Raw genomic sequence first — 85,142 nt, forward strand, 5'->3', positions numbered from 1 at the left:
CCGTGCTGGAGCAGGTGACCGGGTTCCACGTGCACCGCGGCGTGCTGGCCAGCTTCCACCGCCGCCCGCTGCCCCACCTCGACGCGATCCTCGCCGGCGCCCGCCGCCTGGCCGTCCTGGAGGACATCAACAACCACACCAACGTCGGCGCGATCTTCCGCGGCGCGGCCGCGCTCGGCGTCGACGCGGTGCTGCTCTCGCCGACCTGCGCCGACCCGCTCTACCGCCGCAGCGTCCGGGTGAGCATGGGCGAGGTCTTCGCCGTGCCGTACGCGACGCTGGCGCCCTGGCCCGAAGCGCTGACCCGGCTCAAGGACGCCGGCTTCACCGTGATCGCGATGACCCCGGGCGTCGACACCGTCCCGCTGCAGCGCCTCACGGAAAGCCAGCGCGCGAAGGCCGCCCTGCTGCTCGGCGCCGAGGGCCCGGGCATCACCCCGGGCGCGATCCGGGCCAGCGACGTGCGCGTCGCCATCCCGATGCGCCGCGGCGTCGACTCGCTCAACGTCGCGGCCGCCGCCGCCGTCGCCTTCTGGGAGCTCGGTCGGGACGACTAGGAGGGCAGCAGCTTCGCGTAGGTCGCCGGCACGAAGTGCGGCCCGCCCGGCGTGAACACCTCGGAGTCGGACGCCGCCGCCCACGCCTCGGCCGGCACCGCCGCGACCAGCGCCGTCACCACCGGCGTCCCGGACCAGGCCGGCTGCCGGGCCAGCAGCCCGAGCGCGACCAGCGACTCCTCGACCTCGCCGACGCATTCGAAGGGCTTGTGCCCGTCGATGCCGAGGATCTCGAGGTAGCCCGGGATCTGCGCGGGGTCGGCGAACAGGTCGAGCCCGAAGATCTCGACGAGCCGCGCCGGCGTCATGAACGGCGCCATGGCCAGGTAGACGAACCGGCACTTGGGGCAGTGGCCGCACCAGCGGGCGGTCGCGTCCCGCAGCTTGAACGCCTGGTTGCAGCTCGTCACCACGCCGTCGTAGCCGGAGAAGCCCGCGAACAGCTTGGCGATGTGCAGTTCGGAGAGCGTACGCAGCAGCGAGAAGTAGGGGTCGACCAGCCCGGCGTGGGCGGCCAGCGCGTCCCGCAGGAGCCCCTCGGCCTCGACGCCCTTCGACCACTGGTGGTTGATCTCGTGACCGTTCCAGATCAGGTTGGGGTCGGACGCCGAACGCTCGTTGGACATCACCACCGGCCCCAGCCCGCGCAGGACGGCGGTGGCCACGGCGATCAGCGAGTTGATCGCCGTCACCGGGATGTGCCCGTTGCGGGCCCCGGCGGCGTTCAGCTCGAGCAGCAGCGGGTCGAGCGTGCGCCGGGCGGCCAGCGCCGGCACGCCCGAGGCCGCGTTGACGGCCTCGATGATCCGGTTGGGGTTGACGGAGAACGGCACGGGGTCGAACCCGCCACCGCGCAGCGTCTCCAGCGTGACGATCGAGTCCTTGCCGCCGCCGACGGCCGACAGCGGCCGCCCCTCGGTCAGCTCGGGCGCCGGCGCGGCGACCGTGGCGAGCCCCGGCGCGTCCGGCACCAGCGACAGCACGTGCGGCAGGTCGTTGCGGTACGCGTACTCCGCGAGCCCCTTGGTGTAGACGGCGGTGACGTAGTCGAGCACCGGGCCGGAGACGGGCGCGGGCAGCTCGATCCGCGGCGGCGCGGCCGCCTTGTAGTAGCTGACCCCGGCGACCAGGTGGAGCAGCGAGAGGACCTGCCGGAACGCGGCCAGCCGGGCCTGCGACGGCGCGACCGCCGGCACCGGGAAGGTGACGGTCTCGGTGAACGACAACGTGCCGGCCGGCCCGTCGAGCTCGTAGCCGAAGGTCGCCACGCCGGTGGCGGCGTCGTAGGACGTGGACGGGAACCGGAAGACCGCCATCTGGCCGAGCTGCTCGTTGCGCACACGCCATACTAGGTCGGCGCCCGCCACCGGGCCGCCCGACACCACGAGGAGCACGCGCATGAGGCTGGCCGACCTGCAGGGACGCCGGGTCGCCGTGTGGGGCACCGGGCGCGAGGGCCGGGCCGCCGTCGTCGCGATCGCCGCCCAGCGACCGGCCGACCTGGTCGCGGTCGACGACAGCGGCAACTTCCTCAGCCTCCCCTGGGAGGGCGAGCTGGCCGCCGCGGCGCCGCTCACGGATCGTTACGAGGCGCTCGCGGAGGCCGATGTCGTCGTGCGCTCCCCGGGCATCCCGCAGACCCACCCGTGGATGGTCCGGCTCCGGGCGGCCGGGGTGACCGTCACGCAGGGCACCGCGCTGTGGATGGCCGACCATGCCGACCGTACCGTCGGGGTCACCGGCAGTAAGGGCAAGAGCACCACGTCGAGCCTGGTCAGCCACCTGCTCACGGCCGTCGGCCGGCCCAACCTGTACGGCGGCAACATCGGTGTGCCGGTGCTCGACCTGCCCGGCGACGCCGACCAGTACGTGCTGGAGCTGTCCAGCTACCAGTGCTCGGACCTGACCGTCTCGCCGGCCGTCGCCGCCGTCACCGCGCTCTTCCCGGAGCACCTCGACGCGCACGGCGGCGAGGAGGAGTACTACCGCGACAAGCTCAACATCGTCGCCCACGGACCGAAAGCGATCATCTACAACGCCGCCGACCCGCGCCTCGCCCCGCGCCTGCGCGACCGGCCCGAGGCGATCGCCGCGAACGTGGCGGGCGGCTTCCGGATCGAGGCCGAGGACGTCGTCGCTCCCGACGGCACGAGACTGTTCCCCCGGGCGGCGCTCAACCTTCCCGGTCGGCACAACGCCGGCAACCTGTGCGTGGCCCTCGCGGTGCTGACCGCGCTCGGCATCGACTGCGTGACCCGGGCCGACGAACTCCGGGAAGCCGCCAGGACCTTCCAGCCGCTGCCGCACCGGCTCGCCGAGATCGCCGACCCGTCCGGCCTCACGTTCGTGGACGACACGCTGGCGACCAGCCCGCACGCCACGACACACGCGATCGACGCGTACGAGGGCAGGCCGTTGACCGTGATCGTCGGCGGCAACGACCGGGGCGTCGACTACACCGTGCTCCGCGACCACCTCGAACGGCTCGACGCCATCACGGTGCTCGGCATCCCCGACAGCGGGCCGCGGATCGTCGACGCGCTCAAGGGCCTCGACACCGTACGCGCCGAGGTCGTCGAGGATCTGGACGCCGCCGTCCGCCGCGCCCGCGAGCTGACCCCGGCCGGTGGCGTCGTGCTGCTCTCGCCCGGCGCGCCGAGCTACGGCCGCTTCCGCAACTTCGAACACCGCAGCCAGGCGTACGCGGAAGCGATCAAGGAAAGCGCACCCGTCTGACGAGGCCCACGAGGCCGCACGGTGTGCTAGACCGTGAGGATGACGAGCACCGACGACCTGCTGGCCCGGCACCGTGCCGTTATGCCGAGCTGGATGCCGCTCTACTACGCCGAACCGCTCGAGATCGTGTCCGGGTCCGGGCGGCGGGTGACCTGCTCCGACGGCCGCACCTATCTGGACTTCTTCGGCGGCGTGCTGACGACCATGGTCGGGTACGCGATCCCGGAGATCACGCAGGCCGTGGAACGCCAGCTACGCACCGGCGTGGCGCACACCTCGACGCTCTACCTGATCCGGGCGCAGGTCGAGCTGGCCGAGAAGATCGCGAGGCTGTCCGGGATCCCGGACGCGCGGGTGTTCTTCACCAACTCGGGCACCGAGGCCAACGAGGCCGCGCTGCTGATGGCGACCAACCACCGCCGGTCCAACCAGATCCTCGCGGTGCGCAACAGCTACCACGGCCGGTCGTACGCCGCGATGGGCATCACCGGCCACCGCGGCTGGTCGGCGAGCTCGCTCAACCCGCTGCAGGTGAGCTGGCTGCACTCGGGCGACCGGCTGCGCGGGCTGCTGTCCCGGCTCGGTGACGACGAGCAGGTCGACGCGGCCGTCGACGATCTCCGCGAGGTGCTGGCGACGCAGACCGCCGGTGACGTGGCCGCGCTGATCGCCGAGCCGGTGCAGGGCGTGGGCGGGTTCGTGGCCGGCCCCGACGGGCTGTTGGGCGCGCTGAAGAAGGTGTTGGACGAGACGGGCATCCTGCTCATCTCCGACGAGGTGCAGACCGGCTGGGGCCGCACGGGCGACCACTTCTGGGGCTACCAGGCGCACGGCGTAGTGCCTGACCTGCTCACCTTCGCCAAGGGCATCGGCAACGGGTTCGCCCTGGCCGGCGTGGTCGGCCGGGCCGACGTGATCAACCAGGTGCCGGCGACGTCGTTCTCCACGTTCGGCGGCAACCCGATCTCGACGGCCGCCGGCAACGCGACCCTCGACTACGTGCTCGACCACGACCTGCAGGCCAACGCGGCCCGGGTCGGCGCGATCCTGCGCGACGGCCTGACGGAGGCGGTCGGCGACAACCCGATCGTCGGCGAGATCCGCGGCCGGGGCCTGATGCTCGCGATCGAGTTGGTCCAACCGGGCACCACCGTGCCCGACGTGCCGGCGACGTTGCGCGTCTTCGAGGAGTGCCGCAAGGGCGGGCTGCTCGTCGGTAAGGGCGGTCTCTACAACAACGTGCTGCGGATGGGCCCGCCGCTGACGCTGACCGAGGACGAGGCCCGCGAAGCCCTGGAGATCCTGGTCAACGCCATCCGCGAGGCAAGCGCCGCCTAGGCTCTGGCCTGCGGGTCAGGGCCTCCGTTACCGCGTCGAGAACCCCGTCGGTGCAGGCTGCCGGCGGGGTTTCGCGTGGGTGTCGGCGCGTAACAGTTTGAAAACTTCACCCAAAGTCTTGACACAGAGGGGGCTTCAGTAAGAACTTTTACCACTAACAGTTAACACTCTTTTCCGAAAGGCGGTCCCATGATCGAGCGCGAGGCCGACTCGACCGCCACCGCGGTCGTCGATGCCTCGCCCGCCGACGGGGTCCTGCTCCGGGTGCGCGCGGGCCTTCCCGAGTTCACCGGCGCGCTGCAGCGGGTGGCCGAGCAGGTGCTGGCCGACCCGGCCGCCGCGGCCCGCGCGACCATCGTCGAGCTGGCCGAGCGCAGCGGCACCTCGCCCGCGACGATCACCCGGTTCTGCCGGGCGCTCGGCTTCGACGGCTACGCCGACCTGCGCCTCGGCATCGCCGCGGAGACCGGCCGGGCCCGCTCCGCCGGCTGGACGTTCGACATCGGCCGCGAGATCCAGCCGACCGACCCGCTGGACCGCGTGCTCGGCCAGATCATGGCCGCCGACACCCGGGCCATGCACGACACCGCCGCGCTGCTCGACCTGGCCGAGGTGGAGCGCGCCGCGGACGCGATCGCGGCCGCCACCCGGGTCGACATCTTCGGCGCCAGCGGCAGCGCCCTGGTCGGCGAGGAGATGCAGTTCAGCCTCCACCGCATCGGCGTCGCCGCGTGGGCCTGGACCGACGTCCACAACGGACTCGCCAGCGCGGCGCTGCTGCGCCCGGGCGACGTGGCGCTGGGCGTGAGTCACAGCGGCGCCACCCGGGAGACGATCGAGATGCTCGCCGAGGCCGGCAGCCGGGGCGCGACCACGGTCGCGCTGACGAGCTTCCCGCGCTCGCCGCTGGCCGAGCTCGCCGACATCGTGCTGCTGACCGCCGCGCAGGCGACCACGTTCCGGCCGGACGCGCTCTCGGCGCGGCACCCGCAGCTGGTGGTGCTCGACCTGCTCTACATCGCGGTCGCGCAGCGCACCCACGACCGCGCGCACGCGTCGTTCCAGCGCACCGCGCAGGCGGTCGACGGCCACAAGACGGCGAAGGGGGCGGCGCTGTGATGGTCTCCGCGCGTGACTACAAGAACGCCGTACTCCCGCTGCTCGACGGTCTGCTGGACGCCCAGGCCGACGGCCTGGAGCGGGCCGCGGACCTGATCGCCGGGAGCCTGCGCGCCGGGGGAGTGCTGCAGGCGTTCGGCGCCGGGCACTCCGCCGCGTTCGCCGCCGACCTGGTCGGCCGGGCCGGCGGCCTGGTGCCCACCAACCGGATCGACCTCCACGACCTCGTGCTGCACGGCGACGCGCACCGCGACGTGCTCGGCGACCCCAAGCTCGAGCGCGACCCGGAGATAGCGCACCAGCTCTACGCGCTGGCCGGGCCGCAGCCGCAGGACGTGTTCGTGGTGGCGTCACAGTCCGGGATCAACGGCTCGGTCGTCGAGCTGGCGACCCTGGTGAAGGGGCGGGGTCACCCGCTGATCGCGGTCACCTCGGTGGCGCACACGAACAGGGTGGCACCCCGCCACCCGTCCGGTCGGCGGTTGGCCGACCTGGCCGACGTCGTGCTGGACAACGGCGCGCCGTACGGCGACGCACTGCTGCCGACGCACGACGGCGGCACGGTCTGCGCGGTCTCGTCGGTGACCGCTGCGCTCCTCGCGCAGCTGTTGACCGCCGAGGTCGTGCGACGGTTCCACCAACACGGAGAGGCGCCCCCTATCTACCTCTCCGCGAACGTCCCCGGTGGGGACGCGCACAACCACGCCCTCGAATCGCGGTACGCCGGGCGCCTCCGGCGGACCGCATAACCCCGATCGATGAATCGAGGAGACAAGATGTCGCAACTCCCCGACAGCACGTCGGACCTCAGTCGCCGCAACCTGCTGCGCGGTACCGCGGCCGCCGGTCTGCTCGCCACCCCCGCCGTCGGCCTGCTCTCCGCGTGTGCCGGCAGCTCCACGGGGGATGACAAGGCCGACACCGGGGCCAAGACCTCCGACAACCCGCTCGGCGTGGCCGACAGCGGCCAGGTCGAGGTGGTCGTCTTCAACGGCGGCCTCGGTGACGCGTACGCGAAGTTCGACGTGACCGTCTTCAACAAGAAGCACGCGAACGTCAAGGTCAACCTGAGCTCGACGCAGAAGATCAAGACCGAGCAGCAGCCGAAGTTCAGCACCACCCCGGCCGACCTGATCAACAACGCCGGCGCCGACATCATGGCGCTGGACACGCTGGTCAACGAGGGCGCGCTGACCGAGCTCACGCCGCTGCTGGACGCGCCGAGCTGGGACGACCCCAACCAGAAGGTCCGCGACACCCTGCTGCCGGGCACCGTCAACGACGGCACGTTCGACGGCAAGGTGTTCGTGCTGAACTACGCGTACACCGTGTTCGGCATGTGGTACAACCAGGCGCTGTTCGACAAGAACGGCTGGACCATGCCGACGACCTTCGACGAGTTCTTCGCGCTCGCCCCGAAGATCAAGGCGGCCGGCACCGCGCCGTTCGCGTTCGCGGGCAAGTACCCGTACTACATGCGCTGGGCCATCATGAGCTGGATCTGGAAGTCCGGCGGCAAGCAGGCGGTCGTCGACATCGACAACCTCAAGCCCGGTTGCTGGAAGACCCCTGAGGTGATGGCCGCCCTCGAGGCGACCGAGAAGATCGTCAAGGACGGCTACACGCTGGCCGGCTCGGCGACGCTGACCCACACCGAGTCGCAGCAGGCGTGGCTCGACGGCAAGGCGGCGATCCTGCCCTGCGGCACCTGGCTCGAGAACGAGATGCGCCAGACGATCCCGTCCGGCTTCCAGATGAAGCTCGCCAACTTCTGGGACGTCAGCGCGAACGACAAGGCCAAGGGCGCCGTGTACGCCGGCTCGGGCGAGAACTGGATCGTCCCGAAGAAGGCGGCCAACGCGGCTGGCGGCATGGAGTTCCTGCGGGCCATGTTCTCCGTCGAGGGCGCCGGCAAGTTCGCGGAGCTGACGAGCTCGCTCTCCTCGCGGGCCGGTTCGGGCGACAAGGTCACCAACTCGACCGCGCTGGTCTCGGCCGGCGAGGTCATGAAGAAGGCCACGGGCGACCTGGTCTCCTTCAAGCACCCCGACTGGTACGCCGACGTCGACAAGGCGGAGCAGAACGCGATCGGTGAGCTGATGGCCGGCCGTATGACCGCCGCGAAGTTCGCCGATACGCTCCAGGCGGCCACGGACAAGGTGGCCGGCGACAGTTCCATCAAGAAGTTCACCCGCGACGCCTAGAACGGATAGTCGAGATGCGGCACGGTAAAGCCCGCTTCATCACGAGTTTCCTGTTCCTGCCGGTGCTGCTGTACGTGTTCTACGTGCTGTGGCCCTACGCGCAGGACATCGGGTACTCGCTGACGAACTGGGGCGGTTACTCCGACACACAGGAGTTCGTCGGGCTGGACAACTACGTCCGGCTGGTCAAGGACGAGCTGATCCGCAAAGCCTTCTGGCACAGCGTGTTCTTCCTGGTCACCGTGCCGGTCTTCACGATCGCACTGGCCCTGCTCTTCGCGTTCCTGCTCAATGTGGGCGGACGCGGGAGCAGGGCCGGGGTCCGCGGCGTCTGGGGCTCCAACGTCTACAAGGTGATCTTCTTCTTCCCGCAGGTGCTCTCGCTCGTGCTGGTCGCCATCATGTGGCAGGCCATCTACCGCGGCGACAGCCAGGGCCTGCTCAACGGGATCCTGATGAAGATCGGCCTGGTCGACGCCGACAAGCCCCTGCAGTTCGTCGCCGACCCGACGCCTTTCCTCGGCGTACCCACCGTGCTCTGGTTCCTGCTCCTGATCGCGGTCTGGGGCGGCACCGGTTTCTACATGGTGCTGTTCTCCGCGGCGATGCAGTCGATCCCCAAGGACATCTTCGAGGCCGCGACGCTCGACGGGGCCAGCCGGATCAGCGCGTTCTTCCGGATCACGCTGCCGCTGCTGCGCGACTCGGTCTCGGTCGCCTGGGTCTACCTCGGCTTCATCGCCCTCGACATGTACGCGCTGGTCTACGTCATGACGCCCAGCCAGGGTGGGCCTGACCACGCGAGCGAGGTGTTCGCGTCGGTCATCAACTTCACCGCGTTCAACAAGGGCCAGTTCGGCTACGCCTGCGCGATGGCCGTCGCCCTCGGCATCTTCACCCTGCTGCTGGCCGCCGTGCAGCTGCGGGTCACCCGCCGCGAGCGGATCGAGTACTAGGAGTCGGCATGAGTACGGTTACTACGCCACCCTCGGCGGGCACCGTCGGCGTGGCCGCCCCGCAGCCCGACCGGCGGCGCGCGAAGGACGGCTCCTCGCTCGGCGACGTCGCGGTCAGCGGCTTCTCCCACCTCTTCCTGCTCGTGTGGGGCGCGATGGTGGTGCTCCCGCTGCTGTGGGTGGTGGTCTCCTCGTTCAAGACCGACCAGGAGATCATCCGCAAGCCGCTCTCGCTGATCCCCGAGGGCCTGCACTGGGGCAACTTCTCGCGGGCCTGGACCAACGGCCACTTCACCGACGTCTTCCTCGACACGGTGATCATCGTGGGCGGCGGCGTGTTCCTCACGATGCTGCTCGGCTCGATGGCCGCGTACGTGCTGGCCCGGTACGAGTTCCCCGGCAACCGGGTCATCTACTACCTGTTCCTGGCGGGCCTGACGCTGCCCGTCTACATGGCCGCGGTGCCGCTCTACAAGGGCATCGACAACATGGGCAAGATCGTGCCGTTCCTCGGGCACAACCAGTACGCGATGCTGATCCTGGTCTACGTCGCCTGGTCGCTGTCGTTCACGGTCTTCTTCATGCACTCGTTCTTCCGCACGCTGCCCACCACGGTGGCGGAGGCGGGGCTGGTCGACGGCTGCTCGCACACCGCGCTGTTCTTCCGGGTCATGCTGCCGATGGCCAAGCCCGGCCTGATCAGCATCGGCATCTTCAACGTGATCGGGCAGTGGAACCAGTGGTACCTGCCCGTGCTGCTGATGCAGCCCCAGAGCGGCGAGGACAAGCGCGCCCCGATCTCGCAGGCGCTGATCGACCTCTCGGTCAACCAGGGCTACCGGTCCGACTGGTCCGGCATGTTCGCCGGCCTGACGATGGCGATGCTGCCGGTGCTCGCGGTCTACATCATCTTCCAGCGCCAGGTCCAGGCGGGCCTGACGGGGAGCATCACGAAGTAACTGTCGTACCCGTCGGGTCTAATGGGTCCGTGCTGGTCGCGGCGGTTCCGGGGGAGGGCGGTTCGGGTCGGCTCCTGCCGCTCGACGACAGGGGCCGCCCAGCCGGCGCCGCCGCGACCGTGCCGTCCCTGGCCTCGGCCGTCGCGTCGCTCGAAGCTTCCGATTCGCCGCGCTGGGTCTGGCCCGCGACGTCGGCTGTTTATCCCGGGTTGCTCCGATCCGGGGTGCGGGTCGCGCGGTGTCATGACGTCGAGCTGACCGAGGCGCTGCTGCTCGGGTCCGCGGGGTCCTGGGGTGCGCCGCGGTCTCCCGCCGCCGCGCTGGCCCGGTTGCGGGGCACGCCGGTGCCGCCCGATCCGCCGCCTGCCGCGGCGACGCCGCCCGGGGGTGGGCAGGGCGAGCTGTTCGCGGCGCCGTCGGCTTCGTCGTCGGTCGGGCTCGAAGACCTGGTCACCGTGTACGCGGACCAGCGCGCCCGGATGGCCGACGTGCCCACGTCGCCCGCGGGGTTCCGGCTGCTGGTGGCCGCCGAGTCGGCCGGTGCCCTGGTCGCGGCCGAGATGGGGTTCGCCGGGCTGCCGTGGCGGGCCGACCTGCACGACGAGCTGCTCCGCTCGCTGCTGGGGGCGCCGTCAGCGGTGGGTGGGCCGCCGGCCCGCCTTGTGACGCTGGCCGCGGAGATCGCCGCCGCGTTCGGGGTCCGCTCGGTGCACCCGGAGTCCCCGGGCGAGCTGCTCAAGCTGTTTCACCGGGCCGGAGTCGACGTGCCCAACACGCGGTCCTGGGTGCTGCAGCACGTCGACCATCCGGCGGTGCGCCCGGTGCTGGCCTACAAAGAGCTCTACCGGATCTGGACGGCGCACGGCTGGGCGTGGCGCGACGCCTGGGTGCGCGACGGCCGGTTCCGGCCCGAATACGTGCCGGGCGGGGTGGTCTCCGGGCGGTGGGCCAGCCGCGGCGGGGGAGCGCTGCAGATCCCCAAGGTGGTCCGGCGGGCGGTGGTCGCCGACCCGGGCTGGCGCTTCGTGGTCGCCGACGCCGCCCAGCTCGAGCCCCGCGTCCTGGCCGCGGTCTCGGGCGACGCCCGGCTGGCCGCGGCGGGCCGGGCCGGCGACCTCTACGCGGCCCTGGCGGCCGACGCCTTCGACGGCGACCGGGCCAAGGCCAAGGTGGCACTGCTCGGCGCCATGTACGGCCAGACGGGCGGCGCGGCGGTGCCGGCGCTGGCCGCGCTGCGGGGGCACTACCCGACGGCGTTCGACTACGTCGAGAGCGCGGCCCGCACGGGGGAGGGCGGCGGCCTGGTGCGGTCCTGGCTGGGGCGCACCTGCCCGCCGTCGTCGGTCTCGGTGTCGCTGGCCGACGCGGGTTACGAGGGCGGCGAGCCCGCCGCGGGCGGTGGTGCGCGGGCGCGGGCCCGCGGCCGGTTCACCCGCAACTTCGTCATCCAGGCCACGGCGGCCGAGTGGGCCCTGGCGCTGCTGGCGACGCTGCGCACGACACTGGCCGGCACGCCGGCCGAGCTGGTCCTGTTCCAGCACGACGAGGTGCTGGTGCACTGCCCGGCCGACCAGGCGGAGGCGGTGGTCACGGCGGTCCACGAGGCGGGCGAGCGCGCGACCCGCACGCTCTTCGGCGACACGGAGGTCCGCTTCCCGATGGAGGCGACCGCGGTCGACTGTTACGCGGAGGCCAAATGAGCACTGATTCGGTGACGTCCCGCGACGGGACGCCGATCGCCTACACGCGCGCCGGGGCCGGGCCGGCGGTCGTGCTGGTGGGCGGCGGGCTCGACGACGGCGCCGAGAACGCGCCCCTGGGCGCGGCGTTGGCGCGGTCGTTCACGGTCGTCAACTACGCGCGTCGCGGCCGCGCGCCCAGTGGCGACACCGCGCCCTACGCGGTGGAGCGGGAGATCGACGACCTGGCCGCGTTGCTGGCCGTGGTCGACGGTCCCGCGCATCTCTTCGGCGCCTCCTCGGGCGGGGCGCTGGCGCTCACCGCCGCGGCGGCCGGGCTGCCGGTCGGGCGGGTCGCGGTCTACGAGGTTCCCTACTTCACCGACGCGGGCCTGCGCGCCGCCTGGGCCTCCTATGTGGACGAGCTGACCGCGCTGCTGGCCGCCGGGCGGCCCGACGAGGCCCTCGCCGCGTTCATGCGGGTCGCCGGGTCCGGCCCCGACGACATCGCCGCCGCCCGGGCGGCACCGGTCTGGCCGTCGTTGGTCACGCTCGCGCCGACGCTGGCCTACGACGCGGCGTGCCTCGGCGACGGGAGCGTGCCGGCGGAGCGCCTCGCCGCGATCCGGCAACCGGTGCTCGTCGCCACCGGAGCCGACGCCGAGGGCCTGACCTTCTTCCACAGCGCCGCCGACGCGCTGGTGGCCGCGCTGCCGCACGGCACGCGCGCGGTGCTGTCGCGACCCGGCCACGTCGCCGACCCCGAGATCCTGGCCCCGGTGCTGCGGGACTTCTACGTGTCGTGACGCGTGGGTGCTTGCCGCCCGGCCCGCCGCCGGACGAGCGTGGCCCGGGTCGGTGACCCAGCTTGTCAGCGCTCGTCGAGCTGCTCGGCCAGGCCGACGATGATCCCCTCGGGGCCGCGGACGTAGCAGAGCCGGTAGCTGTCGCCGTACCGGACCAGCTCGCCGACGAGCTCGGCGCCGTGGGTGCGCAGGCGGGCGAGGACGTCCTCGATGTCCTCGACGGCGAACATGATGCGACCCATGCCCAGCGTGTTGGCCGGCGCGTTCCTCGGCTCGGCGCTGATCGCCTTGGGCGTGTGGAACGTCGTCAGCTCGACCCGGCCGTGGCCGTCGGGGGTGCGTACGACCGCGATGTCCGCCCGGACCCCGTCGAGCCCGACGAGCTGGTCGACCGACGCGCCCTCGACCGTCGTCTGACCCTCCAGCTCGAGACCGAGCGCGACGAAGAACGCGATCGCGGCCGCGAGGTCGTCGACGACGATGAGGACGTTGTCCATCCGCTTGACCATTGGTGCTCCTTCTTCCGGGATGCGTGGCTTCAGCCTCCACCGGGGACAACCCATTCGTCCAATGCCAACTTCTGCGGTTATCCATAAGTACGATGAATGAATGCTGGACCTCGTGCGGCTACGCATCCTCGCGGCGATCGCCGCGCACGGCTCGGTCACCCAGGCCGCCAAACACCTGAGCTACTCCCAGCCCGCGGTCAGCCACCACCTGGCCCGGCTGGAGGCCGAGACGGGCGCCCGCCTCGTCCAACGCGTCGGGCGGGGCATCCGACTCACGCCCGAGGGTGCGCACCTGGCCCGCCGCGCCGCCGAGATCGTCGGGCGGGTCGACACCGCCGCCGCGGAACTGTCGGCGATGGTGGGCCTGCGTACCGGCCGGGTCCGGGTCGCCGGCTTCCAGTCGGCGCTCGCGGCCCTGATCCCGCACGCGGCGGCCACCCTGCGCCGCGACCACCCCGGCATCGAGTTGCACCTGGCCGACGCGCACCCGCAGGTCGCCCTGGACCTGCTGCGCGACGGGCAGGTCGACGCCGCGGTCATCTTCCGGTACGACGACACGACACCGGACGACATCCGCGCCACGCACCTGTTCGACGACCCGATGCACCTGCTCAGCCTGCGCGCGGGCGAGACGCTGCGCGACCACCGCGACGCCGACTGGATCGCGGGCTGCGAGAACTGCCGCCGCGAGTTCGTCGACGCCTGCGAGCGGGTGGGCTTCACCCCGCACGTCGCCTACACCAGCGATGATGTGATCGTCGAACAGGCCCTCGTCGCCGCCGGCATGGGCGTGGCCACGATGCCGGGCCTGTCCCTGCGTACCCACCGGGCACCGGGCATCGAAGCGACCCCGCTGCCGGACTTCCGGCGCCGCGTCTACCTGGCGACCTACGGCGACCCGCCGGACCCACCGGCCACCGCGGCCTTCGTGGCGGCGCTGCGTCAGGCGGTCGCCGAGGTCCGCCCGGGCGAGGCCGCGGCGGGCTAGCGCAGGGTCATCCGTCCATGGTGCCTGGGCTCAGCCGGTGGCCGTCGCGAAGACGATCACGTTGTCCTGGTAGTTGTGCGTCTTCGCGTCGAACTCACCGCCGCAGGTGACGAGGCGCAGGCCGGGCTTGTCGTTCGGGCCGTACACCAGGTCGGTCGGGAACTTCCTCTTCGGGTACGACTTGACGCCGTCGACGGTGAAGCTCGCGGTGATGCCGTCCTTGCGCGTCACCGTGATCACGTCCTTGGGCCGCAGCTCACCCAGCTTGAAGAAGACAGCCGGTGCCGTCTTCGTGGTGACGTGGCCGACGATCACGGCGTTGCCGAGCTCGCCGGGTGTGGGGCCGAGCGAGTACCAGCCCGCGAGGTCGGCCTTCTTGAGCGGCGGCACCTGCAGGGTGCGGTCCTTGTTGAGCTTCAGGTTGAGGATCGTGGCCGACACGCCGATCCGCTTGATGGCGACGGTCACGGGCTCGGAGCGGCTGAGCGGGACCGGCGCGGGCGCCGGTGTCGCGGCCTTGTCGGCCGGCCGCGGCGACCCGCTCGCGGCCTTCGGACGGGGCGACCCGCTGGGCGTGGCCGCCGGCAGCGTCGGCTCGAAGTCCGGTGCGGCCGCGGCGACCGGCGCCGGGGGCGTCGGCGCCCCCTGCATCGACGCGCCGAGCAGGCCCACACCGGCCAGTGCGGTCAGCGCGACGAGCACGGCGCCGGCGGCGCGCCACGGAGTTCCGTGGCGGCCGCCGGTTCGTGCCGTCGGGCCCTCAGGCCACAGAGCCATCGGTCCGCCGGCGGCGCAGGAGGACGAGCCCACCCAGCGCGGCCGCGCCGACCAGCGCGCCGCCGGTGGTGGCGAGCGTCGCGTCGGTGCCGCCGCCGGCGCCACCGTCGACCCAGCCCTTCGGCGGGCCGCACTCCTTGTCGCCGTCCTTCTTGGCGGCTTCTTCCTTCACCGGCGCCCCGTGGGGGGCCTCCTTCTTGTCTTCCTTGCCCTGCCACTCGCTGGCGGCGCAGGCCTTGTCGTCATGACCCTTCGTCCAGTCACCGCCGGGGTCGCTGGCCAGCGCGATGCCGGGTGCGATCAACAGCGTCGCCCCGCCCAGCGCGACGCTGGCGAGAACCTTGCCGACGAACCTCTTAGACATGGGTGATGTCCCTTCTTGCCCCCGTGAGCCCGACGGACAGCCGAGCCATGACCGACACTAGCCATGTTGTACGTTTTGTGAGGCTTTATCAGCAACGTCGGATAAATCCGTCGCTGCCCGAGTCGGCCGGTCGGATAGACGACTGCGGCGGTGCGCACCGGGGGCGGCCGTGGCAAGACTGTGGTCCGTATCGATTCACTCGCCGTGCGGAGGCTGGCGTGGGTCGGATCGCGGGAATCGTCATAGCTGCCGGTGGGGGCCGGCGCATCGGCGGCCCGGAGGCATTGCTGCGCCGCGGCGAGGCCCTCCTGGTCGACACGGTGTGCGGGATCGCCCGCGAGGTCGGCTGCGCTCCGCTGGTCGTGGTGCTCGGCGCCGCGGCCAACCAGGTGCGCGCGGCCGCCGCCCTGACCGGCACCACAGTCGTGGTCGACAAGGCCTGGGGCACAGGCCTCGGCTCCAGCCTGCGGGTAGGCCTGGAGGCCCTGACCGAAGCAACCTCGCCCACCGCGCCGGCTCGCGCGACCGCGGCCTCGACGGGCGGCGCGCCGGCGGTCTCGCGGGCTGGCCTGCCGGTGGCTTCCCCGGCTAGCGCCCCGGCGGCCTCGCGGGCTGGCCTGCCGCCCGCTCCCCCGGCTGGCGCCCCGGCGGCCTCGCGGGCTGGCCCGCCGGCTTCGACGGCGAGCGCCCCGGCGGCTTCGCCGGCTGGCGCCCCGGGGGCTTCGCCGGCTGGCGCCCCGGCGGCCTCGCCGGACGGTGCGGCCGGTGGCCCCGTCGACGCCGCCCTGGTGCTCACCGTCGACATGCCGGGCGTGACCGTCGAGGCCGCCCGCCGGGTGGCCCTGCTCCCACACCCGGGCGCGCTGGTCTGCGCGACCTACGCGGGCCTCCGCAGCTACCCGATGCTGCTCGGCCGCCGCCACTGGCCCGGCATCGCCACGCTGGCGAAGTCCGACGTGGGCGCACGCCCGTACCTGCTGGCCCACCAGACCGAGATCGTCGACATCGCCTGCGACGCGGTGGCGGACGGCCACCGCCTGGACAAGCCCGACCTGGTCACCGCCTTCGGCCTGACCAGACCAACCGCCGACTGACCGCGCGGGATTGATCGGGGAACGCCGCATCCAACCCGCGTCGGTGGGGTAGGTAGGGGCATGGCCCAGGACAAGAACCAGACACCACCAGAAGACGAGCCGGAACAGCCCAACGAGCCCAATGAGTTCGGGTTCGCCGGGGGTGCTACCGGGCCCGAGCCGAACCTTACCGACGACGAAGTCTCGGAGGGGGAGGAGATCGCCGTGCCGGCCGGGGACATCACCGGTGCCATCGTGAGCGCCATCGAAGGTGGGCGGGAACGCGACGAACGCCACGATGACAAGGAGCGGCGCGACGAGCAGAGTTGACCTGGCCAGCCACGGTCGACGAACGGGGAAAGAAGCAATGACCACGTCGCGGGAGGAACGGTTCGCGCGCGGGATGGCGGTGCTCACCGCGGTCAACGGCGAGAACGGCGCGAAGTTCATCGACTCGCTCGCGGACGTCTCACCCGAGCTCGGGCACCAGGTCGCGGCCTGGGCGTACGGCGACATCTACGCCCGGCCGCAGCTCCCGCCCCGCGACCGGCAGCTCGTCACCCTCGGCATGCTCACCGCCCTCGGTGGCTGCGAGCCGCAGCTCGAGGTCCATGTCGACGCCGCGCTGAACGTCGGCCTCACCCCGCGGGAGATCGTCGAGGCGCTGCTGCAGAGCGCCGTCTACTGCGGCATGCCCCGCGCCCTCAACGCCACCTCCGTCGCCAGGAAGGTGTTCGCCGCGCGCGGCCTCCTGCCCGTCAGGGACGAGACCCAGGGCGACTAGAGCTCGTACCGCGTCCCCACCGTGTTCGGGCGGGTCGCGGCCGGCATCGCCGTCGCCAGCGCCTGCTGGGCGATCCACGACGTGCAGTGTGACGGCACCAGCAGCGCCGGCGACTCGGCGGCCAGCGCCGCGACCGTCGAGTCGACGACCGGCCCGGCGCGCAGGTGGAAGCCGCCGAGCACCGCGTACACCTGGGAAATGCCCGTCAGCCGCTTCGCGTAGCGCACGATGTTGACCACCCCGGCGTGCCCGCAGCCGGTCAGGATGACGAGACCTTTGCCCGCCACGTGCAGCACGAGGGCCTGGTCGTCGTGGATCAACGGATCCGGCTGCCACGACCCGTCGACGAGAGCTTCGTGGTTCGGGATGCCCTGCTCGAACGGCACCGTCCGGTCGACCTCGCCGGTCACTAGCAGCATGCCGTCCAGCAGGTACGACGGCTGCCGCCCCTCGATGATCTGGAAGCCGACGCCCTCGATCGCGGACCGCGACGGGACGGGCAGCTCGAAGGCGCGGTCCGGACCGGTCACCAGGCGGCGCGCCCGCCAGAAGTCGGGATGAAGGAAGACCGGCATGTCGGTACGACCGAGCCGGCGCACCAGCCCGTCGAGTCCCATCACATGGTCGAAGTGCCCGTGGCTGAACACGATCGACTCGAACGAGTCGGGCCGCAGCTCCAGCCGGTCCAGGTTGCCGATCAGCCCGTCGGGCGTGACCCCCGCGTCGAACAGGATCCGCCGGGCGGCACCGTCGACCCGCAGCTCGACGAGCGCCGAGAAGCCGTGCTCGGCCCGCAGCCCGTCGACCGTCTGCCCGGCCACCGAGATCGCGTCGGGCACCGGCGCGGCCCGGCCACCGCTGCCCACCGCCCCCCAGCGCTTGATCGGGCCCTCGTCGGGCAGCAGCACGTCGGTGTAGTTGTCGATCAACGTCGTGACGTGCACACCGTCGACCGGACGCAGCGTTACGGACGCCTCCATCACGCCATTGTGCGCCCGCAAGGGCCTAGTCACGGCCCATGGTGAGGATGAGGTCAGCGACCAGCGCGGTCCAGCCCGTCTGGTGCCACGCGCCCAGCCCGGCACCGTTGTCACCGTGGAAATACTCAGGAAAAACGATGAGATCCCGCCAGTCGGGATGCGTCTGGAACAGCTCGCACGCGCCGTAGATCGCCCGGCGCCCGGTGCGGTCCCGGGTGAACAGCCCGATCACCCGCCGGGAGAGATCGTCGGCGATCGCCGCCAGCGGCAGCCGCACCCCCGATCCCGTCGGATACTCCACCAGCAGGTCGTCGCCGAAGAACGCCCCGAACTCGCGCAGCGCCCCGATCAGCAGGAAGTTGGTCGGCAGCCAGATCGGCCCGCGCCAGTTGGAGTTGCCGCCGAACAGCCCACTCGTCGACTCGGCCGGCTCGTAGCCGACCGTGAACTCCTGCCCGCCCAGCGACACCGTGAACGGCTTGTCGAGGTGCTGGCGGGAGAGTGTGCGCAGCCCGTACGGCGACAGGAACTCGGTCTCGTCGAACATCCGGGACAGCATCCGGACGAGTTGCTCCGGCGCGACCATCGCCAGCAGCCGCTGTTGCCGCCCGTCGCCCGCCCGGCGCCGGGTGCCGACGACCAGACCGTATTCCGGCCGGTTCTGCAGGAACCAGCGCAGCCGCAGCGACAGTTCCGGGAGCCGGTTGACCACGTGCGACGACATCGACGCGGTCGCGGCCAGCGGCAGCAGCCCGACCACGGAACGCACCTTGAGCGGCACCTTCGAGCCGTCCGGCAGCCGCAGCACGTCGTAGAAGAACGCGTCCTCGGCGTCCCACAACCCCTGCTCGTACGCCGCCGACGCGATGTAGGCGAAGTGCTCGAAGAACTTCGTGGCGATGTCCTCGTACGCCGGCGCGTGCACCGCCAGGGTCAGCGCCATGTCGAGCAGGTTCAGCGCGTACATGGCCATCCAGCCGGTGCCGTCGGACTGCTCGAGCACCCCGGCGACCGGCAGCGCCGCCGACCGGTCGAACGGGCCGACGTTGTCGAGGCCGAGGAAGCCGCCCTCGAACACGTTGTTGCCGGTGACGTCCTTGCGGTTGACCCACCACGTGAAGTTGAGCAGCAGCTTGTGCATCGCCCGCGCGAGGAAGTCGACGTCGCGCCCGCCGTCGATCTCGAACACCCGCAGCGCCGCCCACGCGTGCACCGGCGGGTTCACGTCGCCGAACGCCCACTCGTACGCGGGGATCTGGCCGTTGGGGTGCATGTACCACTCGCGCAGCAGCAGGAGCAGTTGCGCCTTGGCGAACGCGGGGTCGACCCGCGCCAACGTGACACAGTGGAACGCCAGGTCCCAGGCCGCGAACCAGGGGTACTCCCACGGGTCCGGCATGGAGATGACGTCGAAGTTGGTCATGTGCCGCCAGGCGCTGTTGCGCCCGTGCCGGCGTCCGGCTGGTGGCGTCGGCGAGCCCGGGTCGCCGTCGAGCCACTGCCGCACGTCGAAGTGGTAGAACTGCTTGCCCCACATGAGGCCCGCGATCGCCTGCCGCAGCACGGAAGCCTCGTCCGCCGACGCGCCGGCCGGGGTCAGCGCGGCGAAGAAGGCGTCCGCCTCGGCCGACCGCGCGGCGAACACGGCGTCGTGGTCGGCTCCCAGATCCAAACGTGGTGCGGGGCGGCGCGGCCCACCAGGTGGCGCGACGGCGCACAACCGCAGCCGGATCGTCGCCGACGACCGCGCCGGCACCTCGAGCACGTAGTGCAGCGCCCCCTTGGTGCCGACGCGGGCCGGGTTGACCGTCGCCGCACCCTGCACGACGTGGTCGTTGATGCCGTCCTTCGGATAGCGCGACCCGCCGGCCAACCCCCAGAGCCGCTGCGCGTTGGACTCGTTGTCACACAGCAGCGGCGTCGGTGCGCCGTCGCCCTCCAGCACCAGGTCGCCCAGCACCCAGTGGCTGCCGACCAGCCGGTTGTCGCCGTCGGCGGCCAGCCGGGGCACGGCGTCGCGTCCGGGCAGCCCCCACGACCAGGTGTTGCGGAACCAGAGCGTGGGCAGCACATGCAGGGTGGCGGCCTCGGGACCGCGGTTGGCCACCGTGATCCGCACGCAGACGTCGGTCGGCGCGGCCTTGGCGTAGTCGACGGTCACGGCCCAGAACCGGTCCTCGGCGAACACGCCGGTGTCGACCAACTCGTATTCCGGCTCGTCCCGGCGGCGCAAAGCGTTGACCGCCACCAGCCGGTCGTACGGGAACGCCGCCTGCGGATAGTGGTAGCGCCAGCGCATCGCGGAGTGGGTGGGCGTCGACTCCTCGTACCACCAGTACTCCTTGACGTCCTCCCCGTGGTTGCCGCCGTCGCCGCCGAGGCCGAACATCCGCTCCTTGAGGATCGGGTCGACGCCGTTCCAGAGGGCCAGCGCGAGGCAGAACGTCTGTCGGTCGTCGCAGATCCCGGCCATCCCGTCCTCGTTCCACCGGTAGGTGCGGGACCGGGCGTGGTCGTGCGGGAAGTAGTCCCAGGCGGTGCCGTGCTCGCTGTAGTCCTCGCGGACCGTGCCCCAGGCGCGCTCCGCGAGGTAGGGCCCCCAGGAGCGCCAGGGCCGCGCGCCGCTGTCGGCCTCGGCGAGCCGTGCCTGTTCGGCCAGCACCTCGGCGGTCACCTCCATGCCATTGATCTTCCCCCGCAGCCCGCGCCCCGGGTCATTTTGCGCCGGGCGTGTTACCAACCGCCGCAACCAGTCACAACGGCGCCGGGTTCTCCATGCCGACTGTCAGTCCAGGCATCGGAATCCAGCAGGGCATCGGAAGCCAGCAGGGCATTCTGGCTCATGGCACGCCGGTAAACGACATATTTCGCGGCATTGAGCGGTCTTTGCCCAAGATTGCCCTAGGCTCCCAAACGACCCACTTGGCGCGCCGGGCACCCAACTCGGGTGCCTACAGCCGTATGTCCAGGTGTGACCGCAGGGGGGCCGGGCCATGAAAAGCACCGCCGAGATTCTCGACGACGAACCGGTCATCGCCGGTTCTGGCATCAGGCGTGTCCTGATGCTGTCGTGGGAGTACCCGCCGGTGGTGGTCGGTGGCCTCGGCCGGCACGTGCACTCGCTGGCCACGTCGCTCGCCGCGGCGGGCCACGAGGTCACCGTCGTCACCCGGCACGCGGCGGGCGCACCCCTGGAGGAATACCAGGAGGGGGTACGGATCGTCCGGGCGCCCGAGGACCCGCCGAACTTCCCGCTCGCGACACCCTCGCTGCTGGCCTGGACGATGGCGTTCAACCACACGCTGACCCGGGCGGCCCTGCGGGCGGCCGAGAGCGGCGAGTACGACGTCATCCACGCCCACGACTGGCTCGTGACGCACACCGCGGTGACCCTCAAGGAGCACCTCGACCTGCCGCTGGTCGCCACGATCCACGCCACGGAGGCCGGCCGGCACCAGGGCTGGCTGCCCGACGAGATGAACCGCTGCATCCACAGTGTCGAGTGGTGGCTGGCCCGCGAGGCGTGCAAGATCCTCGTCTGCTCCTCGTACATGAAGTGGGAGGTGTCCCGCCTCCTGGAGTTGCCGCCGGACCGGGTCGAGGTGATCCCCAACGGCGTCAACGACCGCGTCTGGCGGGCCGGGCCGCGGGCGGTGGCGACGGCGCGCAAGCAGTTCGCCGGCGACGGGCCGCTGGTCGGCTTCGCGGGGCGCCTCGTGTACGAGAAGGGCGTCCAGCACATCATCCGGGCGGTGCCCCGGCTCGCCGCGGACCACCCGGGCCTGCGGGTCGTGATCGCCGGCGACGGACCCTTCCGCGGCGAGCTCGAGTCGGAGACACACCGGCTGGGCATCCCCGACAAGGTCAGCTTCGTCGGCTTCCAGAGCGAGGCCACCCTGCCGGCCCTGCTCGCGGCGACCGACACCACCGTGGTGCCGAGCCTCTACGAGCCGTTCGGCATGGTCGCCCTGGAGGCGGCCGCCGCGGGCGCCCCGCTGGCCGTGGCGGCCACCGGCGGCCTGGCCGAGATCGTCGAGCCCGGCGTCACCGGCGTGACGTTCCCGCACAGCGACCCCGACGCGCTCGCGGGCGCGGTCGACTCGCTGCTCGGCGACGAGCGGTTCGCCCGCAAGGTCGCCAAGAAGGCGCGCACGATGGTGGCCAAGCGGTACGGCTGGTCCACGATCGCCGAGCGCACGGCGGCCGCGTACGGCACCGCGATCAAGGAGTCGCCGGCGTTCCTCACCCGGGAGGCGGCCGCCCGCCTGGCGTACGGGCAGCCGAAACTCGTCGTACCGACCGGTAACCTCCTGGGTCACGAGGTCGCGTAGCGGCGCGGTCCCATCCGCGGGACAATCACCATGGTGATCGGGTCTTCATCAACTCGGGTCCGATCACTATGGTGGACACGCGGACCAACAGGGATCGGACGGTGCAGCAGACACTGATCGCCGAGCGTTACCGGCTGCTGGAATCCGTCGGCAGCGGGGGGATGGGCCGTGTCTGGCTCGCCCGCGACGAGATGCTCCACCGCGACGTCGCGGTCAAGGAGGTCCAGCCGCCCGACTGGATGACCGCCGCCGAGCGGGCGGAGCTCGGCCAGCGCACGCTGCGTGAGGCACGCACCGCGGCCCGGCTCAGCCACCCCAACGTCGTGCAGATCTACGACGTGGTCTACGCGCAGGGCAGCCCCTGGATCGTCATGGAATACGTCCGCTCCCGGTCGCTGCACGAGGTGATCGAGAGCGAGGGCCCGCTGTCACCGACGCGGGTGGCCGAGATCGGGCTCCACGTGCTGGAGGCCCTCTGCGCCGCGCACTCCCGCGGTGTCCTGCACCGCGACGTCAAGCCCCACAACGTGTTGATCAGCGACGACGGCCGGGTCGTGCTGACCGACTTCGGACTGGCCACGTTCGACGGTGACAGCGCGGTCACCCGGGCCGGCATGGTGATGGGCTCCCCGCAATATGTCGCGCCCGAGCGGGCCAGCGACGGCACCTCGACCGCCGAGGCCGACATGTGGTCGCTGGGCGCCACGCTCTACGCGGCCGTCGAGGGCCGCTCGCCGTTCTACCGCAAGACCACGCTCGCCACGCTGACCGCGCTGGCCACCAGCCCACCCGACCCCGCGAAGCTGGCCGGGCCGCTGCGCCCGGTGCTCACCGGCCTGCTGCGCAAGGATCCCCGGCAGCGGCTGACCGCCGACGACGTCGACCGCCTGCTGCGCCGGGTCCTCGACCCGACCGTGAAGCCGCGGCCCCGCCGCCTGCCCCGCCCGCGCCGCCCCGACGGCGCCGCCACCCAGCCGGCCGACCCGTCCGCCGCGCCCACCGTGGCGCTCGACGCGCAGGGCCGCCCCCGCGCCGGCGCCTGGCTGGCCCGCGTGTCGACCCTCGACCTCGGCGGGCAGCGCCGGCCCGGCAGGCGGCGCGCGCTGGTGACCGGCGCCGGCGTGCTGGTGGCCCTGCTGGTCGCCGGCACCGCGTGGGCGCTCAACCGGCCGGGCGGCGACGGCACGGTCGCCGGCCCGGGCCCGTCCACGTCGGCGAGCACCGGTGCGGCCGGCATCGGCGGCGGGCTGATGCCCTGCCAGCACCCGGAGGCCGCCGTGACCGACCAGGTCCGGCCCGCGCCGGTCCCGCCGGGCGAGCGGTGGGCGCTGCTGGACGCCTTCACCTGGTACGCGTCGCCGGTCGGCTACCGGTTCCCGGCCCCGATCGGCTGGCGCGTCTACACCGAGGCCGGCGGCACCACGTGCCTCTACGACGGCCGCATGACGCAGATGATGAGCGTGGAGGAGCTGCCGTCGCCGGTCCCGGACCCGGTGGCCTACTGGACCCGCACCGCCCAGGAGTCCCAGCTCTCCGGCGCGCTGGCGGGCTACACCGACGCCACCGTGACGCCGACCGACGTGCTCGACGGCGGGGCGGAGTGGGAGTTCAACTTCCTCGACGGCGCCACCCCGCACCGGGCCATCCGGATGCTGCACAACGCGGGCGACCGCGCCTACGTGGTCACCTGGACCTGCCCCCTGCTGATGTGGGACGCCGGCCTGCTGCCCACGCTCAAGCTCGGCTTCCGGCCACCGGGCGACTGATGCTCTTCGAGCAGCGCCTGCGCGACGGGATCGCCGACGGCACGATCACCGCGGCCCTGCGCCGCTGGAAGCGGCCGCAGGTGGTGGCCGGTGGCCACTACCGCACCGGCCAGGGGATGGTCGAGATGCTCGCGGTCGAGCCGGTCAGCCGGTCCAGCCTGCGCGCCGCCGACGCCCGGGCGGCCGGCTTCCCCACGCTCGGCGCGCTGCTGGCCGACATCCCGGCGGGCGAGGGCCAGCTCTACCTGCTGCGGTTCCGCCGCCTCGACACGCCCGACCCGCGCAGCGTCCTGGCCGCCGACGCCGATCTCGACGACGCCGCGCGGGCCGCCGTCGACGCCCGGCTGGCCCGCCTCGACCGGGCCAGCCCGCGCGGGCCCTGGACGGCCACCACGCTCCGGCTCATCCGGGACAACCCGGGGGTACGCGCGCCCGACCTGGCCGCGTCGGTCGGCCGCGACACGCCGTCATTCAAGATCGACGTGCGGAAGCTCAAGGCGCTGGGCCTGACCGAGAGCCTGCTGGTGGGCTACCGGTTGTCGGCTCGGGGCCGGGCGTACCTCGAATCGGGATAAATTGGCTGGATGGTGGCGGGCGGCAACACCATCCGAACGCCCGACGACCGGCTCCGGGTCTTCGTCAGCTCCACGCTCGACGAGCTGGCCGCCGAGCGGCGTGCGGTGCGCGACGCGGTGACGGGGCTGCGGCTGATTCCCGTGATGGCGGAGAGTTCCGCGAGACCGCATCCACCGCGTGAGCTGTACCGGGCCTACCTGGCCGAGAGCCAGCTCTTCGTGGGCGTCTACTCGCAGCGGTACGCGGAGGCGCCGGGCGGGCTCAGCGTCGAGGACGAGTACCTGCTCGCCGAGGAGCTGCCGAAGCTGGTCTACGTCCGGGCGGGCGGGCCCGACCGCGACCCGCGCCTCACGGCGATGCTCGACCGCATCCGGCAGGACGCCCGGGTCTCCTACCGGTACTTCGAAACCGCGGACGAGCTGCGCCCGATGGTCCGGGACGACATCGCGCTGGTGCTCAGCGAGCGGTTCGCGGCCCCGGAGCCGGAGCCCGACGCGGAGCTGGCCGTCGTGCCCGCGCCGGCCAGCCCGATCCTCGGCCGCGACGCGGAGGTCGCGCAGCTCCAGAAGCTGCTCACCGACCCGGCCGTGCGGCTGGTGACACTCACCGGGCCGGGCGGGGTCGGCAAGACGCGGCTCGCCACGGAGCTGGCCGTCCTGCTCGCCGACGCGTACCCGGACGGGGTCCGGTTCGTCGAGCTGTCCACCGTGACCACGACGGACCTGGTCGGCGCGGCCCTGGCCCAGGAGCTGGGCCTGCACACGGTGGCCGGCCGGCCGCCGATCAGCGACGTCGAGGCGTACCTGCGGATGCGCCGGCTGTTGCTGGTGATCGACAACTTCGAGCAGGTCGCCGAGGCCGCACCGGTGATCAGCACGCTGCTCTCGGCGGCGCCCGGCGTGACCGCGCTGGTGGCGAGCCGGGCTGCGCTGCGGCTGACGGGCGAGCACACCGTCGAGGTGCCGCCGCTGCCGGTGCCGGACCCGGAGAGCGACTACAGCGACGCGCGTACCGGTGCGGTCGGGCTCTTCGTCGAGCGCGCCCGCGCGGCCCGGCGCGACTTCACGCTGACACCGGAGAACACCCAGGCCGTGATCGAGATCTGCCGCCGGCTCGACGGGCTGCCGCTGGCGATCGAGCTCGCGGCCGCGAAGGTGCGGGTGCTGCCGCCGCCCGCGCTGCTCGACCGGCTGCGCAAGGGCATCGGCGACCTCGGCGGCGGCGCCCGCGACCTGCCGGTGCGCCAGCGCACGCTGCGCAACACCATCGCCTGGAGCCACGACCTGCTCACCCGCGAGCAGCAGCGGCTCTTCTGCCACCTCGGCGCCTTCGCCGGCGGCTTCGACCTCGAGGCGGTGGAGACCGTGTTCGGGCCGGAGGCGGTGGACACGCTCGACGCCCTGGTCGAGAACAGCCTGGTCAAGCAGGACACGCGGGACGGCGAGCCGCGCTTCCGGATGCTCGACAGCATCCGCGGGTACGCGCTGGAGCGGCTGCGCGACCTCGGCACGTGGCACGAGGCGCACGCCGCCGCCGCGCGCTTCTACCTGGATCTCGCCCAGCGCCTGGAACCGGTGCTCGGCATCGAGCCGACGGCGCTGGAGCGGCTGGAGATCGAGCACGACAACCTCAACGCCGCGATGAACTGGTTCATCGACGAGCGGGACTTCTGGGGCGCGATCCACCTCGGCTGGGCGATCTGGGTGTTCTGGTGGCTGCACGGGCACATCGAGGAGAGCGCCCGCTACATGTACCAGGTGGCCGACGAGGCGCGCGACCTGTCCGAGGAGGCCACGGCGTTCCTGCTGGTCGGCACCGGCGCGACGGCGTTCGTCAGCGGCGACCTCGAGCGGGCCGAACCCGACCTCCTCCGCTGTCGCGAGATCCTCCGGGCGCTCGGCGACGACGGCAACGAGGCGTTGGTCGTCGGGATCCTCGGCACGATCGCGATGCGCCGCGGCGAGTTCGACGCGGCCCGCGGCCTGTTCGAGGAGAGCCGCCGGCTGGGCAAGGAGTCGGGCCGGGACTGGGTGCGGTCGCTGTACTACAGCCGGATGGGGATCATCTCGCTGGCCGAGGGCGACCCGGAGACGGCGGCGCGGATCTTCCAGGAGGGCCTGGAGACCGCGCGCGGCTCGTACGACCGGCTCGGCACCGTCGCGGACCTCTACAGCCTCGCGGTCACCGCGATCACGACGGGCGACCTCGACGCCGCCGAGATCTACCTGCGGGACGGCATGACCTACTCCGCCGAGGCCGGCGACCGGGGGAGCATGGCGTTCTGCCTCGAAGCGCTGGCCGACATCGCCGCCCGGCACGGCGCGTACGCCCGGGCGGTCCGGATGACGGCGGCGGCGCGGTCGCTGCGCACGGCGGCGCGGACGGTGTGGCTGCGGGCGTACGTGCCGGAATGGCCGACCGCGCACGGTGGGGTGCCGGCGCTGCGCAGCCACCTCGACGAGGCGGAGTTCGCGGCGGCGTGGACGCGGGGAACGGCAGACGACGTGAGCTCGGCGGTGGCGTTCGCGGCCGCTTAACCGGACAAAACGGACGAAATTCGAAGGCTTCTTCGGCGGCCCGTACGCCGGGTTACGGTGGCCGGAGAGACGGGCGCCTCGGGGGGAGGCCGCGCCATGTCCGATGTGGATTACGCAGGCACGTTGACCGGTGCCGAGACCGAGCGGGTACGCACCCGCGTACGCCTGCTCATCGAGCTGACGTCCCGCACCAACGAGTACCGCCGCGGTCTCGCGGCGGCCGCCCGGCGGCTCAGCCCCGAGGAGGCGGCGGTCCTCGTCGACCTGGAGAAGCACGGCATGCAGGTGCCGCAGCTGCACGACGTGCTCTGCGGCGGCCACGTGCTGGTCGACAACCCCGACCTGTACGAGAACTGGCGGCACGTCAAGGGCGCGCGGGAGCGGATCTCCAGCCACCACAAGCAGATCGACAAGAAGAAGTGGCCGGACATCGGCATGCGCGGCTCGGTGGTCCGGGAGAAGCTGCACGGCCGCACGGCCCAGGGCACCTGGGTGCAGCTCGAGAAGACGCCGGCCGCGTTCGGCAAGAAGAAGCTGCCCAGCCTCGACGACCTGCGGCATCTCGTCGACTACTTCACCTACAAGATCACTCGGTCGAACGTGGGACCGTGGGGCCTCTCCCGCAAGACCGAGCGCCGGCCGATGTACCTGTCACCGGACGTCGCGATGCCGCAGAGCGTCCCGCCGGCGGTGGCCTCGTCGCTGTCGAGCGCGCTCCAGCGGCTGGAGGACAGCGACGACGTGACGTCGGCGTCGGCCGACCTGGCGCGGATGTTCCCGCCACCCGAGCGCGCCGATCCCGCCGACGAGCTCGGCCGGGCGATGGCCAACGGCGACGGCCGCGGCCTGTTCGGCAACTCCAACGTGTGGGTCTCGGAGACCCGGTCCGGAACGGCAGCCGCGATCCGCGGCCGAGATCGCGGGCAGCGCGGGCCTGACTCGCTGCTCGCGGAGATGGGGTTGTCGTGACTACAGCCGAAGTTCCCGGTGGCCTGGTCACCTCGGTCGTCGACCTGGTCGACACCGGCCCGGTGCTGCTCGGCGCCTACACGTCGGCCGAGCTGACCGCGGTCGACGCGGTGGTCGACTTCTTGGAGGCCCGCCCGTCCGACGAGGTGCTGGCCGAGGCGGTGCGCTCGCTGGCCGCCCGCGAGCTGCTGGTCGCCAGCGACGGCGACGAGCAGTTGCAGGTGCGCGGCGACCTCGGCATCGCGGTGGCGTTCCAGCAGCGCGCCCGCACGGTCCTGGACGCCCGCGTCTCGGGCACGAAGCCGGGGGAGCCGTGGCGGATGCTGATGCTGCCGCAGCCCGAGCCGGTGTCGCTGCTGATCCGGATCGACGCGCTCGGCGTACACGATCTCGGTCTGTTCAAGGCCGACGACGCCCTGGACCAGCTCGTCGACTGGCTGCCGCGGGGCGACTACGAGAAGGGCGGCGAGGCCGCCGAGGTGGTCGCGGCGAGCGAGCGGTCGGCGCTGGTGACGGTCGTCCACTACACGTCTGAGGGCTCCGCCGAGACCGCGGCCGACACCGACGACCTGGTGCTGGCCCGCCGCGGCGGCGACCTCTACGCGTTCGGCCGCGACGAGGCGGACCACGGCCACCTGGTGCCGCGCCGCCTGGACGACAACAAGGTCGACGACACGATCCGGGCGATGCTCGCGCCCTAGGTTCTATGGCAGGCGCGCCCGGATGGTGCCCACATTGGACACCGAGGTGGCGTGGTGGGTGCGGTAGAAGGGGTTTGTGCCGCTCAGCCGTGCCCGGATCGCCAGCGCCTCCTCGGCCGCGGCCAGTGCCTCGTCGAGCCGGCCCAGGTCGCGCAGCACGAGGCTCAGGTTGTTGAGCGAGGCCGACAGGTCGCCCTCGTGGGCGTCCGGGTTGGCGGCGGTGAGGTCGCGGCGCAACCGCAGCGCCTCCTGCGTCGGGTCGAGCGCCGCCTCCGCGAGCCCGCCCTCCCACCGGCGCAGGCCGAGGTTGCTCAGCGACATGGCGAGCTGGGGCAGATAAACGGCCGGGTTCGCGGCCGCCAGGCGCCGGTTGTGGTCGACCGCCTCCGCGGTGACGGCGATCGCCTCCGCACGCCGGTCGAGTTGCGTGAGCACGTTGCCCAGGTTGCTCAGCGAGACCGCCAGCAGGTCCAGAAAGGACCCCGGGTTGGCGGCGGCGAGCGGCCGGCGGATCGTGACGGCCTCTGCCGAGGGCTCGAGCGCCTCGTCGAACCGGCCCATCTCCCGGAGCAGGTTGCCGACGTTGTTGAGCGAGACGGCCAGGTCCGGCTGGAACTCCGCCGGATCGGCGGCGGCGAGGTGGCGCCGGAGGGTCAGTGCCTCGGTCGACACCGCCAGCGCCTCGTCGAACCGGCCGACGTCGTGGCACCGGTTGCCGAGGTCGCTCAGCGTCGCCGCGAGGTCGGGCCGGAACGCGCGGGCGTCGCCCGCGGCGAGGTGCCGGTAGACGGCCAGCGCCTCCCGCGTCGTGCTCAAGGCGGCGTCGGCCGCACCCAGCCTGGCGTGCACGATGGCCTGGAAGCTGAGCGCCGCGCCGACGTCGGCTCGGAAGGTATCGTCGCCGGCGGCGAGCCGGCGGCAGGCGTCGACGGCCGCCGTGATCGCCACCTCCGCCTCGGGGAACCGCCCGGCCACGAACGACGCGTGTGCCTGACCGAAATGGGACTTGGCGCGTTCCAGCAGGCCGGCGTCCATAAACCCATGTTATCCATGGCAATGACTGTCATAGGGTCGGCGGGTGTTGCGGAGTTGGCGGTTGGCCGGCCTGGCCCTCGCCGTCGGCGTGGTGCTGGCGGTCGTCCAGTTCGTTCTGGGCAACTACGTGCCCGGCGTCATCCTGTTCGTGCTGTGCGTCGCGTGGGCGGCCTCGTGGTCGCCGCTGGTCTTTCCCCGGTCCGTCACCGCGGTCGAGGCGCGGCGCCGTGCCGCGCGCGACGGCCGGCCGGTCATCTTCTGGCGGCCCGGCTGCCAATATTGCCAACGCCTGCGGATGCGGCTCGGCCGGGCCGGCCGGCGGGCGCACTGGGTGAACATCTGGGCCGACCCCGCCGGTGCGGCGGCGGTCCGCGCGATCACCGGCGGCAACGAGACGGTGCCGACCGTCGAGGTCGACGGCGCGGGACACGTCAACCCCGACCCGGCCTGGGTGCGGGAGCGGCTAGTCGGCGGCGCGGCGGGCGCGTAGCGCGCGGAGCTTGGCGCGGTTGCCGCAGCGCTCCATCGCGCACCAGCGGCGGGCGCCGGGGCGCGACGAGTCGACGAAGACGAGCGGGCAGTTGTCGCTCGCGCACTCGCGGAAACGGCCGGCGAGCGGGCCGGAGAGCAGGTCGATCATCTCGCGGGCGAGGCTCGACAGGGCCTGCGTCGCGCGTACCGGTGGGGTCCAGGCGGCGGCGCCGTCGGCGGTGAGGTGCGGCAGCAGCGGCGCGGGCGCGGCGGCCCGGTTGACGGTCTCGACCGCCGCGGGGGAGAGCGGGCGGCCGGCGGCGCGGTCGTGGGCCGCCACCCAGATCGCCTGGCGCAGCCGCTTGGCGGCGGTCAGGTCGGCCGTCGACACCGGCACCGTGACGTGCACGCCCAGCGGCTCCGCGGCCAGCCAGGCAGCCAGGTCGGCCGGCTCGTGCAGCGACTCGAACACCGCGTAGTGCCCCTCGCCGCCGGTGTGCGCGAAGTCGAGGCACGTCGCACCCGCGTCGAAGAAGAACGAGCCACCCTTCGGGTCGTCCAGGGTCCGTCCGGTTGCGCCCACTCGCATGACACCACTATAACTGGTTTCATGACGACAGTGCGACACATCAATCCCGAGGGGCTCCATCGCAGCCCCGCCTTCAGCCAGGCTGTCGTGGTCGAGCAGCCCACGAAGACCATCTACATCGGCGGGCAGAACGGCGTGGACGCGGCCGGCGCGGTGGTCGGCCCGACGGTGTACGAGCAGTCCCGCCAGGCCTTCCGCAACCTCGCCACGATCCTGGAGAGCGAGGGTGCCGCGCTCTCGGACATCGTGCACTGGCGCATCGCGACCGTCGCGGGCCAGTCCTTCGACGACGGTGTCCGGGCGTTCCAGGAGGTCTGGAGCCGGGCCGACCCGCCGCCGGCCATCACCGTCCACGTCGTGGCGGCGCTGGGCCCCGGCATCCTCGTGGAGATCGACGCCGTCGCCGCCGTGTGACACAGTCCTGACCATGTCAGTCGGTTCCGGGCAGCGGCCGCCCGTCCTCGGCCTGTTGGCCCTGCTCGTGACCGTTCCGGGGGTGGTCGTCGCGCTGGCCGGGGCGCACCCGGCGCCGCCGGTCGCCGCGGCCCTGTTCGGCGTCGCGATCGTGGGCGCGGCGTTCGTGCTCGCGTGGGCGGCGGAGGCCGCACAGGTCGACATCTCGGCCGGGCTCGCGGTCGCGGTGCTCGCGCTGATCGCCGTACTGCCGGAGTACGCCGTCGACTTCGTCTTCACCGCCCGCGGCGGGGAGGCGGTCGCCGCGTACGGACCGTCCTGCCGGGCGCCGGGCGAGGAGACGTCGTCCTGCTCGCTGGCGCTGGCCAACATGACGGGCGCCAACCGGATCCTGGTCGGCGTCGGCTGGGCGCTGGTCGTGGTGATCGCCTGGCGCCGCCTGCGCGCCCGCGGCGAGACCGGCCGGGCGGCGCGCCAGGTCAGCCTCGCCCGCCCGGACGCGGTGCCGCTCGCGTTCCTCGCGCTGGCCTCGCTCTACTGCCTGGTGCTGCCGTTCAAGCGCACGCTGTCGCTGACCGACACGGTGGTGCTGCTGGCCATCTTCGTCGCGTACAGCTGGCGGGTGTCCCGGGCACCGGCCGGCGAGCCCGACCTGATCGGCCCGTCGGCCTGGGTCGGCTCGCTGCCGCGCCGCCCGCGCCGGCTGACCGTCGTGGCGATGTTCGCCGGCGCGGCGGCCGTCATCCTGCTCACCGCCGAGCGCTTCGCCGAGTCCCTGGTGGACACGGGCGCGCAACTCGGCATCAGCGAGTTCCTGCTGGTGCAGTGGCTGGCGCCGCTGGCCTCGGAGGCGCCCGAGTTGCTCGTGGCCGGCCTGTACGCGTGGCGCCTGCACACCACGGAGGCGCTCGGCGCGCTGGTCTCCTCGAAGGTCAACCAGTGGACGCTGCTCGTCGGCACGCTGCCGATCGTGTTCGCCGCCTCCAGCGGCGGGTGGTCGGGCCTGCCCATCGAGGCCGCCCAGCGCGAGGAGTTGCTGCTCACGGCGGCACAGTCGCTGCTCGCCGTCTCGCTGCTGGTCGGCCGCACGCTGACGCTGCGGGCCGCGATGCTGCTGTTCGGCCTGTTCGTGGGCCAGTTCGCGCTCAGCGCCGCGGTGCCGGCGTCGTGGCGCGGCCGCGAGCTGGTCGTGCTGTCGGTGGTCTACCTGGTGCTGGCGGCGGCGACGCTGATCCGCAACCGCCGGCTCCTGCTGCCGCTGTTCCGCGACGGGCTGGTCACGCCGTACCGGGAGCTGGGTGACGACATGTGCTGCACGATGACGGCGGGCAACCTGCGCCTGCGGGAACGCGAGCGCGTGCGTGCCTAGGGCCAGCGGCCCGACGTCGTAGCCGCGCGGTAGGTCCGGTGCAGGAAGTCCAGCAGCGTCGCGTCGGGGTCGGCGGCCGTGCGGACCGTGGTGTAGGGCAGGACGAACTCGCCCAGGTCCGGGTCGTAGCGGGCGTCCGGACCCACCTCCTGGTCGCGGTAGCCGTCCGGCTCCGGGTACGCGTACGAGTAGAACGCGCCCTCGCCGGCGCCGCCCGGCCAGTAACCCGCGCTGGACACCTCGTCGCTGTAGGCCTCCCACATGACCCGGTCGGGGCAGTTCGGGACCCCGCCGGGGTGCCGCGGCGCCGGACGGCCGGAGAACCGGGTCACGGCGAGGTCGAACGCGCCCCAGAAGAAGTGCACGGGGCTCGCCTTGCCGCGGAACTCGGCGCGGAAGTCGTTGAACACCCGGTCGACCGAGACGAGCGACGTCCAGAACGCCCGCATCGCGGCCGGGTCGTACGCGTCGTGGACGTCGTCGCGGTCGAAGGGCACCACGTCGGGCAGCTCCACCGGCATCGGGTTGAGCGCGACGTCGACACCGACCTCCGCGAGCCGCGCCTGGTATTCGGCGAAGAAGTCGGCGACGCTGCGCGGCTCGAGCGCCATGCGGCGGTGCGCACCGGTGGTGGTGCGGATGTCGAGCGCGTGGTCGACGAAGTCGAAGGAGACCTCCACACCACGGTCGCCGTCGGGCATGAGCGAGGTGGTCAGCCCACTGCTGGTGACGTAGAGGGCGACGTTCCACCAGTGGTTGGCGGGAGCGGCGAGCGCCAGCCGGGTCTTACCGACGATCTGCGTCCACAGGTGCACGGTGTCGCGGGTCGGCTGCCAGCCGGACAGCGGAAGTGCGGGCCACGGCTCCACACGTTCACCCTAGCCCCGCCCCCCGCGGCCGACGGCTAAAGTGATCGCCATGGATCTGCACACCGATCGGCCGCATCCGGCGCGGGTCTATGACTATCTGCTGGGCGGCACGCAGAACTTCCCGGCCGACCGGGCCGCCGCCGAGGCCGGCATGAAGGCCAACCCCGCCGGCCGCGTCCCACCCATGGAGAACCGGGCGTTCCTGCGCCGGGTCGTCCGCCATCTCGCGGCCGAGCGGGGCATCCGGCAGTTCCTCGACATCGGCTCCGGCATCCCGACCTCGCCCAACGTCCACGAGGTGGCCCAGGCCGTCGCGCCCGACGCCAGGGTGGTCTACGTCGACAAGGACCCTCTGGTGCTGGCGCACGCGCAGGCGCTGCTGAGCGGCCGGACGGCCTACCTCGACGCGGACCTGCGCGACGTCGACGCCCTGCTCGCGGCGCCCGCGCTGCGGGCCGTCATCGACCTGGACGAGCCGGTCGGGCTGCTGCTGATCGCCATCATGCACTTCGTCGGTGACGACGACGACCCGTACGGCATCGTGCGGCGCCTGACGGACGCCCTGCCCTCGGGCAGCTATCTCGCGCTGTCGCACCTGACCGGCGACTTCGACCCGGCGGCCTGGGAGGCGGTCGCGGCCATCTACCGGCGCAGCGGCGTCACGATGCGGGTCCGCGGGAGGGCCGACGTCGCCCGCTTCTTCACCGGCCTCGACCTGGTCGACCCGGGTGTCGTGGTGCTGCCGGCCTGGCGCCCCGACCCGGACGCCGGCGAGCCGCCCGCCGACACCCAGGTCTCCGTCTACGGTGGTCTCGCCCGCAAGCCGTAACGTTCTCCCGCCATTCGGGCGCACGTCGACTGCGGTCGATAGCCTCCCCGCATGCTGCACACGAAACGATGGGCCGCCCTCGTCGGCCTGGCCGCGCTGATCGCCGGTCTGCTGCCGGCCACGCCGGCGGCCGCGGCGAGCGTCACCTTCAGGGCCGCCACGCTCAACATCTACAACGGACTCAGCGACGCCGACTTCCGCCACGACCTCGACCTGATCGCGTCCCGGGCCGACCTGGTCGGTCTCAACGAGGTCGGCAACCGCAAGGCGCTGTTGCAGAGCTGGGCCGCCGCCAACGGCTGGTGGCTCTACTCGCCCGGCGGTGTCAACCAGGCGGGCGAGACGCTGATCGCCCGCAAGAGCCAGTTCGACGTGCTCGACCAGGGCTCGGTCTTCGTGTGCGACACCAACGGGCCGGGCGAGGTGCCGCCGGCCCGCTACAACAACTGGGTCAAGTACCGGCACAAGGCCAGCGGCCGCAACGTGATCCAGATCAACGCGCACGCCAACGCCAGCATCGAGGACAACGGCCGCCCGGAGGACCTGCCCCGCACCCGCTGCGCCGAGCAGCAGTTCCAGAACCTCAAGGACCTCGCGGTCGCCAAGCAGGCCGAGGGTCAGGTCATCGTCAGCGGCGACCTGAACGTCGACTTCAGCGCCGACCGGGCCGTGGGCTACGCGAGGTTCCCGTGGGCCGTGTTCGAGGCCAACCAGCTGCCGAACCTGCGCTCCGTCTACAACCTCTACGGCGAGCAGGGCACGGGTACGCACGGCAACCGGCACATCGACTACGTCTACTTCTGGAAGCGGCTCCCCGAGTACCAGCTCATGTGGCTGACGGGCTACGAGATCGTCGGCGGCACGAAGTCGGACCACAACGGCGTCGTGGCGACGTTCTCCATCGAGAAGTAACGGCTCACCGGTCGGCGGTGGCGGCGGGTGCCGCCGCCACCTCGCCGCCCTCCGTGAACGCGCGCCGAGGGTGCTGCACCGAGGCCAGCGAGACGATGTCGCGGCCGAACACCGCGGCCGTCAGCCAGACCGCCAGGACCCGGACCTTCCGCTCCCAGCTCGGCACCGCGAGGACGTGGTAGCCGCGGTGCATCAGCCAGGCCGGCAGGCCCTTGATGACGATCCGCTTGTATTGGAAGATGCCCCGGCCCAGGCCGAGCGTGGCGACCGTGCCCAGGCTGTGGTGCAGGTAGTCCTTCACCTGGCCACCGCGGATGCTGGCGATGATGTTCTTCGCCAGCAGCTTGCCCTGCCGCACGGCGTGCTGCGCGTTCGGCACGGTCGACGAGCCCGGCATCGCGAGGTCGGGGACCGCGGCGTCGTCGCCCGCGCCCCAGGCGTCCGGCACGGGCTCGCTGTCGGTGCCGACCCGCAGGTCGGCGCGGACCATCAGCATGCCGCGCTCGTTGATGGGCAGGTCGGTGTGGCTGCGCACCATCGGGTTGACGGCGTTGCCGACGGTCCACACGATCAGGTCGGAGTCGAACTCCTCGCCCGTCGAGAGCACCACGTGCCCGCCGCTCGCGGACAGCATCGTCGCGTTGAGGTGCACCCGGGCGCCGCGCTTCTCCAGCGACCGCACCACCCAGCGGCCGGGCTCGTCGGTCACCTCCGGCAGGATCCGGTCGCGCGCCTCCACCAGGTGGAACCGCAGCTCCTCCGGCTTGATCTCCGGGTACGTCCTGGTCAGCGCCGTGGCCAGCGAGAGCAGCTCGCCGAAGCCCTCGACGCCCGAGAACCCGCCGCCCACGAACGTCACGGTGAGCAGCCGGCTGCGGCGCGGCCCCGGCTCGAGCGTCGCCGCCCGGTCGAAGTTGGTCAGCATCCGGTCGCGGATCGCCACGGCCTCTTCGACGTGCTTCATGCCGATCGCCTCGTCGACCACGCCGGGAATGCCGAGCTGGCGGGTCACGGCGCCGGCGGTGACGGCGATGATGTCGTACGCGAGGGCGAACTCCGGACCCTCGACGGGCGCGACGGTCGCGGTGCGGTTGGCGTGGTCGACCCGGACGACCGAGCCGGCGATCAACTTGGTCCGGCGCAGGTGCCGGCGCTGCGACACCGCGGCGTGCCGGGCCTCGACGGAGCCGGACAGCACCTCGGGCAGAAACGGCTGGTATGTCATGTATGGCCGGGGATCGACCACGATGACCCGGGCCTCGTCACGCCTGAGCTTCTTCTCGAGCTTCCAGGCGGTGTAGAAACCGGCGTAGCCGCCGCCGACCACCAGAATCGTACGCACGTGGGCTCCTTCTCTCGCAGTCACCAGCTAGGACCGGACAGCACGCTGTTTTGTGACGGCGCGAGCGAGGCGCGGGCCCGGTTCGGTCCGGACCCGCGCCCCGGGCGGTTGCCTAGCCGAGCCGGCGCGGTGCTGACCCAGTGAACACCCTGGGAGACCCGAGGTCGACCTCAGGCGCTCCCCGGGCCGTGGCCGGGTCCGGGTAGACCCAGTACCTACCCAGAACGTCCGCGAGTACGTCGGTGCTGCCCGCGCTGTTGTAGATGTGGAAGCCCTGGTTGTCGCCGAGCAGCGTGATCACGGCGTTGGGCACGGTCTGGCCCGCGGCCGGGTTCAGGTTGCTCACCTCGGGCATCTCGAAGCCCGCCGGCCACACCGACAGGAACGTGTTCCGGGTCGGGTTGACCGCCGTCACGTTGAGCGCCAGCGCCGCGGTGTCGGGCGTCACCACCGTCGACGGCGGGGTCGCGGTCACCCGGGTGGCCGGCCCGAGGGTCCCCGGCACGCCGAGCGCCACGCGGGAGTCGACCACGCGGGTGGGTGTCGTCGGCGTGAACCGCAGGCCGCCCGTGAGGCCCGAGTCGTCGAAGACGCCGACGACGTCGACCAGCACGTCGCTCGTCGCGGAGGTGTACACACCGATCGAGGGCCAGCCCTCGGCCGTGCCGCAGTCGATGCACGGCGCCACGGGGACGATCGCCATGTTGGGGACCACCGTGTTCGGGGTGTAGTTGAGGGTCGACGTCGACGGGAAGTCGACTTCGAGGCCGTTCCACGCGGTCAGGAAACCGGTGCGGCTGGGCCGGACCGCGGTGACGTTGACCGCGAACGCCCGGATGTGCGCGTCGATCTCGGAGCCGAAGGAGAGCGGGACGTTGATGTAGTAGTTGGCCGGCAGCGGCCCGCCCAGGTGGATCCTGGTGTCCAGGAGCCGGGTCGGCTCGATCGCCTGCAACGCGCCGCCGATGGGCCCGGCGTGGCTCTGGGTCGCGAAGTAGCCGGCGACGTCGGCCACGACGTGGGTGCTGCCCTGGGCGTTGAAGATGTCGACCTTGCCGCCGGTGCCGACGGCGACCGTGACGGAGTTGGCGCCCGTCCAGCCGCTGGGGAAGTTCAGTGACGAGGACGTCGGCCGCACCGGCACGCCGGTCGGGTAGACGGTCAGGTAGCTGGGCCGGGTCGGCTCGGTCACGGTGACGTTGAGCACGACTGCCGAGACGCCGGTCGTCGGGACACCGCCGTTGCCGGTGACCTGCAGCGCGATGGCGCGACCGGGCCCGATCGGCGCCGCCGGGGCGCCGAAGCCGGACCGCGTGTCGAGCACCCGCGTCGGCGGCAGCGGATAGAACGTGCCGCGCGCCGTGACCTGGCCGGTGAGGCTCAGCGGCACGGTCAGCGGGTCGGTGACGCCGTTGTTGGGCACCAGCAGGCTCGCGCTCTGGGCGCCGGTGCCGGTGGCGTGCGGTGTCACGGTGATGTCGCACGCCTGGCCGGCGGCCAGTGTCACCCCGGTGCAGGTGCTGCCGCTGATCGTGAACGCGTCCGGCGTGGTGCCGCCGAGCGCCGGCGTGCCGAGCGGCACGGGATCGCTGCCGTTGGCGCGGATGGTCACCTTGAGCGGCGGCCCGTCGACGCCGGGGTCGCTGGGCCCGAAGTTGAGGCTGGCCGGAGTCGCGGAGAGGGTGGCGGCGAGCTGGACGGCCAGCCGCTGACCGTCCAGCTTGTCCGCCGCCGGTGCCGCCGCGGGAAGTGCGGCGATCATCGCGGTCGCGGTGGCGACCACGAAGGCGCCACGAAGAATACGCATTTTCTGCCCCCGTCGCAGATCGATGTGTATGCCAATTGGCAAGCGCAGGGTATGCAACGCCTGTCGATGGGGCAAGCGATCTTCCGACGGTCGGCACACTCCGCACGAACCGATCACCAGTTCTTGTAGGTGACCTCACCGCGCGCGCAGAACGTGCACGAGGCGCTCAGGAAATCGGTCGTGCGGCGGAACGTCTCGTCGGCCAGGTGCCAGCGCAGCCAGGCCGTGATGACGTGCTGGCCGTTGCGGGTCGCCAGGATGTGGTCGGTGTCGTCCAGGACGGTGAACCAGACGGGCACGTCGGTGTTGGTGTAGTCCCGCTCCATGTTCGCGGTCGCGAAGTCCTGGTCACCGCCGATGTAGAGGGTGGGCCGGCGCAGGTTGTCCGGGCCGTTCCCGTCGAACGAGCCGCCGGCGACATGGATCGTCGTGGTCAGCCGGGGCTCGTCGGCCACGTCGAACGTGCCGATCGACCCGCGGGAGTGCCCGCCGAAGGCCACCTCCGACAGGTCGAGGTCCTGGTGGAGCGGGCCGGCCGCCCGGGCGTTCTCGTCCTCGAGCCAGTCGAGGGCGGCGACCATCCAGGCCCCGCTGCTCGACGAGACCTCGCTGTAGACGACGAAGCCGTGCGAGGCCCACTGGCGCAGCATGTCCTCGTAGTCGGCCGGGTCGGACCCGGCGCCCGGGCCCCAGACGAGGATCGGGTGGTCGACGCCGTTCTGGCCCGCGTTGGTCGGATACACGAGCCAGCCGTCGTCGTCGGGCCCGGCGGTCTGGTCGATGGTCACGGCGTACGGGCCTGGCCGGGTCACGTCGCTGACCGGTGGCAGCGACCCGCCGGGCGGGTCGGGGTCCTCGCCGTCGTCGGCCGTGAGCAGCACGTTGTCGACGGTCAGCGTCTCGAGCAGGCTGCTGGCGTCGAGGGTGAACCGCAGCCGCAGGTCGCGGCCGTCGACCGCGGCGGGCAGGCGCAGCGACACGGCGCCGGTCGCGGTGCGGGCCGACTCCAGCGTGGTGAAAGGCCCGCCGTCCACCGACCAGGCGGCGGTGAACGTCTCGCCCGGGTCCAGGCCCGAGGTCGCCCGGGTGTACGAGACCGTCAGGCCGGCGTACCCGGTCAGGTCGATGGGTGCCGAGGTGATGGCGGGGTCCGCGGCGAGCGACCCGCGCAACCGGGCGCCGTAGGTGCCGGTCGTGACGGAGCCCGTCGCGGTGAAGGTGCCGAGCCCTGAGGTGAAGTCCTCGCGGTAGACGTCGGTGGCCGCGAGGGCCGGTGCCGGGACGGCGCCGACGGCCACGACGCTGAGCGCCGCCGCGGCGACGACGAGCGGCCGGCGATTGATGCGCGACATCATGAAGATCCCTTCTGAATCGGCGAGCGTCGATTCAAACAAGGCAGGCCACGAATACGGATCGGCGAAATCACCGGTGTGCGCATTGATCGTTTCGCGGTAGGGATGTCCCTCGTCCCGGCCCTCGACTTCGTGGTCGCGGACAACCGGCCGGCGGGGCCACCGGGTTTCCGGGAGTGCACAGACCCAACACCCTCTTCGGGAGGACGGCTATGCACAGGAGACACACCAGGGCCGTCGCGGCCGCGGTCGCCGGCCTGTTGCTGGTGACCCTGTCGCCGGCGCCCGCGTCGGCCGGTCCGAGGTTCACCCCCGGTTCGCCCGGGATCGGCGACGCCTATTACCCCACCTACGGCAACGGCGGGTACGACGTCGCGCACTACGACCTCGACGTCCGGTACGACCCGGGCAGCGACCTGCTGACCGGCAAGGCGACGATCCGGGCCCGGGCCACCCAGAACCTCTCGTCGTTCAACCTCGACCTAATCGGCCTCACCGTCGACCGCGTCACGGTCGACGGCCGGTCCGCGGGCTGGTCGCGGGCGGGGCAGGAGCTGACGATCCGGCCGCGCGGCGGCCTGCGCGACCACCGGTCCTTCAGCGTCGAGGTGCGCTACCACGGCGTACCCGAGACGTTCGTGCTGCCCGGCACCGACTTCCAGGCCGGGTTCATGCACACCGACGACGGTGCGGTGGTCGCCGGCCAGCCCGAGGTCGCCGCGGCCTGGTTCCCGGTCAACGACCACCCGCGCGACCGGGCCAGCTACTCCTTCGCGATCACGGTGCCCGCGGGCCTCGAGGTGATCTGCAACGGGCTCCCGCTGGGCGACACCACCCGTGGCGGCTGGACCACGTCACGGTGGGTGCAGCGCACCCCGATGATCAGCTACCTGGCGACGGCCACGATCGGCGAGTTCGACGTGGAGACCACCTGGCACGACGGCCGGCCGACGATCATCGCGATCGACTCCGACCTGCCGCCGGGCTTCGCCGACGACGCGGTCGGGCGGACCGACGAGATCACCGACTTCCTGGAGACGAAGTTCGGGCCGTACCCGTTCGAGTCCAACGGCGCGATCGTCGACGACCACCCGCCGCTGGTGTTCGCGCTGGAGAACCAGACCCGGTCGATCTACGCGGCGAGCTGGTTCGCGCCGGGCGTCGACCCGGGCGAGACCGTGGTCGTCGCGCACGAGCTGGCCCACCAGTGGTTCGGCGACCTCGTCGCGGTCGACCGGTGGCAGGACATCTGGCTCAACGAGGGGTTCGCCACGTACGCGGAGTGGCTCTGGCAGGAGCAGCTCGGCCTGGGCACGCCACAGTCCATCTTCGACGAGTTCTACGCGGCGCCGCTCTCCGCGGACTACTGGGACCCGCCGCCCGGCGACCCGGGCACCGACCAGCTCTTCGACGGCTCGGTCTACACCCGCGGCGGCATGACCGTCCACGCGCTGCGGGTCACCGTCGGCGACGCGGCGTTCTGGCGCATCGTCCGGGCGTGGCTGGCGCAGAACCGGTTCGCCACCGGCAGCACCGCGGAGTTCGTCGCGCTGGCCGAGCGCGTCTCCGGCAAGCAGCTCGACGCGTTGTTCGACGCCTGGCTCTACCAGCCGGGCAAGCCGCCCCACCCGGGCAGCTGACCGCGTGACCAGGGCGCCCCGGGAAAGGTCCCGGGGCGCCCTGGACCGGTCGCCCATGATCCGTCCATCATGGCGGGATGACGGATCAGGCGTACGACGTGATCGTGGTGGGCGCGCGGTGTGCGGGGTCGCCGCTGGCGCTGCTGCTCGCCCGCCAGGGGCACCGGGTCCTGCTGGTCGACCGGGCGACCTTTCCCAGCGACACCGTGTCCACCCACGTCGTGCACCCGCCGGGCGTGGCCGCGTTGAGCCGGTGGGGCCTGCTCGACGAGGTCGTGGCGACCGGCTGCCCGCCGGTCGGCCGCTACTCGTTCGACTTCGGGCCGCTGGCGGTGGCCGGCGCGCCGGGCACGGCCGAGCACCCCTACGCGTACGCGCCGCGGCGCGTCCTGCTCGACGCGATCCTGGTCAACGCCGCGGCGGCGGCCGGCGTCGAGGTGCGCGAAGGGTTCACCGTCGACGAGGTCCTGGTCGAGGACGGTCGGGTGACCGGTGTCCGGGGCCGCGGCGCGGGCGGTGCGTCCGTGGTCGAGCGGGCCCGGGTGGTCGTCGGCGCCGACGGGCGCAACTCGGTGGTGGCCAAGGCCGTCGACGCCGACCTGTACGAGGACCGGGCGCCGCTGACCGTCGGCTACTACTCCTACTGGAGCGACCTGCCGACCGACACCTTCGAGGCCTACAGCCGGCCGGGACGGGGCTGGGCGGTCTGCCCCACCAACGACGGCCTGACCCTGGTGATCGGCGGCTGGCCGCACGCGCAGCTCGCCGCGCACCGCGACGACGTCGAGGGCGAGCTGATGCGGACGTTCGCGCTCTCGCCCGCGTTCGAGGAGCGGATCCGCCGGGCCAGGCGGGAGGAGCGGATCGTCGGCGCCTCGGTGCCGAACTACTTCCGGATCCCGTACGGCGACGGGTGGGCCCTGGTCGGTGACGCCGGCTACAACCGGGACTTCATCACGGCCCAGGGCATCACGGACGCGTTCCTCGACGCCGAGGGCTGCGCGACCGCGATCGGTGCGGCGCTGGGCGGGGCGGCACCCTGGGACGAGGCCATGGCTGGCTACCACACCGCGCGCGACGCCCGGGCGATGTCGGTCTACCAGATGACCCTCGGGATCGCCGCGCTGCAGCCGCCGGACGCGCAGATGGTCCAGCTCGTCTCCGCGATCGCCGGCCGGCAGGACGCGATGGACGCCTTCGCCCGGCTCAACTCCGGCGTCACCTCACCGGCCGAGTTCTTCGCGCCCGAGCATGTCGGGAAGCTGCTCGGCTGACCACGTGTATCAGGCCCGGGCCGGCGGCCGTCTCGCTTTCGGGACGGGCGGCCGCCTGTCAGCCAGGCATTCGAGCACGTGGAAGGTAGTCATGGCCAACAACAGCTGGGACGCAGCGATCAAGCAGCTCTACCCCGCCGACAACGGCACCAAGGACTTCGCCGAGACCGTCGCCCGAGGCAAGCCGTTCGACGTCGTCGCGGCCATCGAGATCGGGCGCAACCTGCGCGAGTTCGTCACCAGCGACCTGCTGACGGTCACGGTGACCAACCGCACCAGGATGACGGTCGTCGCCCAGGTGACCGCGCCCCGGACGCTCGCGCCGGCCAGCGCCGCGCTGGCCGAGGACCTGCGGGTCGACATCAACGGCGGCTGGGACGCGAAGGCCGGCGAGGGCGACGTGCTCGAGGCCGTCGCCACCTACAAGACCGTGGCGGGTGTCCACACCGACTACTCGTCCGCCACGAGCCAGCTCTTCACCGTCGTCGCGTGACGAAGCACGGTGCGGGCGGCCGCGGGCCGCCCGCACCGATCGACTGATCCTGCGCGCCGTGTATCAGGCGCCCGCCTTCCGCCGTCTAGCCGACAGATGTGAGCGGAGTGGTGCGCCACGATTCCAGGCAGGCGTCAGGAGCAGCCGATGGAAGAGTTGGATCTCGCAGGACTGGTACGCCGGATCCGTGCGGGTGACGCGGTCGCATGGGCCGCGCTCACCGCGCGGTACACGAACCTCCTCTGGTCGGTCGCCCGCGGCCTGGGGATGGGCGACGCCGACGCGGCCGACGCCGTGCAGACGGCGTGGCTCCGGCTGGTGGAGAAGATCGACGACATCCGGGACCCGGACCGGTTGGGCAGCTGGCTCGCGACGGTGGTGCGCCGGGAGTGCCACAACATCCGCCGCCGGGCCGCCCGCGTCGAGCCCGGCGAACCGGACGGGCCCGACGGGTGGGAGAGCATCGGCGCGGTCACCGACCCGTTGGACGACCGGCTGCTGCGCGACGAGCGCGACGCGGCGCTGTGGCGGGCGTTCGCCGGGCTGCGGCCCGACTGCCAGCGGCTGCTGCGCGTGCTGATGGCCGACCCGCAGCCGAGCTACGCCGAGGTCTCGGCCGCGCTCGACATGGCGATCGGCAGCATCGGCCCGACCCGGCAGCGGTGTCTCGCCTGCCTGCGCGGCCTGCTCGACGAGAACCTCTTCGAGCCGCCACCGAACGCCAAGCACAGTGGACAGGGAGCGAGGGGACGATGAACCGCGACGACCACCCTGAGAGCGATCTCCTGGGCGCGTACCGGCGGATCGCCGCGATCGTGGACCCCCCGCCCGCGGACGTGCTGGCGGCCGCGCGCGCCGCGTTCCTCACCCGCGACCTCGACGGCGCGATCGCCGTCCTCGTCGCGGACTCCCGCGCCTCCGTCGGCTACCAGCCGGTCCGCGCGGAGCCCGACCAGGCCCAGGGGCACTGGCTGCTCACGTTCGAGGGCGGCGGCATCCGGGCCGACCTCGAGGTGGGGGAGGACGCGGCGGGGTTGCGGCTGCTGGGCCTGCTCTCCGGCACGGCGGAGGGCGACTGCGAGCTGGAGCAGGCGGGCGTGCGGCGCCCGGTCGAGGTGGACGCGCTCGGCCGGTTCGTGGTCGCGGGGGTGTCCCACGGCCCGATCCGGCTGCGCTGCCGGGCCGCCGACGGTACCCGGGTGACCACGGCCTGGGTGACGATATGACCGCGGCGCCGGGGCTGAGCTCAGTGTCCGAGGGCGATGAAGGCCGACGCCGTGGCGACCGCGACCGGGTCGGCGCCCGTGCGGCTCCGCGCGGCGGCCAGGGCCGCGCCGAAGGGCGCGCCGCGTCGCAGGCCGGCGTGCACGTCGACCATCAGCGGGGCGGTGACCTCGTCGTTCACCGGCACGACGCTGGCCAGCAGGCTCGTGGTGCCGAGCGGCACGAGCACGCTGATCATGCCGAGCAGCTCGTCGCCGGCCACGGGCGCGGCCATGCCGGACTCGCAGCTCGACAGGATCAGGCTGCGCGGCGCGCGCCGGAGCCGGCCGAGGTCGTAGACGGTGAGCGGGCCGTCGGCCAGGCGCAACGAGGAGAACAGCGGGTTGTCGGCGCGGAACAGGCCGTGCGCCGCGATGTGCGCGGTGCGGGCTCCGTCCAGGGCCGCCAGGACCCGGGCCGCGGTCGCCTGGCCGGCGGCGAGGACCGTGGGCCGGCCGTACCCCCGCGCGATCTCCGCGGCCTCGGCCACCGTGCCCTTCAATCCGGGCCCCACGACGATCACGACCCGGCGGTCGGCGGTGGCGGGCGGCTGTCGCGCCCGCAACCAGACCGCGGCCGACGGGGTGACACACCAGGCGAGCTGCCGCAGCGCGGGCAGCATGGCCCACGGCACGGCGTGCAGCGAGCCCGGCGGGGCGATCACCACGGGTCGACCGTCCAGATCGGACACCGCCGGGCCGAGCAGCGCCTGTTCCAGCAGGCGCCCCGCCTGCCCGAGGCGTTCCAGCGCGCCGGGCGGCGCGTCGCCGCGGGCGAGCCGGCGCAGCATGAACCGGGCCAGCTCGACCTCGCGCACCGCGGCCGCCACCGGACCGACGACGTGCAGCCGGACGCGGCCCTTCCGCGCGGTGACCGCGTGCAGCACGCCGTCGAGCGCCACCAGCTCGATCAGCAGGTGGTCGTCGAGCCGCCCGAGCACGTCGTCGGGTGCGACCCGGGCAGCGCGCGCGCCGCCGGGGGCGACCCGGCGCGTCCGGGCCCGGATCGCCGACTCCAGCCGGCGCCGGTCGTGCTCGAGGTCGGCGGTGCCGGACCCGGCCGCCCGGGCCGCGTCGATCTGCCGCATCACCTCGCGCAGCGCGGCCAGGTCGCCGGCCAGCTCGGGATCGTCGGGGCCGCGCATCGGGGCCGGTGCGAGCGCCCCGGCCCGCCAGCGCTCGCTCCAGCGCAGCAGCATGCGGGCGTCGTCGCGGCGCACGGCGTGGCGCTGGCCGATGGCCGCCAGCTCGGTGCCGTACGCGGCCGCGTGGATGCGCAGCTCGACGGCGCCGAGGCGCTGCTGGTGGCCGGCGGCGGCCGCCAGGCCCCGCCGGCACGCGGCCAGCGCCGCCGCGGTCGCGTGCCGGGTGTCGGCCCGCAGGGCCTGGGCGAGCCAGCCGGCCGCATGGCCGAACGCCGGACCCCGGCGGCGCAGGGCCGCGGCGCGGGCGAGATGCCTGTCGGCCCGGGCGAGGCGGCCGTGCGCCGCGGCGAGGCGCCCGGCCAGCAGGTGCGCGGCGCCCGCCTCCTCGGCGTGCAGCTCGTCGAGGCGGTCCGCGATGCGGGCCGCCATGGTCTCCGTGCGGTTGTCGCGCTGGCCGGCGTCGTACCGCGACTGCACGAGCACGAACGCGGCCCGCGCACTCCACCATGGACGCCGCTGGGCGCGGAACAGGTCCCGCGCGGCGCCGGCCCGGACGGCCGCGTCCGCCGGACGGCCCGCGGCCTGCGCCGCCCGCGCGGCGGCGAAGAGCAGCTCGGCCCGTTCGGACGTGTCGCCCTCCACCCGGGCGATGCCGGCGTCGGCGACCGCCAGCGCCTCGGCGGCCAGCCCCGCCGCGAGCAGCACCTTGCAGCGGTCGAAGACCAGGTCGGGGATGAACGTGCCCAGGCTCGTGTAGCGGCTCTCCGCCTCGTCGAGGCAGGCCAGCGCGGCCGGCAGGTCACCGGCGAGCACGGCGAGCTCGGCTCTGTTGTGGATGGTCGTCGCGACCTCGAGCTCCTGACCCTCCTGTATGAACAGTCGCTCGGCGACGGCGAGGTCGCGTTCGGCCAGGCGCGCCCGGCCGAACGTGACGTGCACCCCGAAGCGGCAGCTCCGCGCCCGGGCCTCCCAGACGCGGTCGCCCGCCCGGTGCAGCAACGGGATCGCGCGGTTGAGGTCGGCCAGGGCCTCGCTGCGGCGACCCATCGTCGCCAGGTGGTGGGCGCGGCGCATCAGCACGCGCCCGGCGAGCCGCCCGGAGCTGGCTTTCACCGCGGCGTCGAGCGTGGCGAGGCCGGCCGCCGCCCGGCCGCCGCGGGCGAGCGTCAGTCCGAGCGTCGCCTGCACGTCGACCACGCGGTCCGGGTCGCCCGAGGCGCGGGCCAGCCGCAGCGCGGTGCGCAGGTCCGCGATGGCCTCGGTGAACCGGCCCTCCTCGCGGACGACCAATGCCCGGGCGTGATGGGCGTACGAGGCCAACCGGTCGTCGACGTCGTCGGCGATCAGGCGGTTCACCTCCGCGAGAGCGTCGACCGGGCGGGAGAACGCCAGGCTCAGCAGCTCGTCGCCATCGGCCACCAGGTCAGTGTGCGAAATCGGCTTCCCTACGCCAAGGAGATTCAGCGATGCCGAAACGGAACCCCGACGACGAATGGTCGACCCGGGAGGAGCGGGCGCACTGGCCCGTACCCGAGACCGCCACGACGGTGGCCGACGCGCAGGTCGGCCGGATACTGCGGGAATGCGGCAGGTACCTCGAGCCCGGGCCGCCCGGCTGGGAGCGCGACGGCATCAGGTACTTCGTCCGGAGGGGCTTCGTGCTGGTCCCGGACGAGCACGCCGAGCGCGCGCGACGGCTGCTGGTCCGGGCCGGGATGCGTCCGCCGCCGAGCGCACCCCCGGACGTCGAGAGCCGGACGGTCGCGGATCCGTCTCCCGGACACGCGCCGGGTCGGTGGGACAGGCCACCGCCGCGGCCGCTGGGCGGCCCGCGACTCGACGGGGACACCGCGTACGGCGTCCGTTGGCTGCGTCTCAACCCGCTCGTGAGCGTCTTCGACGCGCTGCGGGTGCTGCGCGACGGCCGATGGGCACAGCGGGAGCCGTACGCGATCGACGACGTGGGCGGCAGTCCGGACGAGGGGATCGGGCGCGCCGGCGCGGAGCACCTGCTGCACCTCGCCGACCACACCAAGCCCTGCCCGGCCGAGGAGCCGCGGTTCGTCGCCAAGGGCACGCCGCCGGACCCGCCGGTCGCCGCGGACCCCCACGCCGGCCGGGGGATCCGGGTGCTCGTGGTCGACACGGGTTTCGATCCGCGCGCCGAGAAGCTTCCCTGGCTGAAGGACGTTGTCTACGACCCCGACCCCGGGGTCAAGGGCAAGGTGATCGAGCGGTACGCCGGGCACGGCACGTTCATCGCGGGCGTCGTCCGCACCGTGGCGCCCGCGGCGGAGGTGGTCGTGCGGGCCGGCCTGCCGGCGGCGATCTACGGTGCGGCCGCGCAGACGCCGCTCGGCTCGGTGTTCGAGGGCGACCTCGCGCACGCGCTCGAGCGCTACCTCCTCCTGGACGCTCCCGACATCATCAGCCTGTCGGCCGGCACCTTGGGGGAGAGCCCGGAGGGGCTGATGCTGCTCGAGTCGTTCCATCGCGACGTGCTGCGCCGCCACAAGGGCGTCGTGGTCGTGGCGGCCGCCGGCAACGACGGCGGGCGTGCGCCGTTCTGGCCCGCGGCGAGCCCGTGGACGGTCGGCGTCGGCGCGCTGTCGGCGAACTGGCGGCACCGCGCGCAGTTCAGCAACTTCGGTGCCTGGGTCGACGTCTACGCGCCGGGCGAGCACCTGACCAACGCGTTCCCGCGGGGGACCTACACCTACTTCCAGCCGCCCCACATCGGCGGGACGCAGGTGTTCGAGGGCATGGCGGTCTGGAGCGGCACCTCGTTCTCGACCCCCGTGATGGCGGGGCTGATCGCGGCGCGGATGTCCCGCACCGGCGAGAACGGCCCCGACGCCGCGGCGGCCCTGATCGCGCAGGGACGCCGGGACGCGGTCGCCGGGGTGGGTGCCGTCCTGCTGCCGTGACCGTGGTCACCCCGCGTTGCCGATGGTAAACAGACCGGTTTACCGTTCACTGAAAACAGATCTGTTTACCTTACGGAAGGCGTACCCCATGAAGATCGAAGGCGCGACGGTGCTGGTCACCGGCGGCAACCGTGGCATCGGCAAGGCGCTGGTCGAGGAGGCGCTGGCGCGCGGTGCGCGCAAGGTGTACGCGGCCGCGCGCAACCCGGAGACCGTCACCAACCCGAACGCCGTGCCGGTGGCGCTCGACCTCACCGACCCGGCCTCGATCACCGCCGCGGCCGCGCTCCACCAGGACGTCGACATCCTGGTCAACAACGCCGGCGTGCACCTCGGCGGCGAGATCCTGCTCGACGAGCTCGACAAGATCCGCCTCGAGATGGAGATCAACTACTTCGGGCCGCTGCAGGTGACCCGGGCCTTCGCGCCGACGCTGGTCGCCAACAAGGGCCACCTGCTCAACATCAACTCCGGGTTGTCGTGGCTCGTGGTGCCGGACCACTCGTCGTACGCCTCGACCAAGGCGGCGTCCTGGATGCTGACGAACGCCCTGCGGATGGAGCTGTCGGCGCACGGCGTGGGGGTCACCAGCCTCCACGTGGGCTGGGTCGACACCGAGATGGCGGCCCGCCGCACCGAGGAGAAGGTCCCCCCGGCGCAGGTGGCGCGCGAGGCGTTCGCGGGCATCGAGCACGGCGCGCTCGAGGTGCTCGTCGGCGACGCGGCCCGCCAGATCAAGACCGCGCTGGCCGTCGACCCGAGCGTGCTCTACGGCTGATCCCCGTTGTCCGCGCCGGATCAGGATGCCTGGTCCGGCGCGGGTAGCTGGGCGTCGAGCAGCGTGCCCACGGTGGCCTCGACGCTCTCCGGGATGGGCCCGCCACGGACCGCGGCGTACGACATGGCGCCGTCGAGAAGCATCGTCAACTGGACCGCGAGCAGGTCGGGGTCGGTGGCACCGGCCAGCCGCGCCTGCGCGGCGAAGTAGTCCTGCACGGACTGCTTGTAGGTCAGCGCGACCGCCCGCGCCGAGTGCGCCGGGTCGTGGATCTCGGCGGTCGTGTTGAGCACGGGGCAGCCCTGGAACTCGTCGGAGTGCGAGAGCTTGCGGACGTTGGTGAAAACCGCCCGGATGCGCGCGACGGGCGGTTCGGGGCTGTCCGCGGCGGGCATCAGGTCGGCGTCGAGAGATTCGGTCTGCTGCCGCAGGTACGCCGTGATCAACTCGTCCTTGGTGCGGAAGCGCTGGTAAAGGGTGCGCTTCGAGACCCCGGCGTCCTCCGAGAGCCGGTCGACGCCGGTCACGTTGATGCCGTTGCCGTAGAAGAGCCGGCGCGCGCTCGCCAGCACGCGCTCGCGCACCTCGTCGCGATCTGCCATGCCGCCCAGTTTAGCTCGCGGGAAACAGATGTGTTTACCTGCTGACGGGGCATTGACGGCGGTCTCGCCGGTGCCCGATGCTCGCGGCATGACGGGTGTCGACTTCGACTCGCCGCATTCGGCGCGGATCTGGAACTACTGGTTGGGCGGCACCGACAACTTCCCGGTCGACCGCGCGGTCGGCGACGAGATCCTGGAGTTGCTGCCGGACGTCGCGACCCTGGCCCGGGCGTCGCGGGGATTCCTGGAACGCGCGGTCACGTTCCTGGCGTCGGCGGGGGTGCGGCAGTTCCTCGACATCGGCACGGGCCTGCCGACGGCTAACAACACCCACCAGGTGGCGCAGGCGGTGGCCCCGTCGTCACGGGTGGTCTACGTCGACAACGACCCGCTCGTGCTGGTGCACGCCCGCACGCTCCTGACCGGCACTGTCGAGGGCGCGACGGCATACGTGGAGGCCGATCTGCGCGACCCGGCCCGCATCCTGACGGAGGCGACGCACACGCTGGACTTCTCGCAGCCGGTGGCGGTCACGTTGATGGGCATCCTGCACCACGTCACCGACACGTCGGAGGCTCATTCGATCCTGGCGACCCTGCTGGCGGCGGTGCCGCCGGGCAGTTACCTGGCGCTCTCCCACGCGACCAACGTGATCCACGGGGCGGCCTCGGACGAGGTGGTCCGACAGTGGAACGAGGTGGGCGGCGAGCCTCTCGTGCTCCGCTCACCGGGGGAGATAGAGGCTTTCTGCACGGGCTTGGACATCCTCCCGCCGGGGGTGGTCTCGGTCTCCCGCTGGCGCCCAACCGGGGAGACGCCCCCGGAGGTCGACGAGTTCGGCGTGGTGGCCCGCAAACATTGACCCTCAGCAGGCCGGGGTGCTCGGCGTGCCCGTCGCGGGCGTGGCGGTCGGCGCGCGGTCAGTGCGTTGTGCGAGCCCGCCGGGTCGCGACGTAGCGGCGTATCTTCTCGTCCGTGCCGCAGTCCTCCATGCTGCACCAGCGGCGGCTGCGGTTCTTGCTCTCGTCGTAGAAGAGGAAGCGGCAGCCGCCGCAGGCCTTGATGCGGTTGAGCGCGCCTGTGGTGAGCAGGTCGACGGCCGCGTGGACGATCGGGCGCACCGGGCGGGCGAGAGTGTCGTCTTCGCGCCAGGTCCAGCGGAACGGGCTGCCGGGCTCGAGTCGTGCGTGGCCGAGGGCTTCGGCCTCGTCGTCGCGTAGGCGGTCGAGGGCCGGCGTCGGCGGCGTCCTGTCCGTCGCCAAAGCCCGGAACACCTCGTCGAGGTCGTCGCGGATGCGGCGTGCCAGGGCTACCGCCGTCTTCGGGTCGGCGGGCGATCGGCGTCGCATGTGGGCCGCTTCCGCATCCGTGAGTGCGCCCGCGTAGACACTCCAGGCGACCAGCTCCGGATAACCCGCCAGCAGGTCGTCGTCGGGTGGACCCGTTGGCGGACCGCTGCGGGTGTTGACGAAGTCCAGGGCCAGGTCGCCGCCCACCAGGCGCATGCGGGTCACGTCGCCGACTGTTTCCATCAAAAGTCACTTTACCAGTTGACTCCCCATCACGTGCGTCACTAGCGTTACCTTCATAACAGCTTTAGGGGGTAACACCGCATGGGGCACAAGCGGGCGGTCGCAGCGCTGGTCGGGTTGGCCGGTGGGACGTTCCTCTACACCGCGGTCGAGGGCCTGCCCGTCGGGCTGCTCCTGCCGATGTCCGCCGACCTGGCGGTCACACCGTCGCAGGTGGGCACGCTGGTCACCGCCTACGGCGCGGTGGTGATGGTCGCCTCGGTCCCGCTGACCGCGCTGGTCCGGCGGGTCCCGCGCCGGCTCCTGCTGTCGGCGCTGCTGGCGGGCTTCGTCGCGAGCACGGTGGTCACGGCCTTCGCCGGCTCGTACGCGGTGGTCATGGCGGCCCGCCTGATGACGGCGGCCACGCACGCGCTGTTCTGGGCCGTGGTGGTGCCGGCGGCGGCGGAGCTGTTCCGCCCGGAGCTACGTGGGCGGGTGGTCGCGGTCGTGTTCGCGGGAGGCAACGTCGCGCTCGTCCTGGGCGTGCCGGCCGGCGCCTGGCTCGGCGACCGGGCGGGCTGGCGGGCGTCGTTCTTGGCCGTCGCGGTGCTCGGCGCCGCTGTGCTGGCCGTCGTGGCCACGCTGCTGCCGTCGACACCACCTGAACAGGGCCACGCGGCCCGCGGCGCGACACCCGACACACGCCGCTTCTGGCTGCTGGTGGCGGTCGCGGTCACGACGACGGCCGGCGCCATCGCGGCGTACACCTATGTGGCCCTGTTCGTCACCGAGATCAGCGGCTTCGCGGCGGAGTCGGTCCCGGCGATCCTGCTCGGCCGCGGCATCGCGAGCGTCGTCGGCATCCTCGCGGTCGCGGCGCTGGTCGACCGCGACCCGTGGCGGGCCCTCGTCGGCACGGTCGCGGTGCAGGCGGTCGCACTGCTCGGGCTGTACGCGTTCGGCCACCGACCGACAGCGGCCGTCGCGCTGCTGGCGACGACCGGCGCGGCATTCGCCGCCTTCACCGCGGCCCTCGGCGGCCTCGTGCTGCGCGTGGCCCCGGGCCGCTCCGACCTGGCCGCCGCGACGCTCTCCGCCGCGGTCAACGTCGGCATCACCGCCGGCGCCTTCACCGGCGGCCTGGCCCTACCGACTTACGGCGTCCAGAGCACCGTGCTGCTCGGCGCGCTGGTCGGCCTGGCCGCGCTGGCGCTGGCTCTCGGCGAACGGCTCCTGCCGGCGCCGGGTCACGCCGACCGAAAGGTAACGGTCGAGCCGTAGTCGTCACGCTCATCGCGGCGACGCCAGGGCGAACCGCTCGCGCCGCCACGACGCGTGCGTCGACGCCCGACAGGGCGAACCGCTCGCGCCGCCACGACGCCCCCTTGTCGACGGGTGGCCGTCACGCGGACCGGAAGACGATCGTCGTGTCGACCTTCAGACGGTCGGTGCTGTCGTGGCGTCCGTCCGGCGGCACCCGCCCGCGCCGGCCCGTTCGGCCCGGTGAAACCGAGCGAAGGGCGACCGGCGTACGTCGTCTCGAAAGCCCGCCGATCGACTATGGACGCCGGCTCCTGGGCGGTGGTGCCGGCGCGCGGCGCGGTGGCGGCAATCCGGGCGACAGGCGTTCCTGGCGGCGCCGCAGCAGACCATTGAGATAGAGCAGCGCCAGGCCCAACACGCCCATGTCATCGAGGTAGATCGGGTCCGGCAGCAGGTCCACCGGGAAAATCGTGAAAATCAGCGCCCCGTAAAAAGCGAATTTCCCGCCGAACCCGAGCTCGCCGAGCTGGTTGCGGACCCGGACCACCTTCACCGCGAGCACGATCGCGCCGACCAGGGCGCCGATCAGCACGACGGCCGCGGCACCGATCACGACGACCCACGCCTCGCGGGACATGTCGTCACCGTAGCAACGGGTCGGCCGGGTCGCCCGTCGAGCGCGTCGGGTTAGTCACCCTCCCAGGTGGGCATGGCAATCTACCTCTCGACGCCGATCTTCGAAGGGGACGCTTGTGGGGGGCTATGGGGCGCAGATCGCGCTCGTACTCGTGCTGGTGCTGTTGAACGCGGTCTTCGCCGGCAGCGAGATGGCGCTCGTGTCGCTCCGGGAGAGCCAGATCCGTCGCCTCGAACGGGCGTCGCGCGGCGGGCAGGTGCTGGCCCGGCTCGCCGGCGACCCGAACCGGTTCCTGGCCACCATCCAGATCGGGATCACGCTCGCCGGCTTCCTCGCCTCCGCCGCCGCGGCGGTCTCCCTGGCTCAGCCACTCATCGAGCCGCTGGGCTTCTTCGGCGGCGCGGCCGAGCCGGTGGCGATCGTCTGCGTCACCATCGTGCTGACGTTCTTCACGCTGGTCTTCGGCGAGCTCGCACCGAAGCGGATCGCCATGCAGCGCGCCGAGGGCTGGGCGCTGGCGGTCGCGCGCCCGCTCGACGTGCTCTCCACCGTCTCGCGCCCGCTGGTGTGGCTGCTCGGCAAGACCAGTGACCTCGTGGTCCGGCTGGCCGGCGGCGACCCGGAGGCGGCCCGCGAGGAGGTCAGCACCGAGGAGCTGCGCGACATGGTCGCCGCGCAGCAGACCATTCCGGACGACCAGCGGATGATCATCAGCGGCGCCTTCGAGGTGGCCGACCGGGTGTTGCGCGAAGTCCTCACGCCGCGCGGGCAGGTCTACACCCTGGCGGCCGGCACCCCCGCGAGCGAGGCGCTGCGCGACATCGTCAAGGCCGGCCAGTCGCGCGCGCCGGTCGTCGGGCCGACGGGGCTCGACGACGTGCTGGGTGTCGTACACATCCGTGATCTGGTCGACAGCGAGGGCTCCGTCGCCGAGAGCGCCCACCCGGCCGTGTTCCTGCCCGAGACGCTCAAGGTCACCGACGCGATCCGCCAGCTCCGGCAGCAGCGGCAGCAGTTCGCGGTGGTCGTCGACGAGCGCGGGGCGGTCGACGGGATCGTCACCATGGAGGACCTGGTCGAGGAGATCGTCGGCGAGATCTACGACGAGACCGACCGGGACGTGCAGGACGTCATCCGTACGCCCGACGGGGATCTGTTCCTGGTCGGCACGTACCCGATCCACGACCTGCCGGACATCGGGGTGGACCTGGGCGACGACGAGCCGCGGGACTACACGACGATCGCCGGTCTGCTGCTGGCCCGCCTCGGGCACATTCCGACCGCGCCGGGGGAGATCGTCGAGCTGCCGGCGCACACCGCCGAGGTCGTCGAGGTGACAGGACGCGCCATCACTCGGGTCCGCCTCCGGGCAAGAGCGGACGTATTAGGGCATTCTCAACCCTGACGTCGACGGACGGAAGGGTCGGTTCATGCTGCATGTCAGCGCCCTAGGGTGGACGCTCACGATCCTGGTCATCCTCGGGCTGCTGGCGCTCGACCTCATCATCGGCACGCTCAAGCCCCACGCCGTCCACTTCAAGGAGGCGACGGCGTGGTCGATCTTCTACATCGGCGTCGCGGTCGCGTTCGGCGTCATTTTCGCGACGATCTCGGGGTGGGAGTTCGGCACGCAGTATTTCGCCGGCTATCTCGTCGAGAAAAGCCTCTCGGTCGACAACCTTTTCGTCTTCGTGATCATCATGACCACGTTCGCGGTGCCGCCGGCGCACCAGCAGCGTGCACTCACCTTCGGCATCCTGCTGGCGTTGGCCTTCCGCGTCGTGTTCATCGTGCTCGGCGCCGCGCTGCTGAACCTTTTCACGTTCATGTTTCTGGTGTTCGGCCTTTTGCTCATCTACACGGCGGTCCAGCTCTACCGGCACAGGGACGAAGACCCGGACGCCGACAACGCACTGGTACGGGCGACCCGACGCGTGCTCCCCGTGACCGACGACTACCGCGACGGCAAGCTGCTGACCAGGGAAAACGGCAAGCGCGTGGTCACGCCGCTGTTCGTCGTGCTGATCGCGATCGGCAGCACCGACCTGCTCTTCGCATTGGACTCGATCCCGGCGGTATTCGGCGTGACCCAGGAGACGTACATCGTCTTCACCGCCAACGCCTTCGCCCTGCTCGGTCTGCGCGCGTTGTTCTTCCTGGTGGCGGGCCTGCTGGACCGGCTCGTCTACTTGTCCACGGGGCTCGCGATCATCCTCGCGTTCATCGGCGTGAAACTGGTGCTGCACTGGGCACACGAGGACGTGTCCGACGGCGTGTGGGAGATCTCGACCAACCTCTCCCTGATCGTCATCGCGGCGGTCCTCACGGTCACGACGGTGGCGAGTTTGGTCGCGGTGCGGCGCAACCCCGACATGAAGGCGCATGCGGGTTCGGTACGGGGCCACCGCCCGCAACAGGATCAGCCACCGCGGGAGGACTAGGTCCTGATCCGGTTGGTTCAGTGCGAGGCGAGACGGAGTCCAGGTGTCGTGGCCCGCATACCGGTGTGTAGGTGTTTTCGGGGCGCCGCCAGGCCGCGGGTGAGGTGCCAGCGCAGGCTGATTTGCCGGCCGCCACCTAGAGGCCGAGGACGGGGAGGCACTCCTCGACGCCGGAGAGCGCGATGTCGGTGCGCCGGGTCCAGTCGGCGCGGGTGAGGCGCCAGCGCAGGAGTTCGGTGGGCTCGCCGCGGCGGGTGGCCCAGTCGGTGCCGTTGCGGGTATAGCCGAGCGCCTCCGACACCCGGTTCGACGCGTGGTTGTCGACGAACGCGTCGCTGCCGGCCTCGCGCGCCTTCAGCCCGTCGAAGGCGAGATGCAGGATCGCCGCGCGGGCCTCCTTGCCCAGCCCGCGGCCGCGCGCGGCGGGAGCCAGCCAGGAGAACGAGGTGACGGTGCCGAGTGCGGCGAAATCGACGCCGACCAGATCCTGCATGCCGACGGGCTCACCGTCGTGGCACACGACGAAGTAGAGCCGCCAGCGGTCGGGCTCGACCCGCGCCCGGCCGGCCCAGATGGCCCGCATCCAGCGCCATTCACGAGTCGGGCTGTCCTCGTAGAGCGACATCGGGTCGTCGAACGGCAGGGGCTCGCCGTCGGTGACGACGCCGGCCCGAACGACGGGCACGAGCCGCTCGAGAAGCTCGTCGGTCGCGCCGGCGAGGGTGAGCCTGGGCGTGCGGACGAGGAGGTTCAGCGGCGGGTAAGCGGACGGCATCGGCGCACCGTATCGCCCACGACGGTTATCGCGCCGCCGAATAGTCCGCCGGTCCGGGAGCTGACGCCGCGTTGCCACTGTGCCGGCGCCGGAGGGGGCGCACAGCGCCGCCCAGCTTGCCGCGGGCGTCGAGGTGGGCGGTGAGCAGCGACGTCGGCGAGGCGGGCCGCTCCCAGCCGTCGGGCTCGACCGGCACCGCGCTCGTGGCCGCGTTGTCGAGGTAGCGCAACATGGCCGGGTGCCGGGTGCCGGGTGCCGGGTGCCGGGTGCCGGGTGCCGGGTGCCGGGTGCCGGGTGCCGGGTGGCGGGTGCCGGGTGGGTGGCGGTGCTAGGTACCGGGCGGAGGGTGCCGGGTGCCGGGTCCCGGTCGGGCCCTTGAGGATGTCGACGAACTTACCGGCGGCGTTGACCGCCTGAGGACGGCCGTGTCGAAGGTCTGGGGCTTGCGCGGTCGCGAGCGGCGCGCGAATGGTTCAGGCGCGCCGCGCGGTCCATCCTGAACGGTTGCCTGACGAGGACTGGTCAATCTGTCCACGTCACGACGTGTTGATTGGTCTGACCATTGTGTGTGATGTCCGCGCGGAGGAGCGGGAACCCGAACTCTTCCGCGGCCCATCCCGCGATGGCCGGGGCCAGGGCCGCCGGGATGTAGTCAACTTCCACGATCTCCAGTGCGCGGACGGCGACGACGACGTGGCCGCCGGATGTGGCGCGTTCGATGTCGTCCGCGACGCGGCGGAGTCCGACACGTAGCCAGTCGGTCTCCTCCTCGCTGACCGTCAGCGGCGTGCCCCGGAATCCGTCCACGACGCGGGACGCGTCCAGCCATACGCGGTCGCTGATCGGCTCGAGGTCGGCCGGTGGGTCTTCTGACCGGAGGGTCTCGGCGGTGACGCCGGCGAAGGTGCCGACCTTATTGGTCTGACGTTTGAACCGGTAATTGCGCATGGTCTCGTTGCCTCCTTCCGCGGCGGCGCGAAAACCTCAGCCGAAGCCGACGCCCATGGCTCCCGAGCCGTCAAGGCCGGGGGTGCCGCGGGCGGCGGTGGGCTGGTCCGCGCGTTTGAGGTCGTTGGCGTTGCCGGGTTCGGGGGCCGCCACGTCGTCCAGCGGCCCCGACCACTCGGGCGCCGGTGGGGGGTCGGTGGAGTCGACACCGGCGTCGCGTACCAGCGCGGTCGGCCTGCCCGCCGAGAACCATCGATCTTCGTGGGCTTCGAAGGGGTCGCGGTACCAACCTTCAGCAAGCATGCCGACGACTGTAGACGTTTCACGGCGCGTGTTCGGGGTTGTGAAGAGTTGTGCGAACTCCTTCTGCGGCACCGGCGACGGTTCGGACCATGGATGCCAGTCAATGCCCCTGAACAGAGTGCCATGATCAAGAGCCTCGTCGTCGTCGGGGTCGCGGCGTCGATGCGACCCGGCGGGTTTCTCGCTCCAGCGCGGCGGCCGTCGGCCAGCACGGCGGAGGACGTGATCCGGGTGTCGTACGCGCGAATATTCGTTGACCGGGCGTCGAGACTGGGCCGGTGATCACCATTGAGACAGAGCGGCTGACACTGCGCGGTTGGCGTGACGCGGATCTGGACGCGCTCGCGGCCATCAACGCCGATCCGGAGGTGATGCGGTACATCCTCGACGGCTCCGTGCGTGACCGGCAGCGCACGAGCCAGGATCTACGCGCGATGATCCGCGGATGGGACGAGCGCGGCTTCGGACTGTTCGCCGTCGACGTGCGTGAGACCGGCGCGTTCGTTGGCTGGGCCGGTCTTGCCGTTCCCGAATTCCTGCCCGAGGTGATGCCGGCGGTCGAGATCGGCTGGCGACTGGCGCGCGAAGCGTGGGGACGCGGGTACGCCACCGAGGCCGCGGCGGCCTCCCTCCAGTTCGCGTTCGACGACTGTGCCCTCGATCGCGTGATCAGCATCCGGCACGTCGACAACACCCGCTCGGCCCGGGTCATGGCCAAGCTCGGCCTCGCGTTCGAAAGCCACACCGTTGTTCCGGACTACGACCAACCCGTCGCCGTCCACGCGATCACTCGGTCGGGCTGGCAGGCCCGCTGACCAGCCCTGCGGCGACGGCGCGGCGGATGCTGGTGACGTAACCCGACGGAAGGGGCAGGTCGCCCAGCTCGTCGAGGGCGACGAATCCCACGGCAAGGTGTTCGGCGCTGAGCCGAACCGGCGCGGCTACGGCGTGACAGACGAAGGTCTCGATCGTGACGATGCGTCCGGCGATGTGGTAATCCCACCTGTCGACGTGCCGACCGACCGTTACGCGCAGGCCCGTCTCCTCCTCGACCTCCCGGGCCAGCGCGACCGGCAGCGTCTCGCCCGGCTCGGGGCGGCCTCCCGGCAGTTCCCACTCCGCGCGGTCGTTGCGGAGCAACAGAAAACCCGCCGCCGAGCGGATTACGCCCTTGACCGAGACCCGCATTGGTTCCATCCCAGACCACATCGAACGAGAGCCCCACCCGAATGTGGTGGGCTACGGCACCCAGGGCGGTTTCCACGCGATCGACCCGGCTGATCACCACCGGGCAATGGCGGCCGGGTGAGAAGAAAGCACCACCTACAGTGGGCGGATGGCGTTGATCGATCTTGACCGCCCGGCACCCGGAACCGGCGGGCGGCGGAGACCGGCCCACTCGACGCGAGCCGGCGCGGCCCTCGCCATCCTCGGCGGGCTCAGCCTGTTGGCGGGCGAGCCCGCCGCGACGACAACACCCCGGACCACCTGCACCGTGATCCACGGCGGTGAGCACATCGAGCGCGCCGTCGTGATCGATCCCGCGACCGGCCGCGTGCTCGACGAGCTTCCGGTCGCGGCGGACGGCATCGTCGTGATCTGCCCGGACTGACCCTCACCGCTCCGCCTCGACCAGACGCGCCAGGTTGGCCAGCGCCATCCGTGTGCCGGTCTCGTTGTCCGCCGCCGACACGCCGGCGGGCAGGCCCTCGTGCACCACCAGCACGTCGGTGCCGCCCGATACCGCCGTCAGGGTCGTCGTCATCGTCATCGTGCCGCGCATCTCCGGCGCCGTCGTCTCGAACTCGATCACCTCGACCACCTGCTCGTCGGGGAGCAGGCGGGCGAAATGCCCGTGGTACGTGTCGGTGTGCGTCGACGACTTTCCCACCTGCGTCGGGTCCGCATAGGTCAGCGACACCCGGAACGCGCCACCCTCGACCGCGGAAAAGGTATGGACCTCCGGCGTCATTCCGGCGGGAAAACGCCAGCGGGCGATCGCCGCCGGGTCGAGCAGGGCGCGGTATACCGCGGCCGGCGGTGCCTTGACGTGCTGCAGGACGCGCGTGGACGACGACATAGCCCTACACGGTAAATTACGCCGAGCGGCCGTTCGCGTACATGATGCGGAAGCCCAGATGGTCTGCCAGCGACGCCCAACGCCGCGAGCGCATCGCCCGTTCCGCCGCGTCGATGCGCTCGCCGTTGGTCAGGTAGCGCAGCAGCGCCAGCTCCAGCGCCGCCGACTCGACCCAGTCGACCTGGCGCGTGTAGCCGCAGACGATCGCCGCACCCGTCGCGTGCAGGAAGTCCTCGAGCACGGCGTCCGGGGCGCGCAGCACCGAGCAGCTCGCGAAATACAGCCGCTTGCCCTCGCAGCGGCCCTCCAGCGTGCTGGCGATCTCGTCGAGGCTGACAGGCTTGCGGTCGGCGACGTACAGATGCTTGGCCTCACCGTGCATCGCGAAGTAGCCGACCCGGTACGACGCGTAACGGTGCTCCGTCCACCGCGTCAGGAAATAGTGCAGCTCCTCGGGCGTGGCGACGTCCTTGTGGATGAACGAGCAGTGCCCGAGCCGGTTGAGCAGGTCGAGCATCGGCAGCACCGAGCTGCGGTCGGTCAGGTTCTTGTGCCACTGACCCTCGACGCAGAAGATCCCGTTCATCCGCGCCGCCCCCTCCCCGTGACAGGGGGAAACATATTCAGAAACACGGGGGTACGGGGATCAGCCGGGTGGCCGGCAGGTAAACCGGATCGGCGGGTGGCGCGTCAGACCCACATGAAGCGTTCGTACGTCCCGCTGCTGGCCCTCCTCGCCGTGCTCGGCGCCGGTGGGTGCGAACGCGCCGCCACCGGCGGCGCGCCGGCCACCGCCACGCCGAGCACATCCGACGTATCCGATATGCCGGATCCGGCCGAGCCGACCACCGCGCCACCGACGGAGCCCAAGCCGAAGCCACCCGCCCAGACCCCGGCCGGCCCCTACCGCGTGACCTACGGCTGGGCCGTCCCGTCGAACCCGGCCAAGATCAGGCACCACGTCGAGCTCCGCGAGCCGCCCGCCCCGGCCCTGCCGTACCTCGTCCGCGTCCAGGTCGGCGACCACCCCGCCGCCGACCCGGCGTACACCCGGATCACCTTCGCGTTCGACAGCGCCTGGCCGACCTACGAGATCGCCTACCAGCGCGACCTCACCAAGGACGGCAGCGGCGACCCGGTGCCCCTGCCCGGCAACAGCGTCCTGCGGATCACCTTCACCGACGCGCAGGCGCACGACGGGAAGGGCGGGCAGACCGAACGCCCGGGTACGAGCCTGGGCTTCCCGACGCTGAAGGGGTACGGGTTCGCCGGGGACTTCGAAGGCCAGGTCACCTACGGCCTCGGCATCCAGGCGAAGCCGAACAGCGACCAGGCGATCCCGATCCGCGTCGGTGAGCTGGTCCGCGCCGACGGCACGTATGTCGTCGCCGTCGACGTCCGCCGCGCGTAATCATGGCGGGATGGCGGACGTCATCGTGCTCGGTGCCGGGATCATCGGTCTGACCTCTGCCCTCGAACTGCAGGTCCGAGGCGCCGAGGTCACGATCGTGACGGCCGACGACCCCGCCGACACGGTCTCGGCCGTCGCGGCAGCGGTCTGGTACCCGACCAGAATCGACGCCGACCCCCGGGTCCTCGCCTGGGGCACCCGTACCTTCGAAATCTTCAAAGGTCAGACCATTGACCGGACACCGGGCGTCACGATGCGGCCGACCAGGATGAAAATCCGCCACGACGAGGACACACCCTGGTGGGCGGCCGCGGTCCCGGACTTCGCGGCCCACCCGGGCGAGTGGCACTTCACCGCCCCGGCCGTCGAGATGGTGCCGTACCTCGCCCACCTGCGGGCCCGCTTCGAGGCCGGCGGCGGCACGCTCGACCGCCGTCGGGTCGCCCGCTTCGACGACCTCGACGGGGCCGCCCTGGTCGTCAACGCGACGGGCCTCGGCGCGGCCCGCCTGACCGGCGACCAGCGTCTCTACCCGATCCGAGGCCAGGCCGTCGTCGTAGCCAACCCGGGCCTGACCACGTCGATCCGCGACGAGCACCACCCGCTGGGCCCGGTCTACATCCACCCCCGCAGCCGCGACGTGGTCCTCGGCGGCACCTTCGAGGTCGGCGACCCGGACCTCACGATCCGCCCGGAAACGGCCCGGGCGATCATCGAGCGCACGACAGAGGTGGAGCCCCGCCTGGCCGGCGCCCGGGTGGAGAAACACCTGGTCGGCCTCCGCCCGGCCCGCCACGGCGGCCCACGGGTGGAACGGGAAGGCCGGATCATCCACGCCTACGGCCACAGCGGCGCGGGAATGACCCTCTGCTGGGGCACGGCCGAGGAGGTGGCCCGGTTCGTCGAGGGCCAGGGTCTGTCTCGAAGTGGATGACCGGGCCGCGGCGGACGCCGCCTGGAACCACGCCGGTCACGACCGGATACGCCACCTGTATCCGGCCGCGCCCGGCGCGGCCCCAGGTCCACGCCTCGCTCCGACCCCGACCTCGAGACCAGACCCTGGGCCTGGCTACGCACGATCGCCGCGGTCAGCACCTCGAGGCGGGCGCGCCGGCGTCCCCGTGGTCGACGTCTCCGGCTGACGCGCACCACACCGGCAGGCCGGCGTGTGGCTAGACCTGGCCCCGGACGATGGCGACCGCCACCCGGGCCAGTTCGTTCATGTCCGGCTCGAAGGCCGCCGCGATGTCCGGGTGCAGACCCGCCCGCGTCTCGTCGAGCAGCCGCCGGCAGACGACGTCGAACGGCTCGCCGCGGTAGGACGCTCGTACCCGGTCCGTCGCCGCCTTCAGCGCCGACGTGAGTTGCTCCTCCAGCGGGCCGCGGAGCTTGCGCTGCACGGGATCGCTCGGGTCCGGGTCGAAGGTGACGTGCGGGTCGGCCATGGCGCTCAGATGCCCTGCGCCACAGTTCGTCAAACGCCGAGCGAGACCACCCGCACCTGGTACGACGGCGTTTCCGCCGGCTCCTCGCGGTAGCTGATCGCCCGGATCTGCCGCTCGTCGGCGAACAGCGCCACGTCGGCCAGCACGCCCAGGTGGGTGCCTGTCAGCCGGCCGCGCTTGTCGCTGAGCACGTCGGCCACGCCGGCCAGGAATCGCGGCGCCGAACCCACGTGCGCGGCCGGCCCGCGGACCACGATCTCCAGCGCGATCGACGAGCGGATCCGCGTCCAGCCGCTGCCCTGCGCCGCCGCCAGGGCCGCGACCAGCAACGCCCGTACGCGTTCGGCCTGGCGGTGGCCCGCGGACAGGATCGAGAGGGTTTCGGTCTTCTGCGGCGGCAGGCCGGGCACCTCGAAAGCGACGGCCTCGGCGGTGGCATCTCGAAATGAGCCAGGGTGCACGGCACTACCTCCGCGGGTCGGGCGGCGGCGCGACTACGTATCGCGACCGTACCGTGTCTCGCCGTCGTCCACGAGATGTACGCCGGGTTCGCGTTTGTTTTCCGTACGTGCTGGGCATGGTCCGAGATCGGCAATCCGCAATGACGCGGGAACGGAGGTCGGATATGGCGGAACGATCTCGAGGACCGGGGCGACGGCGAAGGTTCGCCGCGCTCGCGACGGTCGCGCTGCTGGCGCCCGGGGTGGCGGCCTGTGGTGGGGACGACGGCGGCGTACCCGTGATCAATGTGTACTACTCGACCGAGCAGAGCTTCCAGAAGCTGGTCGACGACTGCAACCAGCAGGCTCAGGGCCGCTACCGAATGGTCTACCAGGTGCTGCCGCGCGCGGCCGACGAGCAGCGGGTGCAGATGGTCCGCCGGCTGGCCGCCGAGGACGACGGCATGGACGTGCTCGGGCTCGACGTGACCTGGACGGCGGAGTTCGCGAGCGCGAAATGGATCCGCGAGTGGACCGGCGCCGCAAAGGACGAGGCCTCCAGGGGCACGCTGCAGCAGCCGTTGGAGTCGGCCACGTACGAGGGCAAGCTTTTCGCGGCACCGAAAAATACCAATACGCAGTTGCTCTGGTACCGCAGCGACCTCGTGCCGAACCCGCCGAAGACCTGGGACGAGATGATCCAGATGTCCCAGGACCTCAAGAGCCAGGGCAAGCCGTACGAGATCGACACCATGGGCGCGCAGTACGAGGGCCTGGTGGTGCTCTACAACAACATGGTCGCGAGCGCCGGGGGCAAGATCCTCAACGACGACGGCAACAAGGTCGAGTTCGACCAGGGCGCCGTCGACGCGCTCGGCACGCTGCAGAAGTTCGCGTCGTCCGGCGTGACGAACCCGTCGTTCACCAACACCCAGGAGGACGCGGCCCGGCTGCAGTTCCAGGGTGGTTCCGGGGCGTTCCAGCTCAACTACCCGTTCGTCTGGCCGGCGTTGCAGGAGGGCGCACCCGACCTGAAGGACAAGGTCAAGTGGGCGCGCTACCCGGGCATCGACGCGGGCACGCCGAGCAAGGTAACGATCGGTGGCTTCAATCTCGCCGTTTCGACCTACTCGAAGCATCCGGAGGAAGCTTTCGAGGCGGCATTGTGCCTTCGCTCGCCCGAGCACCAGCTTTTCTCCGCCGTCAACGACGGCGTGCCGCCGACGGTCGAGTCGGTCTACGACGATCCGCAGATGGACGAGGCGTACCCGTTCAAGGACGACATCCTCGCCCAGCTCAAGGACGGCTCGAACCGGCCCGTGACGCCCGCGTACCAGAACCTTTCCACGGTGCTCTCGGCGACCTTGTCGCCGCCGGCCGACATCCGGCCGGAGCAGGACGCCGAGCAGCTGCGCGGCTCGATCCAGGACGCGCTCGAGTCGAAGGGGGTCCTGCCGTGACGACCGCGGAGACCGCCGAGAAACCCACCACCCACTCGGTACGCGCGCAGCGCAAGGCGAAGGCCCGGATCAGCGAGGGTAAGCGGCAGGAGCGGAAACTCGGCTGGCTGCTGTGCGCACCGGCGGCATTCGTGATGCTGGCCGTTACCGCGTACCCGATCCTCTATTCGGTCTGGCTCTCGTTCCAGCGCTTCGACCTGAAGTTCCCGGACCAGCGCGAGTTCATCGGGCTGGGCAACTACTGGACCGTGCTGTCGAACGACTACTGGTGGACGGCGTTCGGCATCACCATGCTGATCACGGTCGTCACGGTCGCGGTCGAGCTCGTGCTCGGCATGGCGCTCGCCTGGATCATGTTCCGCACGCTGGTCGGCCGGGGCCTGGTGCGCACGGCCGCGCTGATCCCGTACGGCATCGTCACCGTCGTCGCGGCGTTCTCGTGGAGGTTCGCCTGGACCCCGGAGACGGGCTATCTCGCCGGGGTGTTCGGGGAGGGCGCGCCGCTGACCGAGCGGGCCAGCTCGCTGGCGATCATCATGCTGGCCGAGATCTGGAAGACGACGCCGTTCATGGCGCTGCTGCTGATGGCAGGCCTCGCGCTGGTGCCCGACGACCTGCTCAAGGCCGCGTCGATGGACGGCGCGACCGGCTGGCAGCGGTTCACCAAGGTGATGCTGCCGGTGATGAAGCCGGCGATCCTGGTCGCGCTGCTGTTCCGTACCCTCGACGCCTTCCGGGTCTTCGACAACATCTACGTGCTGACCGCCGGCGCCAACAACACGTCGTCGGTCTCGATGCTGGCCTACAACAACCTGATCCGCGGACTCAACCTCGGCATCGGGTCGACCATGTCGGTGCTGATCTTCATCGCCGTCGCGATCATCGCGTTCATCTTCGTGAAGCTGTTCGGCACCGCCGCACCCGGGAGTGAAGAGGGAGGTAGGCGCTGATGGCCGCTCTCGACTCTCCGGCCGGCGCGAAGTGGCGCTGGGGTTTCCTGGACCTGGTCGTGATCGTTTTCGCCCTGGTTCCGGTGCTCTGGATCGCGTCGCTGTCGTTCAAGACCCCGGCGACGATCACCGACGGCAACTTCATCCCGCGGGAGTGGACGCTCGAGAACTACCGGAACATCTTCAACACCGACCAGTTCGTACGGGCGTTGGTCAACTCGATCGGCATCGGGCTCATCTCGACGCTGGTCGCGGTGGTGCTCGGCACGATGGCGGCTTATGCGATCGCCCGGCTGGATTTCCCCGGCAAGAAGCTGCTCATTGGTATTTCCCTGCTGATCGCCATGTTCCCGCAGGTGTCATTGGTTTCGCCGCTGTTCGAGATCGAGCGGTCGATCGGCCTGTTCGACACGTGGCCCGGGCTGATCCTGCCGTACATCACCTTTGGTCTGCCCTTGGCCATCTACACGCTGTCGGCGTTCTTCCGCCAGATCCCGTGGGACCTGGAGAAGGCGGCCAAGATGGACGGTGCCACGCAGGGCGAGGCGTTCCGCCGGGTGATCGCGCCGCTGGCCGCGCCGGGCGTGTTCACCACCGCGATCCTGGTGTTCATCTTCTGCTGGAACGACTTCCTGTTCGCGATCTCGCTGACGTCGACCGAGCGCTCCCGCACGGTCCCGGCGGCGCTCTCGTTCTTCCAGGGCGCGTCGCAGTTCGAGGACCCGACGGGCGCGATCTCCGCCGCGGCCGTGATCATCACCGTCCCGATCATCCTGTTCGTGCTGTTCTTCCAGCGTCGCATCGTCTCCGGCCTGACCTCCGGCGCCGTGAAGGGTTAGGGGTAAACCAACGTGGCTGACATCGTTCTGGACAAGGTGACCAAGGCGTTCCCCGACGGCACGCTGGCGGTGCAGGAGTTCAACCTGGAGATCGCGGACGGTGAGTTCGTGATCCTGGTCGGGCCGTCGGGCTGCGGCAAGTCGACGACGCTGAACATGATCGCCGGGCTGGAGGACATCTCCTCCGGCGAGTTGCGCATCGACGGGCAGCGGGTCAACGACAAGGCGCCGCGCGACCGCGACATCGCGATGGTGTTCCAGTCGTACGCGCTGTATCCGAACATGACCGTGCGGGAGAACATGGCGTTCCCGCTGAAGCTGGCGAAGCTCTCGAAGGAGGAGATCGACCGCAAGGTCGACGAGGCGGCGAAGGTGCTCGAGTTGACGGCGCTGCTCGACCGCAAGCCGGCCAACCTCTCGGGTGGCCAGCGCCAGCGGGTGGCGATGGGCCGGGCGATCGTCCGGTCACCCAAGGCGTTCCTGATGGACGAGCCACTGTCCAACCTGGACGCGAAGCTGCGGGTCCAGATGCGCACGGTCGTGTCGAGGTTGCAGAAGCGCCTCGGGACGACCACGGTCTACGTGACCCACGACCAGACCGAGGCGATGACGCTCGGCGACCGGGTCGTCATCATGCGGGCCGGCGCGATCCAGCAGGTGGGTGAGCCGCAGGAGCTGTACGACAACCCGCGCAACCTTTTCGTGGCGGGATTCATCGGCTCACCGTCGATGAACTTCCTGCCGGCGACGGTGTCGGAGGGCCGGCTGCGGACGTCGCTGGGTGATTTCCCGCTCGGCGACCGGATGCGCCAGCAGGTCTCGGACAGCGGCGGCGACCTGATCGTCGGCATCCGCCCGGAACACTTCGAGGACGCGTCGCTGATCGAGGACTCCATCCGCCAACGCGGGGCGGAGTTCGAGGCCACGGCGGACCTGGTGGAGTCGATGGGCTCGGACAAGTACGTGTACTTCACGGTGGAGGGCGAGAAGGCCTCGGCGGCCGAGCTGGAGGAACTGGCCGCGGACGCGGGCGGCGGCGACCTGCCGTCGGGCGGCTCGAACCTGGTCTGCCGCTTCTCGGCGGAGTCGCGGGTCAAGGAGGGCGACACGGCCCGGGTCTGGGTCAACCTCGACAAGATCCACCTCTTCGACCCGTCGGACGGCCGCAACGTCACGCTCCACGAGGGAAAGTCCTCGGGCGTCGTCTCCTAGATCCGAAGGCTGCCCCCACGAGCGCTCCACCGCGTCGTGGGGGCAGCCCGTGATCGCCGCCGGGCCGACGAGGGGCGTGCAGCCGCGGTAGCGCCTCCGGCGGCACAGGCGGACCATGGCGGCATGGTCTGGCTCGCGGGCGCCGCCATCGCGTACTCGGTGGTCCATCATGTCGGCAGCGGCCTCGCCGGGCTGGGGCCTGTCGGGTCCAGTTCTACGCGGTGGGCCGACTGGGTCGACGTGGCGACTCCGTACGCCTTCCTCCTGCCGGCCGCGGTCGCTCTCCGGCGCGTGGGAGGCGTCGCCGCGCGGACGTGGCTCGTCTACCTCGTCGGGGCGATCACCTACGTCGAAGGGCATGGCGTCCACCTTTCGGCGAACTCGATCAACAACGCCGCCCCGACGGCGGCGGCCCACCTGTGGGACGAGGTGGTCGGGCACTACCTGTGGTTCACCGGCGCGATGCTCGTCTGGGCCGCACTGGCGACGGGCTTCGCCCGTCACCGCCCGGCCGGCGGACCGTTCCCGGCTCTGCTCGCGCTGGCCGTCGGCGTGACCGTGGCGACGAACGCGCTCGAGGGTGGGACCGCGCTCCTCGGCCTGGCCGCCGCTGCCGCGTTCGCCGTCCGTGGCTGGCTCACCCGCGACCGGCTCGGCCGGCTCATCCTGATCGCCTTCGTGCCCGCGACGTTGATCATCATCGCCTGGGGCGTCCGGAACCGGGTTTTCCCCAACCCTCGGAAATCGGCTGGGGCTGAGGTCAGCTCCGCGACCCGAGCGACAGGAGATGGGCACAGGTCGCGCCTCCGCGTATACGCGCATCCGCGTATCGCCCTCGCGCTGAACCCTCCGGAGAGTTAGCCGCGCCGATCTCGTGGTGGGGTTGGCGGGCGAGGGGGGATGGTGCGTGAAACGCATGCGGAGAAGGGTGCGGTCGCTGTTGGCGGTCGCTCTCACCACGGTCGTCGTGGCGACGATCGGCACAGCCGTGCCGGCGCGGGCCAGCTACGGGTCGACCGTCACGGTCATAGCCAACGAGATGCACACCACCGAGTGTCTGGATCGGGTCTGGGTCTTCTTCTGCGATCCCGTCGAGCTGTTCGGGGTCGCGGTCATCACCCAGGACAACGGGCAGCAGATCCGGTGTGAGATGAGCCTGCCGGCAGCGCCCGGTGCGGACATCACGACGCCCAACCAGATCTGTTCCGGGCGTACGGTGACCGGGAGCTTCCGGGTCAACTTCGAGCTGTGGGAGGACGACTCCTTCGAAGGCGGCAGCCGCGAGCAGGCCGACCTCAATCCCGGCACCGCCAAGGACTGGGCGACGACCAACCTGCTCGGGGGGCGGAACGGGACCTCGACCTGGTCCACCAGCGGCGGGCCCTCGTCGGCCGTCTTCACCGTCTCCGTGACAGCACGGCCGACCAGCATCAGCATCACCAGCCCGTCGCCGACCAGCGCGCCCCGGGAGTTCGACCCGCGGCTCGGCGAGGCGCTGACCATCAGCGGTTCCCTGTCGGTGCCGTCGGCGCTGCGGTTCACCATCACCAACCAGGCGACGGCGGCCGGGTTCACGCTCTACGAGGCGCCCTTCTACGGCGGCATCTTCAACGTCACCTGGGACGGCCGGTGGTCCGACGGGTCCTTCGCGCCCGTCGGCGCGTACACCATCACCGTCGTGGATCCCGTGGACGGCGGCACCGCGAAGACCACCCAGGCGCGGGTCATCCAACGCGTGGGGCTGGCCTTCACCAACATGACCAGCCAACCCGCGTCCAACTGGCAGTACCGCAGCGGGCCGATCACGGTCAGCGCCGTCGCGACGGCCGGCGGCACGTTCCGGATGGTCGTCCGGAAGGGCGCCACGGAGGTGTTCCGCACCGGCGACCAGCGCCGCGCCGCCGGGCCGGTCGGCTTCACCTGGAACGGCCGGCAGGCCGACGGCACCTTCGCCACCCCCGGCTCGTACACCTTCGTCCTGCAGGGCACCGCCGACGACGGCCGCGCCTTCCCCGACGGGCAGCGGGTCACGACCGTCGTCGACCCACCCGCGGGCCTGGAGGTGTACGCGCTGGCCGAGCCGGGCGTCCCCGCCGTCAACCCGCAGGCGGTGCCGGGCACGTCGATCCGCGCCAAGGTCGTGGCGGCGAACCACACCGCGCGCCCGGCCGCCCGGATCACCGTCGAGATGAGCCCGGCCGGCTGGATCGGCCGCCCCGCCGTGTTCCAGCCGCGGGTCGTGCGGACCTGCGTCCAGACCAACGAGTGCCAGGCGGTCATCCCGGCCGACATCCTCGCGGGGGAGGCGGTGGCCTACCGGGTCACCGCGAGCGAGGCGGAGGGCGTGCCGGACATGCTGACCTCGACGGCCGACTGGCGGATCACGGACCTGAACCCGCCGGACCCGTCGCAGTCACCCGAGGTGACCCTGGTGCCGCTCTGGCGGGCCAGCGTCCCGGCCGTGGTGACCAACGACCGCATCAACAACCGACCGCTCAACCAGACCCTGGACGTGGCGTACGCGCCCGGCACCGGCTATGACACCTCCACACTGGACGGTGCCCGGCAGTTCGGCAACGAGGTGGACGACAACGCCTGGCAGCTGCTCGGCGTACGCGGCTCGATCTTCCCGAGCTCCATCGCGGCGCACTGGTCGCAGGTGGGGATCTGGGTGCAGAACGTGCCGGTCCAGGTGACCGTCAGCCCCGACAGCGTCGCGGTGTGCGACTGGCCGTCGTCGTTCGGGCCGGTGAGCTTCGCCGAGGCGAACGGCATCCTGCACACGGTCAACTGCCGGGACAACGCCTGGGGCAACACCTTCACCGCCAAAGACCCGCGGATCGGCTGGCACGAGTTCCACCACGACGCCTACCACCTCGGTGACGAGTACTGCTGCGACGGCGGGAACTCGTTCGGCGACGGGATCAACACCTACCGCTCCCTGCAGGACTGCCAGCGCCAGGGGTCGGATCCGAGCACCTGCAACGAGATCGCGGACAGCACCGGCTCGACCGGCTGGTGGCGCAGCGACGCGCCGATGTCCGACGTGATGATCGACAACACCGTCGAACGCCCCGACGACCTGCGGGCGGCGGAAGACGCGTACGCGAAGTGCGGGAGGGCGCAATGCTGAGCCGACGGTTCGTATCGGTCGCGGTGGCGGTCCTGGTGCTGCCGTTCTTCCTGGGCGGCCCGGTCGCGGCGCGGGCCGGCGCACCGGCCCAGCCGGCGCCGTCGGTCGACCACACCGACCCGACGAAGGGTACGCACCTGCGGCTCGGACTGTTGCTCTCCAAGGGCTCGGTCACGCCGACCCTGCAGGAGATCGACCGCGGCTTCACGTCGTCGCTGCGCACCGGCACCGGGCCGCTCGTGCTGCGCCTGCGGGACAGCGCGGGCGCCGTGCTGGACACGCTGACCATGGACGACCCCCTGGTGCGGCGGGTGTACGACGCCAAGCGGGAGATGCACGGCACGGCGACGCGCAAGGAGGCGACCATCGTGGTGGACCTGCCGGTCATCGACACCGCGGTGGTCGTCGAGGTGACTCACCAGGGCCGGCGGATCGGGACGCTCGACGTCGGCTCGTTGATCCAGGCGTGTCAGGGCCGACCCCTGCCCTGCGCGTTCAGCTAGCGGCCAAGCGCGCTGGGCACCTCCACGATCCCGAGCTCGACCGCCCGCATCACGGTGGCGACCGGGCCGGAGGTGCCCAGCTTGCGGTGCACGTTCTCGAGGTGCTTGCGGACCGTGCCGGCGGCGAGGCCCAGCCGTCGTGCGGTGGCCGGCACGGTCAGCCCGTCCGCGATGCCCCGCACGACCTGGATCTCCCGCTCGGTCAGCGGCGAGTCGCCCGGCGCCGGGTCGCGCCGGTGCAGCGCGATCAGCACCGGCTGGAGCCGCGCCAGCAGCTCCATCTCCCCGGCGTCGAAGACCCGGTCGCGGTTGAACTGGTAGAAGCGCAGCACCGGCGGCGAACCGACCACCAGGGCGACGGTGTGCAGCCCGATGCCCTGCGGCGCGATGATCTCGCGGTAGACGGCGTGCTGTCGCCACTGGCGCTCCGGCAGGACGTCGGTGACCTGCAAGGGCGGTCCCGGGTACGGGCGTGAGCCGCGCACCGTCGCCGCGAAGAGGGGATGCGCGGTGAGCTGGTCGTGCATCCGGCGGACCACGGCGCGGTCGACGGGCCGGTCCGCCGCGACGTCGGGCAGGCGCAGGGTGCCGAGGTCGAGCGCGGCGTAGGTCGCGAGGTCGGTGCCGAGGCGGTGCCCGACGGCGGCGATGGCGGCGTCGACGAGCGGCCGGCCGCGCAGGGCACCGACCTCGGCGGCGATCGCGCGTACCCAGGTCTGGTCGTGAAGGCTCACGGCCGGACGATAGGAACTGGCCGGCCCGCCGCCGGTCGCCCATTGGACAGCGGTCGGCTATGCGTCAGCAGATCACGGCACGCGGCGGAACGTCGCGTCCGCGCGGGCCAGGGGAGTGGTCGCGGGCTCGGTGTAGAGCGTGTAGTTCCGGTGCCGGATGTACCGGTCGGGGTAGTTGACCGACTGGAACGAGACGCCCGCCGCGTCCGCCAGCCCCGGCACCGTCCGGAACGTGCTGTCCTTCCACCACAGCTCGTCGTGCGGCCCGCCGGACCGGTGCAGCTTCACCTCGGCGTTCTGGTGACGCAGGTAGTGGTCGGGGAAGTTGACCGAGCGCAACCCGACCAGCCCGGCACCGCGGTTCACCAGCGTGAAACGGAAGTCGTCCCGCAGGGCGTCCTCGGGCGAGATCTCGGCGGCGAAGTTCCGGTGCCGGATGAACCGGTCCGGAACGTTGTACGACCGGAACCGCCACGGGGCCGCGGCCACCGAGAGGAACGCGCTGTCGAAGAAGCCGTCGCGCAGCTCGTACTCCCAGATCGGGTCCTTGACGATCCCCGCGAGCCCGAACAGCAGCGCGATGCCGCCCACGGGCCCGGCCGCGAACCCCGCGAGCAGGTCACCGGGCGCGGTGATGTCGCCGCCGCCGTCGGAGTGCCGGTACGCGGTCGGCACGAGGTGGAACCGCAGTCCCTTGTCGACGGTGAACGTGCTGCCGTCACCGGACGCGGCGTAGTCGCAGTCCGGCAGGACGTCCGAGGCGTGCGTGGCGAACCGCGGCCGGGTCACGCCGAGGTACGGGTTGTTCCAGTAGACGTAGATCATCCCCTCGCGCCGCGCACCCCAGATCACGTCGTACTTCGCGTACCCCTCGGTGCCGGTCGCGACGCCGTCGCTCTCGGACTGCATGCCGCCGGACCGCCCCGGCTCGATCACCTGCGGCGGCTCCCACCCGCCCGGCGTCCACTCGCCCCCGCAGAGATGGCTGAAGCTCTTGACGAGCCTGAAGTAACTGGTCCGGTTGAGGATGACGACACGACCGACGCGCGCTGGCATGTGCGGCTCCCTCCGCCGACGACGGGCCCCTGCTCCGTCGTGGGATCGGAGGACCGGGGCCGCGCGGTGATACGTCCGAACTCGTCCGCGCCGCTATGACGCGCGCCGGCGCCGGATCACCCGCCGCGGCCGCAGAGAGCCCGAGCTGCCGAACCGCTTCCTCGGCGCCGACGACCGGGCCGGTCCCAACTACACCGGGCAGCCGGCCGTCGACTCGTTCTACGCGCCGGTGTCTCCCAACCCGGCGACTTTGGAGACATAGACGGACGCTTGTGCGTGCGGGTGTGCCGGGGCTACGGTGCGGGGGTCGGGTACGCGACGGTACTCCCCGGAGGAGGACGCATGGACCCTCCCGTCGTACGACTGCCGAAGGCCGCCCAGGCCGTCGGGATGGTGTTCCTCCGCCGCCGGTTCCTGATGTCGCTGCGCCGGCGCTACGGCACCGCGTACGTCCTCGACGTCCCGCCCTTCGGTCGTACCCTCGTGGTCAGCGACCCCGCGGCCCTCAAGCAGCTCTTCACCGCCGCCCCCGACATCGCTGGCACGCCGCAACCCAACCTCGGCCGGATGCTCGGCAGCGGCTCGATCTTCGGCCTCGACGGCGAGCCCCACCGGGCCAGGCGCAAGGTGCTCGTCCCGCCGTTCCACGGGCGCCGGATGCAGGCGTACGCCGGCCTGATCGAGGAGGAGTTCCGGCGCGAGGCCGCGACCTGGCCGCTGGGGCGCGAGTTCGCCACTCAGGACGCCTGGATGCGGATCACCCTCAACGTGATCCTGCGGGCCGTGTTCGGCGCCGACGGGGCCGAGCTGACGGAGCTGCGCGCGACGCTGCCGACCTTCGTGACCTACGGTTCCAAGCTGTCGATGCTGCCCGTCAGCGACCGCGGCATCGGTCCGTGGAACCCCTGGCGCCGCTTCCGCGAATACCGCGCCGCGTACGACCGGACCGTCCAGATCCTGATCGACCGGGCCCGGGCCGACGAGCGGCTCGACGAGCGCGACGACATCCTGGCGATGCTGCTGCAGAGCCGCTACGACGACGGCGCGCCGATGTCCGACGCGCACGTGAAGGACGAGCTGCTCACCCTGCTCGCGGCCGGGCACGAGACCACCGCGACGACGCTCGCCTGGGCGATGGAGCGGCTGAGCCGCCACCCGGCCGTGCTGCACGCGCTGGTCGACGACCTCGACGGCGGCGGCACCGAGCTGTTGCAGGCCACCATCCTCGAGCTCCAGCGCGTCCGGCCCGTGGTGATAAACACCGCCCGCCGCGTCAACGGCGACGGGCTCGTCATCGGCGGGTTCGCGGTGCCGCGCGGCTGGACGGTGCTCGCCGGGATCGACCTGGTGCAGAGCGACGAGCGCGTCTTCCCGCACCCGCGGCGCTTCGACCCCACCCGGTTCGTCGGCGAGAAGCCGGCCACGTACGCCTGGATCCCGTTCGGTGGCGGCACCCGGCGCTGCGTCGGCGCCGCGTTCGCCAACCTGGAGATGACCGTCGTGCTGCGCGCGCTGCTGCGCGACTTCGAACTGCGCACGACGTACGCGCCGGGCGAGCGCTGGCACGCGCGCGGCGTCGCGTACGCACCGGACAAGGGCGGCCGCGTGGTCGTGCACCGCCGCACGCGGCCGGTCCGCGGCCGGGCGGGGGAGCGGATGGAGGTCACGGCATGAGCAGCGCGGAACGGTTCGCCGACGTGGGTCGCGGGATCCGACTGTGCTATGTGGAGGAAGGCGACCCGGCCGGCGAGCCCCTGCTGCTCGTCATGGGGCTTGGGCAGCAGCTCGTCGCCTGGCCGGCGGGCTTCGTCGCCCTGCTCGCCGAGCGCGGCTTCCGGGTGGTCATGTTCGACAACCGGGACGCGGGCCGGTCCACGCACGCCGACTACCGGCCGCCGTCGTTCGGGCAGATCTTCACGGGCCGCATTCCCGCGCACGCGTACCACCTGGGCGACCTGGCCCGCGACACCGTCGGGCTGCTGGACGCGCTGGAGATCGAGCGCGCCCACCTCGTCGGCGTCTCCATGGGCGGCATGATCGCGCAGACGGTCGCCGCGCACTTCCCGCAGCGCGTCCGCACGCTGACGTCGATCATGTCGACCACCGGCGCGCGCTTCGTCGGCCGGCCGCGGCTGTCGACCTGGCGGCTGATGGGCGGTCCGCCGCCGCGCACGCGGGACGAGGCGGTCGAGCGGGCCGTGCGGATGTTCCGCCACATCGGCTCGCACGGCTTCCCGTTCGACGAGCCGGCGCTGCGGGAGCGCGCCGGTGTCGCCTGGGACCGTGACCACTCGGCGGCCGGGGTGGGGCGGCAGCTCGCCGCCATCTTCGCCTCCGGCGACCGCACCCGGGAGGTGCGCCGGATCCGCGTGCCGACGCTGGTGGTTCACGGCGACAAGGATCGGATGGTGCACCCGAGCGGCGGACGGATGACCCACCGGGCCATCGCCGGCTCGCGGCTGGTCACCGTCCCCGGCATGGGCCACGACGTGCCGGCCGGCGCCTGGCCGCGGCTGGCCGACCTGATCGCCGGCCACGCGCGGGCGGAGGCCGGCGATGTCGCGGCCTGAGCCGCTGGCCGGCCGGGCCGTCGTGGTCACCGGGGCGGCGTCGGGGATCGGCCGCGCGCTGGCGGTGCGGCTCGCCGGGGTCGGCTGCCCGGTCGCGGTGGCCGACGTGGACGAGGCGGGGCTCAAGCAGCTCGACCTGCCCGGGCCGGTGCTGCGCCGTCCACTGGACGTGCGCGACGCGGCGGCGGTCACGGCCTTCGCCGCCGAGGTGCGCGAGTGGGCGCCGGCGCCGCTGGGTGCCGTGTTCAACAACGCGGGCGTGGCGATCGGCTCGTCGGTCCTGGGCGCGGTGCCCGAGGACGACGACTGGCTGTGGGAGATCAACTTCCGCGGGGTGGTCAACGGGGTGCGGGCGTTCCTGCCGCTGCTGGTCGCGCAGGACGCCGGCACGATCGTCAACACCTCCAGCGTGTACGGGTTGATCGGCGTCCCGTACCAGAGCGCGTACTGCGCCGCGAAGTTCGCCGTGCGGGGGTTCACCGAGGCGCTGCGGCAGGAGCTGCGGGGCACCGGGGTGCGGGCGGCCGCCGTACACCCGGGTGGGGTGAAGACCAACATCGCGCGCAACGCCCGGTTCCGCACCGACCCGGAAGGCCGGGGCCGCACCCACGAGCAGATCGCGGCCGACTTCGACGCGATCGCCCGCACGACACCGGAGCGCGCGGCGGCGATCATCCACAAGGGAGTCGACGCGGGCCGGGCGCGGATCCTGGTCGGGCCGGACGCCTATCTGGTCGACGCGCTGGCCCGGCTGGCGCCGACGCGCTACTACGACATCGTGGCGGGCCTGCGCCGGTGACCGCCGCCGATCCCGTACGCGAGCGGCTGTTGAAGGGGTTGCACCGGGCGATCGAGGAGCGTGGCTACCGGGAGACCACGATCGCCGACATCGTGCGGCACGCGCGGGCGTCGCGGAGCACGTTCTACCAGGTGTACGCGACGAAGGACGACTGCCTGCTCGCGCTGATGGAGGCCGCGAACGCGGCGTTGATGCGCCGGATCGTCGCGGCGGTCGACCCGACGGTGGCGTGGCAGGCGCAGACCCGGCAGGCGGTCCTCGCCTACATCGCGCACGTCACCGCCAGCCCGGAGCTGTCGCTGTGCTGGATCCGCGAGTTCCCCTCGCTCGGCCCGGTCGCCGGCCAGGTCCGCCGGGACACGATGAACGCGCTGGCCGACCTGGTGCAACGCCTCACCGCCAGCGAGCCGTTCCGCCGGGCGGGCCGGGCGCCCGTCTCGCGCGAGCTGGCGCTCGTCATCCTCGGCGGCCTGCGCGAGCTGACGGCGACGGTCCTGGAGGAGGGCGGCGACGTGCGCGACGTGGCCGAGGCGGGCATCGCGGCGGCAATCGCGATGTTGGGTGCGGCGGCGGGACCTCTTCCCGCGCCGGCGCCCGGCGGCCTGCTCACCGACGAGCAGTGGGCGCGGATCCGCCCGCTGCTCCCGGCGCGGGCGGGCACGGGCCGCCCACCGGCGCCGCAGCGCCTGGTGGTGGAGGCGATCGTCTACCGCGACCGGGCGGGCATCGCCTGGCGCGACCTGCCGGCCCGCTTCGGCCCGTGGCAGACGGCCTGGAAACGCCACCGCCGCTGGACGACGGACGGCACGTGGGACCGCGTCCGCACGGCACTGGGCCAGGTCACGTAGCGTCGACGTCCGTGGGTATCGACGGCATGTGGCTGCGCGTGACGCCGGCCGAGCTGGACCGGGGTCTGCGGGACGTCGACTGGTTGCGCCGGCACGCGGAATCGGTCGTCGGCGACGACGTGGCGAGCACCGGCACGACGTGGCACGCTCTCGACCATCTGTTGCTGCGCCGGGACTTCCCGGTGCGCCTGGTGATGGGCGAGGAGTGCGTCGCCGACGACGTCGACTGGGGTTACGGCCCGCCGTACTATCTGACCCCGGCCCAGGTCCGCACCGCGGCTGAGGCCCTCGCGCCGCTCACGGAGGCCGACCTGATCGACGGCGTCGACCCGGGGGAGCTGACCGAGGCCCGGATCTACCCCGGCCGCTGGACCGACCTCTCCCCGGCGGTCAGCCACCTGTCCGAAGCGAAGTCCTTCTTCGCGGCCGCGGCGGCGGCCGGCGACGCGGTCGTCTGCTGGATCCGGTGAGGCCCGCGCCGCGGCGGCTCCGTCAGGAACACGAGGCCCGCGCACAGCCGGCCATCAGAGCAGCCCCGCCGCCATCGCCGTGGTCACGGCGGCGGTGCGGTCGTTGACCCCTAGCTTCGCGAAGGTGCGCAGCAGGTGCGTCTTCACCGTCGCCTCGCCGATGTGCAGGGCGCGGGCGATCTCGCCGTTGGACAGGCCGCGCGCTACCAGCCGCAGCACCTCCACCTCCCGGGCCGACAGGCCGTCCGTGCGGGGCCGGCGCACCTGGTGCAGCAGGCGCGTCGCGACCGACGGGCTCAGCACCGTCTCCCCGCGGGCGGCGGCCCGCACCGCGGCCACCAGGTCCAGGCGGCCGGCGTCCTTCAGCAGGTAGCCCGCCGCCCCCGCCTCGACCGCCCGCAGGATGTCGGCGTCCGTCTCGTACGTCGTCAGCACCACGACCCGCGTCCCCGGCACCGCCGCCAGCACCTGCGCGGTCGCGCCCACCCCGTCGAGCACCGGCAGCCGCAGGTCCATCAGCACCACCGACGGCCGCAGCGCCCGGGCCGCCGTCACCGCCTCCGGGCCGGACGCGGCCTCGCCGACCACCGCGATGTCCGCCTCGCCGGAGAGCAGCCCGCGCACCCCCGCCCGCACCACCGGATGGTCGTCGACCAGCAGCACCGTGATCACGCGGGCACCTCCACCCGTAGCGTCGTCCCGGCACCGGGCGACGATGTCACCGTCAGCGAACCGCCCACCTGGGACACCCGCGCCCGCATGCCCGACAACCCGTACCCCGAGGTGACCGCCGCGGGGTCGAAGCCGGGCCCGGAGTCGCACACCGTCAGCACCACCGCGGCCTCGCCGTAGTCGAGCGCGACCGACCCCGGCCCACAAGCGTGCTTGCGCACGTTGGTCAGCGCCTCCTGCGCCGACCGTAACAGCACGACGTCCACGCCCGTCGACAGTGGATGGACGACGCCCGACACCGTCAACGACGGCGCCAGCCGGCGGAGCGCGTCGACCAGGGAGTGCCCGGAGAGCAGCGACGGCGTCAACGCCGCCACCAACGCCCGTACCTCCGAGAGGTTGTCGCGGGCCGTGTCCAGCGCGAGCGCCAGGTGCGCGTCGGCCCGGTCGCGGTCGGCCCGCGCCGCCTGGATCAGCATCACCACGCTCGACAGGCCCTGGGCGATCGTGTCGTGGATGTCGCCCGCGAGCCGCTGCCGCTCGGCCAGCATCCCGAGCCGCGCCACCTCGGCCCGCGACGCCGCGAGCTCGCGGATCAGCGCCGCCCGTTCGTCGCTCTGCCGCAGCACCCGCTGTGACCAGGTCCCGGTGATCGACGACACCGCGACGATCACGACCGCCGTCGGCAGCAGCGACGCGACGAGAGCCGGGTCCCGTTCGGCGAACCACAGCACCACCACGTGTACGGAGGTGAAGAGCGTCGCGGCCGGCACCGCCCAGCGGGCCCGCAGCACCATGAAGCACTGTGGACAGAGCGCCATCAGCGCGAACGAGGTGGCGCCGACCAGGGCCACCGCGCCCACGTAGAGGACGAACGCCCCGCCGAGGTAGGCCACCCCGCGCAGGCCTTCCTCGTCGCGCATGTCGCGCCGGCCCAGCACCACGTAGAGCACCGCGATCCCGGCCAGCAGGGCCACCGCGCCCAGGCCGCGCCGGGCGGTCGCGGCCTCCGTCAGGACGAAGACCGCGACACCGACACCGACGATCGCGAAGTAGGCCTCGAACCAGTGGAACCTCGCCGCCCAGGCCGAGGTCAGCTCGTCTGCCGGCTGCGCCGGCCGAACGTCATGAGACACAGCACCAGACCTCCGATGCACCAGGCGGCGAGCACGAGAGCGGTCCGCCCATGCTCCCACGACGGCACGACCTCCTGCGGCAGCACCGTGTCGGGCAGGAACGCCGACCGGAAGCCCTGCGCCATCCACTTGAGGGGGAACACCGAGCCGAGCTGGATCACCCAGTCCGGCAGTGCGCCGATGGGCGTGTAGTAGATGCCGGAGATGAAGCCGAGCACCACGTAGGGGAGATTGAGCACCGCCGCCGCGCTGCGGGCCGACCGGGGCAGCGCGCTCGCCGCCACGCCCATCAGGCTGCACGCCACCACACCGAGCGCGAACACCCAGCCGAGCGTCAGCCACCGTGCCGCCGACGCGGGCAGCGGGAGGTCGAAGAGCACCATCCCGATCGCCAGCAGCAGCAGCACCTCGGCGAACGTCACCGCGAGGACCAGGAGGACCTTGCCCATCAGGTACGCCAGGGGCGGCATCGGCAGGCCGCGCAGCCGCTTGAGCGTCCCGTTGTCGCGGTCGGTGGCGATCCCGATGCCGAGGTTGACGAACGTCGTCGAGGCGACCCCGGCCGCGATCATCGACGGCACCAGGTATTGCGCGGACGTGACGGTCGAACCCTCGTACACGCCGCTGAACAGCGACCCGAGCAGGGTGAGCAGCACCGCGGGCAGGGCGAACGTGAACACGACGGCGTCCCGCTCGCGCCAGAAGGAGCGCAGCTCCACGCCGGCCCGCGCCGCGCCCAGGGATAGTGTGGTCATCGTGGGACTCCGATCAGGTCGAGGTAGACGTCCTCCAGCGAGGGACGGGTGACGGACAGGCCCGGCACGGGCCCGCCGTAGGCGGCGGTGAGCCGCGCGACGACGGCGGCCGGGTCGTCGGTCTGCTCCCGCCCGTCCCGCCACGAGACGGTGGCGACGTCGCGCGACCCCAGCGTGTCCGGCGCGCCCTCCGCGACCACCCGCCCGCCGGCGATGACGGTGACCTGGTCGGCCAGCGCCTCCGCCTCGTCGAGATAGTGCGTGGTCAGCAGCACCGTGGTGTCCAGCGCCCGCACGGTCGACCAGAACTGTCGCCGCGCCTCCGGGTCGAACCCGGTCGTCGGCTCGTCGAGGAACAGCAGCCGCGGCCGCCCCACGATGCCGAGCGCCACGTCGAGGCGCCGCCGCTGGCCGCCGGAGAGCCTCCGGATCCGGCTGTCCCGTTTGGACTCCAGCCCGACCAGCGACAGCGTCTCGTCCAGGCCGCGCGGCCGCGGGAAGTACCGGGCCACGTGCCGGATCATCTCGGCCACGGTCAGCTCACCCGCGTCGTCGGTCGCCTGCAGGACGATCCCGATCTCGCGCCGCCAGCTCGACCCGCCCCGAGCCGGGTCGACACCGAGCACGCTGACCGAGCCGCCGTCGCGCGACCGGTGCCCTTCGAGGATCTCCACCGTCGTCGTCTTGCCGGCGCCGTTGGGCCCGAGCAACGCCCGCACCTCGCCGACCGCGATGTCCAGGTCGAGCCCGTCCACCGCCACCGTGTCGCGATAGGACTTCCGCAGTCCCCGTACGCGTACCGCGTGGTCTGTCATGTCTTCGATGGAACGCCACCGCGGCATCCGAAAAGGACGACCGGCGGACGGAATCCCGGTGTCCACCGACCGGTGGACGCGGCGCGCCGGCGGGCCGGGCGGGGGCTCTCGGACCCGCCCGACCCACCGGCTCAGCGTCAAGCCGTACCCGAAATCGCCGGGATCATGCCGACGGGACCGGGGCGAGCACGTGCAGCAGCAGATCGGTCAGGGCCGCCAGGCCGTCCTCGCTGAGCACCGACTCGGGATGGAACTGCACACCGGCGAAGGTCGGGCCGCGCAACGCGTGGACGCTGCCGTCGGGAGCCTGGGCCAGCTCGACAGGACCGAACGCCGACGAGGAGGCGGAGCCGACCGGGGTGAAGGTCGAGTAGAAGCCCACCCGGCGCGGCGTGCCGAACAGGTCGACCACCGTCTGGACACCCTGGTACGGCGCGTGCCGCCGGCGCATCCCCAGCCCGAGCAGCGACGCCAGGATCTGGTGGCCGAGGCAGACGCCGAGCACCGGCCGCCCGTCCACCAGCCGCGCGGTCACCACCGCCCGCATCGCCGCCATCTTCGGCGAGGCCGGGTCCGACGGATCGCCCGGTCCGGGCCCGGCGATCACCAGGTCCGCGTCGCCCCAGGCCGGCGCGGTCCACGGCACCACCGACACGTGCAGCCCCAACGCCCGGAGCTGGTGGGCGAGCATCCCCGTGAAGGTGTCCTCGGCGTCGACGACCACGACCCGGCGCCCGGCCAGCGCGGGCACCGCCAGCGCGCCCGGGTGCGGCCGCTCGTCCAGCCAGAACCGCGCCAGGTGGTCGTTGCGGGCCGCGAGCAGTGCCTGCACCGCGGGGTCGCCGGCCCGGGAGGGCGCCGCGCCCGCCCCCGCGCGAGCCGGCACCAGGCCCAGCGCGGAGAGGATCCCCGCGGCCTTCGCGTGGGTCTCGGCGACCTCGCCGGCCGTCGTCGAGTGCCGCACCAGCGTCGCGCCGACCGGCACCCGCAGCGCCCCCGACGCCGTGATCTCCGCCGAGCGGATCAGGATCGGCGCGTCCAGGGTCTGCCGGCCGGCGTCGTCGTGGCCGAGCAGCGCGACCACGCCGCCGTAGTAGCGCCGCCCGCGCCCCTCGTGCCGCGCGATCACCCGGCATGCGTTCTCGATCGGGCTGCCGGTCACCGTCGGCGCGAACATCGTCTCGCGCAGCACCTCCCGCACGTCCCGGGTGCACCGCCCGGCCAGCAGGTACTCGGTGTGCGTGAGGTGCGCCATCTCCTTGAGGTACGGCCCGACGACCTGCCCGCCGGCCTCGGCGACCGTGGCCATCATCTTGAGCTCCTCGTCGAGCACCATGTAGAGCTCCTCGACCTCCTTCGGGTCGGCGAGGAAGTCCAGCAGGTCGACGTCCGAGCCGTGCCGGTGCGTGCCCGAGATCGGGTTCATCATCACGAGCCCGTCCTCGACGGACACGTGCCGCTCGGGCGAGGCGCCGACGATCACCCGGGCACCGGTGTGCACGAGGAACGTCCAGTACGCGCCGCGCTCGTCGAGGAGCAGCCGGCGGTACGCGGCCAGCGCCGCCGCGACCGGCGGGCCGTCGACCTGGGCCGTGTACGCCCGGTGGATCACGAAGTTGGCGCCCTCGCCCCGGCCGATCTCGTCGGCCAGCACCCGGGACACGGTCGCCGCGTACTCCTCGTCGCTGACGTCGAACCGGCCCGGTCCGACGGTGCGGACCGGCGCGTCCGGCAGTGCCGCCAGGACCTCCGCGAGCGGCAGCCGCTCGTGGGTCGAGATCGACAGGCATTCCAGGGGTACGGCGTCGTCGACGGCGTCGAAGCCGCGTTCGGCCACCTGGCGGTAGGGGACCACGGCGAGCGCGGGGACGGGAATCTCGGCGAGCGTGGTGACGGTCCGTACCGGACCGGTATACAGGTCGACGTGGTCGGCGCCTTCGCGGCGGACCAGAGCGAACGGTTGGTGCGGATCGAGCTGCATGTCGGCTTCCTCGATGGCTCGGGCGGATGCCGTCGAGCGGAAACCGAATGACCGGGCCGCCTCGAGGGCGGCCGCGTCGGATGGCTACGCGCGGAAGTGGGCCGCCTGGTCGGCGGGCCACCACATGTTCGGTCGCGCGTGCATGGGAAGCAAGCTACCGCCTGCGTGCGGGCTTCGGAAGAGGACCCGCGGGGTACCGTGGCGGGCGATGAACGTTCTCGCCCTCGACCTGGGCACCTCCTCGGTGCGCGCGATGGTCTTCGACGACTCCGCCCGGGCCCGGCCCGACGCGCTGGCCCGGCGCGGCTTCGACCTCTCGATCGCGGCCGACGACTCCGGCGGGGCGACCCTGGACGCCGACGAATATCTCGCGGCCCTCTGCGCCTGTCTCGACGAGCTGGCCAAGGCCGGGCACCTGGACGACATCGGGCTCGTGGCCGCGTCCGCGCAGTGGCACTCCGTGCTGCCGGTCGACGCCGGAGGCCGCCCGCTCGGGCCGGTCGTCACCTGGCTCGACACCCGCCCGGCCCCGCCCGAGGACGCCACCGGCCCGCTCGACCCGGAGGCCTTCCACCAGCGCACCGGCGCGTGGTGGCACCGGTTCTACTGGACCGTCAAGCTGCCCTGGCTGCGCGACCTCGGGCTGCGCCCGGCCCGCTACACGGGCCTCGTCGAATACATCCTCGGCGAGCTGCTCGGCGAGGCGCCGATGTCGGTGTCGCAGGCGTCCGGCACGGGCATGCTCGACCTGTCGACGATGGAGTGGGACCCGGAGGCCCTGGAGATCGCCGGCGTCGCGACCGGCCAGGTCCCCTCGCTCGCGGCACCCGACTGGCACGGCCGGCTGCGGCCCGACTACGCCCGGCGCTGGCCGCAGCTCGCCCGCGCGCTCTGGTCGCCGGCGGTCGGCGACGGCGCGGCCTCCAACATCGGCTCCGGCTGCGTCGACGAGACCCGGGCCGCGGTCACGGTCGGCACCTCCGCCGCCGTCCGGCTGGTGCAGCCGGCCCCAGGCGGCGCGGCGCTGCCCCCGCTGCCGCACCGGCTCTGGCGCTACCGGGTCGACGACGCGCGCGTGGTCACCGGCGCGGCCTACTCCGCCGGCGGCAACCTGTTCGCCTGGGCCCGCCGCGAGCTGCGGCTGCCGGAGGGTCCCGCGCTCGAGGAGACGCTGGCCGGCATCGCGCCGTTCGCCGGCGTACGGGCGGACCCGCGGCTCGGCGGCGACCGGCCGCCCGGCACCGCGCCCGCCGGCTCCGGCGAGCTGCGGCACATCGGGTTCGGCACGACGGCCACCGAGATGTTCGCCGGGATGATGGCCGGCGTCTGCACGATGGTGCTCGGCGACCTCGAGGTGATCGAGTCCACCGTCGACCACCGGGTCGCGGTCACCCTCGGCGGAGGCGCGATCGCCGCGTCGCCGTGGTGGCGGCGCGCGTTCGAGCTCTGCCTCGCGCCGCGGCAGGTCGACCACGTCGACGACCCCGAGGTCGGCTGCACCGGCGCCGCGCTCGTGGCCCTCGAGCGGGCCGCTCCGCCCGCCCGCCGCCCGTAAGGCGGACCGGCGGACGGGTGACTCGACCCGAAGCTGATCTCTCTGCGAGGATGGCTCAACCGGACGGACGAGGCGCTTCCGCCGGACGGGCGGCTCGTCCCTCAACCTCGCGTTCAAGGTGACCACACTGGGCGGTCGTCCCCGTGCGTGACCGTGCCACGCCTGGTTGGATGAACGGGTTTCCCGGTGTGGCCGGCGCCGGGGCGACGAGGAGGATCGGGTGGCAGGAGCGACCGGGCAGCCCCAGGGCGCCGTGCCGCACCACCGCCGCCAAGGCGGTGGGGAGACGAGGCTCGCGCCGCATCGTCGCCATTCCCGTTTCCGGCTGAGCGACTGGCGCATCCGCACCAAGCTGACGGCGATCCTGATCGTCCCGTCGGTGGCGTTCGTGCTGCTCGCCGGCTTCCAGGCGCGCACGCTGTTCAGCCAGGCGGGCGACCTGAGCGAGTTCTCGGCGCAGGTGGGGGTCGCCGACGAGATCGGTGCCCTGGTGCACGCCGTCCAGCAGGAGCGCGACCGCACGGCGGGCGAGCTCGCGGCGCCCGGCGACATCGGTGGCGGGCCCAACCTCACCCGGC

At 72.2% G+C, this 85,142-nt stretch carries 83 protein-coding genes and 5 pseudogenes (1 of these 88 cut by a window edge); 56 read left to right on the forward strand and 32 right to left on the reverse strand.

Annotated features, from left to right (window positions below; all coding sequences use genetic code 11):
* Positions 1-557, forward strand: the 3' portion of a protein-coding gene (locus Asi02nite_RS09555) for a TrmH family RNA methyltransferase (RefSeq protein ID WP_203711838.1). Its footprint begins 244 nt before the window's first position; the window shows 557 of its 801 coding nt (coding positions 245-801); its start codon lies off the left edge, out of view; it ends in the stop codon at positions 555-557.
* Here the strand turns inward: Asi02nite_RS09555 and Asi02nite_RS09560 are convergent.
* A complete protein-coding gene (locus tag Asi02nite_RS09560; RefSeq protein WP_203711962.1) occupies positions 554-1,897 on the reverse strand; it encodes a MurL-like N-terminal domain-containing in 1,344 nt (447 codons plus the stop codon). The genes Asi02nite_RS09555 and Asi02nite_RS09560 overlap by 4 nt on opposite strands.
* A gap of 58 nt (positions 1,898-1,955) precedes the next feature.
* On the opposite strand from Asi02nite_RS09560, the gene murD reads away from it, so the two are divergent.
* The 9 genes from murD to Asi02nite_RS09605 all read left to right on the forward strand — a co-directional run bounded on the left by murD (position 1,956) and on the right by Asi02nite_RS09605 (position 12,354).
* Positions 1,956-3,293 (forward strand): UDP-N-acetylmuramoyl-L-alanine--D-glutamate ligase, encoded by a 1,338-nt coding sequence (gene murD, locus Asi02nite_RS09565; RefSeq protein WP_203711840.1) that lies wholly within the window; start codon positions 1,956-1,958, stop codon positions 3,291-3,293.
* A 39-nt stretch (positions 3,294-3,332) separates the two neighbouring features.
* Entirely contained in the window at positions 3,333-4,631 is a 1,299-nt protein-coding gene (locus Asi02nite_RS09570; RefSeq protein ID WP_203711842.1) for an aspartate aminotransferase family protein, read from the forward strand.
* A 189-nt stretch (positions 4,632-4,820) separates the two neighbouring features.
* On the forward strand, positions 4,821-5,750 hold the full coding sequence (locus tag Asi02nite_RS09575; protein ID WP_203711844.1) for a MurR/RpiR family transcriptional regulator: 930 nt from the start codon (positions 4,821-4,823) through the stop codon (positions 5,748-5,750).
* Positions 5,750-6,499, forward strand: a complete 750-nt coding sequence (locus tag Asi02nite_RS09580) for a sugar isomerase domain-containing protein (protein ID WP_203711845.1) — start codon at positions 5,750-5,752, stop codon at positions 6,497-6,499. Before Asi02nite_RS09575 ends, Asi02nite_RS09580 begins: the two co-directional genes overlap by 1 nt.
* 27 nt (positions 6,500-6,526) lie before the next feature.
* On the forward strand, positions 6,527-7,954 hold the full coding sequence (gene ngcE, locus Asi02nite_RS09585; RefSeq protein ID WP_203711847.1) for an N-acetylglucosamine/diacetylchitobiose ABC transporter substrate-binding protein: 1,428 nt from the start codon (positions 6,527-6,529) through the stop codon (positions 7,952-7,954).
* A gap of 14 nt (positions 7,955-7,968) precedes the next feature.
* Positions 7,969-8,910: a carbohydrate ABC transporter permease gene (locus tag Asi02nite_RS09590; RefSeq protein WP_203711848.1), complete on the forward strand. Its 942-nt coding sequence runs from the start codon at positions 7,969-7,971 to the stop codon at positions 8,908-8,910.
* An 8-nt stretch (positions 8,911-8,918) separates the two neighbouring features.
* Positions 8,919-9,869, forward strand: a complete 951-nt coding sequence (locus Asi02nite_RS09595; RefSeq protein WP_203711850.1) for a carbohydrate ABC transporter permease — start codon at positions 8,919-8,921, stop codon at positions 9,867-9,869.
* A 29-nt stretch (positions 9,870-9,898) separates the two neighbouring features.
* Positions 9,899-11,569 carry a bifunctional 3'-5' exonuclease/DNA polymerase gene (locus Asi02nite_RS09600; protein ID WP_203711851.1) on the forward strand — a complete coding sequence of 557 codons (1,671 nt, stop codon included), beginning with the start codon at positions 9,899-9,901 and terminating at the stop codon, positions 11,567-11,569.
* Positions 11,566-12,354, forward strand: a complete 789-nt coding sequence (locus Asi02nite_RS09605) for an alpha/beta fold hydrolase (RefSeq protein WP_203711853.1) — start codon at positions 11,566-11,568, stop codon at positions 12,352-12,354. Before Asi02nite_RS09600 ends, Asi02nite_RS09605 begins: the two co-directional genes overlap by 4 nt.
* A gap of 65 nt (positions 12,355-12,419) precedes the next feature.
* Here Asi02nite_RS09605 and Asi02nite_RS09610 read toward each other — a convergent pair whose 3' ends face one another.
* Entirely contained in the window at positions 12,420-12,863 is a 444-nt protein-coding gene (locus Asi02nite_RS09610; protein WP_239126598.1) for a VOC family protein, read from the reverse strand.
* A gap of 100 nt (positions 12,864-12,963) precedes the next feature.
* Between Asi02nite_RS09610 and Asi02nite_RS09615 the strand changes: the two genes are divergently transcribed.
* Positions 12,964-13,851: a LysR family transcriptional regulator gene (locus Asi02nite_RS09615; protein WP_203711854.1), complete on the forward strand. Its 888-nt coding sequence runs from the start codon at positions 12,964-12,966 to the stop codon at positions 13,849-13,851.
* A gap of 30 nt (positions 13,852-13,881) precedes the next feature.
* On the opposite strand, the gene Asi02nite_RS09620 is transcribed toward Asi02nite_RS09615, so the two are convergent.
* Both Asi02nite_RS09620 and Asi02nite_RS09625 read right to left on the reverse strand, forming a co-directional pair.
* Positions 13,882-14,628 carry a class F sortase gene (locus tag Asi02nite_RS09620; RefSeq protein WP_203711855.1) on the reverse strand — a complete coding sequence of 249 codons (747 nt, stop codon included), beginning with the start codon at positions 14,626-14,628 and terminating at the stop codon, positions 13,882-13,884.
* Positions 14,612-14,992, reverse strand: a complete 381-nt coding sequence (locus Asi02nite_RS09625) for a hypothetical protein (RefSeq protein ID WP_203711856.1) — start codon at positions 14,990-14,992, stop codon at positions 14,612-14,614. The genes Asi02nite_RS09620 and Asi02nite_RS09625 overlap by 17 nt, the downstream gene beginning before the upstream one ends.
* A gap of 47 nt (positions 14,993-15,039) precedes the next feature.
* On the opposite strand from Asi02nite_RS09625, the pseudogene Asi02nite_RS42700 reads away from it, so the two are divergent.
* The 4 genes and pseudogenes from Asi02nite_RS42700 to Asi02nite_RS09640 all read left to right on the forward strand — a co-directional run.
* Positions 15,040-15,474 (forward strand): annotated as a pseudogene (locus Asi02nite_RS42700) (NTP transferase domain-containing protein); the annotation flags it as partial.
* 234 nt (positions 15,475-15,708) lie between these two features.
* Positions 15,709-16,086, forward strand: a pseudogene (locus tag Asi02nite_RS42705) (NTP transferase domain-containing protein); the annotation flags it as partial.
* A 60-nt stretch (positions 16,087-16,146) separates the two neighbouring features.
* Positions 16,147-16,395 (forward strand): hypothetical protein, encoded by a 249-nt coding sequence (locus Asi02nite_RS09635; protein WP_203711858.1) that lies wholly within the window; start codon positions 16,147-16,149, stop codon positions 16,393-16,395.
* A 37-nt stretch (positions 16,396-16,432) separates the two neighbouring features.
* Complete coding sequence (locus Asi02nite_RS09640) at positions 16,433-16,849, forward strand: carboxymuconolactone decarboxylase family protein (protein ID WP_203711859.1); 417 nt, start codon at positions 16,433-16,435, stop codon at positions 16,847-16,849.
* Here the strand turns inward: Asi02nite_RS09640 and Asi02nite_RS09645 are convergent.
* Together Asi02nite_RS09645 and Asi02nite_RS09650 are read right to left on the reverse strand one after the other, a co-directional pair.
* On the reverse strand, positions 16,846-17,829 hold the full coding sequence (locus tag Asi02nite_RS09645; RefSeq protein ID WP_203711860.1) for an MBL fold metallo-hydrolase: 984 nt from the start codon (positions 17,827-17,829) through the stop codon (positions 16,846-16,848). The genes Asi02nite_RS09640 and Asi02nite_RS09645 overlap by 4 nt on opposite strands.
* Positions 17,830-17,854: 25 nt before the next feature.
* Positions 17,855-20,509: an MGH1-like glycoside hydrolase domain-containing protein gene (locus Asi02nite_RS09650; RefSeq protein WP_203711861.1), complete on the reverse strand. Its 2,655-nt coding sequence runs from the start codon at positions 20,507-20,509 to the stop codon at positions 17,855-17,857.
* 313 nt (positions 20,510-20,822) lie between these two features.
* On the opposite strand from Asi02nite_RS09650, the gene Asi02nite_RS09655 reads away from it, so the two are divergent.
* The 6 genes from Asi02nite_RS09655 to Asi02nite_RS09680 all read left to right on the forward strand — a co-directional run bounded on the left by Asi02nite_RS09655 (position 20,823) and on the right by Asi02nite_RS09680 (position 28,709).
* Complete coding sequence (locus Asi02nite_RS09655; RefSeq protein ID WP_203711863.1) at positions 20,823-22,160, forward strand: glycosyltransferase family 4 protein; 1,338 nt, start codon at positions 20,823-20,825, stop codon at positions 22,158-22,160.
* A gap of 161 nt (positions 22,161-22,321) precedes the next feature.
* Positions 22,322-23,926, forward strand: coding sequence for a serine/threonine-protein kinase (locus Asi02nite_RS09660; protein WP_444541768.1), 1,605 nt, complete (start codon positions 22,322-22,324; stop codon positions 23,924-23,926).
* Entirely contained in the window at positions 23,926-24,501 is a 576-nt protein-coding gene (locus Asi02nite_RS09665) for an ASCH domain-containing protein (RefSeq protein WP_203711866.1), read from the forward strand. The genes Asi02nite_RS09660 and Asi02nite_RS09665 overlap by 1 nt, the downstream gene beginning before the upstream one ends.
* 9 nt (positions 24,502-24,510) lie before the next feature.
* Positions 24,511-27,039 (forward strand): ATP-binding protein, encoded by a 2,529-nt coding sequence (locus Asi02nite_RS09670; protein WP_203711867.1) that lies wholly within the window; start codon positions 24,511-24,513, stop codon positions 27,037-27,039.
* 96 nt (positions 27,040-27,135) lie between these two features.
* Positions 27,136-28,008, forward strand: coding sequence for a hypothetical protein (locus Asi02nite_RS09675; protein ID WP_203711868.1), 873 nt, complete (start codon positions 27,136-27,138; stop codon positions 28,006-28,008).
* Positions 28,005-28,709 carry a hypothetical protein gene (locus tag Asi02nite_RS09680; RefSeq protein WP_203711869.1) on the forward strand — a complete coding sequence of 235 codons (705 nt, stop codon included), beginning with the start codon at positions 28,005-28,007 and terminating at the stop codon, positions 28,707-28,709. The genes Asi02nite_RS09675 and Asi02nite_RS09680 overlap by 4 nt, the downstream gene beginning before the upstream one ends.
* A 3-nt stretch (positions 28,710-28,712) precedes the next feature.
* Here the strand turns inward: Asi02nite_RS09680 and Asi02nite_RS09685 are convergent, their stop codons facing one another.
* Complete coding sequence (locus Asi02nite_RS09685; RefSeq protein WP_203711870.1) at positions 28,713-29,744, reverse strand: tetratricopeptide repeat protein; 1,032 nt, start codon at positions 29,742-29,744, stop codon at positions 28,713-28,715.
* A gap of 43 nt (positions 29,745-29,787) precedes the next feature.
* On the opposite strand from Asi02nite_RS09685, the gene Asi02nite_RS09690 reads away from it, so the two are divergent.
* Positions 29,788-30,234: a glutaredoxin domain-containing protein gene (locus Asi02nite_RS09690; RefSeq protein ID WP_203711871.1), complete on the forward strand. Its 447-nt coding sequence runs from the start codon at positions 29,788-29,790 to the stop codon at positions 30,232-30,234.
* Here the strand turns inward: Asi02nite_RS09690 and Asi02nite_RS09695 are convergent.
* A complete protein-coding gene (locus Asi02nite_RS09695) occupies positions 30,208-30,804 on the reverse strand; it encodes a CGNR zinc finger domain-containing protein (protein WP_203711872.1) in 597 nt (198 codons plus the stop codon). The genes Asi02nite_RS09690 and Asi02nite_RS09695 overlap by 27 nt on opposite strands.
* Positions 30,805-30,825: 21 nt before the next feature.
* Between Asi02nite_RS09695 and Asi02nite_RS09700 the strand changes: the two genes are divergently transcribed.
* On the forward strand, positions 30,826-31,218 hold the full coding sequence (locus Asi02nite_RS09700; RefSeq protein WP_203711873.1) for a RidA family protein: 393 nt from the start codon (positions 30,826-30,828) through the stop codon (positions 31,216-31,218).
* 13 nt (positions 31,219-31,231) lie between these two features.
* Entirely contained in the window at positions 31,232-32,587 is a 1,356-nt protein-coding gene (locus Asi02nite_RS09705; protein WP_203711875.1) for a calcium:cation antiporter family protein, read from the forward strand.
* On the opposite strand, the gene Asi02nite_RS09710 is transcribed toward Asi02nite_RS09705, so the two are convergent.
* Positions 32,584-33,456, reverse strand: coding sequence for a DUF5996 family protein (locus Asi02nite_RS09710; protein ID WP_203711878.1), 873 nt, complete (start codon positions 33,454-33,456; stop codon positions 32,584-32,586). The genes Asi02nite_RS09705 and Asi02nite_RS09710 overlap by 4 nt on opposite strands.
* A gap of 49 nt (positions 33,457-33,505) precedes the next feature.
* Between Asi02nite_RS09710 and Asi02nite_RS09715 the strand changes: the two genes are divergently transcribed.
* Both Asi02nite_RS09715 and Asi02nite_RS09720 read left to right on the forward strand, forming a co-directional pair.
* Positions 33,506-34,285, forward strand: a complete 780-nt coding sequence (locus tag Asi02nite_RS09715) for an SAM-dependent methyltransferase (protein ID WP_203711880.1) — start codon at positions 33,506-33,508, stop codon at positions 34,283-34,285.
* Positions 34,286-34,336: 51 nt separating this feature from the next.
* The gene (locus Asi02nite_RS09720; protein WP_203711882.1) at positions 34,337-35,197 is read left to right on the forward strand and encodes an endonuclease/exonuclease/phosphatase family protein; all 861 of its coding nucleotides are present in this window, start codon (positions 34,337-34,339) and stop codon (positions 35,195-35,197) included.
* Between the two features lie 4 nt (positions 35,198-35,201).
* On the opposite strand, the gene Asi02nite_RS09725 is transcribed toward Asi02nite_RS09720, so the two are convergent.
* From Asi02nite_RS09725 to Asi02nite_RS09735, 3 genes are all read right to left on the reverse strand, one after another.
* Positions 35,202-36,539, reverse strand: a complete 1,338-nt coding sequence (locus Asi02nite_RS09725) for an NAD(P)/FAD-dependent oxidoreductase (RefSeq protein ID WP_203711884.1) — start codon at positions 36,537-36,539, stop codon at positions 35,202-35,204.
* A 112-nt stretch (positions 36,540-36,651) separates the two neighbouring features.
* The gene (locus Asi02nite_RS09730; RefSeq protein WP_203711886.1) at positions 36,652-38,346 is read right to left on the reverse strand and encodes a hypothetical protein; all 1,695 of its coding nucleotides are present in this window, start codon (positions 38,344-38,346) and stop codon (positions 36,652-36,654) included.
* 113 nt (positions 38,347-38,459) lie between these two features.
* A complete protein-coding gene (locus tag Asi02nite_RS09735; protein WP_203711887.1) occupies positions 38,460-39,698 on the reverse strand; it encodes a poly(ethylene terephthalate) hydrolase family protein in 1,239 nt (412 codons plus the stop codon).
* A 212-nt stretch (positions 39,699-39,910) separates the two neighbouring features.
* On the opposite strand from Asi02nite_RS09735, the gene Asi02nite_RS09740 reads away from it, so the two are divergent.
* The 5 genes from Asi02nite_RS09740 to Asi02nite_RS09760 all read left to right on the forward strand — a co-directional run bounded on the left by Asi02nite_RS09740 (position 39,911) and on the right by Asi02nite_RS09760 (position 44,331).
* Positions 39,911-41,338, forward strand: a complete 1,428-nt coding sequence (locus Asi02nite_RS09740; protein ID WP_203711889.1) for a M1 family metallopeptidase — start codon at positions 39,911-39,913, stop codon at positions 41,336-41,338.
* Positions 41,339-41,415: 77 nt separating this feature from the next.
* Complete coding sequence (locus Asi02nite_RS09745) at positions 41,416-42,612, forward strand: NAD(P)/FAD-dependent oxidoreductase (RefSeq protein WP_239126601.1); 1,197 nt, start codon at positions 41,416-41,418, stop codon at positions 42,610-42,612.
* A gap of 91 nt (positions 42,613-42,703) precedes the next feature.
* Positions 42,704-43,105, forward strand: a complete 402-nt coding sequence (locus tag Asi02nite_RS09750; RefSeq protein WP_203711891.1) for a hypothetical protein — start codon at positions 42,704-42,706, stop codon at positions 43,103-43,105.
* Between the two features lie 147 nt (positions 43,106-43,252).
* Positions 43,253-43,861, forward strand: a complete 609-nt coding sequence (locus tag Asi02nite_RS09755; RefSeq protein WP_203711893.1) for an RNA polymerase sigma factor — start codon at positions 43,253-43,255, stop codon at positions 43,859-43,861.
* Positions 43,858-44,331 carry a hypothetical protein gene (locus tag Asi02nite_RS09760; protein WP_203711895.1) on the forward strand — a complete coding sequence of 158 codons (474 nt, stop codon included), beginning with the start codon at positions 43,858-43,860 and terminating at the stop codon, positions 44,329-44,331. Before Asi02nite_RS09755 ends, Asi02nite_RS09760 begins: the two co-directional genes overlap by 4 nt.
* 20 nt (positions 44,332-44,351) lie before the next feature.
* Here Asi02nite_RS09760 and Asi02nite_RS09765 read toward each other — a convergent pair whose 3' ends face one another.
* A complete protein-coding gene (locus Asi02nite_RS09765; protein ID WP_203711897.1) occupies positions 44,352-46,931 on the reverse strand; it encodes a CHAT domain-containing protein in 2,580 nt (859 codons plus the stop codon).
* 47 nt (positions 46,932-46,978) lie between these two features.
* Here Asi02nite_RS09765 and Asi02nite_RS09770 point away from each other — a divergent pair, with 47 nt between their 5' ends.
* Together Asi02nite_RS09770 and Asi02nite_RS09775 are read left to right on the forward strand one after the other, a co-directional pair.
* A complete protein-coding gene (locus Asi02nite_RS09770) occupies positions 46,979-48,439 on the forward strand; it encodes a S8/S53 family peptidase (protein ID WP_203711899.1) in 1,461 nt (486 codons plus the stop codon).
* 88 nt (positions 48,440-48,527) lie between these two features.
* The gene (locus tag Asi02nite_RS09775) at positions 48,528-49,217 is read left to right on the forward strand and encodes an SDR family oxidoreductase (RefSeq protein WP_203711901.1); all 690 of its coding nucleotides are present in this window, start codon (positions 48,528-48,530) and stop codon (positions 49,215-49,217) included.
* 20 nt (positions 49,218-49,237) lie between these two features.
* Here the strand turns inward: Asi02nite_RS09775 and Asi02nite_RS09780 are convergent, their stop codons facing one another.
* A complete protein-coding gene (locus Asi02nite_RS09780) occupies positions 49,238-49,819 on the reverse strand; it encodes a TetR/AcrR family transcriptional regulator (RefSeq protein WP_203711903.1) in 582 nt (193 codons plus the stop codon).
* Between the two features lie 88 nt (positions 49,820-49,907).
* On the opposite strand from Asi02nite_RS09780, the gene Asi02nite_RS09785 reads away from it, so the two are divergent.
* Positions 49,908-50,681 carry an SAM-dependent methyltransferase gene (locus Asi02nite_RS09785; protein ID WP_239126602.1) on the forward strand — a complete coding sequence of 258 codons (774 nt, stop codon included), beginning with the start codon at positions 49,908-49,910 and terminating at the stop codon, positions 50,679-50,681.
* 58 nt (positions 50,682-50,739) lie between these two features.
* On the opposite strand, the gene Asi02nite_RS09790 is transcribed toward Asi02nite_RS09785, so the two are convergent.
* Positions 50,740-51,351: a CGNR zinc finger domain-containing protein gene (locus Asi02nite_RS09790; protein ID WP_203711906.1), complete on the reverse strand. Its 612-nt coding sequence runs from the start codon at positions 51,349-51,351 to the stop codon at positions 50,740-50,742.
* A gap of 81 nt (positions 51,352-51,432) precedes the next feature.
* Here Asi02nite_RS09790 and Asi02nite_RS09795 point away from each other — a divergent pair, with 81 nt between their 5' ends.
* Positions 51,433-52,614 carry an MFS transporter gene (locus Asi02nite_RS09795; protein WP_203711908.1) on the forward strand — a complete coding sequence of 394 codons (1,182 nt, stop codon included), beginning with the start codon at positions 51,433-51,435 and terminating at the stop codon, positions 52,612-52,614.
* A gap of 277 nt (positions 52,615-52,891) precedes the next feature.
* Here Asi02nite_RS09795 and Asi02nite_RS09800 read toward each other — a convergent pair whose 3' ends face one another.
* Positions 52,892-53,233, reverse strand: coding sequence for a hypothetical protein (locus Asi02nite_RS09800; protein ID WP_203711909.1), 342 nt, complete (start codon positions 53,231-53,233; stop codon positions 52,892-52,894).
* 115 nt (positions 53,234-53,348) lie between these two features.
* Here Asi02nite_RS09800 and Asi02nite_RS09805 point away from each other — a divergent pair, with 115 nt between their 5' ends.
* Entirely contained in the window at positions 53,349-54,638 is a 1,290-nt protein-coding gene (locus Asi02nite_RS09805; RefSeq protein WP_203711911.1) for a hemolysin family protein, read from the forward strand.
* Positions 54,639-54,663: 25 nt separating this feature from the next.
* Positions 54,664-55,674 carry a TerC family protein gene (locus tag Asi02nite_RS09810; RefSeq protein ID WP_203711912.1) on the forward strand — a complete coding sequence of 337 codons (1,011 nt, stop codon included), beginning with the start codon at positions 54,664-54,666 and terminating at the stop codon, positions 55,672-55,674.
* Positions 55,675-55,810: 136 nt separating this feature from the next.
* Here the strand turns inward: Asi02nite_RS09810 and Asi02nite_RS09815 are convergent, their stop codons facing one another.
* From Asi02nite_RS09815 to Asi02nite_RS09830, 4 genes are all read right to left on the reverse strand, one after another.
* Complete coding sequence (locus tag Asi02nite_RS09815; protein WP_203711914.1) at positions 55,811-56,449, reverse strand: GNAT family N-acetyltransferase; 639 nt, start codon at positions 56,447-56,449, stop codon at positions 55,811-55,813.
* Between the two features lie 25 nt (positions 56,450-56,474).
* Complete coding sequence (locus Asi02nite_RS09820) at positions 56,475-56,681, reverse strand: hypothetical protein (protein ID WP_203711915.1); 207 nt, start codon at positions 56,679-56,681, stop codon at positions 56,475-56,477.
* Between the two features lie 290 nt (positions 56,682-56,971).
* Positions 56,972-57,397 (reverse strand): hypothetical protein, encoded by a 426-nt coding sequence (locus Asi02nite_RS09825; protein WP_203711917.1) that lies wholly within the window; start codon positions 57,395-57,397, stop codon positions 56,972-56,974.
* 36 nt (positions 57,398-57,433) lie between these two features.
* Positions 57,434-57,700, reverse strand: coding sequence for a hypothetical protein (locus Asi02nite_RS09830; RefSeq protein ID WP_203711918.1), 267 nt, complete (start codon positions 57,698-57,700; stop codon positions 57,434-57,436).
* Positions 57,701-57,978: 278 nt separating this feature from the next.
* On the opposite strand from Asi02nite_RS09830, the gene Asi02nite_RS09835 reads away from it, so the two are divergent.
* Positions 57,979-58,515 (forward strand): GNAT family N-acetyltransferase, encoded by a 537-nt coding sequence (locus Asi02nite_RS09835; protein ID WP_203711919.1) that lies wholly within the window; start codon positions 57,979-57,981, stop codon positions 58,513-58,515.
* On the opposite strand, the gene Asi02nite_RS09840 is transcribed toward Asi02nite_RS09835, so the two are convergent.
* On the reverse strand, positions 58,487-58,888 hold the full coding sequence (locus tag Asi02nite_RS09840) for an NUDIX hydrolase (protein WP_239126603.1): 402 nt from the start codon (positions 58,886-58,888) through the stop codon (positions 58,487-58,489). The two genes, Asi02nite_RS09835 and Asi02nite_RS09840, sit on opposite strands and share 29 nt — an antisense overlap.
* 148 nt (positions 58,889-59,036) lie before the next feature.
* Here Asi02nite_RS09840 and Asi02nite_RS09845 point away from each other — a divergent pair, with 148 nt between their 5' ends.
* Entirely contained in the window at positions 59,037-59,312 is a 276-nt protein-coding gene (locus Asi02nite_RS09845; RefSeq protein ID WP_203711923.1) for a hypothetical protein, read from the forward strand.
* Between the two features lie 3 nt (positions 59,313-59,315).
* Here Asi02nite_RS09845 and Asi02nite_RS09850 read toward each other — a convergent pair whose 3' ends face one another.
* Entirely contained in the window at positions 59,316-59,780 is a 465-nt protein-coding gene (locus tag Asi02nite_RS09850; protein ID WP_203711925.1) for an SRPBCC domain-containing protein, read from the reverse strand.
* Positions 59,781-59,796: 16 nt separating this feature from the next.
* Positions 59,797-60,366: a DUF6642 family protein gene (locus Asi02nite_RS09855; protein WP_203711927.1), complete on the reverse strand. Its 570-nt coding sequence runs from the start codon at positions 60,364-60,366 to the stop codon at positions 59,797-59,799.
* 96 nt (positions 60,367-60,462) lie between these two features.
* Between Asi02nite_RS09855 and Asi02nite_RS09860 the strand changes: the two genes are divergently transcribed.
* Positions 60,463-61,191, forward strand: a complete 729-nt coding sequence (locus Asi02nite_RS09860; protein WP_203711929.1) for an AMIN-like domain-containing (lipo)protein — start codon at positions 60,463-60,465, stop codon at positions 61,189-61,191.
* Between the two features lie 10 nt (positions 61,192-61,201).
* Complete coding sequence (locus Asi02nite_RS09865; protein WP_203711931.1) at positions 61,202-62,125, forward strand: FAD-dependent oxidoreductase; 924 nt, start codon at positions 61,202-61,204, stop codon at positions 62,123-62,125.
* Between the two features lie 238 nt (positions 62,126-62,363).
* On the opposite strand, the gene Asi02nite_RS09870 is transcribed toward Asi02nite_RS09865, so the two are convergent.
* Together Asi02nite_RS09870 and Asi02nite_RS09875 are read right to left on the reverse strand one after the other, a co-directional pair.
* Positions 62,364-62,636, reverse strand: a complete 273-nt coding sequence (locus Asi02nite_RS09870) for a hypothetical protein (protein ID WP_203711933.1) — start codon at positions 62,634-62,636, stop codon at positions 62,364-62,366.
* A 29-nt stretch (positions 62,637-62,665) separates the two neighbouring features.
* On the reverse strand, positions 62,666-63,097 hold the full coding sequence (locus Asi02nite_RS09875) for a hypothetical protein (protein WP_203711935.1): 432 nt from the start codon (positions 63,095-63,097) through the stop codon (positions 62,666-62,668).
* Between the two features lie 164 nt (positions 63,098-63,261).
* Between Asi02nite_RS09875 and Asi02nite_RS09880 the strand changes: the two genes are divergently transcribed.
* From Asi02nite_RS09880 to Asi02nite_RS09910, 7 genes are all read left to right on the forward strand, one after another.
* A complete protein-coding gene (locus Asi02nite_RS09880) occupies positions 63,262-64,536 on the forward strand; it encodes an ABC transporter substrate-binding protein (protein ID WP_203711936.1) in 1,275 nt (424 codons plus the stop codon).
* A 68-nt stretch (positions 64,537-64,604) separates the two neighbouring features.
* Positions 64,605-65,486: a carbohydrate ABC transporter permease gene (locus Asi02nite_RS09885; protein WP_239126609.1), complete on the forward strand. Its 882-nt coding sequence runs from the start codon at positions 64,605-64,607 to the stop codon at positions 65,484-65,486.
* Positions 65,486-66,325, forward strand: coding sequence for a carbohydrate ABC transporter permease (locus Asi02nite_RS09890; protein ID WP_203711938.1), 840 nt, complete (start codon positions 65,486-65,488; stop codon positions 66,323-66,325). Before Asi02nite_RS09885 ends, Asi02nite_RS09890 begins: the two co-directional genes overlap by 1 nt.
* Positions 66,326-66,337: 12 nt before the next feature.
* Complete coding sequence (locus tag Asi02nite_RS09895; RefSeq protein ID WP_203711939.1) at positions 66,338-67,537, forward strand: ABC transporter ATP-binding protein; 1,200 nt, start codon at positions 66,338-66,340, stop codon at positions 67,535-67,537.
* Between the two features lie 123 nt (positions 67,538-67,660).
* Positions 67,661-68,398, forward strand: coding sequence for a hypothetical protein (locus Asi02nite_RS09900; RefSeq protein WP_203711940.1), 738 nt, complete (start codon positions 67,661-67,663; stop codon positions 68,396-68,398).
* Between the two features lie 55 nt (positions 68,399-68,453).
* Entirely contained in the window at positions 68,454-70,670 is a 2,217-nt protein-coding gene (locus tag Asi02nite_RS09905) for a flagellar hook assembly protein FlgD (protein WP_203711941.1), read from the forward strand.
* Complete coding sequence (locus Asi02nite_RS09910) at positions 70,664-71,173, forward strand: hypothetical protein (protein WP_203711942.1); 510 nt, start codon at positions 70,664-70,666, stop codon at positions 71,171-71,173. The genes Asi02nite_RS09905 and Asi02nite_RS09910 overlap by 7 nt, the downstream gene beginning before the upstream one ends.
* On the opposite strand, the gene Asi02nite_RS09915 is transcribed toward Asi02nite_RS09910, so the two are convergent.
* On the reverse strand, positions 71,170-71,907 hold the full coding sequence (locus Asi02nite_RS09915; protein ID WP_239126604.1) for a helix-turn-helix transcriptional regulator: 738 nt from the start codon (positions 71,905-71,907) through the stop codon (positions 71,170-71,172). The two genes, Asi02nite_RS09910 and Asi02nite_RS09915, sit on opposite strands and share 4 nt — an antisense overlap.
* 72 nt (positions 71,908-71,979) lie before the next feature.
* On the reverse strand, positions 71,980-72,963 hold the full coding sequence (locus Asi02nite_RS09920) for an AbfB domain-containing protein (protein WP_203711943.1): 984 nt from the start codon (positions 72,961-72,963) through the stop codon (positions 71,980-71,982).
* A gap of 342 nt (positions 72,964-73,305) precedes the next feature.
* On the opposite strand from Asi02nite_RS09920, the gene Asi02nite_RS09925 reads away from it, so the two are divergent.
* From Asi02nite_RS09925 to Asi02nite_RS09945, 6 genes and pseudogenes are all read left to right on the forward strand, one after another.
* On the forward strand, positions 73,306-74,637 hold the full coding sequence (locus tag Asi02nite_RS09925) for a cytochrome P450 (protein ID WP_203711945.1): 1,332 nt from the start codon (positions 73,306-73,308) through the stop codon (positions 74,635-74,637).
* Entirely contained in the window at positions 74,634-75,533 is a 900-nt protein-coding gene (locus tag Asi02nite_RS09930; RefSeq protein ID WP_203711947.1) for an alpha/beta fold hydrolase, read from the forward strand. Before Asi02nite_RS09925 ends, Asi02nite_RS09930 begins: the two co-directional genes overlap by 4 nt.
* Positions 75,520-76,332, forward strand: coding sequence for an SDR family NAD(P)-dependent oxidoreductase (locus Asi02nite_RS09935; protein ID WP_203711948.1), 813 nt, complete (start codon positions 75,520-75,522; stop codon positions 76,330-76,332). The genes Asi02nite_RS09930 and Asi02nite_RS09935 overlap by 14 nt, the downstream gene beginning before the upstream one ends.
* Positions 76,329-76,487 (forward strand): annotated as a pseudogene (locus Asi02nite_RS42710) (helix-turn-helix domain-containing protein); the annotation flags it as partial. The gene Asi02nite_RS09935 and the pseudogene Asi02nite_RS42710, both read left to right, overlap by 4 nt.
* A 36-nt stretch (positions 76,488-76,523) precedes the next feature.
* A pseudogene (locus Asi02nite_RS09940) lies at positions 76,524-77,162 on the forward strand (transposase); the annotation flags it as partial.
* A 29-nt stretch (positions 77,163-77,191) separates the two neighbouring features.
* The gene (locus Asi02nite_RS09945) at positions 77,192-77,650 is read left to right on the forward strand and encodes a YfbM family protein (protein ID WP_239126605.1); all 459 of its coding nucleotides are present in this window, start codon (positions 77,192-77,194) and stop codon (positions 77,648-77,650) included.
* Positions 77,651-77,704: 54 nt separating this feature from the next.
* On the opposite strand, the gene Asi02nite_RS09950 is transcribed toward Asi02nite_RS09945, so the two are convergent.
* The 5 genes from Asi02nite_RS09950 to Asi02nite_RS09970 all read right to left on the reverse strand — a co-directional run bounded on the left by Asi02nite_RS09950 (position 77,705) and on the right by Asi02nite_RS09970 (position 83,009).
* A complete protein-coding gene (locus tag Asi02nite_RS09950; protein WP_203711950.1) occupies positions 77,705-78,322 on the reverse strand; it encodes a response regulator in 618 nt (205 codons plus the stop codon).
* Entirely contained in the window at positions 78,319-79,458 is a 1,140-nt protein-coding gene (locus Asi02nite_RS09955; protein WP_239126606.1) for a sensor histidine kinase, read from the reverse strand. The genes Asi02nite_RS09950 and Asi02nite_RS09955 overlap by 4 nt, the downstream gene beginning before the upstream one ends.
* Complete coding sequence (locus Asi02nite_RS09960) at positions 79,416-80,213, reverse strand: ABC transporter permease (RefSeq protein ID WP_203711951.1); 798 nt, start codon at positions 80,211-80,213, stop codon at positions 79,416-79,418. Before Asi02nite_RS09960 ends, Asi02nite_RS09955 begins: the two co-directional genes overlap by 43 nt.
* The gene (locus Asi02nite_RS09965; protein WP_203711952.1) at positions 80,210-81,028 is read right to left on the reverse strand and encodes an ABC transporter ATP-binding protein; all 819 of its coding nucleotides are present in this window, start codon (positions 81,026-81,028) and stop codon (positions 80,210-80,212) included. The genes Asi02nite_RS09960 and Asi02nite_RS09965 overlap by 4 nt, the downstream gene beginning before the upstream one ends.
* Positions 81,029-81,191: 163 nt before the next feature.
* Complete coding sequence (locus tag Asi02nite_RS09970; RefSeq protein ID WP_203711953.1) at positions 81,192-83,009, reverse strand: anthranilate synthase family protein; 1,818 nt, start codon at positions 83,007-83,009, stop codon at positions 81,192-81,194.
* A gap of 208 nt (positions 83,010-83,217) precedes the next feature.
* Between Asi02nite_RS09970 and Asi02nite_RS09975 the strand changes: the two genes are divergently transcribed.
* Both Asi02nite_RS09975 and Asi02nite_RS09980 read left to right on the forward strand, forming a co-directional pair.
* Complete coding sequence (locus Asi02nite_RS09975; protein ID WP_203711955.1) at positions 83,218-84,564, forward strand: FGGY family carbohydrate kinase; 1,347 nt, start codon at positions 83,218-83,220, stop codon at positions 84,562-84,564.
* 220 nt (positions 84,565-84,784) lie between these two features.
* Positions 84,785-85,142: pseudogene (locus Asi02nite_RS09980) on the forward strand (hypothetical protein); the annotation flags it as partial.

Source organism: Asanoa siamensis, assembly GCF_016862555.1.
GTDB lineage: Bacteria > Actinomycetota > Actinomycetes > Mycobacteriales > Micromonosporaceae > Asanoa > Asanoa siamensis.

Bases quoted from the DNA above. Each gene is read 5' to 3' on its own strand.
- murD (WP_203711840.1), top strand. From the start codon at position 1,956: ATGAGGCTGGCCGACCTGCAGGGACGCCGGGTCGCCGTGTGGGGCACC.
- Asi02nite_RS09570 (WP_203711842.1), top strand. From the start codon at position 3,333: ATGACGAGCACCGACGACCTGCTGGCCCGGCACCGTGCCGTTATGCCG.
- Asi02nite_RS09575 (WP_203711844.1), top strand. From the start codon at position 4,821: ATGATCGAGCGCGAGGCCGACTCGACCGCCACCGCGGTCGTCGATGCC.
- Asi02nite_RS09580 (WP_203711845.1), top strand. From the start codon at position 5,750: ATGGTCTCCGCGCGTGACTACAAGAACGCCGTACTCCCGCTGCTCGAC.
- ngcE (WP_203711847.1), top strand. From the start codon at position 6,527: ATGTCGCAACTCCCCGACAGCACGTCGGACCTCAGTCGCCGCAACCTG.
- Asi02nite_RS09590 (WP_203711848.1), top strand. From the start codon at position 7,969: ATGCGGCACGGTAAAGCCCGCTTCATCACGAGTTTCCTGTTCCTGCCG.
- Asi02nite_RS09595 (WP_203711850.1), top strand. From the start codon at position 8,919: ATGAGTACGGTTACTACGCCACCCTCGGCGGGCACCGTCGGCGTGGCC.
- Asi02nite_RS09605 (WP_203711853.1), top strand. From the start codon at position 11,566: ATGAGCACTGATTCGGTGACGTCCCGCGACGGGACGCCGATCGCCTAC.
- Asi02nite_RS09610 (WP_239126598.1), bottom strand. From the start codon at position 12,863: ATGGTCAAGCGGATGGACAACGTCCTCATCGTCGTCGACGACCTCGCG.
- Asi02nite_RS09615 (WP_203711854.1), top strand. From the start codon at position 12,964: ATGCTGGACCTCGTGCGGCTACGCATCCTCGCGGCGATCGCCGCGCAC.
- Asi02nite_RS09620 (WP_203711855.1), bottom strand. From the start codon at position 14,628: ATGGCTCTGTGGCCTGAGGGCCCGACGGCACGAACCGGCGGCCGCCAC.
- Asi02nite_RS09625 (WP_203711856.1), bottom strand. From the start codon at position 14,992: ATGTCTAAGAGGTTCGTCGGCAAGGTTCTCGCCAGCGTCGCGCTGGGC.
- Asi02nite_RS09635 (WP_203711858.1), top strand. From the start codon at position 16,147: ATGGCCCAGGACAAGAACCAGACACCACCAGAAGACGAGCCGGAACAG.
- Asi02nite_RS09640 (WP_203711859.1), top strand. From the start codon at position 16,433: ATGACCACGTCGCGGGAGGAACGGTTCGCGCGCGGGATGGCGGTGCTC.
- Asi02nite_RS09645 (WP_203711860.1), bottom strand. From the start codon at position 17,829: ATGGAGGCGTCCGTAACGCTGCGTCCGGTCGACGGTGTGCACGTCACG.
- Asi02nite_RS09650 (WP_203711861.1), bottom strand. From the start codon at position 20,509: ATGGAGGTGACCGCCGAGGTGCTGGCCGAACAGGCACGGCTCGCCGAG.
- Asi02nite_RS09655 (WP_203711863.1), top strand. From the start codon at position 20,823: ATGAAAAGCACCGCCGAGATTCTCGACGACGAACCGGTCATCGCCGGT.
- Asi02nite_RS09660 (WP_444541768.1), top strand. From the start codon at position 22,322: ATGGGCCGTGTCTGGCTCGCCCGCGACGAGATGCTCCACCGCGACGTC.
- Asi02nite_RS09665 (WP_203711866.1), top strand. From the start codon at position 23,926: ATGCTCTTCGAGCAGCGCCTGCGCGACGGGATCGCCGACGGCACGATC.
- Asi02nite_RS09670 (WP_203711867.1), top strand. From the start codon at position 24,511: ATGGTGGCGGGCGGCAACACCATCCGAACGCCCGACGACCGGCTCCGG.
- Asi02nite_RS09675 (WP_203711868.1), top strand. From the start codon at position 27,136: ATGTCCGATGTGGATTACGCAGGCACGTTGACCGGTGCCGAGACCGAG.
- Asi02nite_RS09685 (WP_203711870.1), bottom strand. From the start codon at position 29,744: ATGGACGCCGGCCTGCTGGAACGCGCCAAGTCCCATTTCGGTCAGGCA.
- Asi02nite_RS09695 (WP_203711872.1), bottom strand. From the start codon at position 30,804: ATGCGAGTGGGCGCAACCGGACGGACCCTGGACGACCCGAAGGGTGGC.
- Asi02nite_RS09700 (WP_203711873.1), top strand. From the start codon at position 30,826: ATGACGACAGTGCGACACATCAATCCCGAGGGGCTCCATCGCAGCCCC.
- Asi02nite_RS09705 (WP_203711875.1), top strand. From the start codon at position 31,232: ATGTCAGTCGGTTCCGGGCAGCGGCCGCCCGTCCTCGGCCTGTTGGCC.
- Asi02nite_RS09715 (WP_203711880.1), top strand. From the start codon at position 33,506: ATGGATCTGCACACCGATCGGCCGCATCCGGCGCGGGTCTATGACTAT.
- Asi02nite_RS09720 (WP_203711882.1), top strand. From the start codon at position 34,337: ATGCTGCACACGAAACGATGGGCCGCCCTCGTCGGCCTGGCCGCGCTG.
- Asi02nite_RS09730 (WP_203711886.1), bottom strand. From the start codon at position 38,346: ATGCGTATTCTTCGTGGCGCCTTCGTGGTCGCCACCGCGACCGCGATG.
- Asi02nite_RS09735 (WP_203711887.1), bottom strand. From the start codon at position 39,698: ATGTCGCGCATCAATCGCCGGCCGCTCGTCGTCGCCGCGGCGGCGCTC.
- Asi02nite_RS09740 (WP_203711889.1), top strand. From the start codon at position 39,911: ATGCACAGGAGACACACCAGGGCCGTCGCGGCCGCGGTCGCCGGCCTG.
- Asi02nite_RS09745 (WP_239126601.1), top strand. From the start codon at position 41,416: ATGACGGATCAGGCGTACGACGTGATCGTGGTGGGCGCGCGGTGTGCG.
- Asi02nite_RS09750 (WP_203711891.1), top strand. From the start codon at position 42,704: ATGGCCAACAACAGCTGGGACGCAGCGATCAAGCAGCTCTACCCCGCC.
- Asi02nite_RS09755 (WP_203711893.1), top strand. From the start codon at position 43,253: ATGGAAGAGTTGGATCTCGCAGGACTGGTACGCCGGATCCGTGCGGGT.
- Asi02nite_RS09760 (WP_203711895.1), top strand. From the start codon at position 43,858: ATGAACCGCGACGACCACCCTGAGAGCGATCTCCTGGGCGCGTACCGG.
- Asi02nite_RS09770 (WP_203711899.1), top strand. From the start codon at position 46,979: ATGCCGAAACGGAACCCCGACGACGAATGGTCGACCCGGGAGGAGCGG.
- Asi02nite_RS09775 (WP_203711901.1), top strand. From the start codon at position 48,528: ATGAAGATCGAAGGCGCGACGGTGCTGGTCACCGGCGGCAACCGTGGC.
- Asi02nite_RS09780 (WP_203711903.1), bottom strand. From the start codon at position 49,819: ATGGCAGATCGCGACGAGGTGCGCGAGCGCGTGCTGGCGAGCGCGCGC.
- Asi02nite_RS09785 (WP_239126602.1), top strand. From the start codon at position 49,908: ATGACGGGTGTCGACTTCGACTCGCCGCATTCGGCGCGGATCTGGAAC.
- Asi02nite_RS09790 (WP_203711906.1), bottom strand. From the start codon at position 51,351: ATGGAAACAGTCGGCGACGTGACCCGCATGCGCCTGGTGGGCGGCGAC.
- Asi02nite_RS09795 (WP_203711908.1), top strand. From the start codon at position 51,433: ATGGGGCACAAGCGGGCGGTCGCAGCGCTGGTCGGGTTGGCCGGTGGG.
- Asi02nite_RS09800 (WP_203711909.1), bottom strand. From the start codon at position 53,233: ATGTCCCGCGAGGCGTGGGTCGTCGTGATCGGTGCCGCGGCCGTCGTG.
- Asi02nite_RS09810 (WP_203711912.1), top strand. From the start codon at position 54,664: ATGCTGCATGTCAGCGCCCTAGGGTGGACGCTCACGATCCTGGTCATC.
- Asi02nite_RS09815 (WP_203711914.1), bottom strand. From the start codon at position 56,449: ATGCCGTCCGCTTACCCGCCGCTGAACCTCCTCGTCCGCACGCCCAGG.
- Asi02nite_RS09820 (WP_203711915.1), bottom strand. From the start codon at position 56,681: ATGTTGCGCTACCTCGACAACGCGGCCACGAGCGCGGTGCCGGTCGAG.
- Asi02nite_RS09825 (WP_203711917.1), bottom strand. From the start codon at position 57,397: ATGCGCAATTACCGGTTCAAACGTCAGACCAATAAGGTCGGCACCTTC.
- Asi02nite_RS09830 (WP_203711918.1), bottom strand. From the start codon at position 57,700: ATGCTTGCTGAAGGTTGGTACCGCGACCCCTTCGAAGCCCACGAAGAT.
- Asi02nite_RS09840 (WP_239126603.1), bottom strand. From the start codon at position 58,888: ATGCGGGTCTCGGTCAAGGGCGTAATCCGCTCGGCGGCGGGTTTTCTG.
- Asi02nite_RS09845 (WP_203711923.1), top strand. From the start codon at position 59,037: ATGGCGTTGATCGATCTTGACCGCCCGGCACCCGGAACCGGCGGGCGG.
- Asi02nite_RS09850 (WP_203711925.1), bottom strand. From the start codon at position 59,780: ATGTCGTCGTCCACGCGCGTCCTGCAGCACGTCAAGGCACCGCCGGCC.
- Asi02nite_RS09855 (WP_203711927.1), bottom strand. From the start codon at position 60,366: ATGAACGGGATCTTCTGCGTCGAGGGTCAGTGGCACAAGAACCTGACC.
- Asi02nite_RS09865 (WP_203711931.1), top strand. From the start codon at position 61,202: ATGGCGGACGTCATCGTGCTCGGTGCCGGGATCATCGGTCTGACCTCT.
- Asi02nite_RS09870 (WP_203711933.1), bottom strand. From the start codon at position 62,636: ATGGCCGACCCGCACGTCACCTTCGACCCGGACCCGAGCGATCCCGTG.
- Asi02nite_RS09880 (WP_203711936.1), top strand. From the start codon at position 63,262: ATGGCGGAACGATCTCGAGGACCGGGGCGACGGCGAAGGTTCGCCGCG.
- Asi02nite_RS09890 (WP_203711938.1), top strand. From the start codon at position 65,486: ATGGCCGCTCTCGACTCTCCGGCCGGCGCGAAGTGGCGCTGGGGTTTC.
- Asi02nite_RS09900 (WP_203711940.1), top strand. From the start codon at position 67,661: ATGGTCTGGCTCGCGGGCGCCGCCATCGCGTACTCGGTGGTCCATCAT.
- Asi02nite_RS09905 (WP_203711941.1), top strand. From the start codon at position 68,454: ATGCGGAGAAGGGTGCGGTCGCTGTTGGCGGTCGCTCTCACCACGGTC.
- Asi02nite_RS09910 (WP_203711942.1), top strand. From the start codon at position 70,664: ATGCTGAGCCGACGGTTCGTATCGGTCGCGGTGGCGGTCCTGGTGCTG.
- Asi02nite_RS09920 (WP_203711943.1), bottom strand. From the start codon at position 72,963: ATGCCAGCGCGCGTCGGTCGTGTCGTCATCCTCAACCGGACCAGTTAC.
- Asi02nite_RS09925 (WP_203711945.1), top strand. From the start codon at position 73,306: ATGGACCCTCCCGTCGTACGACTGCCGAAGGCCGCCCAGGCCGTCGGG.
- Asi02nite_RS09930 (WP_203711947.1), top strand. From the start codon at position 74,634: ATGAGCAGCGCGGAACGGTTCGCCGACGTGGGTCGCGGGATCCGACTG.
- Asi02nite_RS09935 (WP_203711948.1), top strand. From the start codon at position 75,520: ATGTCGCGGCCTGAGCCGCTGGCCGGCCGGGCCGTCGTGGTCACCGGG.
- Asi02nite_RS09960 (WP_203711951.1), bottom strand. From the start codon at position 80,213: ATGACCACACTATCCCTGGGCGCGGCGCGGGCCGGCGTGGAGCTGCGC.
- Asi02nite_RS09965 (WP_203711952.1), bottom strand. From the start codon at position 81,028: ATGACAGACCACGCGGTACGCGTACGGGGACTGCGGAAGTCCTATCGC.
- Asi02nite_RS09970 (WP_203711953.1), bottom strand. From the start codon at position 83,009: ATGCAGCTCGATCCGCACCAACCGTTCGCTCTGGTCCGCCGCGAAGGC.
- Asi02nite_RS09975 (WP_203711955.1), top strand. From the start codon at position 83,218: ATGAACGTTCTCGCCCTCGACCTGGGCACCTCCTCGGTGCGCGCGATG.